Source organism: Allorhodopirellula solitaria, from assembly GCF_007859855.1.
Lineage (GTDB): Bacteria > Planctomycetota > Planctomycetia > Pirellulales > Pirellulaceae > Rhodopirellula > Rhodopirellula solitaria.
Genome location: NZ_SJPK01000006.1, coordinates 207,305 through 322,647 on the forward strand (window position 1 = coordinate 207,305; position 115,343 = coordinate 322,647).

General features: G+C 58.1%; 84 protein-coding genes and 1 pseudogene (2 of these 85 running past the window's edge). 42 read left to right on the plus strand and 43 right to left on the minus strand.

The window, feature by feature from the left end; translation table 11 throughout:
* Together CA85_RS13830 and CA85_RS24940 are read right to left on the minus strand one after the other, a co-directional pair.
* Positions 1–55: the 5' portion of a Trm112 family protein gene (locus tag CA85_RS13830; RefSeq protein WP_246112786.1), read on the minus strand. Its footprint begins 200 nt before the window's first position; only the first 55 of its 255 coding nucleotides appear in the window; the start codon lies at positions 53–55; its stop codon lies off the left edge, out of view.
* The gene (locus tag CA85_RS24940; protein ID WP_186774937.1) at positions 52–201 is read right to left on the minus strand and encodes a hypothetical protein; all 150 of its coding nucleotides are present in this window, start codon (positions 199–201) and stop codon (positions 52–54) included. The genes CA85_RS13830 and CA85_RS24940 overlap by 4 nt, the downstream gene beginning before the upstream one ends.
* Here CA85_RS24940 and CA85_RS13835 point away from each other — a divergent pair.
* The 3 genes from CA85_RS13835 (at position 200) to CA85_RS13845 (ending at position 5,391) form a co-directional block, all read left to right on the plus strand.
* A complete protein-coding gene (locus CA85_RS13835) occupies positions 200–970 on the plus strand; it encodes a hypothetical protein (protein ID WP_246112787.1) in 771 nt (256 codons plus the stop codon). The two genes, CA85_RS24940 and CA85_RS13835, sit on opposite strands and share 2 nt — an antisense overlap.
* A gap of 234 nt (positions 971–1,204) precedes the next feature.
* Positions 1,205–4,645 carry an aminotransferase class I/II-fold pyridoxal phosphate-dependent enzyme gene (locus tag CA85_RS13840; protein ID WP_146392031.1) on the plus strand — a complete coding sequence of 1,147 codons (3,441 nt, stop codon included), beginning with the start codon at positions 1,205–1,207 and terminating at the stop codon, positions 4,643–4,645.
* A gap of 173 nt (positions 4,646–4,818) precedes the next feature.
* On the plus strand, positions 4,819–5,391 hold the full coding sequence (locus CA85_RS13845) for a YcxB family protein (protein WP_146391920.1): 573 nt from the start codon (positions 4,819–4,821) through the stop codon (positions 5,389–5,391).
* A gap of 31 nt (positions 5,392–5,422) precedes the next feature.
* Here CA85_RS13845 and CA85_RS13850 read toward each other — a convergent pair whose 3' ends face one another.
* The 5 genes from CA85_RS13850 to CA85_RS13870 are packed head-to-tail and all read right to left on the minus strand — an operon-like array spanning position 5,423 to position 10,272.
* A complete protein-coding gene (locus CA85_RS13850) occupies positions 5,423–6,355 on the minus strand; it encodes an SGNH/GDSL hydrolase family protein (RefSeq protein WP_146391921.1) in 933 nt (310 codons plus the stop codon).
* Positions 6,356–6,395: 40 nt separating this feature from the next.
* Entirely contained in the window at positions 6,396–6,860 is a 465-nt protein-coding gene (gene fliJ, locus CA85_RS13855; protein ID WP_146391922.1) for a flagellar export protein FliJ, read from the minus strand.
* A gap of 33 nt (positions 6,861–6,893) precedes the next feature.
* Entirely contained in the window at positions 6,894–8,255 is a 1,362-nt protein-coding gene (locus CA85_RS13860) for a FliI/YscN family ATPase (protein ID WP_146391923.1), read from the minus strand.
* Complete coding sequence (locus CA85_RS13865; RefSeq protein ID WP_146391924.1) at positions 8,252–9,109, minus strand: FliH/SctL family protein; 858 nt, start codon at positions 9,107–9,109, stop codon at positions 8,252–8,254. Before CA85_RS13865 ends, CA85_RS13860 begins: the two co-directional genes overlap by 4 nt.
* 38 nt (positions 9,110–9,147) lie before the next feature.
* A complete protein-coding gene (locus CA85_RS13870; protein ID WP_146391925.1) occupies positions 9,148–10,272 on the minus strand; it encodes a FliG C-terminal domain-containing protein in 1,125 nt (374 codons plus the stop codon).
* An 803-nt stretch (positions 10,273–11,075) separates the two neighbouring features.
* Between CA85_RS13870 and CA85_RS13875 the strand changes: the two genes are divergently transcribed.
* Positions 11,076–12,857 (plus strand): glycoside hydrolase family 71/99 protein, encoded by a 1,782-nt coding sequence (locus CA85_RS13875; RefSeq protein ID WP_146391926.1) that lies wholly within the window; start codon positions 11,076–11,078, stop codon positions 12,855–12,857.
* A gap of 74 nt (positions 12,858–12,931) precedes the next feature.
* On the opposite strand, the gene lpdA is transcribed toward CA85_RS13875, so the two are convergent.
* The 4 genes from lpdA to CA85_RS13895 form a co-directional block, all read right to left on the minus strand.
* Complete coding sequence (gene lpdA, locus CA85_RS13880) at positions 12,932–14,368, minus strand: dihydrolipoyl dehydrogenase (protein WP_146391927.1); 1,437 nt, start codon at positions 14,366–14,368, stop codon at positions 12,932–12,934.
* Between the two features lie 75 nt (positions 14,369–14,443).
* The gene (rpsD, locus tag CA85_RS13885; RefSeq protein WP_146391928.1) at positions 14,444–15,052 is read right to left on the minus strand and encodes a 30S ribosomal protein S4; all 609 of its coding nucleotides are present in this window, start codon (positions 15,050–15,052) and stop codon (positions 14,444–14,446) included.
* A gap of 166 nt (positions 15,053–15,218) precedes the next feature.
* Complete coding sequence (gene pheA / locus CA85_RS13890) at positions 15,219–16,277, minus strand: prephenate dehydratase (protein ID WP_146391929.1); 1,059 nt, start codon at positions 16,275–16,277, stop codon at positions 15,219–15,221.
* A 414-nt stretch (positions 16,278–16,691) separates the two neighbouring features.
* A complete protein-coding gene (locus CA85_RS13895; RefSeq protein ID WP_146391930.1) occupies positions 16,692–17,138 on the minus strand; it encodes a hypothetical protein in 447 nt (148 codons plus the stop codon).
* Between the two features lie 156 nt (positions 17,139–17,294).
* On the opposite strand from CA85_RS13895, the gene hpt reads away from it, so the two are divergent.
* From hpt to CA85_RS13910, 3 genes are read left to right on the plus strand one after another with little or no spacing between them, the layout of a single operon-like run.
* On the plus strand, positions 17,295–17,834 hold the full coding sequence (gene hpt, locus CA85_RS13900; RefSeq protein WP_146391931.1) for a hypoxanthine phosphoribosyltransferase: 540 nt from the start codon (positions 17,295–17,297) through the stop codon (positions 17,832–17,834).
* Entirely contained in the window at positions 17,831–19,117 is a 1,287-nt protein-coding gene (locus CA85_RS13905; RefSeq protein WP_246112788.1) for a glycosyltransferase family protein, read from the plus strand. Before hpt ends, CA85_RS13905 begins: the two co-directional genes overlap by 4 nt.
* A 60-nt stretch (positions 19,118–19,177) precedes the next feature.
* The gene (locus CA85_RS13910; protein ID WP_146391932.1) at positions 19,178–20,305 is read left to right on the plus strand and encodes a glycosyltransferase family 4 protein; all 1,128 of its coding nucleotides are present in this window, start codon (positions 19,178–19,180) and stop codon (positions 20,303–20,305) included.
* 335 nt (positions 20,306–20,640) lie between these two features.
* On the opposite strand, the gene CA85_RS13915 is transcribed toward CA85_RS13910, so the two are convergent.
* Both CA85_RS13915 and CA85_RS13920 read right to left on the minus strand, forming a co-directional pair.
* Positions 20,641–21,483 carry a PP2C family protein-serine/threonine phosphatase gene (locus CA85_RS13915; protein ID WP_146391933.1) on the minus strand — a complete coding sequence of 281 codons (843 nt, stop codon included), beginning with the start codon at positions 21,481–21,483 and terminating at the stop codon, positions 20,641–20,643.
* An 88-nt stretch (positions 21,484–21,571) separates the two neighbouring features.
* A complete protein-coding gene (locus tag CA85_RS13920; protein WP_146391934.1) occupies positions 21,572–22,420 on the minus strand; it encodes a serine/threonine-protein kinase in 849 nt (282 codons plus the stop codon).
* A gap of 362 nt (positions 22,421–22,782) precedes the next feature.
* On the opposite strand from CA85_RS13920, the gene CA85_RS13925 reads away from it, so the two are divergent.
* The 7 genes from CA85_RS13925 (at position 22,783) to CA85_RS13955 (ending at position 33,420) form a co-directional block, all read left to right on the plus strand.
* Positions 22,783–23,709 carry a PEP-CTERM sorting domain-containing protein gene (locus tag CA85_RS13925; protein ID WP_146391935.1) on the plus strand — a complete coding sequence of 309 codons (927 nt, stop codon included), beginning with the start codon at positions 22,783–22,785 and terminating at the stop codon, positions 23,707–23,709.
* Between the two features lie 336 nt (positions 23,710–24,045).
* Positions 24,046–25,047 carry a PEP-CTERM sorting domain-containing protein gene (locus CA85_RS13930; protein WP_146391936.1) on the plus strand — a complete coding sequence of 334 codons (1,002 nt, stop codon included), beginning with the start codon at positions 24,046–24,048 and terminating at the stop codon, positions 25,045–25,047.
* A gap of 66 nt (positions 25,048–25,113) precedes the next feature.
* Positions 25,114–25,656 (plus strand): sigma-70 family RNA polymerase sigma factor, encoded by a 543-nt coding sequence (locus tag CA85_RS13935; protein WP_146391937.1) that lies wholly within the window; start codon positions 25,114–25,116, stop codon positions 25,654–25,656.
* The gene (locus tag CA85_RS13940) at positions 25,653–27,305 is read left to right on the plus strand and encodes a LamG-like jellyroll fold domain-containing protein (protein ID WP_186774938.1); all 1,653 of its coding nucleotides are present in this window, start codon (positions 25,653–25,655) and stop codon (positions 27,303–27,305) included. The genes CA85_RS13935 and CA85_RS13940 overlap by 4 nt, the downstream gene beginning before the upstream one ends.
* The gene (locus CA85_RS13945) at positions 27,295–30,171 is read left to right on the plus strand and encodes a PSD1 and planctomycete cytochrome C domain-containing protein (protein ID WP_146391939.1); all 2,877 of its coding nucleotides are present in this window, start codon (positions 27,295–27,297) and stop codon (positions 30,169–30,171) included. The genes CA85_RS13940 and CA85_RS13945 overlap by 11 nt, the downstream gene beginning before the upstream one ends.
* 114 nt (positions 30,172–30,285) lie before the next feature.
* On the plus strand, positions 30,286–31,677 hold the full coding sequence (locus tag CA85_RS13950; RefSeq protein WP_146391940.1) for a DUF1501 domain-containing protein: 1,392 nt from the start codon (positions 30,286–30,288) through the stop codon (positions 31,675–31,677).
* Between the two features lie 30 nt (positions 31,678–31,707).
* Entirely contained in the window at positions 31,708–33,420 is a 1,713-nt protein-coding gene (locus CA85_RS13955) for a sulfatase family protein (protein WP_246112789.1), read from the plus strand.
* On the opposite strand, the gene CA85_RS24945 is transcribed toward CA85_RS13955, so the two are convergent.
* The 3 genes from CA85_RS24945 to CA85_RS13965 form a co-directional block, all read right to left on the minus strand.
* Entirely contained in the window at positions 33,377–34,264 is an 888-nt protein-coding gene (locus CA85_RS24945; protein ID WP_186774939.1) for a hypothetical protein, read from the minus strand. The genes CA85_RS13955 and CA85_RS24945 overlap by 44 nt on opposite strands.
* A 118-nt stretch (positions 34,265–34,382) precedes the next feature.
* Positions 34,383–34,553 carry a hypothetical protein gene (locus tag CA85_RS24950; RefSeq protein ID WP_186774940.1) on the minus strand — a complete coding sequence of 57 codons (171 nt, stop codon included), beginning with the start codon at positions 34,551–34,553 and terminating at the stop codon, positions 34,383–34,385.
* Positions 34,553–35,623 (minus strand): DUF1559 family PulG-like putative transporter, encoded by a 1,071-nt coding sequence (locus CA85_RS13965; protein WP_407921395.1) that lies wholly within the window; start codon positions 35,621–35,623, stop codon positions 34,553–34,555. The genes CA85_RS24950 and CA85_RS13965 overlap by 1 nt, the downstream gene beginning before the upstream one ends.
* Positions 35,624–36,055: 432 nt before the next feature.
* On the opposite strand from CA85_RS13965, the gene CA85_RS13970 reads away from it, so the two are divergent.
* Together CA85_RS13970 and CA85_RS13975 are read left to right on the plus strand one after the other, a co-directional pair.
* Positions 36,056–36,805, plus strand: a complete 750-nt coding sequence (locus tag CA85_RS13970; protein WP_146391943.1) for a glycosyltransferase family 2 protein — start codon at positions 36,056–36,058, stop codon at positions 36,803–36,805.
* A gap of 127 nt (positions 36,806–36,932) precedes the next feature.
* Complete coding sequence (locus CA85_RS13975) at positions 36,933–38,147, plus strand: App1 family protein (protein WP_146391944.1); 1,215 nt, start codon at positions 36,933–36,935, stop codon at positions 38,145–38,147.
* Between the two features lie 103 nt (positions 38,148–38,250).
* Here the strand turns inward: CA85_RS13975 and CA85_RS13980 are convergent, their stop codons facing one another.
* On the minus strand, positions 38,251–39,180 hold the full coding sequence (locus CA85_RS13980; protein ID WP_146391945.1) for a YihY/virulence factor BrkB family protein: 930 nt from the start codon (positions 39,178–39,180) through the stop codon (positions 38,251–38,253).
* Positions 39,181–39,492: 312 nt separating this feature from the next.
* Between CA85_RS13980 and CA85_RS13985 the strand changes: the two genes are divergently transcribed.
* From CA85_RS13985 to CA85_RS13995, 3 genes are all read left to right on the plus strand, one after another.
* Entirely contained in the window at positions 39,493–40,005 is a 513-nt protein-coding gene (locus CA85_RS13985) for a ferritin-like domain-containing protein (RefSeq protein WP_146391946.1), read from the plus strand.
* Positions 40,006–40,136: 131 nt separating this feature from the next.
* The gene (locus CA85_RS13990; RefSeq protein ID WP_146391947.1) at positions 40,137–40,733 is read left to right on the plus strand and encodes an exopolysaccharide biosynthesis protein; all 597 of its coding nucleotides are present in this window, start codon (positions 40,137–40,139) and stop codon (positions 40,731–40,733) included.
* Positions 40,734–41,183: 450 nt separating this feature from the next.
* On the plus strand, positions 41,184–41,726 hold the full coding sequence (locus CA85_RS13995) for an inorganic diphosphatase (protein WP_146391948.1): 543 nt from the start codon (positions 41,184–41,186) through the stop codon (positions 41,724–41,726).
* A 6-nt stretch (positions 41,727–41,732) separates the two neighbouring features.
* On the opposite strand, the gene CA85_RS14000 is transcribed toward CA85_RS13995, so the two are convergent.
* The 3 genes and pseudogenes from CA85_RS14000 to CA85_RS14010 form a co-directional block, all read right to left on the minus strand.
* Positions 41,733–43,643 carry an SHD1 domain-containing protein gene (locus CA85_RS14000; protein ID WP_186774941.1) on the minus strand — a complete coding sequence of 637 codons (1,911 nt, stop codon included), beginning with the start codon at positions 43,641–43,643 and terminating at the stop codon, positions 41,733–41,735.
* A gap of 618 nt (positions 43,644–44,261) precedes the next feature.
* Positions 44,262–47,774, minus strand: a complete 3,513-nt coding sequence (locus CA85_RS14005) for an efflux RND transporter permease subunit (RefSeq protein WP_146391950.1) — start codon at positions 47,772–47,774, stop codon at positions 44,262–44,264.
* Between the two features lie 11 nt (positions 47,775–47,785).
* Positions 47,786–49,162: pseudogene (locus CA85_RS14010) on the minus strand (efflux RND transporter periplasmic adaptor subunit); the annotation flags it as partial.
* Positions 49,163–50,284: 1,122 nt separating this feature from the next.
* On the opposite strand from CA85_RS14010, the gene CA85_RS14015 reads away from it, so the two are divergent.
* Entirely contained in the window at positions 50,285–51,760 is a 1,476-nt protein-coding gene (locus CA85_RS14015) for a TolC family protein (protein WP_246112791.1), read from the plus strand.
* Positions 51,761–51,816: 56 nt separating this feature from the next.
* Here CA85_RS14015 and CA85_RS14020 read toward each other — a convergent pair whose 3' ends face one another.
* On the minus strand, positions 51,817–52,314 hold the full coding sequence (locus CA85_RS14020) for a GNAT family N-acetyltransferase (protein ID WP_146391953.1): 498 nt from the start codon (positions 52,312–52,314) through the stop codon (positions 51,817–51,819).
* Between the two features lie 139 nt (positions 52,315–52,453).
* On the opposite strand from CA85_RS14020, the gene CA85_RS14025 reads away from it, so the two are divergent.
* Positions 52,454–53,548: an alpha/beta hydrolase gene (locus CA85_RS14025; protein WP_146391954.1), complete on the plus strand. Its 1,095-nt coding sequence runs from the start codon at positions 52,454–52,456 to the stop codon at positions 53,546–53,548.
* A 40-nt stretch (positions 53,549–53,588) separates the two neighbouring features.
* Here CA85_RS14025 and CA85_RS14030 read toward each other — a convergent pair whose 3' ends face one another.
* The 3 genes from CA85_RS14030 to CA85_RS14040 all read right to left on the minus strand — a co-directional run bounded on the left by CA85_RS14030 (position 53,589) and on the right by CA85_RS14040 (position 57,772).
* Positions 53,589–54,515, minus strand: a complete 927-nt coding sequence (locus tag CA85_RS14030; protein ID WP_146391955.1) for a glycosyltransferase family 2 protein — start codon at positions 54,513–54,515, stop codon at positions 53,589–53,591.
* 165 nt (positions 54,516–54,680) lie between these two features.
* Entirely contained in the window at positions 54,681–56,867 is a 2,187-nt protein-coding gene (locus tag CA85_RS14035; protein ID WP_146391956.1) for a transglutaminase-like domain-containing protein, read from the minus strand.
* Positions 56,864–57,772 carry a DUF58 domain-containing protein gene (locus CA85_RS14040; RefSeq protein WP_246112792.1) on the minus strand — a complete coding sequence of 303 codons (909 nt, stop codon included), beginning with the start codon at positions 57,770–57,772 and terminating at the stop codon, positions 56,864–56,866. The genes CA85_RS14035 and CA85_RS14040 overlap by 4 nt, the downstream gene beginning before the upstream one ends.
* Here CA85_RS14040 and CA85_RS25720 point away from each other — a divergent pair.
* The gene (locus CA85_RS25720; RefSeq protein WP_246112793.1) at positions 57,771–58,112 is read left to right on the plus strand and encodes a hypothetical protein; all 342 of its coding nucleotides are present in this window, start codon (positions 57,771–57,773) and stop codon (positions 58,110–58,112) included. The genes CA85_RS14040 and CA85_RS25720 overlap by 2 nt on opposite strands.
* Positions 58,113–58,264: 152 nt before the next feature.
* Here CA85_RS25720 and CA85_RS14045 read toward each other — a convergent pair whose 3' ends face one another.
* Complete coding sequence (locus CA85_RS14045; protein ID WP_246112794.1) at positions 58,265–60,778, minus strand: c-type cytochrome; 2,514 nt, start codon at positions 60,776–60,778, stop codon at positions 58,265–58,267.
* Between the two features lie 536 nt (positions 60,779–61,314).
* Here CA85_RS14045 and CA85_RS14050 point away from each other — a divergent pair.
* Positions 61,315–61,719 carry a hypothetical protein gene (locus tag CA85_RS14050; protein WP_146391959.1) on the plus strand — a complete coding sequence of 135 codons (405 nt, stop codon included), beginning with the start codon at positions 61,315–61,317 and terminating at the stop codon, positions 61,717–61,719.
* 39 nt (positions 61,720–61,758) lie between these two features.
* Here the strand turns inward: CA85_RS14050 and rdgB are convergent, their stop codons facing one another.
* The 3 genes from rdgB to clpX all read right to left on the minus strand — a co-directional run bounded on the left by rdgB (position 61,759) and on the right by clpX (position 64,918).
* Positions 61,759–62,370 carry an RdgB/HAM1 family non-canonical purine NTP pyrophosphatase gene (gene rdgB, locus CA85_RS14055; protein WP_146391960.1) on the minus strand — a complete coding sequence of 204 codons (612 nt, stop codon included), beginning with the start codon at positions 62,368–62,370 and terminating at the stop codon, positions 61,759–61,761.
* A gap of 48 nt (positions 62,371–62,418) precedes the next feature.
* The gene (folK, locus tag CA85_RS14060) at positions 62,419–63,441 is read right to left on the minus strand and encodes a 2-amino-4-hydroxy-6-hydroxymethyldihydropteridine diphosphokinase (protein ID WP_146391961.1); all 1,023 of its coding nucleotides are present in this window, start codon (positions 63,439–63,441) and stop codon (positions 62,419–62,421) included.
* A gap of 196 nt (positions 63,442–63,637) precedes the next feature.
* On the minus strand, positions 63,638–64,918 hold the full coding sequence (gene clpX, locus CA85_RS14065) for an ATP-dependent Clp protease ATP-binding subunit ClpX (protein WP_146391962.1): 1,281 nt from the start codon (positions 64,916–64,918) through the stop codon (positions 63,638–63,640).
* 1,217 nt (positions 64,919–66,135) lie between these two features.
* On the opposite strand from clpX, the gene CA85_RS14075 reads away from it, so the two are divergent.
* The 7 genes from CA85_RS14075 to CA85_RS14105 all read left to right on the plus strand — a co-directional run bounded on the left by CA85_RS14075 (position 66,136) and on the right by CA85_RS14105 (position 78,210).
* Positions 66,136–67,683, plus strand: coding sequence for an MFS transporter (locus tag CA85_RS14075; protein WP_146391963.1), 1,548 nt, complete (start codon positions 66,136–66,138; stop codon positions 67,681–67,683).
* Positions 67,676–68,077: a DoxX family protein gene (locus CA85_RS14080; protein WP_246112795.1), complete on the plus strand. Its 402-nt coding sequence runs from the start codon at positions 67,676–67,678 to the stop codon at positions 68,075–68,077. The genes CA85_RS14075 and CA85_RS14080 overlap by 8 nt, the downstream gene beginning before the upstream one ends.
* Positions 68,078–68,462: 385 nt before the next feature.
* Positions 68,463–70,256, plus strand: coding sequence for an RHS repeat-associated core domain-containing protein (locus CA85_RS14085; RefSeq protein WP_146391964.1), 1,794 nt, complete (start codon positions 68,463–68,465; stop codon positions 70,254–70,256).
* A 16-nt stretch (positions 70,257–70,272) separates the two neighbouring features.
* Positions 70,273–70,557: a hypothetical protein gene (locus CA85_RS14090; RefSeq protein ID WP_146391965.1), complete on the plus strand. Its 285-nt coding sequence runs from the start codon at positions 70,273–70,275 to the stop codon at positions 70,555–70,557.
* Positions 70,558–70,701: 144 nt separating this feature from the next.
* Positions 70,702–76,389, plus strand: a complete 5,688-nt coding sequence (locus CA85_RS14095; RefSeq protein ID WP_146391966.1) for an RHS repeat-associated core domain-containing protein — start codon at positions 70,702–70,704, stop codon at positions 76,387–76,389.
* Positions 76,390–76,409: 20 nt separating this feature from the next.
* A complete protein-coding gene (locus CA85_RS14100; RefSeq protein ID WP_146391967.1) occupies positions 76,410–76,916 on the plus strand; it encodes a hypothetical protein in 507 nt (168 codons plus the stop codon).
* Between the two features lie 1,087 nt (positions 76,917–78,003).
* Positions 78,004–78,210 (plus strand): hypothetical protein, encoded by a 207-nt coding sequence (locus tag CA85_RS14105; protein ID WP_146391968.1) that lies wholly within the window; start codon positions 78,004–78,006, stop codon positions 78,208–78,210.
* A gap of 260 nt (positions 78,211–78,470) precedes the next feature.
* On the opposite strand, the gene CA85_RS24955 is transcribed toward CA85_RS14105, so the two are convergent.
* The 3 genes from CA85_RS24955 to CA85_RS14115 all read right to left on the minus strand — a co-directional run bounded on the left by CA85_RS24955 (position 78,471) and on the right by CA85_RS14115 (position 79,924).
* A complete protein-coding gene (locus tag CA85_RS24955; protein ID WP_186774943.1) occupies positions 78,471–78,647 on the minus strand; it encodes a hypothetical protein in 177 nt (58 codons plus the stop codon).
* Between the two features lie 186 nt (positions 78,648–78,833).
* Entirely contained in the window at positions 78,834–79,103 is a 270-nt protein-coding gene (locus CA85_RS14110) for a hypothetical protein (protein WP_246112796.1), read from the minus strand.
* Positions 79,100–79,924: a transposase gene (locus CA85_RS14115; protein WP_246112797.1), complete on the minus strand. Its 825-nt coding sequence runs from the start codon at positions 79,922–79,924 to the stop codon at positions 79,100–79,102. The genes CA85_RS14110 and CA85_RS14115 overlap by 4 nt, the downstream gene beginning before the upstream one ends.
* Before the next feature lie 1,306 nt (positions 79,925–81,230).
* Between CA85_RS14115 and CA85_RS14120 the strand changes: the two genes are divergently transcribed.
* Complete coding sequence (locus CA85_RS14120) at positions 81,231–81,512, plus strand: hypothetical protein (protein WP_186774944.1); 282 nt, start codon at positions 81,231–81,233, stop codon at positions 81,510–81,512.
* A gap of 421 nt (positions 81,513–81,933) precedes the next feature.
* Here the strand turns inward: CA85_RS14120 and CA85_RS14125 are convergent, their stop codons facing one another.
* Positions 81,934–82,836 (minus strand): SDR family NAD(P)-dependent oxidoreductase, encoded by a 903-nt coding sequence (locus CA85_RS14125; protein ID WP_146391970.1) that lies wholly within the window; start codon positions 82,834–82,836, stop codon positions 81,934–81,936.
* Positions 82,837–83,017: 181 nt separating this feature from the next.
* On the opposite strand from CA85_RS14125, the gene pyk reads away from it, so the two are divergent.
* Positions 83,018–84,466 (plus strand): pyruvate kinase, encoded by a 1,449-nt coding sequence (gene pyk, locus CA85_RS14130; protein ID WP_146391971.1) that lies wholly within the window; start codon positions 83,018–83,020, stop codon positions 84,464–84,466.
* Positions 84,467–84,688: 222 nt separating this feature from the next.
* Positions 84,689–86,197, plus strand: a complete 1,509-nt coding sequence (gatA, locus tag CA85_RS14135) for an Asp-tRNA(Asn)/Glu-tRNA(Gln) amidotransferase subunit GatA (RefSeq protein ID WP_146391972.1) — start codon at positions 84,689–84,691, stop codon at positions 86,195–86,197.
* Positions 86,198–86,268: 71 nt separating this feature from the next.
* On the opposite strand, the gene CA85_RS14140 is transcribed toward gatA, so the two are convergent.
* From CA85_RS14140 to CA85_RS14165, 6 genes are all read right to left on the minus strand, one after another.
* Positions 86,269–87,519 carry an amidohydrolase family protein gene (locus tag CA85_RS14140; RefSeq protein WP_146391973.1) on the minus strand — a complete coding sequence of 417 codons (1,251 nt, stop codon included), beginning with the start codon at positions 87,517–87,519 and terminating at the stop codon, positions 86,269–86,271.
* Between the two features lie 7 nt (positions 87,520–87,526).
* Positions 87,527–88,489 (minus strand): protease modulator HflC, encoded by a 963-nt coding sequence (gene hflC / locus CA85_RS14145; protein WP_146391974.1) that lies wholly within the window; start codon positions 88,487–88,489, stop codon positions 87,527–87,529.
* Entirely contained in the window at positions 88,486–89,475 is a 990-nt protein-coding gene (gene hflK / locus CA85_RS14150; protein ID WP_146391975.1) for an FtsH protease activity modulator HflK, read from the minus strand. The genes hflC and hflK overlap by 4 nt, the downstream gene beginning before the upstream one ends.
* A 201-nt stretch (positions 89,476–89,676) precedes the next feature.
* Positions 89,677–90,450: a hypothetical protein gene (locus CA85_RS14155; RefSeq protein ID WP_246112798.1), complete on the minus strand. Its 774-nt coding sequence runs from the start codon at positions 90,448–90,450 to the stop codon at positions 89,677–89,679.
* 154 nt (positions 90,451–90,604) lie between these two features.
* Positions 90,605–91,639 (minus strand): tetratricopeptide repeat protein, encoded by a 1,035-nt coding sequence (locus CA85_RS14160; protein ID WP_146391976.1) that lies wholly within the window; start codon positions 91,637–91,639, stop codon positions 90,605–90,607.
* Positions 91,640–91,746: 107 nt separating this feature from the next.
* Entirely contained in the window at positions 91,747–94,719 is a 2,973-nt protein-coding gene (locus CA85_RS14165) for an outer membrane protein assembly factor BamD (protein ID WP_146391977.1), read from the minus strand.
* A gap of 374 nt (positions 94,720–95,093) precedes the next feature.
* On the opposite strand from CA85_RS14165, the gene CA85_RS14170 reads away from it, so the two are divergent.
* Together CA85_RS14170 and CA85_RS14175 are read left to right on the plus strand one after the other, a co-directional pair.
* Complete coding sequence (locus tag CA85_RS14170; protein ID WP_246112799.1) at positions 95,094–97,544, plus strand: hypothetical protein; 2,451 nt, start codon at positions 95,094–95,096, stop codon at positions 97,542–97,544.
* 156 nt (positions 97,545–97,700) lie between these two features.
* The gene (locus CA85_RS14175) at positions 97,701–98,633 is read left to right on the plus strand and encodes a sugar phosphate isomerase family (protein WP_146391979.1); all 933 of its coding nucleotides are present in this window, start codon (positions 97,701–97,703) and stop codon (positions 98,631–98,633) included.
* A 970-nt stretch (positions 98,634–99,603) separates the two neighbouring features.
* Here the strand turns inward: CA85_RS14175 and CA85_RS14180 are convergent.
* Both CA85_RS14180 and ilvD read right to left on the minus strand, forming a co-directional pair.
* Entirely contained in the window at positions 99,604–100,026 is a 423-nt protein-coding gene (locus tag CA85_RS14180; RefSeq protein WP_146391980.1) for a GNAT family N-acetyltransferase, read from the minus strand.
* A gap of 38 nt (positions 100,027–100,064) precedes the next feature.
* Positions 100,065–101,783 carry a dihydroxy-acid dehydratase gene (ilvD, locus tag CA85_RS14185; protein ID WP_146391981.1) on the minus strand — a complete coding sequence of 573 codons (1,719 nt, stop codon included), beginning with the start codon at positions 101,781–101,783 and terminating at the stop codon, positions 100,065–100,067.
* 102 nt (positions 101,784–101,885) lie between these two features.
* Between ilvD and CA85_RS14190 the strand changes: the two genes are divergently transcribed.
* The gene (locus CA85_RS14190; protein WP_146391982.1) at positions 101,886–102,761 is read left to right on the plus strand and encodes a 3-keto-disaccharide hydrolase; all 876 of its coding nucleotides are present in this window, start codon (positions 101,886–101,888) and stop codon (positions 102,759–102,761) included.
* A gap of 3 nt (positions 102,762–102,764) precedes the next feature.
* On the opposite strand, the gene CA85_RS14195 is transcribed toward CA85_RS14190, so the two are convergent.
* On the minus strand, positions 102,765–102,983 hold the full coding sequence (locus tag CA85_RS14195; RefSeq protein WP_146391983.1) for a hypothetical protein: 219 nt from the start codon (positions 102,981–102,983) through the stop codon (positions 102,765–102,767).
* Positions 102,984–103,199: 216 nt separating this feature from the next.
* On the opposite strand from CA85_RS14195, the gene CA85_RS14200 reads away from it, so the two are divergent.
* The 4 genes from CA85_RS14200 (at position 103,200) to CA85_RS14215 (ending at position 110,969) form a co-directional block, all read left to right on the plus strand.
* On the plus strand, positions 103,200–107,654 hold the full coding sequence (locus CA85_RS14200; protein WP_146391984.1) for a patatin-like phospholipase domain-containing protein: 4,455 nt from the start codon (positions 103,200–103,202) through the stop codon (positions 107,652–107,654).
* A 45-nt stretch (positions 107,655–107,699) separates the two neighbouring features.
* Positions 107,700–108,395 carry an ABC transporter ATP-binding protein gene (locus CA85_RS14205; RefSeq protein ID WP_146391985.1) on the plus strand — a complete coding sequence of 232 codons (696 nt, stop codon included), beginning with the start codon at positions 107,700–107,702 and terminating at the stop codon, positions 108,393–108,395.
* Between the two features lie 94 nt (positions 108,396–108,489).
* The gene (locus CA85_RS14210; RefSeq protein WP_146391986.1) at positions 108,490–110,010 is read left to right on the plus strand and encodes a sulfatase-like hydrolase/transferase; all 1,521 of its coding nucleotides are present in this window, start codon (positions 108,490–108,492) and stop codon (positions 110,008–110,010) included.
* Between the two features lie 227 nt (positions 110,011–110,237).
* The gene (locus tag CA85_RS14215; RefSeq protein WP_146391987.1) at positions 110,238–110,969 is read left to right on the plus strand and encodes a hypothetical protein; all 732 of its coding nucleotides are present in this window, start codon (positions 110,238–110,240) and stop codon (positions 110,967–110,969) included.
* A 712-nt stretch (positions 110,970–111,681) separates the two neighbouring features.
* Here CA85_RS14215 and bioD read toward each other — a convergent pair.
* Positions 111,682–112,359 carry a dethiobiotin synthase gene (bioD, locus tag CA85_RS14220; protein WP_146391988.1) on the minus strand — a complete coding sequence of 226 codons (678 nt, stop codon included), beginning with the start codon at positions 112,357–112,359 and terminating at the stop codon, positions 111,682–111,684.
* A gap of 4 nt (positions 112,360–112,363) precedes the next feature.
* On the opposite strand from bioD, the gene CA85_RS14225 reads away from it, so the two are divergent.
* Positions 112,364–113,293 (plus strand): carbon-nitrogen hydrolase, encoded by a 930-nt coding sequence (locus CA85_RS14225; RefSeq protein ID WP_146391989.1) that lies wholly within the window; start codon positions 112,364–112,366, stop codon positions 113,291–113,293.
* A 69-nt stretch (positions 113,294–113,362) separates the two neighbouring features.
* Here CA85_RS14225 and CA85_RS14230 read toward each other — a convergent pair whose 3' ends face one another.
* Positions 113,363–114,793, minus strand: coding sequence for a vitamin K epoxide reductase family protein (locus CA85_RS14230; protein ID WP_186774945.1), 1,431 nt, complete (start codon positions 114,791–114,793; stop codon positions 113,363–113,365).
* Between the two features lie 174 nt (positions 114,794–114,967).
* On the opposite strand from CA85_RS14230, the gene CA85_RS14235 reads away from it, so the two are divergent.
* On the plus strand, positions 114,968–115,343 hold the beginning of the coding sequence (locus tag CA85_RS14235) for a TraB/GumN family protein (RefSeq protein WP_146391990.1). The gene runs 611 nt beyond the window's last position; 376 of the gene's 987 nt are visible here — the first part of the coding sequence; it begins with the start codon at positions 114,968–114,970; its stop codon lies beyond the right edge, outside the window.

Here is a 115,343-nt window from a genome sequence, read left to right on the forward strand (position 1 = left end):
CTCCTCCATCGGCGGGGCAGCGTAGCATTTGCAGAATATCTGGCGTCATTATCATGCGAATCTCGGTCCGAAGCGGTTAGTTTGTGATGTCTGGCGGGCGATCTGTCCGATGAACTTTCTCATTGTCTTCTCTTCTTGAACCCTCGCCAAGGCGGACTCGGCTTTGGCGACCGGTCCCCACGCCAGAACAGGGATTGTCATGCGGTGCATCGCCAGTTTTCGCAAACAAATGTTCACCCAAGTGGCCGCATCTGCGGTTGTATTCGCCTCTGCTTCCACTTTGGTAGGTGAGGATACGCCTGGATACTATACCAACCCTGAAACGGGCATCGTCTATCGCAAGGTCATTCGCACCATCGAACGCCCGATCGTCGAGACGAAGATGACCGAACAGCAAAAGACGGTCTATCAACCGAAAACGGTGACTGAAACGAGACCCAAAACTCGCCGTACCTATGTTCCTATCACCGAACTCCGCTTGCAACCGCGTGTCGAAGGTCGCTGGAACCCCTTCCGCCAAGCTAGGGTCGCCTATCAGCATGTACCGGAAACCCGCTGGCAAGCGCGTGACGAAGTCGTTTCGGAAACGAGTACGCAGGTTCATTGGGAGGCCGTGACCGAGACCGTCCAAGTCCCGCAGCGATTGACGCGGATTACCCATGAGCAGAAAGTTGACTTTGAACCCGTCGGGCGGGTCGCTCCCAGCTCATCGACTAGCCTCGCCAGCAACGTCTCGCCCGAGGTTGCCGCCAAACTGCGCCCGCTCGATAGCAATGCCCAGTACCAGCCCCTGCCTAGCTCAGTCGGTCCTGCCAACAGCAGTTTAGCCGCCCAACAGAGTCGCTCCAACCTGCAAACCGGCATGCGAGCGACCGAACTAACGCCGCAATCGCCACCATTGACTCAGCCCGTCGGTGCAACGGGCGCTAGCGGAATCGCTGGGTTCGCGCCGACGAGCATTTGGCGGTAATTGGCGGTCGTGCGGATTGTTCGGGTAGCATGTCGAATGGATTCACCGAACCGGTGTGAATTGGCCGAGGCAAGTAGTTCCCAAGGGCTACATTTATTCAGTCACCCATGAACAATGCTGGTCAGGCAAGATAGACTAGCGAATAGGGGACTGGCCCCGAGCGGCACGAACTTACGATAGCGCACCTGCGATAGGTTGATATTGGTGGACCTTCAAAATTTCTTTTCAGGCGACATGCCGCCCCGGGATCATCTCGTGTCGATTCTTCGGCACTGGGAACAGGCGCGAACGGACCAGCCCGCATTCTCCTTCACCGACGGTGACGGTAGTGAAGAATCGTTAACCTATGCGCAGCTGTGGGAAGAGTCTCGGGGACTGGCAGGATACCTGCAAGGCCGCTGTGGGATCCGTCCTGGCGACCGCGTGCTGCTGCTCTACCCACCCAGCCTCGATTTTGTCGTTGCCTTGTTTGCGGTCTTCGCCACCGGTGCGATCGCGGTGCCCGCCTTTCCACCGCGGCGAAATCGCAAGGCCTCGCGTATTCGCTCGATCGTGTTGGATGCCGATGCCCGCTGGGCGCTATCGACCCAATCGGTGATCGAACAGCTCTCGGGGCCTGAGTTGCATGAGGACCTCGTCGGCGTCCAGCTTCTCGGCACCGATGCACCTGAGCACCGTGACAGCTCGTATTGGCGATGCCCACGACTTCGCAACGACGCCCTCGGCGTGCTGCAGTACACATCAGGTTCGACAGGGTCGCCCAAAGGCGTGATGCTGACGCATGCTAACCTGGTCGCCAACAGCGAATTGATCTTGCACGCGTTTGAACCGTCAACCTCTGTGATCGGTGCCTCTTGGCTGCCGACGTACCACGACATGGGCTTGATCGGCGGCGTGGTGATGCCAATGTTCATGGGTTGCCCAAATGTCTTGATGAGCCCAATGGCATTCCTGCAGCGTCCCTCCCGATGGCTGCAGGTGATATCGAAATACAATGTCACTGTCAGCGGCGGTCCGAACTTTGCCTACCAGCTCTGCGTGGACAAGATCGAGGATTCCGACGTGGCCGACCTCGATCTCTCCGCTTGGGAAATCGCTTTCAATGGGGCCGAGCCAATTCGTGCCGCCACGCTGGACGCGTTCACTCAGCGATTTAGCAAGATCGGATTCCAAGCGACCTCGCATCTTCCCTGCTACGGGATGGCCGAAACCACCCTTATTGTTACCGGGGGCCCCAAGGACAACGGGGACGATCAAAAGCGACCGGTCCTCCAATATTTCGACGGTCCCGCGCTGGACAAGAAATCGGTGCGGCCAGTCTCCAAAAGTGACTCGGCACGCGAACTCGTTGGCTGTGGGCGAATCCTGCCTGGCGAGCGAATTGAAATTGTCGATCCCGATACCCGCAGCATCCTATCGCCGGACTCGATCGGTGAAATCTGGGTGCAGAGCCCCTCGGTGGGACGTGGTTATTGGCAACGACGCGAAGAGTCAGCCAAAACGTTCTCGGCGATGACCGACGACGACCAGGGACCATTCCTGCGGACGGGAGACCTCGGCTTTCTGCACGAAGGGCAACTCTACGTCTCGGGCCGATTGAAGGACATGATCATTGTGCGGGGCGTCAATCGCTATCCGCAGGACATCGAAGTTACCGTCGAGCGGGCCAGCGACGTGGTGCAGGCTGGGTCGGTGGCCGCCTTCGCGATGACCGACAGCGATCGGGAACAGCTCGTGATCGTGGCGGAAACTATCCGCCGCCGCGACCTGGATTGGGACGAGCACCTGCAAGCCGTGCGTCGCGCCGTCACCGAGGAACACGACCTGCCTCCCGACGCGGTCTACCTCGTCCGCAACAGCAGCGTGCCGAAAACCAGCAGCGGCAAGATCCAGCGTCATGCCTGCTTGCACGCCGTGCGTGACAACGATTTGAAAGTGGTCGCCCAGTGGATCCGCGGTGAGGGAGCTGCATCGCAATCAGCGGGTACACGCGGTGAGACGATGATGAAAGCCGCCGCGAGCAGCAGCGGTCTCAACGCGCAAGCCGACCCGATCATCATCGATGCCATCGAAATTCACGTTCGCCGCATCGCCGGCGAACGGGCCGGACACATGTCGACCGATACCAACATTGTCCTGGATCTCGGACTCGATAGCCTCGAACGGCTCGAGATCGCGCGGAACCTCGAACGCACCTTCGGCGGGCGATTCCCCGAACAGGTACTCGACGAAATCGAGACCATCGGCCAAATCGCTGCTGGGGTCGAACGCTACCTCTCCGCTGGAGCTCGATCGCGGGCCGAAGCGTTCCTCAGCGACCCCAACGCCCAACTCGGCGCGACCGATGATCAAGTCGACGGAGCCGACCTCCGCGCCGCCATCGGTGATTCGCCAGCCGCTGGCGGAGCCACTCGCTCGATCCGCCATACCACGGTCGAACCCGAAGATGACGTGACGCAGTTCACCGAATACCGACGGCTCAAGGCAACCATGCGGCAAATGCAACTGACCGGGTGCCCCAACCCCTTCTTCACGGTTCATGACGGGATCGTTGGCGATACCACCCTCATCGATGGGGAAACCTATATCAGCTTCGCCAGCTACAACTACCTGGGACTGAGCGGACATCCCGAGGTCTCCGCAGCCGCCCGTGACGCGATCACCCGCTATGGCACGAGTGTCTCGGCAAGCCGCTTGGTCAGCGGTGAGAAACCCATCCATGGGGAACTCGAACGCAAGATCGCGGATTGGATCGGGGTCGATGCCGCGATCACCATGGTCGGAGGTCACGCTACCAATGAAACCACCATCGGACATCTCGTTGGGCCGGAAGATTTGATTGTCCATGACGCTCTGTCTCACAACAGTATCGTACAAGGTGCGCTGTTGTCCGGCGCGAAACGTCGCCCCTTTCCGCATAACGACTACGAAGCACTCGATCGAATGCTGACGGCGCTGCGACCGCAATACCGCCGCACACTCGTCGTCATCGAAGGCGTGTACAGCATGGATGGCGATTTCGCTGACCTGCCCAAGTTTGTCGAGGTCAAGAAACGCCATCGCTGCATGCTGATGGTCGATGAAGCCCACAGTTTCGGCACGATGGGGAGAACAGGCCGCGGGATCGCGGAACACTTCGACGTGGATGCTCGCCAAGTTGACATTTGGATGGGCACGCTGAGTAAATCAGGATCCTCCTGCGGCGGGTTCATCGCGGGATCGCAGCCGCTCGTGGAACTGCTCCGGTACACCGCTCCAGGCTTCGTATTCAGCGTAGGCATGCCACCGGCGCAAGTCGCAGCCTCCATCGCCTCCCTCGAAGTGCTCCAGCGGGAACCGCAGCGTGTCGAGCGACTGCGACGCAATAGCCGCTTGTTCCTAACGCTCTGCCAGACCGCGGGGCTCGATACCGGCGATAGCGGCGGCACCCCCGTTGTCCCCGTCATCACAGGCAACTCGCTCGTCGCCCTGCGGCTGAGCAATCGACTGAAGAAAGACGCGATCAACGTCCAACCGATCCTCTATCCTGCCGTTGACGAATCCGCCGCCCGCTTGCGGTTCTTCATCACGAGTGAACACACCGAAGAGCAGATTCGATTCACCGTCGACCGCACTCAACACCACCTTCAAGAACTCCAAGAAGCCTCGCCGGCGACCCTAGCCGAGACCGGCTGAGCAATGAAGAGGGCTGTCGATTTATTGAGCCGAGACGCGTGATCAATAAGCGGCGATACTAGCGAAAGCTTTTCTGTGATGGACGAGGCGACACTCATTACTCCCGCGTTCCGATGGTGGCTACGGACCACTCTCGCAAGCCACGCTATTGAAAAATACATGATGCGACGCCCATGAGCCCCGCCAACCCATACGAACCGCCGACGCCCGTGTCACGCCCGGACGACGATGCTGCGATTGGTAGCGCCGACACGATCACGGCGACGTACCTGTTCACGGCCGACCACCTGCTTGAAACGCTCAGCCGCTATCGTTCACAGCATCTCGGGCGGCGCATCTGGACGTGGTTCCGATTCGCGATAGCGATCATGCTTCTGGCGGCTGCTCTGGTGGGGCTGTTCGTTCCACAGTACATCGCCTCTGCGGTCATGTTCGCCATGGCGGTATTCATGTTTTTCCCGCACAAGATCGACAACTTCTTTGCACGGCGCAACTTTCGACGATCGCCCTACTGCAACACCGAGCACACCATGCGATTCTCTGACCAGGGGCTGGAGTCGAGTTCCGATGTCCAGGAATCGACCCTCAAGTGGGGTGCCTTTTCGCAAGCCGTGATCTTCCCCGACGGTATACTCATCTTCCAGGGCCCGAAGATGGTTCACTGGATCCCCGACGACTCACTCCAACGCAGCAGTGATGCCGAGAGACTTCGTGAACTTGTGACATCCAAGCTACCGACGAACTAGAGTGACTATCGAACCTCACTGATTGCCATCCTCATCGATTCCAGGTTTCAGAAATTCGATTGAGAAACACTCGGCGGATTGCGTCGTAGCCCCGATCATTCGGGTCTTCAATATTATCGTAGAACCAATAGTGTGGATCGGTTGCGTCATAGTGGCTCCGCCAAAACTGGCGGCAGTGGGAACCGTGTCCTAAAAATATCTCATGCAACCCCACAACATGCACCGTGCCGCGTCGCGACGCCGCATCGTGAATGACATCGTTGTAGCGGGCATGGATCTGGAGACCATCGGGCCAATCAGGCAGGAAGATACTGGGTGCGTCCCCGACTCCATCGGTTGGATCGTAGATGTCGCCAATGTAGATCTCGCACCCTCCGGGGAACCGGGAGTGAAGTTCATCGAGGATGGTTTCCAGTCTTGCTGCAAAGTTCTCTATCCACGGTTCAGCTTGTTCAAGCGTCGCTCCATACATCGCACCCTCGACGGGCGGTCGCCGACCGTAAGAGTGAATCAGATCGTTCCCGCCTGTCGTTAACACAACCAAACCAAACACGTCGTCATCGTACGTCGGGATCTGCGATTGCAACGTCTGCAAATGCTCAATGGAAGTGGAGCCAGAGACTGCAAAGTTCTCAGCAGTCAAGTTTGGCAGGACCGCAGACAAGCACTTTCCTTGCATGTCGGCGTACTCGTCCGCTGGATTGTCCTGCAATCGGGCAAAATAGGTATGGCTCGATGATTTCGCCCCCAAGCCACGCGTCACGCTATCGCCCATCCCCAGCAGCAAGACCGGCCGTTCGCTCCAGACATGCTCAAAACGAGTCGCCGACACTTTCGGTCCCGCAGGGCCTTCGCCAACCGGACGTCTCAGAAAAAACTCAATGTACGCTGGTACTGCAATCACAATGCACACACCGAAGATCAATAGCCAACGTCGACTGCGGACGGGAGACAGGGGACTCATGGCGTTCGGATTCTCAGTTGGAGTTGCACGCTGAGTATCGTCAACGGCGCGAATAGATCATGCGTGCCTGGGCCAATTCATCCATGGCGGCTTGCTCGCGTTTTTGTTCTCGCTGCTGGTGCGTGGCAGCTTGTTTCTCACGTAAGCGTTCAAAGCGTTTGACCTCGGCTTCGGCCTCAACGAGGCAGCGTCGTTGCTGCTCGAGTTCGACATCGAGCTGTTTGCGATTCGACCGAAGCGAGTCTTGCTCTTGGGCGAGTTGTCCGTCGTAGCGGGCTTCGTGTTGGAGTCGGTCCAGCCTGACGGGGGGCGCGCTGTCGACACTCCCAGCCAAGTGATGGGCTGTCTCCTGGCGTAATGTGTCGCGTTGTTGCTGCAGTCGATCAATTTGATCATTGAACTGGTCGATCGCGGCGCGTATCTTGCCGAGCTCACGACTCACCTCGTCCCGTCGACGCCGGTGCAGGGTGAGTAGCGAGTCGAAGCGAAAGTGGAAGGGCGGCATGGAGACTTACATGGGAAGTGCGGGCGGCGTCCATCAGGACTGAGGTGCTTCAGAATCTACCTGGACGAGATCCATGACCGCCTGCTGCGTTTGATTGAGCGGTGTCTGCTCGTCACTGGGTTGGCGAAGCAAATCATTGATGGGGTCCCGCATCGCGATCGCTGCGTCGATTCGAGGATCGGTGCCGGGATGATAGGCACCGATCGAGATGAGATCTTCGCTGTTCTCGTACTGCACCATGTTCTGGCGAATTTTCAGGACGGCCTCGTTGACTCGTTCGTCCACCAAATGATTTTGCAATCGACTGACACTCTGAGGGATATCGATAGGCGGAAAGTGCCCTTGCTGGGCTAACTTGCGGTTCAACACGATGTGCCCATCGAGCAACCCACGAATGGCATCGGCAATCGGTTCGTTCTGATCGTCACCCTCGACGAGAACGGTATAGAACGCGGTGATCGATCCCCGGTCGGTGCGCCCCGCTCGTTCCACCAACTGCGGTAGCAGATTGAAAACGCTCGGCGGATACCCGCGTGTGGTAGGCGGTTCGCCCGCGGCCAGCCCGAGTTCGCGCTGAGCCATGGCGAATCTCGTCACGCTATCGACGAGCAGCAAGACGTTATGCCCTTCGTCGCGAAACTGTTCCGCGATGCTGGTGGCGGTCCAAGCGGCCGAGAGGCGTTGTGCGGCTGGCTTGTCACTGGTGGCGACCACCACCACGCTTTTCTCTAAACCCTCGGGGCCGAGGGTGCGTTGGATAAACTCTCCCACTTCACGGCCTCGCTCGCCGACCATCGCGATCACGATGCGATCCGCGTTGGTGCCCCGGGTCAGCATCCCGAGCAGGGTGCTCTTACCGACGCCGGAGCCTGAAAAAATGCCCAAGCGTTGACCAACACCGCAGGTCAACAGCCCATCGATTGCCCGCACGCCGGTCTGCAGGGGTTGGTCGATGGGCGGGCGATCGAGTGAATCGGGGGCGGCTTGGCGTGTTTCGACCCGGACGAGGTCATTGCTCAGCGGGCGGCCGTCAATCGGGCGGCCGAAGGCGTCGATCACCCGCCCGCAGAGAGAGTCGCCGACTCGCAGTGGCATCGCATGGGAACGCAGTTCGACTCGATCACCCGCGGCCAATCTGGTGATCGCTTCCATGGGGGCGAGAATCGGTTGAGTTCGCTCGAACCCAATCACCCGCGCCAACGAGGCGGGAGCGTCGAGCGGTTGCAATTCACAGATCGCGCCGAGCGGTGCCGTCATGCCTTGCACGGTGATCGCGTCACCGGTTACTGACGCGACGCGGCCGTGGACCCGAAACATGCTCATTTGTTGCAGCGATAAGGCTGTGGCCTTTCGATCGGGCAACCTCGGTGGCGAGAGGGCGGGAACGCGCATCATTGCAGTTGCTCGCGTAAACGTTTCAACTGAGCGTCGAGCCCAGCGTGGATCTCACCGCCGTCATGACGCACGATCACATCGCCGATGCAAAGCGTCTCGTCCGCGATGATGGCAGATTGCTCGGGGAGGTCCGCGTGGGCAATCAGCTCTGTTAACGCAGGACCAAGCTGAGCTCGCGTTTCGGGATGGACCGCGAGCGTCAATCGCTGCGCCGAGCGGGTGCTGTGCAAAGCCTCACGCGCCCAGCGCACGATCAGGTGCCCGACCGCATCTGGGGCGGACTCGGCAGGGTTTGCGACTCGATCGCGGCTCCCGTCTGCGAAACCGAGCTGGGATCGGGTCAACCTCTCTGCGGCCCCGATGGCGGTATCCGCGAGAGTGTCTGCATATTGGCGCATCCAAGCATCGTATTGCCCTTTCATCTGCACGACCGCGGTGTGCAGCGACTCAACATGCATTTTAGCTTTCTCTTCGGCACGGCGATCGACTTGGCTCTCGATGGTGGCTTCGGCGACACGTTGCCCCTCGGCGTACCCAGCCGCATGAGCGTTGGCTTTGATCTCTTCGGCTTGCTCTCTCGCCTGCTCGAGCATTTGCTCGACTTGCTGCTGGCAACGCTCGATTTGTTCGCGTCCCTGAGCAGCGAGATCGGACAGATTGAACTCGGTCGCGCGATGGGAATCGCCAGCCCCCGCTTCGCTGCCCCGTGACGTTGTCTTGATGATCCGAGCCGAGGCACTGCGTTCGGACACACCGCCTTTGGATGGCTGATCGCTGGCGTTTTCACGCGTCGAGCGACTGCTCGTGCTTGTGCTCGAAGCTTTCGCTGCAAAAGATTGAAAGATACCAGCCATGAGAGGAGTTGCTGAGAGGGGACGCGGAGGGTATGGGTTCACATCGCGGCGGCGACGTGGCGACGATTCAAGGCGGCCGTTTCAGCGGACTCGGTGGCAGAGCCGGTCGCACCGACTGGACGCGACTGTCCAGCCACGCGGGCTGCCGCAGCCACCTCGACCTTCGCTCGGTCTATCTCACGGATCTCCAGACTACCGACGGACATCAAATGCTGCCGCACCTGGTTGGCTTGCGAACGCGGCAAACAGGCAATTGCCGCATCGGCAACGGTGCTGGGTAAACCGCAGAGCGCCAGGATCGCGGTCCGCGTGTCGACGCGACCCAAAGATTCGCAGAGCTTAGCGGGCGACAAACGCATCAGCTCCTCGTGCGTTTGTTCGACCGACGGTTCGGGCACCGGGGTGACCTCCTCGCGGAGCGGTTCGGACCGTTGGGGAACCTGCTGATCCCGCTGCCCTGCGGTTGTGGAATCGCTCTCATGGTACGAGCGGGTCGGTTTCGAGGTGGCGGGCATCTCGGCAAGGATGGCTTGCAACCGCGAGGACGCTGCCGCCGACGATTGGTGTTGGTATCGAGCATCCGCGCGGAAATTGGCATCACCGCGAGGCAGCGCCACACCGCCAGCGTCGGATAAGGACGGACTTCCTGCAGCGGGAATCAACCGATCGACTCGGCTGCGGAAGCTATGGGCGAGCTCACTGAGCATCTCGTCGGGGACATCGGGCAAGCGACCGATCCGCATCAGCAGGTCTTGGCGTTGGCTCTCGCCGAGTCGCGGTAGCAGTGCTGCTGCTCGCGCGGGAGGAAGATGGGCGAGCACGACGGTTTGGGTTTGAGGGTGCTCATCGCGAAGGAGGCTTAGCAAACCATCGTCGCCAATTCCCTCGAGAAAATCGAAAGGGGATGATTTGGCGGCCGCCTGTTGAGCCGCCCCTTGTCGCAGCGAAGCGGAAAATGATTCGATCGCGCGACGATGCTCGACCGGATCCACATCGACGAGCGTTTCCATCTCCCGCCGGACCCGTTGCTGGGTCTCGAGTGGGAGTTCACTGAGCAGTTTGGCTGCCGTTCTCTCCGGGAGGTCCCGCAATACAATCGCCACTCGCCGCAGCGACGCTGCGCGTCGCGATCCGAGTTCAGCATGGGCAGCGATCGACGGCAAGGTAGGCAGCTCCGGCGTGAAGCAGGGAAACGAGTCAGAAAGAAGATTATTTCTGCATTCTTCCCTACTTCTACTCAAGTTGCCGGGTTGGCGCAAAGACTGAAATCGAACCAGTGGTCTGTCACGACTTATTCTGGCTCATCCGAGGGAAGCGTGGGCCCGAGGTTTTCAAGGCATGGCTCCCGTATCGAAGGATTTATTTGTGGGATGTGATTATCAATGTTAGACTGGCACTGCCGGGAGAAACGGAGCCGAGCTCTGCAGAGGTGCTGGCTTGGCAAGGGATATCTCGGTCGCCAGCGTTTCCCTGCAAAAACGGTACGCCAATGGTGTTGTCGGTCCCTGGCGAGCGTTTGTTCGTCAGGGACGCATTTTTGAACGATCATTGGATACGAGAGCCTTGCCTCAAAAAACCTTCCGCTGTGCTCTGCGCACGATTCCGTCGGATGAACCAGAAAATAGCCGGTGGTTTGAGTGCAAGCGAACACCACCGGATACGTCGCGAAGCGCAAAAGCCAACCCCGAATGGGGTTGAAGATCATTCGTGCGGGATCTGCGCCCCTCGTCGGGGCCGACGCTCCATCTTCAACGAATCACCGTAGGTGGCGCTGCGCTGACCGGCGGCTATTTTCTATCATCCCTTTCGGGATACTGATGGATCGAAGACAGCTCGTTACCTGATTCACTACGACGCTCGATGGACGCGGGAGGCACGCCGCGAGATCATGACGGCGTGACTCCGTGTCGGCTCGTTGTGTAGACTGGCGAATTCCCGCCCGCCCCTCCTGCCTACTTCGCCTGCCATGTCTGTCCTCGCTCATCGTGCGCCGTCTCGCTTCCAGTTCGCGGTCGTGGCGACACTGCTTCTCGCTTCGACTGTGGCGGCCCAAAGCACGCCGCCGCCGGCTTTGTATGGTAGCGACGCTTTGGGGCGCGCGATGCCGACGCCAGCAGAGGTGCGGCCCTTTCGAAGTGATCGTTACGTTGGGCTGTTCTATTTTGCTTGGTTGCAGGGGATTGCGGCTGAGGACATTTCATTGATCCTCAAGAACAATCCCGACGCGATGTCGACCAATGCGTCTCCGCCATGGGGGAGCAAAAATTCGTTTCATTTTTGGGGTGAGCCTCTTTTTGGCTACTACCGCAGTGACGATCCGTGGATCATCCGCAGGCATGCCGACCTGCTCTCCGATGCCGGTGTCGACTTCCTCGTCCTCGACACCACCAATGCGCTGATTTACGAGAACGTCGTCGCTGAGATGCTCAAGGTGTTCGAGCAGAAACGTGCCGATGGTGATCACGTCCCGCAGCTCGCCTTCATGGTCAATTCTCGTGCTGGGCGAACCGCTCAGCGGATCTATGAAACCTTCTATCGATCCGGGGACCACGGCGATTCGTGGTTCTCTTGGCAAGGCAAGCCCTTGTTGATTTGTGACCCCGCGAAAGCGTCTCCTGAGGTGGCCGAGTTCTTCACGTTGCGGTCGGCCCATTGGCCTTTTGAACTGGTCAACACCCACAATGCTTGGCACTGGGAGGCCACCTATCCGCAGGTCTATTCCTACGACCAGGATCCCGGGCATCCCGAGCAAATCAGCGTCTCGATCGGTCAAAATCTCGATCAACAGACCGGCCGCGTGGAGATGATGAGTACGGGCCAGGCACGCGGGCGGAGTTTCCATGATGGCGGAGTCGATCCCCGGCCCCATGCCTTTCAGTACGGATTGAACTTTCAAGAGCAATGGCAGCGAGCCTTGGAACTCGATCCGGAGGTCACCTTTGTTACCGGGTGGAACGAGTGGGTGGCGATGCAGCTCAATACCGGCGAAGGCGGCCCACCGGTGTTCTGCGACCTGTTTGACGTCGAGAACAGCCGCGATGTGGAAATGATGAAGGGTGGTTATGGCGACAACTACTACATGCAGTTGGCTGCCAATATTCGTCGCTTCAAAGGCATGTCGCCGGAGCCAGCGATGGGGCCACACAAAACGATCGATATCGATGGAGCGATGGACCAGTGGAGCGACGTCGAACCATCTTACCGCGACCCGACCGGCGACACGCTGCCCCGCGATTTTCCCGGCTGTGGTGATCACCACTACCGTGTGACAACGGGCCGCAACGATTTTCGTCTGGCGAAGATCTCTGAGGATGCGGCTCACTTGTATTTCTACATGCAGACCCGCGATCCGGTCACCGACTCACACGATCCCAACTGGATGGAGCTGTTTCTGGATCTCGATGGCTCGGCGACGGTGGCGACGCACCCGAATTGGGAGGGGTTCGAAGTGCGGATTCGCGGGAGCGTCGTCGAGGCATCGACAGGCGGCTGGGACTGGCAGCCGATCGGTGATGCTCAGATGCGAGTTGACGGCAATCAGATGCACATCGCGGTCGCCAAAAGCCTGTTGCGACCGATCAGGGAGGCCGCTGAATCCGGTTCATCGATTGGTTTCAAGTGGATCGACAACTCACAATCGCCCGGAGAGATCATGGATGCCTATCTCAACGGTGACGCGGCTCCCGGCGGCCGGTTTCAATACCGGCACCGGGTGCACGAAGCGCCCGTTCAAAAGAGTGGCGAGTGATCTGGCTGCCAATCGCGGTGGTGTGCGCGAGCCCAGTGGAAGGCTCTCAGCAGCTTGGCGAACCAAGGGCGTTCTCAGCTCTTGGCTTTTCGCTTGGGCTTGTAGATTTCGGTGGCGGTACCGAAGTGGATTTCGCCTGCGTTCATCAGGGTTTCGCTGAGCGTGGGGTGGGGGTGCACGGTTTCGGCGATGTCGCCGACCTCGCAACCCATTTCGATGGCTAGTGCAGCTTCGCCGATCAATTCACCGGCTCCGGTCCCTACGATGCCGCAGCCGAGCACGCGATTGGTCTCCGGATCGATCAGCCATTTTGTCAGGCCGTTGGTGATATTGAGTGCCTGAGCGCGGCCGCTGGCGGCCCATGGGTACGTCGCCACGCTGACCTTGCGGCCATCCCGTTTCGCTTCCCCTTCGGTGAGGCCAGCCCAGGCGATTTCAGGGTCAGTGAAAACAACCGCTGGGATGGCACGCTTGTCAAATTCGGCTGATTTGCCAGCGATCACTTCGGCTGCGACGCGACCTTCGTGAGTCGCTTTGTGGGCGAGCATCGGATCGCCGGCGACGTCGCCAATGGCGAAGATTTTCGGGTCGGCGGTGCGCTGCTGGGAATTGCAGACGACGAAGCCACGGTCGTTGACGACAACCTGAGTGTTTTCGAGTCCGAGGCCGCGGGTGACCGGGCGGCGGCCGACGCTAACGAGCACGCGATCGAAACGTTCGTGACCGAACTTGTTGGGCCCTTCGAAGGTCACTTCAATTTGGTCATCGACTTCGCTGACCGAGCCGACCTTCGTATTGAGGTGGACGCGTCCGTCGCAGATGGCGTCGATGCGTTTTGCCAAGGGCTTGACCAGGTCGCGATCCGCACCGGGGATCAAGCCTTCCGCTAATTCGACGACCGTCACCTTGGACCCAAGTCCAGCGTAGACTGTCCCCATTTCCAATCCGATGTATCCACCACCGATGACAAGCAGCGTATCGGGGATATCCTTCAACGCGAGTGCTCCGGTGCTGTCCATGACCCGGTCGCTGCCGATGTCAAAGCTCGGCGGCATGGCGGGGACACTGCCGGTGGCGAGGATGCAGTGATCAAAAGTGATCGATTTGCCTTCGGGGATTGATTCATGGTCGCCTTCGAGTTTGATTTCACTCGAGCTGGCGAACGATCCCCGGGCTTGGATCACGTTGACGCCGCGGCGCTTGGCGACTTGGGCCAAGCCGCCGGTCAGGTTGGAGATCACCTGATCCTTGCGACTGCGCACGGTATCGATATCGATCTTCAGGTCGCAGTCATACTTCACGCCCCACTCCGTCTCCAATTCGGAGACTTCGCTGATCACTTTGGCAACGTGCAAAAGCGCCTTGCTGGGGATGCAACCACGCAGCAGGCAGGTGCCTCCCAGGCGGGGTTCGGCTTCGACGATAGTAACGTCGAGGCCTTCATCCGATGCGAGGAAGGCGGCCGCATAGCCACCGGGGCCACCACCGAGAACAACAACGGGACTGTGCATGATGTGGAAACAGGTTGCGTGGAATAGAAATGATTATGCGACTCAGGCCCGCATGAGTCCGCGCCGAGTCGTCGCTTAGCGCGACAGGAATTCGACGACGCTGTTAGCATCGACGGGCAGGCTGATGTCGACGGCCCCAGGCAGGCTGAGGACGGTCGCACGCAACCCTTCGCTGTCGAAGGAGACCCAGTCTAGTCCGTCTGGCGGCGAGTTGGCGATCACGCCGCGGTACAGATTCTTGAGGTTTTCGCGACCACGGACTTCGATGATGTCGTTGGCTCGCAGCAGGTATCCTGGCTTGGTCACTTTAACGCCATTGACGCAGAAGTGTCCGTGGACAATGCCTTGGCGGGCTTGGGGACGTGTTTTCGTGAAGCCGACGCGGCGGACGACGTTGTCCAAGCGGCTTTCGCACATCAGGAGCAACAACTCACCGGTGTTGCCGGATTTTCGACCCACGTTTTCGAAGTAGCGGCGTAGTTGACGTTCGCCCAACCCGTAGTAGTGCTTGATCTTTTGCTTCTCCATCAACGCCAAGCCGTAGACGCTGGGACGGCGGCCCCGAACGTGCATCCCCGGAGGCGTGTTACGCCGATCGAGGGCGCGGGCGGCGCCGGATGTTTCGTAGAGCAGCGTGCCCAAACGACGGTTAATGCGGGCTTTGGGACCGGTGTAATGACCCATCTAGGTGTTCTCGATTCGGGGGTGGGGCGGCGGGATCGGCGTGGTGGAACCCGACAAATGGTCCCAGACGGTCTCGCCTGAATTCAGGAAAAACGAACTTTCAAGAAAATTCGAGCGGGGATTGTGGATCGACGGCGCAAAATTTTCAAGGGGAAAGGCAAGACTTTCAGACCTTTCGTCCCCGGGGGTAGCTACCCAAGACAGCGAGGTGCTGGGTTTGCTCGGGCAACGCCGCGATCGCGGCGGTGACTGCTGGTTCACTTTGGTGTCCAGGGAACTCGACGATGAAGAAATACTCGTTCGGGCGGCCCGGTTTAGGGAAGGATTCGATCCAGGTCAAGTTCAGGCCATGATCACGTAAGACCCCCATCACATCGGCGACCGTCCCGGGTCGGTGCTGGACTTCAAACAGTAGAGTGGTTTTGTCGTCGCCACTCGGTTCGGGTTGTTCCGAGCCCAGGACCGCGAAACGGGTGATATTGTCGCGGTTGTCTTCGATCGAGGGCTGGACGACGTCGAGCCCGTACCGCCGGGCCGCGGCGAGGCTCGCGACCGCGGCGATACCCGGCGTTTGAGCTGCTGCCTCGGCGGCGGCTGCCGTCGAGGCGGTCTCGACGAGCTGCACGCCCGGTAGGTGATCTGCCAGCCAACCTCGGCACTGAGACAACGCCTGCGGCTTGCTGTGTACCTGCGTGATCTCAGCAAGTGGGCTTAGTGAGAGCAGGTTGTGATGGATCGCCAGCAAGATCTCGCCGGTGATATTCACGTTGCCGTGAGTGAGGCGGCCGAGCGTGTCGACGATGCGGCCATCGGTGCTGTTTTCGATCGGCACGATACCATGTCCGCAATCGCCCCGGCCGACCGCGTCGAACACCGCGCCGATGGACGAGACGGGCGACAATTCGGTTCCCTCCCCGAAATACCCCAAGGCCGCCAGATGGCTGTAGCTGTCGATCGGACCGAGAAAGGCCACCCGTTCGGGCCGCGAAGCTTGGTAGCACGCCGAAACAATATGCCGCAGGATGGACCGCCGCGCCGCTGCTGGGATCCCCGCTGGAATTGTCGCCATCGATTCCGTCGCGACCCGTTCGGCCTCAGCCATTCCCTCAGTAAGATTCGGGCTGTCACCCTGCTGACGCAGTTGAGCTGCCACCCACCGTTGTCGGCGATCGATCAGATCGAGGATTTCTTGATCGAGCTGGCTGAGGTGGGTGGGGTCATGCATGGTATCGGTGAAGATTAGCGGGCCGCGTGCTGGCACCCTGGTGGGTGCGGGCGAGAGGAACAGGGAAGGCGAGGAAACAGGAAGGCTAAGTAGCAGGGAACTGTCGAGCGTCGTTCATCTCATCGTTCGATGTGAACGCTTGGCTGGCCGGAAAACCACCCCAAGAATTCGTCACCGTGGAACGAGGACGACTGAGAAGATAACCAACGTCGGTGGCTTTCGCACCCGGCGGGGTGCGGAGGCTTCCGGTCGACTGTTTCTGCACCCGGCGAGCTGCTTTCAAGCCCAGCAGACTATTGGGCTGTCGATTGATTCGATGTTGGCTCCGCAATGGTGAGCCGAGGGCAGTAAGGCCCTGGGTAGCGCCGCTCACCCGGCCACTGACGCGTCTCAGCTCAATCACTCGACAGCCGGCTATGCGGCCCGGCGGGTTTCGCCCGCAGTTTGGTGCTGAGGAGCTTGGTGTTGAGGTTCGGGCGCGACCATTGGCAGTGTCGACGGTGCGAGTGGCTCGACGGATTCGGTGGGTTCGACGGGTTCGGTGGGAACCGCCGGCTGCGTTTGCTCGCTGTTTTCCGCTTGCGCGAGCGCCTGTTTCTGGTGGAGCTCTTGCACCTGCTCGGACATCTCAGCCGCGTTCCAGCTGACCAGGCAGGCTCCATCGGTGTCGTGGATTTTCAGCTGGTCCTCTTCGGCGAACCAGATCGCAGAGAATTGTTCGCAGCGAAATTTTCGACCGCAGTAGAATCCATTGTTGATGAAGATCGAGTCGTGCAGATCGATCGATTCGTCTGGATATTGCCCCTGGCAGTAGGCATGGACACAGTTGCGGACGCGAGCGAGCTGTTGCGACGGAGTCATGCGTCTGTTCGACCTGGATCAAATGCGGCAAAATAAGCGGACGGCGATGCACCATCGGCTGTCGTGATGTATCGGCGGTCGCTGTCGCGCGGGATCGGCTAGACCGTTCCATGTGGCAAACTCAACCCAGTTCTCCTATCTTTAAGGCCGGCTCTCGTGCGCACGTTGATTACTGAAACGCAGCTTTCCGCTGGCGTTGCGCAGCTCGCCCGCGAAATTGACGCGCACTATCGCGGTCGCCCCATCACCGTCGTGGCCGTGTTGACCGGTTCGGTCGTGCTCTTTGCCGACCTGATTCGGCGGCTATCGATGCCCCAGCGTGTGGGTGTGATCCAAGCGTCGAGTTATCGCGGTGGGACGAAGCCTGGCGAGTTAATCATTGATGCGAAGATGTTGATCGATGTGAAGAATCGAGACGTGCTGTTGGTGGACGATATTTTTGATACGGGCGCGACGATCGCGAAGCTGCGAGAGGAATTGCTCGCGATGGGGGCGGACAGCGTGGCGACGGCCGTGTTGTTGCGGAAATCTCGTGAGGATCAGCACAGCATGCGGCCGGACTTCATTGCCTTCGAGATCCCTGACGAGTTTGTCGTTGGCTACGGATTGGACTACCTCGACATGTATCGCAACCTGCCCTACATCGCCATCCTCGAGCCGGCTGAGATTGCCGCGACGGCGGCTGAGTTCGGATGAGTTCCCCGCTCACAGCAGCGTCGCCGCAGCTCGCGGCGTCCCCCGGCGTCCGTGTGTTGTGGGTGACTCGGAGGTACTGGCCCCACGGGGCCGGGGAGCATCCGCAGGCGGCGGCCTCGGTGGCCCTGACCCAAGCCTTGGCGGCGATGGGCATGCACATCGAAGTGGTGACGCCGCGATATGGCGCGCACTGGTCGCAGGAGTTTCAGTGCGATCGGGTGCGTGTTCATCGCATTCTCGCTGCTCCCAAGGGGGACTGGTCGACGCAGAGGTATGTGCGGTATCTCGGGAATTGGATGGCGGAACAGTCGCATCGTTTTGACTGGATCGTTTGTGAAGGGATCCACGACGATGTTCGCAGCGTTGCCGTTGCGATCGAGCATGCTCGGCGGGATCCAAACCGCGGCTCGCGACCGCCAACCCGTGGTGTCGTGCTCTGCGACGGATGGGGAGGTGACGGGGATGATGTCACCTGCCGCCAAGCTCGCAGCGGGAAACGCTGCCTACAAGCCGTAGCGGATTTGGAGTGGGTGGTGACGCGGCACTCAGGCGTGGAGCGATCCCTGGTCGCCAGTGGGATCTCGCCGGAGCGACTCCGTCGGATCTCGCCCGGGTTTGCCCGGCCCACGCGAGTCAGTCTGGACCAGCGACTTTTGTCTCGACGATCGCTTGCGGGCATCAACCGGGATCTGATTACAGATGCAGATGACCACGTGTTGCTGTGGTGTGGGCGGATGTCGGGCAGTCCTGATTACGAGGGAGGGCTCGGTGGGGTCGTGGGCAGCGCGCGGTTATTGTGCGGAAGGTACCCGAATCTGAAGATCTGGATGCTCGGTGACGGTCCACTGCGCGATTGGGTGCACACCGAACTCAAAGCTGAGGGTGTTCGGGACGTTGTCGCCATTCCCGGGACGTTCGCTGATATGAGCGATATTTGGAATGCGGTCGAGGGGGTCGTTGTGACCGATGAGGATCAACTTCGCTACACTCTGCCGGCTGCGATTGCACATGCATTGCCCACGATCGTGGCCGATCGGGCGCCGCTGCGAGCCTGGATGAACGACAAATTCGACGCCGATCGAGTCGACTCGGTTGCCTGGTACGATGACGGAAAACCGGGGGCGTTTCGCAAGACATTTCGCAGCGTTTGGGAGAACTTGCCAGCGGCCAACGATCTCGCTTGGGAAACTGCCATGGATGCTGCACGCCGGTTTAACGCTGGCGAGGAACTTCGTCAGTGGACCTCGGTACTCTCGCCCGTCACGTGGAACACTTCAACGTAGGCTCTTCGTCTTCTATCCCTTGGGAACAAATCCTTGCCTCTCGCTGACCGCTCAACCGCCATGGCACGCTCGCTCAAAATTGCGTTGGTGATCCCCACGATGGACCGGGGAGGCGCTGAAAAACAAGTCGTGTTGTTAGCGACAGGATTGGCTCGGCGAGGACACGATGTCCGGGTTGCGTTGTTGACCCGAGACGGGCCGCGCAGCGAGCCGCTGCGTCAAGCAGGGGTCGAGGTCGAACTGATCGGCAAGCGATTCAAAGGCGATCTCACGGCCCTCGTGCGGCTGAGGAATTGGTTCGACCGGTGGCGGCCCGACGTGGTGCATACCTGGTTGTTTGCAGCGAATAGCTTCGGCCGAGTCGCCGCCTATCGGGCCGGTGTCCCCGTGGTCATCGCCAGCGAGCGGTGCGTTGACCCCTGGAAGAGCGAATGGCAGTTTTGGATCGATCGCCGCTTGCAAGGCTGGACCGATGCGATCACTACCAACAGCGACGGTGTCCGAGATTTCTATGCCGATCACGGGATCTCTCCGGATCGGTTCGTGGTAATCCCCAATGGCGTCGAGCCCGGCGCGGCCAAGACGGCTTCGCTGCCGCTCAGCCGGGACGCTGTTTTGCGACGGTTGGAGGTCGGTGAAGACCGCAAATTGATTTTGGCGGTCGGGCGATTGTGGCCGCAGAAACGGATTCGCGATCTGATTTGGGCGGGCGAGCTGGTGGGAACGCTCCGCCAGGACACCACGCTCGTGATCGTGGGGGATGGACCTCAGCGAGATGAAATGCTGCGACATCGCGATGCGGTGTCACGTCTCGATCATGTTCGCTTCGCCGGCAACCGCGATGACGTCTCGGAGTTGCTCCCGCATGCCGACGCGTTCTGGATCGCCAGCGAGTACGAGGGCCAGAGCAATGCCGTCATCGAAGCGATGCAGGCAGGGGTGCCCGTGGTTGCATCGGATATTCCTGGCAACCGTGATTTGGTGCGTGACGGCGAAACCGGCTACCTGTTCGAGCTCGGGAATGCCGCTCAGCTCGTTGAGAGAACTCAGGAGATTCTCGAAGATCCCGAGCTAGCCTCTCAGCTGGGCTCGGCGGCGAGATCACGTATCGCGAGTGAATTCACGATCGATGCCATGGTCGACGCCCACGTGGAGCTGTACCAGCGTTTGCTGGAAGCTGAGGTGTGAGTCGATGGGCGAGCCGGCAGTTGCCCTGTGGCAGTCCGGGCTGTCGTTTTATTGAGCCGAGACGCGTCAGCGGCCGGGTGGGCGGCGCTACCTGGGATGCCATCTACTTTCAACCGCGAAGCGGGTTACCATCGTGATGATGCCCCGCACGGGGGCAAAATAGACGGCATTGGCCTTACGGCCCTCGGCTCACCATGATGAGGCCGACGTCGATTAAATCGACGAACCGAGTCGCCTCCTGCCGGTTACCCAGAAGTAGCCCGTCAGGGATGATCGAGAATAGCCGTCGGTCAGCGCCGCGCCACCTGCGGTGGTTCAGCTCGTTGACTCGCCCGCTATGGGGTGAGCAATAGCACGGCGAGGTCATCGGGCTTGCCCGGTAGGCCCGTGTCGGCGCCCGTCATCCGCTGGCGCGTCAGTGAGACCAGGGCGTTGAGACGATCGAGTGGTGGGCCGAGTCGAGCCAGTTCACTGATTTCGCGTAAGAGCAAGTTGTCGAACAACCCGTCGCTGGCGAGGACCACGGTGTCGCGTGGTGACAGGGCAATGGCCGGGCCGATTTCAATATGCATCGCCTTGGATCCGACCAGATTGGAGACGATGTGCCGCTCGTTGTGATGCATTGCTTCCTCTTCGCTGAGTAGGCCCGATTCGATCGCATAACCAACGGGAGAATGAGCGGTGGATCTCCACTTCACTGCCCCGCGTCCGCCGAGAAATAATGCCATCGAGTCACCGACTTGATAGCCCCGGGCGATGCGGTTCTGGATTTCGACAATGCAAATGGTCGTGGCTGCGCCGGTGCCCATGTCGAGGATCTCCTCGTTGGCCTTTTCGATCCCGTCCAAGATTGCTGGCCGCAGGTCTGTTGCCTGTGCCTGCCCCGCAAGACTCTCGGCGAGGCACTGCACGGCGATCGCCGACGCCTTGTATCCGACCGGGGCGCCGCCGACACCATCGGCGACAGCCATCACAACGCCTCCGCCAGCGGTGGGAATGATGGCGGCGCTATCGTCGTTAGGCTCCTCTTTGCCGGGACAGGTCCGAGAGTAGGCCACTGCATTCCCCGGCCCTACCGAAACTCTTTCTGGCAACGCCATCTCACTCTCGAGATAGAATCGCGGCGCCGCGAGAATGCTCGGTGTCGCGATTGCGGTGCTGGAGGACGTCGTGGTCATGGAAAGCTGCAATGGTCTCTGGGTTTCTAGACAGAATCTCGGCACTCCTACGACAGGGCCGTCCGGTCGAGAGACGTTCTCTTTCAGTCTACGCCTGTTTCCGCTGGCGTTTCGCAAATCGGGTGGCTTTTAAACGAGATTTTTCCCAGGCAGCCTCCATTTTTTCGGCGTCGGTGAAGCGATCGCGAGGGCGGATCGCAACAGATTTTCGGAGGATCGCGATCACGTCGCTGTGAACACGCCGCCGCATCGCCGCTGCACCGGGAAACGGCCAGTCAAATGGATATTCCGGCCACTTCCCAGACATCATCCGATACGCGATCAATCCGAGCGAGAAGACGTCGCTTCTTTTGGACGGTTTTCCCATCGCTTGTTCGGGTGGCATGTATCCAAGTGTCCCAGTTCCCGAACCGCTAATCGTGTTCTGCGCGACTTTCGCGATCCCAAAATCTCCCAGTCGCAGATAGTCCTTGTCAAACAGCATCACGTTTTCCGGTTTGATGTCACAGTGGATGACGCCGTGATGATGGGCGTAGGCAACCGCACTGAGCAGTTGCGATGTGAACTCGAAGGCGGTCTCAAAACCCATTCGATTTTTCAGTCGATCGTCGAGGGTGCGGTCAGCCAGTGGCGTCACGATGACGAACCGGCCATCAATGAAACTGGCGTCACGAATGGGGAGGATATGAGGATGTTCCAAGCCCATGGTCAGCTTGGCTTCGCGTCGGAATGCGGCGATCAGTTCCTCAGAAACCCACTGATGGTTGGGAATTTTGAGCGCCACCTTGATCGACAGTAGTGTGTCGGTGGCGGCGTAAACATCAGCGAACCCGCCTTGGCCGATGCGGCGATCGAGTCGGTATTTGCCGATTCGGCCCTTGACCCGCAGCGGCGTCAAGCCCGTGGCAGCACTGGAGGTCGAAGCCGCTTTTCGCATGTTCAGAAGGGCGTGGGAGGGTGCAAGGAAAGGTTCGGCCGCGATCCAACGGCCCGCCAGGCGAGGTTGCACGCGTTGGCAGACGGGCGATCACGAGCCGGGCAGAACAGGGAACTGTGTTCCCTCCATTCTATGTGCAAATCTTATCCCGAAGCGTGTCGGAGAGGCACCTTCAGGCACCGCATCGGCTTTTATTTGGCGAAATGGCGCCCAGAACGTTTTCTCGTGCGTTCTTAAACATGTGCGACTGCTGTTTTGACTCTCTGTCGCCAATGCCTATTGTTGATTGATTAAGCGTCTTCCCTCTCCAACGCGGCTGACGTTAACAAATCGTCGGCTCCAGTTCACCAAAGTTCCCCACCATGTATACGCGTTTTCTCGGAACGTTCAGTTTCCTCTCTTGTCTCATTGTGCTCAGCCCGGGGGCAGCTGCTGGTACCTTATTGGTGGGGTTTCATCAGTTTGGTGACGCCAGTCGGGGGAGCAGTATCACGCGAAATCACGGGGACGAAGGTGTTTTCGCCGCCAGTTCGACGATCACGTACAACGGCGGCAGCACGAGCACCGGGGGCAGTACCGACAACTACTACGGTGCCGATAATGCGTCGAGTATCGGCTTTCAGACGAACCAAACTCCCTTTGACCCTGTTGCCGATGTGACCAACGGTCCATACCTGTACGAAGTGTCAGGCGGGAACGCGCGGCAGAACTCGTCGTATGCTGCTAGCGCGCCGCAGCCTTCCAACACGACTGGAAGCGGCGCTGTCACGACGGCTGATGGACGGGTTCGCAATCTGAACGGAACAGATCTCTACGTCAGAAACGACACCAGTTCTGCTTATCTTATCGATCGGCTTCTCTTCGATTCGTTTCTCGGGGATGTCTCCGATAATTCGCAGCGTGGGATCCTCGGGCAGTTCCCTGTCACCATCTTTCGCAATGATGGAACCATTCCTTCCCGGAATTTGAGCGTCACGCAGGGGTTTGCTGGTTACAACATGCAGTCTGGGGAGTCCGTCGATCAGTCGATGACCAATCCGAATCTCGTCGACAACCTGATCGATTACGGAGTGGGGACGAATTACATGGATTACGTCGTCGAGCTTGGTGGTTTCATTCTGAACCCGGGAGAAGCCTTCACTGTCGGGTTCAACGTAATCGGTAGCGGTGTGGCGCGGGGAGACAACTTCGCCATTGTGGGGCGACCCGTTCCCGAACCGATGACCGCCCTGGCATTCGCTGGGATGCTCGGAATGGGCGTCTTGGGACGTCGTCGCAGAAAACGCTAGCACATCGAGCGGGTCCGCAGCGGCCCTGGCGAGGGTGAAGGGCGAGGCTCGCGAGGGCTCGCTGGCGTGTCAATTTTGCGAGCTGGAGGGTTAGCTCTCGGGAAGAGGCCCGTCACGCCGGCACAGACGGTAAATTCCACGGCTGTCCGAGGTGAAACGGTCTTTCCAGCGGAAATCGCCGAAATAAACCAGGTTAAAAAAACCGAAAAAACCTATAATCTGCTTGGCCTGGTAATCTGGTGAAGTACAATTTGCTTACAAGCGGAACCTCCCCCCCCCCTGGAACGTTGCCCGCCTTCGAACGATGCATTGGGCACGACCTGAGAGAGTATATCCATGAAAATCCGACATCTTGCTGTTCTGAGTTTAGCTTCTTGCCTTGGTCTTGCGCCGCAGACCGCCTCGGCGGAACTGCTCGCTGGGTTCCATCAATTTGATGAAGTGACGCAGGTCGGTGTGGGGTATACGAAGGCCGGAGCCGACGAAGGGATCTTCGCCGCACTCTCATCGATCACGTACAACACCGGCAGCACCAATACCGGAGGAAGTACGGATAACTGGTACGGTCCGGACGGTTCCTACGTTTATCCAGGTGCCCCGGGGGCTTGGGCTCCCGCGTCTGGCGGAGCGCTCACCGGTCAAACGCCGATCGCTGCGAACAGCCCTGGCACTATCAACCCCCCCTATGTCTTCGAGACAACCAACCCGGCCGGACCCCGTTTGGACCCCACATATGGCGGTGGCTCGATACCGGTCCCACCCAACCAGATCGGTGGGAACGATTCCACTGCTGATGGTCGAATTCGGAGTTTTAACGGGACGGATGTCCAGATCGAGAACAATACCTCCACAATTTACCGGCTCGACACGTTTGTATTTGACGCATTTGTCGGTGACGTCTCCACGGCCGGTGCCGAGGTGAACATGGAAGACTTCGTGTTGACCTATTTTGGCGCGGACGGTTCCACGTCGTCTGCTTTTGTGAACGTGACCGAAGGCTATGCTGGTTACAACACTCAGTCGGGCGAGGATGTCAACGAAGCGTTGGGCGACCCCTTGCTCGTCAACAATGAAATTGATTACGGCTTCGGAACGAACTATCTTGATTTCGTTGTCGATCTCAATGGGTTCATTCTGAATCCCGGCGACATTGTCTCGATTGGCCTCAATTCGACGGCCATCAATGGGACGGCTCGGGGTGATAACTTCGCCTTCTTTGGAACGCCCACCGCTGTCCCAGAGCCTTCCTCGGCTCTTGCCATTGGTGCATTGGTCAGCTTGGGCGCACTCATCCGCCGCCGCAAACGCAAAGCGGAAAGCAAATTGGCCGCGCTTTAGACGCAGTCGAGGGCTTTCTTTTCGCTTTTCTTGTTAACGTTTCCGTTCCTGCCGGCATAAATAGGCATGGAAACGAATGAATATCCCGATTCGCAGGCCGAGTTTGTCGGTCTGCTGACGAGCAACCAAGCGGCGATCACGCTCGCGGTTCGTTGTTTGATGCCGGGTGATCGTGGTGCGGACGAGGTTGTCCAGCAGACCAACGCCAAGATTTGGCAGAAACGTTCCGATTTTGAAGCCGGTACGAATTTCCGAGCGTGGGCGGCAACGATCGCACGCTACGAGGTGCTGAATTACCGCAAGCAGCAAGCTCGAGACGCTCGGATCAACTTTTCGAGTGAGTTGGAGCAACAGATCGTTGCGGACGCTGCTGAGTTCGAGGACGATTTCTCCGAGCGGCACTCAGCTCTGCGAGAGTGTCTCGGTGAGCTGAAACCAGACAGCCGCGAGCTCTTGATGTCGCGATACGAAGGCGACGAGACACTCGCCGATTTAGCGAGCCGGGTCGGGCGATCGGTAGGCGGGATCAAGGTCACGCTGTGTCGTTTGCGGACGACGCTCTCGGCATGCATCCAGCGCCGCTTGCAAGCAAGCGAGGGCACGGTATGAACCGAGACGAGCGACTGCTGCTGATTGATGAACTCATCGAGGGGACCATACTTGCTCCCGATCGGCTGAGGATCGAAGCTGAATTGATTATCGACCCGCAGGTGCGGCAGGAATACTATCGTCGTCTGCAGCTCGATATGCTGCTTCGAAGCGAAGCCTCTCGGGGTGCTGCACCGGAGAATACGTCTGGCGGTACCGTGGCTGGTGCCGCGGCGAATTCTTTTCGACCAGTCCACTGGGTTTCCGCCGCGCTGTTGGCCGTTGCTGCCATGTTGCTATTGGTGTTGGCAATCGAGTTTGACGGCGACCGGTCTGAAACGGTAGCGGGCGGGGACACTCAGCGGCACTTGGCAATGGGGCAGGAAGAGCCTTCGGCGTCTGGATTTGCGGTTGTCGATGGCCAGGCTGATGCGATTTGGGAGGAAGCTGCGTTTGCCAATGGCGATTTGCTGCCGGGCGGAGAGTTGCACCTCCGGTCGGGTCGCGCTCGCATCGAGTTTTTCAGCGGTGTTGAGATGGTGTTGGAAGGAGAGTCGCGATTTTCGATCGATTCGTCCATGCAAGTCACTCTGTTTCGTGGCCGTGCTCGTACGCGAGTCCCCGAACCGGCCCAAGGCTTTCGGGTGAAGACAAGCTCGGGAGATGTGATCGATCTTGGGACGGAGTTCAGTGTCGCGGTCGATGAGCAGGGATCCGATGTGTATGTCGTCGATGGAGAAGTGGAGCTGCATCCTACCGACAGTGACGCTCTTCGAATCGATGCCGGGCAGGCCCGACGGTTAGACCGCTCGGGAGGAGTGACAGAGGTTAGTGCGTTGGACGAGTCGGTTTTGGGGCCGCACGAGTTTCAAAATTGGTTGCGGCAGCAGCGAGATCAACGCCATGTTCAGTGGCAGGCAGCCACGGAGCAACTCCGTGGTGATCAGCGCACCCTCGCCTACTATCAATTCCATCGAGAGAGCCGGCAATCACGTCGCATTGAGAACCTGGCGACGGGGGCAGCCGACCGAGCTACCGACGGGACTATCGTTGCAACCACCCCGGCGACTGACCGCTGGGGGCGCAGTGACTCGGCATTGGATTTCAGTCGAGTTGGAAGCCGGGTGCGGGTTCGCATTCCAGGCGAGCACCGAGGGTTGACGCTGATGTGTTGGGTGAAGATCAATAGCCTCGACCGCTGGTACAACTCGCTGTTTTTAACTGACGGACATGATGAGCGAGAACCGCACTGGCAGATCATGGACGATGGGCGGATTTTCTTTTCGGTCAAAGTGCCTTCGCGTCAGCGTGATGCGGACGGCAAGGCCGAACAGCCAATCTTTTACTCGCCGAGTATCTGGGACGCGTCGCTAAGTGGACGCTGGATCATGCTCGCGGTGACATACGACGTCGACCGGGCCGAGGTGACTCACTACCTCAACGGTCAACCGATTAGTAGCGAGCCCATTGCGCCGCAGGCGTTGGTTGAGTCCATTCAGATTGGAACCGCCTCGATTTGCAACTGGAGTGAGCCAAAGTACCAGACTGACCCGCGATTTGTGCTCCGTAATCTGAATGGGAGTATGGATGAAATGTCGGTTATGTCAGGTGCCTTATCGGCAAATGAAATTATTCATTGGTATCAATTGGGGAGTTCGGATGAACGTTAGATGCAATTTCCTCACTGCTGCGGCGCTCGTCGCCGCGGTGATCGGGACCGCCGTACCAGTGTCGACGGCAGCGGCCGATGACGCTGCCCAACGGCTCTTTACGCTCAAGGTTTTGCCGCTGCTTAAGGACAAATGTCTGGGTTGTCACGGCGGTGACCCTGCTGACATCAAGGGTGACTTCAGCGTGTTGAGCCGGGAATCGCTGCTCCACGGGGGCGAGTCCGAGGAACCCGCGATGGTTCCCGGGAAACCCGATGAGGGAACGCTCCTGCCAGCGATCGCTTGGGAGGATTATGAGATGCCACCGAAGGAGAATGATCGCCTAACGGAATCGCAAATTGAGTCGTTCCGTCAATGGATCGAGCAAGGGGCACCTTGGCCAGACGAATCGACTCAGCAAGCCTACCGCGATGCTGAAGCGAAGCAGCGGGTAACCGACGAAGGCGAGATCGTCGCGACCAGCGGCGGAACGTCCGATGAATGGTCTTATCGTCGGTACCAGCCTGAAGATCTCTGGGCTTTCGAGCCATTGCCGCCGATGGCTGAGCTGCTCCCCGATGACCTCGCGGGTGCCGATGCGATCGATCACTTCGTTGATCGAGAGATCGAAGCAAGTGACTTGCAAGCCTCCGGCCGTGCGACGCCGCAGGAGTTGATCCGGCGAGCCACCTATGATCTCACCGGGCTGCCGCCGACCCCGACAGAACTGGACGCTTTCATTGCCGCCGACGCCGAGAACCCCGAACAGGCCTGGCGCGATCTCATCGAGCGATTGCTGGCCAGTCCCCGGTATGGCGAACACTGGGCGCGGCACTGGCTCGACGTGACCCGCTACGCGGACACCGGCGGCATGTCGAACGATTTTGAGCGTTCCAATATGTGGCGATATCGTGACTACGTCATCCGCGCATTCAACGGCGATAAACCTTACGATCGCTTCGTCATCGAGCAACTCGCTGGCGATGAGTTGGCCGACGAATCGGTCCGGCAACGTACCGATGCAACCGACGCGGAGGTGTATCGTGTGCAGAAGGAAGGCGACTACACCGCCGAGGAAGCAGAGTTGTTGGTCGCCACCGGCTTCCTGCGTTTGGGGCCATGGGATAACGCGATGATCGAAGCCGATGAGGCGCGCCAGATCTATCTGGATGATCTCGTCAACGTCACCGGCCAGACCTTCCTGTCGCAAACACTGCGTTGTTGCAAGTGCCACGATCATAAATTTGATCCGATCCCCACCCGGGACTACTACCGGATCTACTCCGCGTTCTCAACGACCCAGATGGCCGAGCGGCGTGTGCCATTCTTGCCGGAGGAGAGTCGCGACCGATTCGATGAAGGCAGGGCGCACGTTCAGCGAATGCTCGACTATGCCGTCAGCGAAAAGGAAAAGCTCGTCACCAAACGCGAAGCGGCGGCGCGTGAGTGGTTCAATGAGCACGACCTGCCTTACAAGAACGAGTCGGAGCGAAAGCAGCTTGCCGATGAATTGAAGCCGCCACGGCACGTTGGGCTCGATCATTCCGAGCAAGGTCAGCTGAAGGTGCGTGAACAAGACGAGTGGATCTGGAACCGACGTCTCGAACGCTATCAACCGATGGTGCAAAGCGTCTACAACGCCGCCACGACGCAGTTGGCGTGGAACGGTGCTCGTCACCTTCGAATTCGCCGGAAAGCGAAGGATGAGGATCCGCCGCAGAACCATATCCTTGTCGGAGGCGCGTTGGCTGCACTGGGCGATCAGGTCGCTCCCGGTGTGCTCAGTGTGCTTTCGATTGCCTCAGGTACGGATCGTTCCGATCCTTATCTGTTGACACCTTCGGTTGAGGGCCGACGCCTGGGGCTGGCGCGTTGGATTATCAACCCCGACAATCCTTTGACCTCACGCAGTATTGTCAATCGCATTTGGCAGCACCATTTTGGTGTCGGGTTAGCCGCCAATGCGAACAACTTCGGTGCCAAGGGTGCCAAGCCGACGCATCCCGAACTATTGAACTACCTCGCACGCGAATTCGTTGATGGCGGCTGGACGATCAAACGGATGCATCGCCTGATCATGTATTCCGATGCGTATCGTCGTTCCACCCGCCCTGTGGATGCAGAGGTCGCTGCGGAGTCGGATCCCAATAACGATCTCTTGTCCCACTTTCCGCGGCGCCGGCTCACTGCCGAAGAACTCCGTGACAGTATGTTGTCGTTCACAGGCGAACTCGTCAGTGCGGACGGCGGTGTTCCTGTCAAACCGGAGATCAATATGGAGGTGGCATTGCAGCCTCGGATGATCCAGTTTTCACTGGCGCCGGCCTACCAGCCTTCGCCGCGACCTGATCAACGCAACCGACGCTCGATTTATGCCTACCACGTTCGCGGTCAAGCGGATCCGTTTACCGAGCTTTTCAATCAGCCCAATCCGAATGAATCGTGTGAGTTGCGTGAATCTGCTGCCGTGACACCGCAGGTGTTCACACTGCTCAACAGCGACATGGTAACTGATCGAGCGATCGCATTTGCTTTGCGATTGGAATCGGAGTCGGATGACCCATCACATCAAATCGATCGCGCGTTTCGCCTGGCGCTGTCGCGTCACGCTAGCTCTGACGAAATGGATCAACTCACCCAATACGTCGACGACATGGAAGCGTACCACAGTGGGATCCAACCCGAGCCTGTGGACTATCCGAGCACGATCACCCGCTCGCTCGTCGAAGAATTCAGCGGCGAGCCATTTCAGTACACCGAGATTCTTCCGGTGTTCGAGGGTTATCAACCCGATCCCAAACCTGCTGATGTGTCGCCACGAACGCGCGCTTTGGCGGATATGTGCCTACTGCTGCTCAATACGAACGAACTTATGTACGTGCAGTAGCATTTCGACATTGATTCCTTTGCATTGTCTCCACCGTGGGACATCGTTTCCTAAGCCGCTTCGCGAAGTTCACTGAGAAGTTCGCAAGCAGCAAACCCCACCCGAGGATTTATTATGCTCGACCCCACTCGCCGATCGTTTTTGTATGGCCTCGGAGCCAGTCTCGGGTCTCTCGCCCTGACCGATCTATTGGCCGGAGAACAGGCAGCGGCTCCGGGCCCGCTGACGCCGAAGCCGCCGATGCACACTCCGCGAGCTAAGAACGTCATTATGCTGTTCATGGAGGGAGGTCCTGGCCACATGGATACGTTCGACCCGAAGCCTGAGTTGACGCGACTTCACAAGCAAGAGTCGAAGCTGACCGGTGGTCAGGAAACGGGATTCAAGTTCTTTGTCGGCAGTCCGTTCCAGTTTCGCAAAGCGGGAAATAATGGCATCGAGATGTGTGACCAGTGGAAACACCTGGCGGATCCGTTTGTTGCCGATGAACTGTGTAACTACCGTGGCTGTCAAGCGGAATCGCTGAATCATCCCGAAGCCTTGTTCCATATGAACACTGGAAGCCGGCTCGGTGGCGACCCGGCGTTGGGATCGTGGGCGACCTATGGTCTGGGCACAGAAAACCAGAATCTTCCGGGTTACGTCGTGATGACGGAGTTGGCACTGCCTCAGGGCGGTCCGACGAATTGGAGCAACGGGTTTCTGCCTCCTTATTATCAAGGCACGCGGCTACGTCCGGCGGGATCGCCTGTTCTCGATCTTGCGCCCCCGAACTTCAAGTCTCGTGAACATCAGCGCCGCGCCCTCGATGAACTCGCTATGCTCAATCGATCGCATTTGGATTCACTCGGCGCCGATGATGAGAAGCTGCTAGCGAGAATGGAGAACTACGAACTCGCGTTTCGCATGCAGACTGAGGTCCCCAGTGTGGTCGATCTATCGCGTGAATCGGAGCAAACGCATCAAATGTATGGGCTCGACGATCCGGACACGCAGGGATTCGGGCGACAATGTCTGATGGCGCGCCGACTCGTCGAGAGTGGTGTCCGCTTCGTGCAAATCTTCAGCGGAGGTTGGGATAGCCATGACTACCTCGAGCGAGGTCATACGTCGCGAATCAAGAGCGTCGATAAGCCTATCGCTGCCCTGATTCGAGATCTGAAACAGCGTGGGATGCTCGAAGACACGCTCGTGATCTGGACCGGCGAGTTTGGCCGAACTCCCGACAACAATAAACGCGGTGGTGTCTACTCGCTCGGTCGCGGGCATAACAACGAAGCGATGAGCATGGTCTTTGCTGGCGGCGGGGTGAAACCTGGCGTGGTTGGGGCAACCGATGAAGTCGGTTCGAAGGCTGTCGAGTGCGTTCATCCGATTCGCGATCTGCATGTGACCCTGCTACATTTACTTGGATTGGATGACAATAAACTGACTTACTTTCACGCCGGTCGGTACAAACAGCTATCCCAGTTTGGTGGGGAGCTCATTCCGGAACTGATTGCTTAACCTTTTTCGATGACATTGAGAGAAGGCCTTATGAATTTCGACGCTCACAGGTATCTGAGAACAACGCTGGTTCTCGCCGTAGTAATGGCAACGTTGTCGGCGATGCCGACGGTCGTGGCGGCAGCGGACCGACCGAACATCTTGTTTATCATGTCGGATGATCATGCAGCGGAAGCAATCTCTGCATATGGAAGTCGTCTGGCAGAGGTCGCACCCACTCCCCATATCGATCGACTTGCGCGCGAAGGCGCCTTGTTGAACAATGCGTTCTGCACGAACTCGATCTGCTCACCTTCACGAGCGTGCGTGTTGACCGGCCAGTACGATCACACCAACGGCGCCTTTGATCTGGCGGGCCGTGTCCCTCCGGGCAAGCAGATGCTCGCAATTGAGATGAAGAAGGCAGGCTACGAGACGGCGATGATCGGCAAGTGGCACCTCAAGGATGAGCCGGCTGATTTTGACTACTACTGCGTACTTCCGGGACAAGGCAAGTATCATGATCCTGAATTCCGTATTCGCGGCGACCAACCCTGGGGCAAGAACACGATTCGCTTCGGCGGCATGCATGTCACCGATGCCATCACCGACCTCACCCTGCGTTGGCTAAACAAGGAACGGGACCAAAGCAAGCCGTTTTTCTTAATGCATCATTTCAAGGCGCCGCACGACTACTTTGACAACGCGCCGCGATACCAAAGTTACCTACGGGATGTTGAAATCCCCGAACCCGACACGCTATGGGAACGGGATCCTAAATTTGGATCCATCGCTACCCGCGGCGCCAATGACGAATTGATCCCGCACATTGGGACGTCCATTGGTGGTCGCAATCCGCGACGCTCCTACCTGGGCGATTTGCCCGAACTCTATCCAGAGGAATTCCCAGAGAATTTCGATCCCAGTGAGGGTAGTGATGAAAGCAATACGCGTCTGGCCTACAACGCCTACCTGCGGAAGTACCTCCGCTGTGTGAAGGGGATTGACGATAACTTAGGCCGTCTTTTTGACTACCTCGAGGAATCGGGCCAAATGGACAATACGCTGATTGTCTACACCGGTGATCAGGGATTCATGTTGGGCGAGCACGACTACCAAGACAAACGCTGGATGTACGAGGAATCTCAGCGGATGCCGTTTCTCGTGCGTTATCCGAAATCGATCCCCGCAGGTCAGCGACTTGACGCGATTGTCGAAAACGTCGATTACGGTCCCATGATGCTTGATTTTGCCGGAGCGAACGTCCCGGACACTGTGCAAGGCAAGTCGTTTCGCTCATTGCTGGAAACTGGTGAAGAGCCCGCCGACTGGAAGCAGGAAGCTTACTATCGCTATTGGATGCATATGGCCCACCACGACAATCCGGCGCACCTAGGCATTCGTACCAAAACTCACAAACTCATTTACTATTACGGATGCAATTACGACGGTGGCTATCAGACGCCGCCCGGCTGGGAACTCTACGATCTCGAAAACGATCCGAAGGAAACACGCAACGTTATCGATGATCCGGAGAACGAAACGCTCGTTCAGGATTTGAAACAGCGTTTGGTCGAGCTTCGCAAACGCGTGGATGACCATGGTGATCACTTCCCGAAATGTGAAGCCATCGTGCAGGAGTTTTGGGATGACGATCAACAGGATCGAGAGCGAGCTGTCGAGTTGTCACACGAGTTCCTGCAGAGGCGTCTGTCCGAGCTTAAAGCTGGGAAGCGAAACGTGCGGACGTGGCAAGGCCCCTAGCAGAGACAGCCCCCTTAGCCGAGGTGGTCGTTTGCCCGGCAAGTTCCTGCAAGGCAGATTGCAATGCTTTGCTATCGAGCCCGGACCCCACAGGTCCGGACTCGATCGTTTGGCCGCGGAGATGGATGCCTGCAATCGCTCCGGAGTCAAACAGCAGGGGAGCGCCATCCGTTGCCCGGAAGGAGACCTTGGGGTTCTCAAACGCGTACCGGATCGAGCCTGATGAGTCGACATCCACGACTTTTACCTCGTGACATTTCTGGCTGGGCGAGGCTCCTTCAAATAGCGCCGTCGCCATCCACAGACGCTGGCCGACCTGGATGGTTTCGTTTGAGAATTGCAAGGGATTTCCTTTCAACGATTTCCCTTTGTCAAAAACAATGATGTCAAGATCGAGCCACTTCAGCTCGTTCTGTTTTGCGTCCGCTGGAGTCAATGGGCGACCCAGCTGTTTGACCGCGTCGGTGGCACCGAAAGCATCGCCGACGGAGGCCGATTTGATTGCAGTGCCCCACTCATTCGGACTGATATCTCGAGTCAGTCCAGTTGTAGGTCCTAGTAGATGCGATGCGGTTACCAAGTAGGAGTTATCGCTATCCGGGAGCTGGGCTAAGAATGCGGTGCCAACAGTCGTTCCGGATGATACGTCGCCAGCATCGGTGACGAAGAACGGTCGCCAGACCGAGTATTCCGGGACGTCAGGCGATCCCTCGATCTTCGATGGTTTGTTAATGATCAACTGGGATCGATCGACACCGGGGGTCGAGTCGCAGCCCATCGTAAGGAACGGGATGATCAGCAAGGCGGTCGGAAGTGCGTAGCCAGTTTTGAATAGAGTAGTCATTGAGAGCGTGGTCTCCAGGAGGCGATGGTAAGAGAGATGGGTAGCATTGGAATGCAAATAACGCCACTTCGGTTAAAAGTGGCGTCTTAATGGTACGAATATCAAATGGCGATTAGGCCTACATACTCGATTCCTGGTCGCTCACCATTTCATCATGCTCTACGATCTCCTGTTGCACGGCATCGTCGAGTGCAGGAGGTGGCTCGGGCCCGCCGCAGCCGCATGTCACGGCACAGCCGATCGTGAGCAGCAACCAATAGATTCGTCGTTTTTGAGTCGTGGATTTCATTAGAGTTTTCCCTCGTCAATGACTTCGCCATCATTGATTAGACAGAGTTGTTTCCAGACGATCGCGTCGACTGAGAACGAGTAGAACCGAACGGAACCGTCGCAAAACGCTGCGTTCAGACCTCCCGTGTGGGGGCCACCGAAGTAGCGATTCCAATTCGTATGGCTAGGGTCTTCGGCGACATAGGTTTGTTGGTCAGCACGTGGCGGAAAATGCCACCGGAGGACACATTCATCCCATCCGGCGTTGTTCCAGCGCTCGTTGTCTCCACCATCCAAACCGTGTTGACTTGGGTGTAGCGATTTCTCGCTAAAAAGGAGCGACATGGTGGTGCCATCGGTCAGATCTGCCAGGGTCCGTTTGTCGCCTTCGCCGGGCCAGATAATTGCTCCGCCTCTTTGCGGAGCCAGCCCACCGTTGGGAGCTGTTCGTGTTCCCTCGGCTGGCGCACCGAGGGGAGCTTCGGGAATGAAGTCGACCCGTGAATCAGGGCGGCCATGGTAGAAACCTGCACTGCCGGCGTAGTCAGTACGGCCGAATCGAGAGCTGCCGTAACCCTTCGGCGATCGCCGCGAGGGGCAATAGAAACCGGACACGAGTTGTTGGGCGACCTCATTTTCATTGCCATTGCCAGATATCGTTCCCCAGAAGGGAGGATCATCTCGACCCATTTCATAGATGTTGTTGCCTTCCATGAAAGGTAAGATCTTGTACTGAGCGCTCCACCCGCGTCGGGTCGATGCTCGGCAGCAAACGTCGTTCTTGGGATGACCTTCAGTCGTTGGTGCTTCACTCGGATATTCCACCGCGTTGCGATCACCGTCGATCGGGCCTTCAGGGAGTTTTCGATAGGCACTTTCAAAGTTAAGCGTGGCCAGGCCCATCTGTTTCAACTTGTTCGAACACTGCATACGGCGTGCTGCCTCCCGGGCCGCCTGAACGGCCGGTAGCAGGAGGCCGACCAGAACTCCAATGATCGCGATCACCACGAGCAGTTCCACCAACGTAAAAGCGTTTGGATTGGTTGCCCAACGTCTCCTCTGCGGACGCGCGGCGCTGACATATTTCATCATCGATTCTCCTCTGCAACTACTAGAAGATTGAAGGTCACGTAGCGAGAGAGTTTTCCCGCTATCGTGCCGAGCGAATCAACGTGACGTCGCTCGACGTTGCTGATTGAAACGAGTGGCAAAATGATCGTCCAGAGCTCTCGAGGCGAAGTACGCCGTTCTTCTTCAAAGCTTCACGAGCACGCCAGGCTCCGTGAAGATTCGGTTACCCGAAGCCTTCTGCTAGTGTGAAGAAACTGTGCACACCGTCTTTCGGCAATGCGTTTCCACAGTGAAAGATGTGGGATGATCGGTCACGATCGAGGCAAGGCCGGGGCTAGCGATCAGCGCTGTTGCGTTCGGAGTTCTCCTCGCGGGTGAACACACCTTGAAAACCAACTGCGAGGGCTGCTGCAATCCAATTGCACACCTGACGAGTGGGTCGTGGTCGGAATGGATCAAGACGTCGATCTTCCCAAGACAACGGCATTCCCTGTTCGCACCGCACGGGTGGATGGTAATGGGACAAGTTTGCCGCTCGCGGAGGCACGCAATCGCGCGGCGGAGTTCAGCCGCAGTGAGTCAATCGTTTTCTTGGACGTCGATTGTATCCCTTCGGCATCCATGATCGATAGGTTCCAGTCTGCGCTGCGAGATGATGATCGTTTATGGATGGGAAGTGCTCGCTATCTACCAGCGAACGCAACCGATGGGCAATGGAAGATGGACGACCTGTCGCTGCTAGCGCGCCCGCATCCGCTCCAACCCGATTTGGATGAAGGAGAACGGCAACCGTCAGAGCACTACGAGATGTTCTGGTCGTTGTGTTTCGCGATCAGGAAGTCTACGTTTCAGCAGATCGGTGGGTTTGATGGCTCGTTCGATGGTTACGGCGGCGAGGATACTGATTTCGCTTTCGCAGCGAGACACGCGGGCGTATCGTTCGGTTTTCTAGGAGCGGTGGCCTATCACCAGCACCACAAGGTTTGCAAACCACCCCTGAACCACTTTGATGCGATCGTGCGAAACGCGATGCAATTTCGCGAGAAGTGGGGCGTCTGGCCGATGGAGTCTTGGTTAAACGCCTTTGCGAGGATGGGGCTACTCCAGTTTGATATCCGCGATGACACCCTTTCGATTCTGAGAAAACCGTTGAGTGAGGAAATCGATGCCGCCGCCGCGGTTGCTCCGTATGGCTTCTGAAGCGCGGGCAGCATAGCGTTGTTGTCGTTCTCCATTTGACCGAATGGTTTATTTCACGAACGCTGGTCGCTAGTATCAGCATATCGCTGGCACTGACGACTGGATCCGACCTGAGAGAGACACCGACATGAGCGACAATTCGACCGAGCCATCCTGGCGCAAAGAACTCGCGTCTTTGCTAACTCGCTCCGCGTCGTCAGTAGACGATTTTGCCGATACGCAAATTCGTCGTCTCCGCAAACGCTTCGGACGCTCAGGCCGCCCTGCGATTCAACCGTACAACGGGTACGCCACCGCAGACACCGTGCATCTTCATGGTCGCGTGCTAACCAATCCATTGTTGGACGCCAGGCTTCGCGACGATCGCTGGTGGCACGATCTGGCAGCTACTATTCAGCGGTTCGCCAGCGACGAAGTCCCTGGTGTCACTGTGCTTGCCCGCATGGGAAATGCGACAGGGCACACCGTCAGTGACGCCGAAGGCTATTTTCGCGTGACGCTCGCGCGGGACGAGATCGGTGGGGAATTGCCATTTTGGTCGGAAGCGGCCCTCTGTCTCGCCGATCATCTGCACAAACCGACGATCGAGTCTGCGACGCAGTGTAATGTGATGACGGCGCCAGAGAGGGCGCGCTTTGCGTTGATCAGTGATGTCGACGATACGATTATGCACACGGGCGCCACGAGTCTCGGGACGATGGCGAAGCTGACATTCTTCGCGAATGCCCGAACGAGAGCACCTCTGCCCGGCATCGCGAGTTGGTACGAGGCATTGCAGCATGTCGGCAGCTGTGGGGATCCAAACCTCTCGCCAGAGTGTGAACGCACGAATCCGATTTTCTATGTGAGCAGCTCACCCTGGAACCTCTACGACCTTCTCGCGGACTTCATTGAGATCAATGCGATACCGGACGGCCCAATTCTACTGCGAGATTTAGGATTCGAAGAGGACAAATTCTTCAAGAACGGCCATGATCACAAGCTAGCGAAAGCTCGTCGGCTGTTGCGGCAGTTTCCGGGATTGCCGTTTGTGTTGTCAGGCGATTCGGGTCAAGAAGACGCGCGTCTGTATGCCGCCGCTGCGGAAGAGTTTGGTTCACAAATAAAGGCCATCTTCATCCGCGATATCGACCCGCTGTCGGATAGCACGCACGATGAGGAGGTTGTGCGATACATGAGGCAGGCGGGGGCTGCGGGCGTCCCCATGTTCGCGATCGGTGACAGCGTGGAGGCTGCTCGATACTGCGTGGAGCTGGATTTGTTGCCGCCTTCTTGCCTGGAGGAAATCAAGGAGGCAACCGACCGCGACGAGCATCGTTTGAGCGGGCCATTGACGCCGTGAACTCTACTTTCGACCGTGCCGATATCACGCCACGAGCGATTCCCGTGCGCCCACCCAGGAAAGACGCGACTTGTCCGGTGCCAATTTAAAACGCGGCGAAGATCTAGTCATGCACACGGCCGGATTCGGAACGCCGAATCCGCTCCTCCACCTTCACCGCGTGGTCTTCTGGCCGGATTCCACTTCCGTACAACGATGCATACACCTGTGTGGCTTCCGCGCCGAGCAGCACGATGATCGCCGTGTAATAGACCCACGCCAGCAGCACGGCCAGGGATGCGGCGGCCGAACCAAGCTGGGCTCCCGGTTCGCTGATTTGGAAGTAGATTTGCATAGCGAATCGCCCGACCAAAAACAGTGCCGTTGTTATCGCTGCGCCTACCCCAACATCTTTCCACCCGACCTCCGCATCGGGCATGAACTTGAAGATCGCAGCAAACACGATGAACACGACGACAGCTTGAACGACGAAGTTGACCAGCGTGGCTGCGAACCCCGACATCCCGACCATCGAGCCGACTCGATCTCCGACGCCTGCTAACACCGATGAAACGGCCAGAGAAACCAGCAGCAGAAACGCCAATCCGAGGATCATGCCGAACGAAAAGATTCGCTTCCAAATGATATCTTTGATTCCTGTTTCCTCCGGATCTGGTTTGACTTCCCAAACGCTATTGAGCGACGCCTGCAATGCAGCGACCACTCCGGTGGCTCCGATAATGATACCCGCGAAACTGATCAGCGTTTTCCACCATTTGCCGCCCGCCTTGTCGTTGTTCTCCAGGATGGTAGCGATTTCGTCGCTGATCGCTTCGTTTCCAATCATTTGCGACGCCTGTTCTGTAATCGTTTCCTGTGCTTTTGCTTCCGCTTGCTCGCTCTCATAGACTGTCGACATACCCAAGGTTAAGAGCGTCAACAGCAGGAAAAGCAGCGGTGGTAGAGCGAAGGCGGTGTAGTAAGCCAACGCTGCGGCCAGCGTGGTGCAGTTGTCGCTTGAAAATTCGGAAAACGTCTGCTTGAGGAACTTCATGACGGGGATTCGTGTGGGCGGTGGGAGCGAGTTGGCGGCCATCAAATCGAGAGTGAACAGCAAATGACATGCCGGGGGGGGCGTTTGCCGATCCGGCTAGTTTCTCGTTCGTCTCACCCCACAGCGTACCCACCGTTCTCTGGGCTGGATCACGAGAAGAAGGGGGCAACGCGGCTCCAGAAACTATGTGGCAGCTTCGGTAGGATGTCGACGCCGACCAGGTGTAGCCGGTTCGCTACTGGTCCTGTGGCATTTCATTTGCACCGAAGCGAGCAGGTTTACTCGAACGATCCACTACCTAGGAGATTACAGATGGGACTCTTTACCAGTGCCCAGTCTGACTCACTCGAATGCTTGCTCGTTGACCAAATGAAGGACCTGTATGACGCAGAGCACCGCTTGATCGATGCGCTTCCAAAGATGGCCGATGCAGCATCATCGCCGCAATTGAAGAAGGCGTTTCAGAGCCATCTGCGAGAAACCAAAGGACATGTCAATCGTCTGGAGCAGGCGTTTCAGCTTCTCGATGAATCCGCCAAGCGGGAGTCCTGTGAGGCGATGAAGGGATTGATCAAGGAGGGTGAAGAGATGATCGATTCCAAGGGCGACCCGGCTATCAAGGATGCCGCTTTGATCGCGGCAGCGCAGCGGGTCGAACACTACGAAATGGCCGGCTACGGTTCGGCGAGGAACTTCGCACAGCGCTGCGGCCGATCGGACGTCGCGGACCTATTGCAGCAGACGTTGCAAGAGGAAGGCGACGCCGACAAGAAACTCACGGAAGTTGCTGAGTCGTCGATCAATACGGCGGCGGCCCGTGTTTGAATCTTGATTCCAGACCCGAACCGGGGCGTGGTGGGATCCGCGCGCCGGGTCGAACCTGGGTCAGAATTCAGAGTATCGAAGCAGGCGTAGCTGCAACGCCGGGAAACAATCGGGTACCGCGGTCAATCAAGATGTCCACTTCAACACAACATCCTACAGAAAACATTCTCAACGAGATCGACGATGCAGCGGATCAACATGATCCGGTGACACTGGGGGATGTAATGGATTTTCTCGGTCAGGACTCTTTCGCACCACTCCTGCTTCTGATTGGCGTGGTTATGTTGGTGCCTGGGCCCGCAGACATTCCGGGTGTGCCAGTAATCCTCGGCTTGCTAGTCATTATCGTAGCGGGCCAGATCGTGCTACATCGCGAGCATCTGTGGATTCCAAACTGGATCGAACGCAGGAGATTGACGGCGGAACGAGCAAAGACAATGGTGTCCTGGGTACGCATGCCTGCGCGTTGGGTTGACCGCATTACCAAACCTAGATATCAGGCGATCATCAATCATGCGGGAGCGTCAATGTTAGCCGTTGCCTGCGTCCTCGTCGCGATGACGACGCCGATTCTTGAGTTGATTCCTTTCAGCGCCAATGTTGCGGGGGCCGCAATCGTTGCGTTCGCGGTTGCTTTGTTAGCGAAGGACGGCTTGGTGGCAGGGATAGCAATCTTATTGGCATTAGCGACAGTTGGAATGGTGGCCTACCAACTTGTCGGTAGCTGAAGTGTACAATCGTGTTGTCAGGAAATCGGGTTCATCCGACGGAAGCGTGCGCGCGAGGTTTTCGAGGCATGGCTCCAGTATCGAAGGATTTATTTGTGGGATGTGATTATCAATGTTAGACTGGCACTGCCGGGAGAGACGGATCCGAGCTCTGCAGAGGTGCAGGCTTGGCAAGGGATATCTCGGTCGCCAGCGTTTCCCTGCAAAAGCGGTACGCCAATGGTGTTGTCGGTCCCTGGCGAGCGTTTGTTCGTCAGGGACGCATTTTTGAACGATCATTGGATACGAGAGCCATGCCTCAAAAAACCTTCCGCTGGGCTCTGCGCACGCTTCCCTCGGATGAACCGGAAACCGTCGCTTACTGCGGAATCGGATCTCTAACGTCAGCAGGTGAGTTGCAGGCCCGACGCACAACCAGAGTGATACCCGCAATTCAGAGCGAGAACGACGATGGATCCGAGAAATACAATTACCTCACATCCGTGGCATGGCGTTTCCCCTGGTGCGAATGCACCGGACGTCGTCAATGTCATCGTTGAGATTCCGCGAGACGGTAAAGTAAAATATGAACTCGACAAAGACAGCGGTCTGCTGAAGGTCGATCGAGTTTTGTTTTCGGCAGTGCACTACCCGGCCAACTATGGGTTCATTCCCCAAACACTCGCCGACGATTCCGACCCGCTTGACGTGCTGGTGCTGTGTCAGGAGCCTGTTGTCCCGCTCGCCCTCATGCAGACGCGACCTATCGGCCTGATGACGATGGTGGATGAAGGCAAAATCGACCACAAGATCATCGGCGTGGCTGTGGGCGACGCCGAGTTTAATGCATTTTCTGATCTGCAGTCTCTGCCCAAACACCGTTTGGAGATGGTGCGTCGGTTTTTTATGGACTACAAAACACTTGAAAAGAAAAATGTCGAGGTCCGGGACTTTTCTGATGCAACGACGGCGAAAGAAGTGATCAGGAAGGCGATTCGCCAGTACCAAAATTAGCCATTGTCATTTGGAATCGACGAGACCCTGCAAAGTGAACTGAGACGACATCAGTGCGCTGGAACGGTTTCCGCCGGCTTGATTGTCACTGGGCTTTTGCATGAACTCGGGGAAGCGGAGTGCCGCGAACATGGACGTATTGGGAGCCTTGCCTGCTTCATCGAGCGCTTCTTGCATCGTTTGGCCACGTTTTGTCATTAGGACCCCAGGGACATTGGAACGATTGGTCGACCAGAGTGCTTTGCCGTTCCACTGTATCTTCACGGACGACGTGAATTTGTTGACGATGTAGGAACCGGCGGCGATATAGCCCACTGCCTCTTGTTTCGGGCCACTGATCGAGGCAACAATCTGAATCGGCGATGAACTGTCGAGCGTATAACCTGAAGTTGTCACGGACTTCTCGATTCCCTCTCTGGCGACCTCTTGGTACTGGCCGGTGACCCCGGAGACGTCAACGGAAACGCCGACTCCGGGATGCAGTAGGAACAGTGAAGGGGCCTCTTGCGCCTGCTCGAGCATCTTGATTGCAGCGGGGTGCGGGAACTTGGCTGGTGCCAAGACGCCTCCTGCATTGGACTGGAAGGCGATGAACGACGTGCCTCCGATGGTCTCGATCTGGGAAGCACCTCGGTACTCACAAACCTGGATCTTGCTCTCCAGATCGATCAGCAAGCGGTTGTCCAAAAGTGCAAAGTCTTCGTTGGGGAAACTCAATGCCTTGGTCGCGATGGGGCCGCCGGGGAGGGTGAACTCAAATGCCCATTGGCCTGTTTGAGTATCCATGACTCGCACATCTGCGATCGACGTCAACAGGATCTGCTTGCCATTGGGACTCCAGGCGACCCGGCACCAACCCGTTGCGGTGTTGGGAGGTAAGGCGGTACTGCCAAGAATCTCGGCGGTCTCAGGATTGAGAACCATGAGTGTCTTCTCGTCAAAAACGGCTAGCAATTTTCGGTCAGCTGAGAGCTTCATCGCAAAGTTGCGTTCACTTAATCGAGCGTGCCAAATCGGTTTACGCTTCGACAGGTCCCATAGCACCAGGTGGCCTTTGTCGCTGATCGTTAACACTCGACTGCCACTGAGCACCTCGGCTGCGAGCACGTCCGCGTCTGATCGCCCGCCGTCTTTGTCTTGGGGGTAAGGCGTCCAGCTTGCCGAACGGACAACCTTCTTGCCATTAAACCGCCAGAGCTGCAATTCGCTTTTCTTTTCGTATCCACCCCGGTCGTCGCTGCAGCCCACCATCAAGACGGAGTTGCCATTGTCGAGCAATGCCAGCGGCCGCATGTGGCCTTCGACCGGGCCGCCGTGGATGGATTTTCCTGACACGAGATCGACGAGCGATAGTCTGCTTTGCGGTTTAGGAACACCGAACGAAACGGTATTTCCCACGGCGGCACGTTTGGATTGGGTGTTGATCGCCAGCGGTTGCAGGTTCTCGTGGAAGGTCGATTTTTTCGTGAGTGCTGCTCGCTTGGGTTCCCATCCCAGACCGCCATCGGACTCCGGGACCTGCCACTGAACGCCGGCCATGGACGTGAACTGATTCGCGTCGTCCCAGTTCACTGGCTGGGGTGTTGCCCACAACGCCGCGTTCACGTCGGCGTCGGCCGATGTCGGACTGCTGCTTGTCGGCTCCTCATCGACCATCTCAAAGGGATTGTCGCCTCCGCTCAAGAATGCTTGGTCTTGTTCGCTGAGCCGGGAGATTGGAATACGAATCGTTTTGCCGTCACTGTTCTTGATCATGGCGTTGCCGCCGGTGACCTCGATCAGCGTTCCGGTAATCTTGAAGCGACCAGTGGAGTCTGTCCACTGCCTCGCGGCGTCTTGCGAATGGCCGATCGAGACAGCTACGAGCGGCAGGCAAACCATTAGAAAAAGAACGGTACGAACCGATGCAAGCGTCATGACAAAAGACTCGATAAGGAAACACGTAATAGTGGCGGATAGGAACGAATGCAGTTTCAGAACCACAGGAGATGAATGGAACTTGGCGAAAAAGTATGCAGCGTTCGGTGCAAAAAATGGTTGATCCGACGGAATCGTGCGCAGAGCACAGCGGAAGTTTTTTTGAGGCATGGCTCTCGTATCCAATGATCGTTCAAAAATGCGTCCGTGACGAAGAAACGCTCGCCAGGGACCGACAACACCATTGGCGTACCGCTTTTGCAGGGAAACGCTGGCGACCGAGATATCCCTTGCCAAGCCCGCACCTCTGCAGAGCTCGGCTGCGTTTCTCCCGCCAGTGCCAGTCTAACATTGATAATCACATCCCACAAATAAATCCTTCGATACGGGAGCCATGCCTTGAAAACCTCGGGCGCACGCTTCCGGCGGATGAGCCCAAAAAATGACAAAGCGATACAACTTAGCAAGTTCTCTCCAAGTGGGCCGTCCGCTGGCTCACTGAGCCACGCCAGTAGGCTCAGTCGCGTTTTGCGGCCGGGAAACGCTCCTCACGGTTTCTTCCGCTGATGAGTGCTGAATTGGAGAGAAACGATTGGCAAGATCTCGCCTGCAGTCATTCTAGCTTGTCAATGTTGCTCGATGGTCACGTTGACTTGGCGATGCGTTCTGGTGATCAAGTGCCCCCATGTGCAGCTGAAACTCTTTGAATCCGCAATACACCACGGGGACTACGAATAGCGTGACAAGTTCCACGGCCATCCCACCAAATACAGGCAATGCCATCGCTCGGGCAACATCCGCTCCCCTGCCGGTTGCAATCAGTACCGGCACGAGTGCGACCAGTGTCGTTGCGGTTGTCATGAGGCAGGGGCGAATACGGCGCACACCAGCATCCATGGTCGCTGCACGAATGCCGGCGACCGTCTGCGGGCGCCGGCGAGTGAAAAGTTGGTCGAGATACGTCGCCATCACGACCCCATCATCCACGGCGATACCAAAGAGTGCAATGAACCCCACCCAAATCGCAGTGTTCATCTCCGCGCCCACGATTGCCAGTAAAATCATTCCGCCACCGAACGCCACCGGAATTCCTGCGAACACCGCCAAGGTGATGGGGACTTGGCGGAACTGCAGATAAATGATCAAGAGGTTGATCCCGATGACAAGTGGGACCAGCCACATCAGTCGGTTATTGGCTTCAATCTGATTGCGGAAGCTCCCCACGGCTTCGAGCGAATAGCCCGGCGGTAAAGACAAGTGATTGGGATCGTCCTGTGGCAGCGATTGCGCATTCAACAACTCCTCTTCGATAGCCGAAATCGATTCGATGTCACCTTGGATGCCGGTGGTTGCAAATGAGACATGGGCGACCAAACGTGAGTTCTCGCTATTGATCGCGCCGGGGCCCCAGGTGGTGGTCAGCTGTGCGAGCTCGCCCAGCGGCACGACCGCGCCGCTGGGGGCGACCACGGGCAATCGGTCGAGTTGATCGATACGCTCTCGCAAGTCGCGGTTGTAGCGAAGGCGGACAGGGTATCGTTCGCGTTCTTCCACCGTCGTGATCAAATTCACGCCTCCGAGAGCGGACTCGATGACCTGATTGACCCTTTCGGCAGTCATCCCGTACCGCGAGGCGGCCTCGCGATCCACACTGAACTCGAGATAGGGCTTGCCGAGTACAATGTCCGGATTGACAGAGTTTGATTGAATGAAAGCCGATTGTTTTAGCTGCTCGGAGACCTGTAGAGCTGCGTCGGCGAGTTCGTGGAGGTCGTCCCCATAGATGCGGATCGCCATGGACGCCTTGATACCGCTTTGCAGCATCACCACGCGGCCCTCGATCGGTTGAAGTGGCGATGCGGGGGTGACACCTGGCAGGGTCGCGACTTGGTTGATCTCGTCCCAAATGTCCTGCGATGTCACGCCCGCCCGCCACTCTTGCTTGGGTTTCAGCATCACGTAGGTCTCGACCATCGCAGCGGGTGCGGGATCCAGCGCAGAATCGATCCGTCCAATTTTCCCGAGCACGTCTTGGACCTCGGGGATCTCGCCGATCAGGACGTCTTGCGTCTGCAGGATTTGCATCGCCTGGCTGAAGCTGGCCGCTGGGTAGAGGGTGGGCATGTAGAACCAACTCCCTTCATCCAGTGCGATCCAGTCATCGGATTTCAATCCCGTGAAGGTGTGCTTGAAGTCCACGTAGCCGGGCAGCTCGTTGGGGCTCACTCCTAGCTTTTGCGCGGCCTTCTCGAGCGGCGCGAGCAATGCTGGGAAACCGACCCAGCCGCCGAACCCAGCCAAGACGATTGCGAGTGGCAGCGTCAGGAAGGCGGCTTTGTGCTGCAGGACGAGCCGCAGTACGGGGCGATAGCAACTGACAATCCCGCGGCTGACCCAGTTCTGCTCCGGGGGTCGGATCCGTTCGCGGGTCAGTACCCAGCCGACCACGAAGCCGGCCAGCGAAGCGATCGCGACCGACGGCGCCATCGCCCACTCGCTGGCAACCCGGTGCCCCCAGACGAAATAGGCGGTCGCACCGAAAAGGAAGCCTCCGGCAACTCCCGCTGTCCATGCCTTTCGCCGGGAGTGTGATGCGCTGCGCAAGAGCAGCCGACTGAGTGCGGGGACGATTGTCAAGGTCGCGATCAAGGCGGCCGAGATCGCGAATGTCTTCGTCATCGCAAGTGGCGCGAAAAGTTTGTAGTCGCGACCGGTCAGAAAGAAAACCGGTAGGAAACTGACAATCGTTGTCGCTACCGCGGTCACGACCGCTGGAGCCACTTCGATGGCTGCCTCGCAGATGATTTCACTGCGTTCCTTTGGAGCGGTGGAGCGTTCATGTGCATCGGCACTCTCTCGCTCGGCGAGGTGCTGATAGATGTTTTCGCTAACGATAATGGCCATATCCACCATTGTGCCAATCGCGATCGCAATTCCAGCGAGTGACATAATGTTCGCTCCGACGCCCAACACGTTCATCGCGATAAATGAGAGTAGGACGGCAACCGGGAGCGTGACAGCTACAATGAAACTGCTCCGCAGGTGCAATAGAAACAACAGAATCACGACAGCTGTGATGAGGATCTCATCCCGCAACGCAGTCGATAGGGTTGCGATCGTTTCGTTGATCAGTCCGGTGCGGTCATAGATTCCTTGGATCTTCACGCCATCGAGTGCGGGCTCGATCTGTTGGATCTTCGCTTTGACTCGTTCGATTACCTCTCGTGGATTCTCTCCGTGTCGCATCACCACGACTCCACCCACGGCTTCGGCGCCGTTGTAATCGAGTGCACCACGTCGGAAGTCTGGACCGAGTTGGACCGCAGCGATGTCCTGAATACGGACGGGCACCCCCTCACGCTGCAGGATCACGGCATCTTCAATGTCGGCGATCGCCTGTTGCACGTCACCATCGCTACCCAAGAAACCCTTGCCGCGAACGATGAACTCCATCCCGCCCGATTCAACTGTTTTGGCACCCACATCAAGATTGCTGCCGCGGACGGCCTGAATGACTTCTTCGAGTGAGATGCCATGAAACCGGAGCTTGTCGGGGTCCACCTCGATTTGGTATTGACGAACGTACCCACCGATCGACGCCACCTCACTGACGCCTTCGACGGCTTGGAGATCGTACTTGACGACAAAGTCCTGTAGGCTCCGGAGGTCGGCTAGATTCCTGCCTTCCTCGGGTGGAACGAGAACGTAGTAGTAGACTTGCCCGAGACCGGTCGCGTCGGGACCAAGACGCGGTGTGACCCCTGCAGGCAACTGCGCCGCTACCGTCCCGAGTTGCTCAGACACCCGGCTCCTCGCCCAGTAGAAATCGACATCATCGGCAAACGTGACCTGGACGAAACTTGATCCGAACAGACTCTTACCGCGAACCGACTTGGCGTGCGGCACCGCCGATAGTGAAACGCTCAGCGGATAGGTGATTTGGTCTTCAATGTCTTTCGGTGAACGCCCCGGCCACGGCGTCAACACGATCACTTGGTTCTCACCTACGTTGGGTATCGCATCGATCGGCACAGTGTTGTAGCTGTACCAGCCGAACACGGTGACTCCGATGGTCATGAGCATGACCAACCAGGGTTCCTTGACACAAAATCGAATGATGAGGTTAAGCATCAATTCTCCTCTGCCTTGCTGGGATCCATCAGAGATGGGTTTCCAGCGAGTTGCATCTGCGAGTCAATTAAGAAGTTCCCGTTGGTGGCCACCATTTCATCCGCTTCGATTCCGTTCAAGATGACGGCTCGATCATCAGTAATCGGCCCGACGGCCACACGGCGAATCTCAAACCTGCCCGGATCCGTTTCAACGTAAACAACGCTGTTTTCCCCCGTCATCAAGACCGCGTTGCGGGGGACGGTGACGACCTCCTGCTCAGGAAGAGGTGTGCTCGCGTAGCCGAGATCGGATGTCGGAATTAAGTCCATTCCACATAGCGGACACGCGCCGGGTTGATCGCGGATGACCTGCGGATGCATCGGGCTGATGTACTTGTTTGCCAGGACCGGATCATAAATTTGCTCTTGGCGGATTGCCGGGACGAAAACACGTGCGGTTGCATAGTCTCCTGGCTTCAAACTGCCGTCGGGGTTGAGTATCTCTACCCGCACCTGAACCGTGCGAGTGGTCGCATCGACCGTCGGGGAGATGAACGCGACTCGACCAACATGCACGTCGCCCACAATCGAATTCACTTCCGTCTCGACTCTTTGGCCGAAACGGATTCGAGCGGCATCGTCGGGATAGAGATCAAGCATCAACCAGACTGTCGACAAGTCAGCGATCCGGTAGAGCTTGTCACCGGTCTCGATATAATCGCCTTCCACCGCGAACTTATCGATCACGGTCCCGCGAATCGGTGAACGGATGCGGATGCGACTGTCGGCTCGTCCCCGTGATCGCAGCTCGTCAACCTGTTCCTCGGTCAACCCAAGTTCAATGAGTTTGTCTTTGGCAAGTTCGGCGAGATTAGCCGATCGACCCAATCGACTCGGGGCATCCGTTTCCGTCGCCGATAGATACTCGACCTGGGACGCGTACAGATCCGGGCTATATATCTTGGCGAGGTCATCGTTCTCGGCGACAGGAACGCCGATGTAGTCCGCGTAGAGTTTCTCGATCCGCCCACTCACATAGGCACTGATCGTTGCCAGTTTACTCTCGTCAAAATCGATCGAACCGACCGTGCGAATCGTTTGCGAGACCGGACCGAGCTGAGCAGCCTCCGTTCGGATTCCTGCCAAACGTCGGGCGGCGGGTTCCAGGGTGATCGATCTGCCATCACCACCGCCGCCGCCAGTGGCTTTGACCAACTCCATCGCACATACCGGACAACGACCTGGCTCGGTCGAAGGCGGGGTGCACATCATCGGACAGATATAGCGGCCATTGGATTTCTCGGGCTCAGATGTCGGTTTCGTCTTCGTCTCACCGCTTGTGGGGACGAGCTTCATCCCGCAGATGGGACATTCGCCAGGTTCATCCTGACGGATCTGCGGGTGCATGGGGCACGTGAATGCCGACTCGATTGCATGGTCGTGCTCGGCGGATGTAGCGTTCGTTTCGCCAGCGACTTGAATCCAACCGAGACGCTGGGCAGCGCCCACCAGAACGAGGCATCCGATCACCGATGCGACCAGGATGGCCGCTTGTGCCAGCGATCTGCCGAGCCATGACAGATTGCTCATGCGCGAGCGTAGTTCATCTCGAGCATTCATTGTTTCACCGAAATTTGGATAGATGGAAAAGTGTGGGAATCAGATCCCCATCGGCTTGCCCCGCATGAGAGCAAAGTTTGTCGGCTTGGTTTCCTGTCAAACAAGCTGACGGAGAAACGCATGTCGATGCCGCGGTTTTCTAATTTCAAAACGTAGCTTCCCGTGTGACGCGCACAGGGGAGAGCAAGCAGATAGACCTGTGCCGACGAAATCACCAGCCAGGAAAGGTCAATTCGCAAACCAGTCAATGCGCCGGGAGCGCCGCGTGGTTCGCCGTGTCAATGAGGAGAGCGCGCACGCTCCCCTACCGGGCGCGCTAGATCTGCCAGATGCAGAAGAGGCGTTGAGAAAAGTGATGCTGATAGCTCGGGGGCCGCATTTCTACGGCAGCCCACCTGCTCGACTTCGGCGCATGGGGGCGAGCAACAATCTCGGTCGAGATCGGCCGCAGTGACGATAGTCGCAACAACGAATCGCTTGGATTGGTGTGACTCATCGGTGGGGTGGAGAGACCACAGGTACAGCGCTGCTGCAATCGACTCGCGTTCTCGCCGGTCTCGGATGCATCGGAGGTTGGGTGACAACATGCTGTGTCACTTGCTTCTACCTTGCTGTAGCAGCAACCAGCGTCGCCACGCTGCGGCGCCGCGCAGCATCCGCAACCCGTACAGGCCGAAGAATGCCTGCATTTCTCCACCGAGCAGGGTTGCGCCAACGCGAACGCAGACACCGGCTGAGCCATCGTTGCGATGGCCAGTGAATATATGACGGCAATGCGGATCGAGCGGTGGATCATGGGTGGCATTCGGAGGGAAATTACCCCTTGGAGGTATCCCTGATTATGGCTGGATGCCGAAAAGAGTTCAAGACAAATCCTTTGGGAAGCATAGTTTGATGGGTAGATCCGCGATGGTCCAGTCGAAAACAACGAGCCGATATCGCCGCCGCGGCACGCGTCGATCGCTGCTAGTCGTCGCACTGATGTGTGCTGGGTGTCGGGGAGCGGCCAAGCCGGACACCGAATTCAGTCCCTTTCAGAGCAATCCGATTCCGATGACGCGACCGGACCCCGCGACCGTCCGGATGTGCGGATTCCAAGATGGCGGAGCGCTCCTTTCTTCGGATTCCCCTCTCCCTGACTCCGACACTGCGACGTCGTTGGCTGAGTTGACGGCGACGGCGCACGCCACACACCCGTCGATTCTGGCTGCACGTCAACGCGTCGCGGCCGCTCAGAATCAAATTCCGCAGGCAACCGCGCTCGATGACCCTATCGCGGGAACAACGTTCTGGCCGATTCATGATCAGGCGTTGCAAACCGCTGGCGGTCGCTACGGCCAACAATTCTCACTGTCCCAGAAGGTACCGTGGCCGACGAAGCTGGACGCACGCGGAGTTGTTGCGGCCAGGGAGGTCCAGATGGCGATGGCAGAGGTTGCTCGCGCCGAGCGTGAGATCACTCAATCCGTGCGGTTGGCCTACTACGAACTCTGGCTCGCCGATGAGCTGATTCGAATCGTGCAAGAAAACCAAGGGCTTGTCGAAGACCTCGTCAGGGTTTCCTCCGCCCGTTATCAAACGGGTGGCAACCAAGAAGACGTTCTGCGAGCAGAACTCGAAGATGATCGACTGCGTGAACAGTTCATTGCCCTGCGTCGTCAGAAGGAGCAGGCCCGCGCAGACTTGGGCGCGCTCGTGGGCCAGCCCACGACGCTGATGCCGACCGCGTTCACGGAATTGGGGGGTGCCGAGGCGACCCCTCAACTCGATGAACTGATCGCGCGAGCCGAGCACTGCAACCCTACCCTGCAAGGGCTGGCGGCCGAAATCGCACGAGATCGTGCCAAGGAATCATTGGCATGCTTGCAGCAGTACCCTGACTTTCAGCTCGGTCTCGGATACGCCATCGTCAGCGATAATGTCGATGCTATCAGTCCGGTTGCGAATGGACGTGATAACATCAACTTCAGTGTCGGCGTGACGCTGCCGGTATGGCGCGACAAGATCAATTCCGGGATGCGTCAAGCGGCCCATACAAGAAGCAGCACGCTTCATCGCCGCGAAGCTGAACGCGACCGATTGCGAGGCAAACTGCGCCGTCAAGTCGCTGCCGCTGACGCCGCGATCGAACAACTCGACCTGCTCCATGACCGGTTGATTCCCCGTAGCGAGCAAACGCTCGAAATCACCTACGCGAACTACCAAGGGGACAACTCCGACTTCGCCGATCTCATCGATACGTACCGCGAACTGCTCGCTTTACAAGTGCAGGTGGCACGAACCCAAGCTACCCTTGCGAGTACCCTCGCCCAAATTGAAGCTACCGTTGGGTGTCCGTTCTCCGACATCGCGGGACAAGATTCACCGAGCGACCGCCGGATATAGCCTGCCACGAAAGTCTGTCGCCGTTCTTGCGGGGATCGATCGCCGCGTGGCGGCTTCTACAAGATTTTGTTGAGAAAGATTGTTTCGCCAAGGTCTCGATTGGTTGTGGGATCGCGAAAGTCACAGCTGCGGTACAGTCCGGCAGCAGCTTTATTCCCTCGATATACTTCCAGGGTCATTTTGCAGCAACCGCGCTGCCGGGCCAATTCGGTCGCTGCCGCAATCAATCGTTTGCCCACGCCTTGGCCTCGGCAGTGACTCGTGACCATGACGTCATGCAGATTGAGGACGGGCATCGCGGTGAAGGTTGAAAACGTTTCGAATCCGTTGATCAAGCCCACCGCTGCGGATTGCCCATCGGCCTGATCGGCGAACGCCAAGATCGAAACCGCGTGCTCTCGCGCGGCGAGTTCATCCACGACCCTACGCTGCACCGCTGCGGGCAAACCGGGGCCATCGATCGCTGGGTCGGCGGCATACTCGGTAAGCAGTCGAAGAATTGCGACCCGGTGGCAACGGCTGTGGTAGTCGGCGATGAGTGTGCGAATGGTCATGCGATTGGGCGGGGTAAGTGATTGGAAAAGACGGCCTCCGCCAGCCTAACGGATTTCCAGCAGACCACCCACACGACGAGCTGCGGGGCTACAATGCGGCGACGTTCGATTGCCCTTCCTAGCTCAGATTGAAAGCACCATGAGAATCATCCTGTCTTCGGCCCCCCTGCGAACCCTAACTCACAAAGTCGTTGCTCCGGTACTCAGCGGACTCGTTCTCTGTCTCGCTACGGTCGACGCCGCCGGCCAGGACGGCAGCGCTGCCCCGGCCGAGTCCACGCCTGAACATCTCGTCGGCGACGGCAATTTTGAGATCGGCCCCGATTACTCCACTGATCCTGATTTGACAGACCAGGGCAATCCCAAAGGCAAGTCATTTGAATTCAAGATGCCATTGGCCGAGAGCAAAATTTTTCGTGGTGATGATTCCACGCTCGATCCCAAGAAGAAGGTGCGGGTCGCACGGAGGATTTTTGTTTATATTCCCGCAGCGTACGAGGACGGGACCGAAGCCCCTGTATTGGTGGTTCACGACGGTCCGGCCCGATTTGACCTCGTCCGCAACGCCCTCGATAATCTCACGATTTCCCAAGACACCAAACGTCAACTCCCGCCGTTCATCGCTGTCGCGGTCGAGAACGGAGGCGACGACAGCTACGGCAGCCAGCGGGGGCTCGAGTACGACACGATGTCGGACCGTTTGGCTCGGTTCATTGACGAAGAAGTCTTGCCCGCTGTTGTTGAGCATCCCGACGTGCTCGCGGCGTACCCCAACATCGCGATCACAGACGATCCGGATGGACGGGCGGTGATGGGGTGCAGCAGCGGTGGTGCCGCTGCACTGACCATGGGGTGGTTCCGTCCCGACTTATTTCGCCGATTGATCACCTACTCGGGAACGTTCGTTGACCAACAGGACAGCGATGCCGCAGAGGAAGCTGACTTCCCGCTCGGGGCATGGGAATACCATTCCGGTCAAAAACTCATTGAGAACAGCGACAAGAAACCGCTCCGCATCTTCACGCACGTTTCTGAAAACGACCTCCGCAACCAAGACCCCGCTGACACCTACCACAACTGGGTCATGGCGAACTACCGGACAGCAGAGGCGCTCGCGGCAAAGGGGTACGACTATCGCTTTGTCTTCAGCAAAGGAACACGCCACTGTGATAAGAAAGTGTTCAAGCAAACCCTCGCCGATACCCTGGTGTGGGCATGGCAAGGATACCGCTAGTGGTCGTTTGATGAATCGGAGAACGAATGAACCATCGCGCTCAGGCGGCGCGGCGGAGAGGCAGATCGGAGGATACCGGAATTCGGATGGGTTCCTCTTGCTCGTCGCTTCGCAGCACATGCTGGCTTCGCAGCGATGCTGCGATGGTGTTTGCAGCCAACGGGGCTGTGGCGCGGGCCACCGCTGAGCCGAAGCCGCCCGAGAGCGTCGTGGAGATCAACCGTCCAAGGCTCTTGCCCCAACCGCCGCTGCCGAAATGGTCCGCGATCGCTTGCAAGCGGCGATGATTGCGTGTGACCTGGGACGCGTAATCATCTCCGGTGGTGGAATCCTCGGAGAGCCGCAGCGTGCACTCGGGATCACAGACGGACTTCCAGCCCGCTTTTCGCGTCAGCAGGCCGAAGACCATCGAGGCTTCCACGGCATGATCGCTGCGGAAAGACTCCGTGAGACTGCGTAGGAGGTCGCGACGCCAAAAGCTCGCCGACAGAAAACCGCCCTCGACGCTGCGGAGTTGCTTCGAGGCGAGCGAGTTTGAGCCCGCTCCGATGAGATCGCATGCCGAACGCCCCGTGCGTTGCCATCCGGCGTGCACGATTTCTTCGCTGTCGGATCGCCGCACGACAGGCACCACCGCGCCCGTTTCATGCTGTTCAAATGCGTCAAACGCCGAACGGGTCCAGTCCTGTGTCGCCTGGTATCCATCGGAGAGGACGTGTACGAACCGGCCGTGCGCGATAGCCGCCGCCTCACCGATCTGCTTGGTGAAACTAGAGGCTGTTTCGATAAATCGAACTTCATCGCCGAGATGGAAAGGGTCATCGTAATTTCCCGCGTGGGGAACGATCACTTCGCAAGCATCAGGGCGATGCTGCAGCACGCTAGCAAGCGTGTTTTCGAAGGATTCGCCGTCTCCGCGATAGGGAACGACAATGGACAACCGTGGGATCGTGGGGAACTTTGGCACCGCTGCACCTGCATGGGTCAAATTCGAAAGGGTCACTGCGTATGGGTTTCGGAATCGCCGGGCCATTGGGTTGAGTCGATTGTCAACCATCGACTTGAATTACCAGACTTCGCGGCGTGCCGAGTTTGCATCGGCCCACTAACCGGCAAAGTTTACCCGTGCTCGCTAACCGGACACGGCGTTGGCGTGTCGCCCATAGAGTGCCACAGCATGTCTCCGATACCACCGCGCTGCTTGGGCCAATTCCGCCTTTCGCTGCTGTCCCTCCTCGGACCCGCTGTCGTCTGAAAAGGACTCCAACCGTGCGGCGAATTGGTGCAGTGTTTCGCTGCCGCGTCGCGTCCAGCCCCAACGTCGCAACCGGCGGTCCATCACCCGCCGAGCATTCGTCAGGGCAGCGGCCTGGGCATCGCCACGGTTGCCACGTCTTCGCCACCCCAGCCACAGCACCAAACCAATGAGCAGTGGTAGTTGCAGGGTTCGGAATGTGATCGCCAGAGCGTCCGTTAGCCGCAGTGAAACTAATTTGCCCCATTGCGCCCGCAGCCAACCCAACGCCGCCGATTGGCCGCCCTCGAGAGAATTGCCCTGGGTGCCCGCGGCCAGCTCGGGATGGATTACGTTGAGTGTTCGGTACAGGCGGCCGGGCGTGGATTCGAGTGCGACCCAGCGTTCTTGCCCGTCGTCGTAGTACTCCACCCAAGCGTGGGCGTCGCGGTTGCGGGCGAGGTAATCACCCTGTGACTCGCTGAGTTCATCCATCACGTAACCAGTCACGTAGCGCGCCGGCACGTCGAGGGTTCGCATCATCAACGTGGATGCCGAAGCGAATAGCTCGCAATGAGCAGCATGCTTCGTGTTCAAGAAATGAATGATGGGATCAACGCCCCGCGGCGGCCGTGGCGGTTGGAGGCGATAGAGGTAGTTGTTCTGGAAGTGAGCTGCGATTCGTCGTGCTTTCAACTCCGGGGACTGGGCGTCGCCGCAGACGGATTGGGCGACCCTGGCGATCTCATCGCGAATAGCCGGATCAACCGACAGCATCAATGCTCGCGCATCCTCACTGAGAATCTCATGTTCGGTCGACATTGCCACGCCAGCAACCCAGGGCTGGGATGTATCGAGCCCTTTGCTGATCAATCGGTGGGGCGTCACGCCTATCCGCTCGCCCCGTGCCTCGATCCACATTGTGGCCGAAGGCAGGAATGTTTGAGGCCCTTTTTCAGGGTTCCCCTGGATCTCCATGATGCCAGCAAAAATGCGATTGTCACTGCCGGACTCGGCGAGGTTCAGCGGGAATCGCATCCGCCGCGTGTTTCCCGGTTGCCGCAATGGGACGCTCGCCGGTCCCGAGGGAACGACTAAGCGGGACGGATGGACATCGAGCACTTCGCCCTGATCGTTCCGCTCAATCCAACGGTGGCGGGTGCGCCATCGGCGTTGACTATACGAATCGAAGACGTTGCCACGTAGGTATCCGGGAATATTGTCACAGTAACCCCTCAAGACGATTCCTGTCGGATTGGTCAGCATTCGGTGTTGCACACTCCCTAGGCGGCCGCCCGAAACGTAGCCACCGCCCGCCAAGGCAATCCCGGTATCAGGACTCTCGAAGCGGTCCTTGAGCTGAGCGAAAACCTCGGCTTGCACGTTGGGCAATACCGTGTCGGTCACCTGCACGAGCGTGGATGCGACAATCAAAAAAAGTGACAGGGTGAGTAGCAGGTAGGGCCATGTCTCGGACCGAAGGATCAATCGCTTGTCGTCTTTGGATGTCGTGCGGGAATGCTGCCGTGCAACGATCACTTGGGCGGCCAGCACGAAGCCAATCACCGTGACGAGCCCCACTGCGGTTTGAGCCGTGCGTGAACCACTGACTCCCCCGCCCGCGACCGCCATCAAGACGGTGACTAGGGCGATCACCATCATCGTGACGTGGCCCCGTCGAGGCCACACCGCCCACAGAATGCATAGGAGGGCAATGCCATCGTGAGCGATCATATCGACGGCCAATATCAGCAGGCTCGACGTCTCAGACAGACGATCTTCCATCCGCCAGAGAATGACCAGGACGAACGCCCCGATGATCGCGAGCACGAGTGCTGCGCCCCGCCATAGCCCACCCCAGAAGCCATGCGTTGCCTGCACAGAACCCGTCCGCGCCCGCCGCGACCGAGTCCATTTCTCGCCCAGATATCCAAAGAGGAACGCTGACACAACCATGGCCAAACAGGCGGTCTGTGTCGCGAACGTACTGCCCACGAACGCGGCCAGTGCCAAGATCACCGCCCCCAAAACGACGCGGTTGTCCAATCGCAACGAGTGCGACGACGACGTCTGCTCGCTCGTCATGTCGCGCCGTCCTGTGTTTGCGGTTTAGCCGGTGCTTCCCCTGAAATGTCGCCGCATATTTGCATGTCGTAATCGGTGACCCAGCTCGCGGTTTCCGGCACGTCAACGGTGACGTCGGCGCGCCGCCGGCAGGAAAAAATGAACATTGTTTCGTCCTTGCCCGCTTGCAACGCCTGAGTCCATCGCGATATCTGACGGGGCGATTGGGCACTCGGTTGGACACGTTCCACGGTCGCCAGAGCGATTAATAATTCACTCGGGTCGCCCCCCGCTTCACAGCGAAGTGGTACCCCCGATTCGTCGCTCGTCAACGATAACGTCACCGCAGCCCCGGTCCGGGTGAGCGTTTGGATCGAGGATGCCGCGAGCGCCAGGATTCGTTCAAATGGCTCGTGGATGACTTCATTGGGACGCCACCACGGCGACGACCGGTGCCAGCGCCGGCGTTGCGGGTGGGGGATCTCCGGAGCCGCATTGTCGATCCAAATACGTACTGACTGCGCCGCGGGAGTGCTGAATTCACGCAGGATCGGTTTCCCCAGTCGGGCCCAAGATGAGAAGTCCCACCGTCGTACGGGGATGCCCTCGCGGTACTCCAGAGAGCCGATATAGTGCACTTGTTCGCCCTGCGATATCCGCGTTGCGATCCCCTTCAGCGTGCTCTGCAGCGATCGCCACAACTCATCGTCTTCACCGTCGATCGCCGCGGGGGTGACAGCGATCTCAGCCTTCGGGTCGACATGTCGGTGAGCGCGGAAGAGGTAAAACGGGAAATAGGATTCCGCCAAAATTGTGGGCAGCGGATGAATTCCACGATGTAAAAAACGCACGTCTTTCAAGGTCTGGAACTCGCCTGCGGGTGGCAGCCAGTCACATCGCTCCTGAGCCTCAAACCAAAGATTCATGCCCGGCCAACGCCCCCGATTGATCAACCGTGCCGACATGGGCAGCGTCGTCCCCGCAGCGATCCAGCGTGGAGCGTTCACCGAAGTCTCCAGCGCCGGCATGGCGAAATGGTTGATGATCGCGCCGACGACAAACAGCGACGTGCAGGCGGCAAACATCCCCAACCAAGGATACCCCCACACGATGTTCAGTGACCCGATGCCAACGATCAGCAACGACACCGATGCGGCGGTCAGCGATCGCCGAAAGGCGAGCAGCCACCGAATTGGATTGAGCGAGCTGAGCAGTACTCGGAACCTTGATTTCATCGTCGCGAAACCCGCCAAGAGCTTCCTGTGAAAAAGATCAACAAGTGGTCCGCGGTCCATCCCGCGGTAACACACACCTGTCTGTATCTACACCCGAATGATCATGCCAAACCACGACCGCGTTAACGCGGCCGTATGCAGTCGAGTCAGGGCGACGAACGCCCGCGACAATGAATCCGAAACTCAGTTCTCCGAACCAGCGGACTCTGTGTAGATCGGACTCTCCGAATTGCCGCCCGACCGTAGATAGGCGACGAGGTCGACAATCTCATCCTTGGTGAGCGTGTCGAGCAATCCGGTCGGCATCATGCTGACTCGCGCGGTGCTGGTCTCTGCGATATTGTTGCGATCGATATCTGTCAGACTCGATGGATCGAGCATGTTGGTGAGCACGACGAGAGTCTTGCCACGCATGTTGATCACGCGGCCCGTGATCACCTCGCCATCCTCGGTCAAGAACTGAGTGGCACCGTACTGGTCGCTGATCACCTTGCTCGGTTCGATCACCGAGACAAGCATATCGTGGATATTGAACTTGCCTCCGGCACTCGTCAGATCGGGGCCGAGGATCCCGCCCTGCAATCCCATCCGGTGACACTTGAAACACTGAGCCGCTCCGAACAGAGTCCTACCCTTCTCGAAATCGGGCTGCTGTGTCGCGTCACTGACGGTGTCGACGAGTTCGTCGACGGTCCATTGTTTCACAAAGGGGCGGGCTTCGGACGGGGCCGCCTCAGCGGACGGAGCAGGCGGCTGGATCGCTGCGGCGAACTGTTGACGCTGTTCGTCGCTCAAGCGATCGACGAATGCATTCTTGATGTTCTGAACGAATCCGCCGAAGGACATCCCACCGCGTGCCGTTGCCATGTCGTGGAACCAGCCGAGATAGCGACGTCGCAGGTCATCGTCCCATCCTTCACTCGCCTCGCGGAGTGTCATGGCGTAATGAATCTGACTCTCCTGGCTGGGTGAGCTGAGCAGTTTTTCAAGGACGGCTGCGGTGGATCCCGGGGCCTGGAGGGAAACCAACATGATCGCGAGCTCACGATCGAGCGAATCAACGTCGCTGGGAAATGCGTCGCTGATCGCATCGATTAGCTCGGCACGCTGTTGATCGTTGGGTTTGCCCAACCGCATTGCGACCAGACCCGCAGCTCGCAGGTAAGCGATCTGGTTGCTGGTGCTGAGCGAATCAAAATCCAGTTCGAGCAGGCTCGCCATTGCCTCGGATTGATCCGAAGCCTCACCGCAGCGGGCCAAGGCGATCACACCGAGCAGGCGGGTGCGCGCCGAATCCGACGCCAGCACTTGGGACTTCCACAGATCCAGATCCCGATGTTCGAGTGCAATTCGAGATGCAAAACGGATGGCGGGATCTTCATGGGAGAGAAACTCCAATGCCATGGATGTGGCGGCTTCGGCATCGATGGGCAAGTCAGCATCGTCAACGTGCAGGGCTTCGATTTGGCCACGCAGCACCCGCAGGGAGCTCGCTTGCAGTTTGTCGTCGTCGAGCACAGCGGCTCCACCGGAAGCGGTTTCTGTTTCAGGCTGTTCGCCCGCGTCCTCGGCGCTATACGCATCGAGGGAACCGGTGAAGGCGATACGGTAGAGACCGCTCTGTGTCTCCCGTCCGCCGATCGTCAAGTACATCGCACCTTCATGAATCACCATGTCCGTGACCGGCAACGGTGCCGCTGTGGCAAAGGTTTCATAATCGCCTGAGTAAGACGCGCCGTCTTCACTGAGGTGGACTGCGTAGATGTTCCCGAAACTCCAATCGGCAATAAAGAGCGCGTCACGATACCGCTGAGGGAAATCCGCGTTGTAGCCGAAGCAAATGCCGGTGGGAGAACCCGGGCCAATGTCCACTGCGGCGCCGAAGGAATCCGGGTAGTAGGCAGGCCACTTGCCCGTCCCATTTCGCCAACCAAACTCGGCACCGCTCAACACATGATTGACGCGGGTCGGCCGGTACCATGGGGTGCCGACGTCCCATTCCATGTCGGCATCGTAGGTGAACAGTTCACCGTCGTGATTGAGTGCGATGTCGTAGGGGTTGCGAAATCCGGTTGCGATCAGTTCGCGGTTCTTGCCGTCGGGATCGAGCGACATGATGAACCCGCCCGGTGCCATGCGGTTGGCATTGTGGCCACGAGCGTCCGGCATGCGGCCGAGCAAGTGATCTTCGTCCCAGTTCCGTGGCACGCGACTGTGGTCAATCGTGTCAGGCAGCGTGGTGTTGTTGCCCGCGACCATCACGATTCGTTTCCCATCAGGGGTCAAAATCAATCCGTGTGGCCCGTGTTCGCTACCACCATTGAGCGGCACGATGTGCTCTTTCGTATCGTACTGATCATCACCATTGGTGTCTGTCAATCGCCAGAGCCCCGAGGGGAAACTTCGAGAGTTCACATTGGCATAGAGAGATCCGAACGCACACAACAAGCCCTGAGCACCGACGAATTCGATGTCCAGTTTTTCCACCTGCGCGGGACTCGTAGAAACGTCAATGCGGAACAAACCGCCATTTTGATCGCAGGCAATCAACCTCCCCTTGGGATCCACCGTTAGGCTGACCCACGATCCCTGGTTGCCGCTGTCGACCTGATGGATCAGTTCTACATCAAAACCCGCTGGCACCTTGAATTGCTCTGGAGGTGTCACTCCGAGCCCGTCGGCGTGGGACGTCGGCATCGGCGCCGCCAGGGAAAACAACAAGAGCGGAAAAGCCCGCAACAACCACTGAGAACAAAACGAACGTAGGTGCATGGACGGCATTGGCGACACAGGAAGGTTAGGAAAGGTAAGTTGAATCTGAAAGTCGAGACCGGTTACCCCACGAGACTAGCCAAGGGGTCGGTCCCGCTTTCGTCATGTTTCTTGAAGAGGTGGGAGTTGAGACACTCAATCTAACCACTGCAGTGGAGCATGGCCAACCCTTACGGGAAAAAAGAGCCGATCCGTCAGCACTCTGCTGTGCGGTGTCGAGGACGCCGGCGGTGTACGCTGCGCCCGGGTTTGCTAAAAAGTCAGCGATCTGGGCCGATTCCAATCGAGACCCTAGGGCGGCGACTCTCGGGCACCGCGGAAGAATAAAAAACGCCGACCTCGCCCTCCCCACCCAATAAAAAACACTTGCGGGGTACCTCGCCAGAGAACTACGATAGATGAGTTATCAGTTGACTGATCTTCTTCTTTCTTATCTCCGTATTGATGAGAGCACTGCTCCAATGATTCATTACACCTGCGATCGTTGTCAACGTTCGATCGACCTCGACGAAGGGCCTCGCTATGTCGTCCGCATCGATGTGGAAGTCGTCGCTGAATCACCCGAAGAGGTCGGCGATGCTGAGGCGGTTGATTTTTTGGCCGAGTTAAATGACTCGCTCGCTCACGATCAGCTATCCGACGATGCCAGCGAACCGCTCGAAGATTTGCACGACGCTCTCTGCCGAGGTGATGATCTGGATCCGATTGACGCGTCATGTTCCCACGACGATTCTCTGGACGAGATGCGGCACGAGAATGCGTCCCTGCCGCCTAGCTTTGATCTCTGCCCGACGTGCTATGCACAGTACACCAAGAACCCTCTGAGTCGCGAACGGGCTCTCAAGCTACACTTCAGCAACAATTAAAGCAGCGGGTTTTTTGTTCTCAGTTGCCGAACCCAGACCTCACTCGTTAGCACGCAGGATCATCGCGGTGAACGGTGGTAGGAATCGACGTAACGCTCGTGAGCGGTGACTGATTGCTCGTTTGACGCTCAGGTCGAGCTCGCCAAAGGTGCGGTGATACTCACGGATGATGAACAGCGGGTCGTAGCCAAAACCAGCTGAACCGGAGAGTGATTGGGCAATCCTGCCGCGACAAATTCCCGATGCGGTCAGCTGAACCTCGCCCTCCGGATCGGCCAGACAGAGATGGCAATTGAACTGGGCCCCCCTTTTTTCATCCGGTACAGCTTGCAGTTCTTTCAATAGTTTTTCATTGTTGGCAGCGTCGTTGCCATGTTCGCCTGCATAGCGTGCCGAGTACACGCCAGGCCGACCCTGTAGCGCATCGACCAACAGTCCACTGTCCTCAGCCAATACCCAGCGGTTGAGATGCAGTGCCTGCTCGGACGCTTTTTTCGCCGCGTTCTCGGCAAAGGTTTCAGCGTCCTCAACGACATCGATCGAGCCTTCGATATCGGCCAAAGTGGAAAGCTTCACAAGACTCGTTGGCAGCATCATCTGCAGTTCGACGAGCTTCTTTGCATTATGGGTGCCCAGGACGAGATCGAACATGATGGATTCAAACGGAAAAGGAGGTAGATCGGATTGGATTTTTGGGGGCTAGGTTTGCCACCACTGACCGTCGTCGGTGATTGGACGAGCCTCACAGCACATAGAATCGAGGGCAGAGGCCATTTCGCCGACCGCCCAATCGAGATCATCGACTTCGAGTCGGTATTCGGGCCACCGCCATCCCGAGGGCCAGATCTGATGCGGTGCTGGCCAGCGGGTCGCGGCGGTCGTTCGTTCGATTCTCGCGATCAATCGAGGCAGGCTGATTGACTCGGTTGGCTCGAAACTCTCCGGTGCGGTGGTTTGCTCACGCAGAGCTCGCGGTACGGTTGGCGACACCCATGGCTGTGTGCGGTCCCAAGTGTCCGCCCCAGGTGCAGGCGTCGTCGACAGCGCGTCGGCATCGATGATTTGAACGCTATGCTCGGCGGCCAGTCGGTCGCAGATGGTTCGCCGCAGCGATTCGTCGCCCCCGGTCAATGCCATCGACGGTGACCCTGCTTCCAGGTGCGTGGCCAGGTCGGCGAGTGTCCAGCCAAAACGCGGGTCGCGGTAATCCGCAGCGACGTCACAGGCGGGGACGACCACGAACTTGCGAGCTGTGTAGCGTGGATGCGGGACGACTAGCGATTTCGGGCTGCCGAGTGGACCGCGTCCCCCGATGAGCCCGCGCCTTCCCGCGGGAGCGTCGCCGCACAGATGGCCGTGCAATACCACGTCGAGATCGATCGAACGGGCACCCCAGCGGTTCTCACGTTTGCGGCCGAGTTCCTGTTCGGTCTGCTGGAGGACGTCGAGCACGTCCGCAGCGGAAGCCTCGGTGGCAAAGGCAGCGACCGCATTGAGAAAAGGCGACTGACCGCCGGGGCCGCCAATGGGAGGCGTTTCGAACAGCCGGCTGGTCCGCAGACCAGTCTGTGGTTCCAGGCGGGAGCGGCCCTGGGGAGCGGGCGGGCATTGCCGCGTTGGCGCGACGATTCCCGAGCGATCGACCAACTGGGCCGCGTGAGCGACCACGGCATCTCGATCGCCCAAGTTGGATCCAAAACTAATCAGGCAATGTGTTGGCATGCCCAGAGGTTAACGATCCCAGCGTCTGCATCACAGAGGTGGTGCGGCCCGATTGCAGACAACCGCCCGGTGACGTTCCGGGCGGTCGATTGGGTCGATGTTGGTGCCGTGATAGTGAGCCGAGTGCCGTGAGGCCCCGGGGGTCGCCGCCCACCGGGCCGCTTGCGCGTCCCGGCTCACGTCATCGACTTCTCGCTCAGGCGCTCTTCGTCGCCGGCATGGTGAAGAGCTTCCGCGAGCCCATGATCACGGTCTCGTCGATCGTGTAGACGTGCCCATCCTCTTGGTCGGGTAGGTCATACATGATATCGAGCATCACGTCTTCGGTGATCCCGCGGAGGCCGCGGGCGCCCACGCCTTTCTCGATCGCCTTCTCGGCGATCGCTCGCAGGGCACCGTCGGTGAAGTTCAGCTCGCAGTTCTCCATCGCGAACAACGCTTGGTACTGCTTGACGAGCGAGTTCTTCGGCTCGGTCATGACCTGGATCAGACCATCGACATCGAGTGGCTGCAGGTAGGAGACGACGGGCATCCGACCGACCAGCTCGGGGATCAAGCCGAACTTCAGGATGTCTTCGGTTTGGACCTGGGCCAGCAACTCCGAAACGCTCTGTTCGTTGCGGAGTGAGCCAGCATCACCGAACCCGAGGGTGCGATGGCCGAGACGTCGACGGATGATGTCCTCGATCCCGACAAAGGTACCACCACAGATGAACAGGATGTTGCTGGTGTCCATCTGGATGTACTGCTGCTCGGGATGCTTGCGGCCGCCTTGCGGAGGCACGTTAGCAACGGTGCCCTCGAGCATCTTCAACAGGCTTTGCTGGACCCCTTCACCGGACACATCGCGGGTGATCGAGACGTTCCCGTTGGTGCGTCCAATCTTGTCGACCTCATCAATGTAGAGGATCCCACGCTGAGCGGCTTCGACGTCGAAGTCGGCTGCGTGCAAGAGCTTGAGAAGCAGGTTCTCGACGTCTTCACCGACATAACCGGCTTCGGTCAAGGTCGTCGCATCGCCGATGGCGAAGGGGACGTTGAGCATGCGGGCGAGCGAACGGGCGAGCAATGTCTTGCCGCTACCGGTGGGCCCAGCGAGCAAAATATTGCTCTTCTCGATTTCGACATCCCCGTCACCTTCCCAGCCACTGCTGAGTCGTTTGTAGTGATTGTGGACAGCTACAGCGAGCACCCGTTTGGCGGCTGTTTGTCCGATCACGTAGTTGTCGAGGTGATCGACGATCGAGCGGGGGGCGGGGATCTCACCGAACAGTGATTTCGATGGGCCACGCCGACGTTGTTCTTGATCAAGAATGGACTGGCAGAGGTCGATGCACTCGGCACAGATATAGACGTCCCCCGGCCCTTCGACGAGGGGTCCGACATCACGGTAACTCTTGCGACAGAAACTGCAAAACGCATTCTTCTTCGTCGACGCGCTACTGCGGCGTGAGTTCGAAGATTCCTTGGTGGGCATACACGACTCCTTACTAATTGAAGCCCCGTCGCAAGATTTCAGACGGTTGGCAGGCAACGACTCTCATGAACATGGACGCGTTTTCGGATGGGAGATCCGAAAACGTGACTGGGTTCGCGTTGGCCTACGGTTCGTCTGAATGCTCGCAATGAGAACTCGACACATCGAATGGTTCAAGCCACGACTCGAATGCTTCTCAGGCGTGCTGCGGTCACTTCGGCCGTCTATTGAGGACGGCCATCGCGACTGCAGTTTGCTTGAAGGAACATCCGTGTCCTCAAAGCTCGAGCGATTCGTGGTTTTGGTAATAGTGATTGGTGTCAGTGACTGGTATGCCCGACTCAAGCTACTGCGAGATCTGCGTTCACTTGCGTCAACGCCGAGCAGGCTTGCATCTTGAGTCAATTATTGGGAGGGCGAACCACTGACTGGATTGGGTATCGGCGGGTCGCTCGCAGGCGAGGACACCGTCTCGCTCGGCCACCGGTCCCCGTTGAAGTTGGCTGGCTCGATTCTACCCTTCCAAAGATTCGGAAGGTGGATCGGGCGAGCGGACTGGTTGGGACGGGACAGAGTTCGACGGCGCCGCTTGAGAGCGGGCCGATGATTGTATATTTCGGAATTCTGCTTCGCTGATGTCACCTTTGCGAAGCATTTCTTCCAGGTTTACGAGCCCTTCCTGGGGTGTCGGACGGTCCTGGGTGGTGTAGTCGCGCAATCTTCCCAGCAACCAAACCGCGCCAATAATCACGACTAGCAAGACCGTCATAGCAAGACCAGCCTGCATGGCCGGTGCTGCGAAAATATTTGTCATAACCCTAGCTGTGATTGGGCACCGATGGGTGCGTGGTGTTTGCGAAACTCCGTTGGACGTGAACCGACCGCAAGCGGATCCGTCACCGGTCGGTCGACCGGCAACCCATTCGCCGCTGTCCCCCCTCGGGGAGACAGTTCTCCCTTCGTGGGAGACACTTCCATGATAGGCGTGTCCGCCCTGACCGGTCCACTCATTTTTACCCGCGAAAGCACGACTTTCCAGTTTCACGGGCGTTTCTCACGCCGGAAGTCCCGCTTTCTTGGCCGCGGAACACGAAATTTCCGCTCGCCGCGCGGCATCGGCCTGTGCTAAGGCACTATTCTAAATGCCTCTTTCAAAAAGCGGGCTGGCCCTCTCCGACACGCCCTCATCCACCGCTACCCTGCTCTCGAATTGCACCATGTCCCAACCTGACGCCAATCCTTCAGACACGCCCGTCGAGATGGGGACCGATGGTAATCCCCGGCCGGCACCCTCAGCCGGTAAAATCAACCGCCTCTCTCATCCCGCCTTCATCGGGTTTTTGGCGACGCAGTTCTTCGGCGCCTTCAATGACAATTTGTTCAAACAGCTGGTGCTGCTCCTGGCGATTCCCACGGCGGTCGTCGCCGGGGCTTCGGAAGCCGGTTTGCTCGATTCGGCGGCCGATTCGGCCGTTGTCGAAAACGCTGCCGGGGATCGGGCCGCTGCTGGGGGTGTCGCCACAGACGCGCCCCAGGGCGGTGGCTCGGACGTGCAGGGTATCGCCACCATCGTCTTCGGTCTCCCCTTTGTGCTCTTCGGCGGCTTGGCAGGCTACCTCGCCGACCGCTTGAGTAAACGCACCATCATCGTGTCGAGCAAAGTGGCCGAAATCGCCATCATGGGTTTGGGGGTGGTCGCGTTCCTGGCCACGCCGGTGATCGGATTCACTGGATTGTGGATCGTGCTTTTCTTGATGGGACTGCAGAGTACGTTTTTTGGCCCCGGCAAATACGGGATCCTGCCGGAGATGCTGCCGCGTGAACAACTCGGCCGCGCTAATGGTTTGGTGTTGATGACGACCTTCATCGCCATCATTATTGGCACCGCGCTCGCCGGGCCGCTGAAGGATTCAATCGTGTCACCGACACTGCCGCCGATGCAGGGAGCGGCCGGACTGTGGATCGGCTCACTCGTGTGCGTCGGGATCGCGATCATCGGTACGCTCACCAGCCTCACGATCGTTCGCCTGCCCGCTGCGGATCCGCAACTCAAGCTCAAAACGGAAAATCTGTGGATCCCTCAAACCATCCGCTCTCTGCTATGGCGCGACAAATCGTTGCTGCTGGCGTTGTTGGCCTCCTGCGTCTTCTGGCTGATCGCTGGGTTGACGATCCAGTCGGTCAATTCGCTAAGCAAGGTTCAGTTGGGACTGAGCGATACCTGGACCAGCATCCTGGTGGCGTTGATCAGCGTGGGCATCGCGGTCGGGGGCGTGGTTGCCGGTGCGTTGACCCGCAAGATTTCTGACAACTTCGTCATCCAAATCGGCATGTGGGGCACGGTGCTCTTCTGCGCCCTGTTGTCGATCACATTGCCGGGCGATGCTGATCAACCGGGCCAGGGCCACCTGTTGGGATTCGCCGGCTGCATGCCCGTGCTGATCTTGCTGGGCGCCTCGGCGGCCTTCTTCGCCATTCCCATTCAAGTCTTCTTGCAAGATCGCCCTCCGCAGACGCTCAAGGGACGGATGATTGCCGTGATGAATCAAGCCAACTTCTTTGCTATCGTGATGTCGGGTGCCGTTTACATGGTGCTCGATCACTTGATCACCGCCGCCGGTTGGCCGCGCAGCTATCTGTTCGCGGCAATGGCGATGCTCTTCCTGCCTGTTGCGATTTTCTACAAGTTGGATCCGGCCGAACGCCCGCCGGAGACCGATCCGCTGGAAGTGCCCGAACAAATGCCTGAGCCCTCGGATGCCTGATCCCTCCGATGCATCTGGAATGCTTGAATGCCGATCACGCTGGCAGGCCGCCTCGCTGGTCCTGCTCGCTCTGTGCTTCGTCGCTGCGGGAATCAACCACTTCCGAGCGCCAGGCCTGTATTTGAAAATCATGCCGGATTACCTGCCGTTTCCAACGGTCCTGGTATTCATCTCAGGCTTTTTTGAAGTGCTCGGCGGTGTCGGTTTGGCCGTCCCACGTCTCCGCCCGGTCGCTCGCTGGGGGCTGATCGCGTTGTTGATCGCCGTCTTTCCTGCGAACGTCGAGATGCTGATTCACGCCGATCAGTTCGCCTCGATCCCCTACTGGCTGCTGGTGGTTCGGCTCCCCCTGCAAGGGCTGTTGATCGCCTGGGTTTGGTGGGCAGGGTCCTAACCTTGTCTTTACCCACTTACCCGAGGCTTTTCACCGATGATGATATCAGCCACGAATCTTACGAATTGACACGAATCAAGAAGTGGATTCTATTCGTGTCGATTCAAGTAATTCGTGGCTAACGGATACTGGAGCACGTAGGGCCGGTTCCCACCGGCCACACCCACCTGGATAAACTGAACCCTCCTACGTTCCCGCACCTACCCGAGGCCTTTCACCGATGATGATTTCAGCCACGAATCTTACGAATGGACACGAATCAAGAAGTGGATTCTATTCGTGTCGATTCGAGTAATTCGTGGCTACCTGATACTGCAACACGTAGGGCCGGTTCCCACCGGCCACACGCAACGCCAGCACGTCGGATTTGTAAGTCCACACGCGGATGGATTATGACGATGCCGGTCGGCTCAGCAGCCTCACCCATGGAGCGTCGGAAATTTCCTCCGGTGAAAATTGGGACGGCACCTCCACCTTGCCCGCCTCCCTGGGCAGTTCCGACTTGCTGGCCGCTTACACCTTCGACTACGACGCGGACAATCGCTTGACGCAGTTTTCGACTTATCGTGATGGCACTTCAACCGCGTACGGCTATGACCTACGCGATCAGTTGACATCCGCTGCGAGCACTGCGATCAGTGGGTTGTCTCAACCCTTCGGCTTGGCGTCCGCCGAGTCGTACGATTTCGATGCCGGAGGCAATCGGAAATCCAGCGGCGGTGCGTCCCAGTCGGCTGCCAACACGCACAACCAGTTGCAGACCGATGGCACGTACAACTACACGTATGACGATGAGGGCAACACGCTCAGCCGGACGGTGATCTCCACCGGTGCGGTGACCCTGTACGAGTGGGACCACCGTAATCGCCTGGAGTCGATCACCGAGAAGACCTCGGCGGTCGGTAGCGTGACTCAAAAGATCGAGTACATCTACGATGCGTTGGATCAACGGGTCGGCAAACGCTTGGACAGTGACGGGGACGGCGATTTCGATCGCGACGAAGTTTTCCTATGGACGGAAGGTCAAACAGTACTGCGTGCGACCGATTCCGACGGTGAGACGGCAACAGAAACGTTCACGCTTGCCAGCCGGTACCTGTACGGCGACATGGTCGACCAGTTGCTGGCCGACGAGCAGTACAACGGCGGCACCGGGCCTGACGTTTCCGCGACCACCGCGAGTGCAACGGCGGGTGATTCTTACTGGGCACTGACCGATCACCTGGGCAGTGTGCGAGACCTGGTCGACAACAGCGGCGTGATTCGCCAGCACGTCGCCTACGACAGCTTTGGTAACCGGATCGTCGAGCAAGACTACGACGCGTCAGGAAGTACGATCTCCAGCAGCCACGCCGACGCGATCGACGAGCTATTCGGCTACACCGGCCGCGACTGGGACGCCGATGCGCAATTGCAGAACAACCGCGCCCGCTGGTACGACCCGGCTACAGGCCGTTGGCTGAGCAATGACCCCATCGGATTTGCGGCGGGGGATGCGAATCTTTATCGGTACGTGGGCAATCAGACCACGACGTTGACCGATCCGAGTGGGTTGGAACCACCGTCATTAGATGACGCGACAATTCCAGAGCGTGGGGTGATCGGAACGATAATTCTTGGTGGAACGCTCGGCTTGGCCGAATCAGGACGCGCGATCAGTTATCCATTGCGTTGGTTTGGCGTTGACTTTACTGCGCAAGATCTTGCGAGAGAGTCATTGTGGGCGCAGCTGAGAGCACCGGAGGGAACGCAGTTCCAGACGCAATGCTCGGCAAACGTTGCTGCGTTCGCCGTTCATAGTGTCGTGATAAATGGAGCGACGGTTCGAATATTCAAATATGTACGCGGTGCAACAACAGCGGGAAGCGTCGGCGGTGCTGCGGGTACCACGGCAGGTGCTTCTGCAACCGAAGGCCGAATCCTAATGCAGAATGGTCAGTCATTGATTGGCTGGGTGAGGAACGGTGAAATCGTTGGTTTGAGCGCTCCGAATACTTCTCATGCGGCGCTGGGTACGCAACTTGGAGTAGTTTGTGAAGGAGCCGCAGTAAAGGGAGCACAGGCGGTTACTGTGATCAAAGAGGGTGGAAAGATCACGGTGCTTGGCTCAGCGAACTTTGGTGGAGTTCTCAATGTTTCTGATGAAGCAATCAAAGTTATCACGACCATTATTCATTAGGTAAAAGAGTGCCGATATGAGCCGAACAGTAGAAGCTTGTGCTACTTACGAACTTGAATCGGAGATACTTGAAGCGATTGGACAACCGGATGAGTCTGAGGTGTTAACAATACCCGTGAAATCTGGTTGGGGATTGCAGGAAGCACTTCGCTACAAAGTGCATCCTGGCGAAAGGGTTCAGCAATGGCTGTATCATGGCACCGATCAAGATCTCTGCGTTTGGTTTGCTGAGGTTGCAAATACCTGGCGAGTAACACTAGTATTATCGGTGCCCTCGAATGTCGCTCGGAAAATTCATTAAGCCGGGTGAGACTAAGAACCTATCCGAAAACCCCGTTGTCAGGAAACGCTTCGCGTGGGGTCAGGCTCGGGCTTCGAGAAGATAACGGGACGAAGAAACCTGAAAAACCTGGGGACATGGAAAACCTGGGGACACGACACTTTGTTGACCGGTGCTTCATATTGGTTCAAGAACAACTCAGGCTCCTCTCCAGGCATCCAGGACACGCTTTCCGGCGGAGCCCTCACCGACCGATACGGAAACGTGCGTCAGTTCAATGCGACCGGAGACATGATTGCTCGAATTGACTCAGCGGGAAATACCACGTCCTATGCCTACAACAGCGATGGGACGCTCGCAGAAATAACGGACCCTCGTGGTCAAGTCACTGCCTATACCTATGGAGTTAATGCGTCCACGGGCAACCACACGGTCACGATTGAAACTATCAATTCGCTCTCCAATAGTGCATTGAATCAGCAAGTCTACATGGAGTACCTTCCTTACACCGGGAGCACTCCAGGAGAACTGTCGATCATCTATGACGATCCAGACGATGCCGGGCCCCGAAAATCGCGTGAAGAAGTTTTCATTTACGACGTTCAGGGCAGGCTGTCTGGATTTTCAGTGGGCGAAGATGGCGGGTCCGCTTACACAACGAACTTCGCGTATAACTCGCTCGACGGACGGGTGGCTTCGATCAGCTATCCGGACGGATCGAGCCTTACGTTCGATCTGACACGCCAGCAGAACGGGCTCATCAGCAAAGATTATGTCGGGGGCCCAATTCTCGCTACCGATCCACGCGCCTTGCGAGTTTCCGCTCCGGGAAGCGGGAATGAGAATGCGTTCCCGAACTATGCTATTTCGACATGGAGGCGTTCATCCTCCAGCGATCCCCAACGCACCATTTCACAATACGACCATCGCGGGCGTTTGTTGCGGACCTGGGACCCGAAGCAGGTGGAAGCTCTTGGACTGACCACCGTCGGCACTCTCGGTGACACCGAGATTTTGCTCCTGGAAGCCAACGTGGATCTGAGCACGGAATTCACTCGCACACCGACCGACTGGGACGACTTTGGCAATGTCACCGGAAATGATTGGGGTGAAATCACCCAGCAACTTTCGCCTGATCCCGACAAGGTCTTGATCAGCGGCGTTTTACAAAGCAACGGACCGGCGGGGCGACAATCTACCTCGACCACCTATAGCAATAACAATCCTGTCAGTTCGTTGATGCCGGAATGCACGACGGCATCATGGACCTGGGATGACACGTTCGACGTGATGACCTCGTCGACCGATGCAACCGGAAACAATTATCTCCAACAGGTGGATGCCGCTGGCCGGGTCACCCAGATGCAGTGGAAGCAAAATGCTTCCTTGGGACAAAACCCGACCCGTCCCCTGGATGTCAACGACGACTCCTACGTAACCTCAGTCGACGCCCTTCAGATTATCAACTACCTCAATACGAATGGCGAGACGCGCGCGCCTGTTGGCGGAGGTGGGACATCGTTCTATGACATCGATGGTGATGGATGGGTTACCTCGATCGACGCAGAACTCGTGCTTCGCTACTACGGGAACCCGAATCCTTACAACGAAGTTGATCCTGAGCCCGAGATCATCGGCCAAGTGGAAGTGAGTTACGTGAGCACCGCCGGGCTGCCGACCTACTTGGTGGCGCAGCGCGTGATCCAGACGGGGCGGTCCTCAGGCGATACCGTCATCGACTACGAGTACTACAACACACCAAGCGACCCCGCCCGGCACGCCCAACTGAAATCCGTCACCGAGTCAGACGGCACTGCGATCGCAGCGGTAACGGAATATTTCTACGATGATCGCGGGAATCTGGATGAGATCTCCGATCCGGCGGGACGCGTCACGAAGTTCTACCACGACGCCAGCGACCGCATGATCGCGCAGCAGTCATCCGATCCCGATGGGGCCGGCGCTCTGCTGCCCGTGCTCGCAAGATATGACTACGACGTGTTTGGAAACGTCATCGCGAGCGAACAGATCAATTCCTTCGTGGACGGATCGCAACTCCTCGTGACGTCATTGACACAGAGTTCCACCTACGATTCCAGCAACCGCCTGACCGCTCAGTACACGCAGAATCCGAACATTACCTGGTATCTCTACAAAGACGGCAGCGGGAACATCGCCCGCACTCAGAGTAAAGCGACCGCACTGGCTGGAACGACTTTAACAGCAGCCGACTTGGAAACCTACGGCCAGAGCACCGTTGCCATTCCAAATGCGCCCGTGACGTCGTCAAGTTACCAAGGCCTCAAGACTACGATCGACTACTACTCGACTGCGAACGTCGTCACGGTTTCACAGACCGACATGACTGCTGCCATTCCCTCGGCAACAACTCGCACGACCAAAACAACATTGGACAGGCTCGACCAGGTCGTCAAAACGGTCAGCCCCGACCCGGTGAGTGGACTGACAACGACCGGTTCGGATCAGCGAGAGGGTGGTGGCTTCGTCACGTCGATGGAGTACGACAACTTGGGGAACCTCGTCGGCGTCGTTGATGGACTGAGTAACGAGACCACGTTCTCTTACGACGATCTCAACCGCTTGGTCAAAACGTCCACGCCCAACCCGGCCTCTGGAAGCCCGTACGAGACGACCGTCAGCTACATCGCCAATGCCATCGGCTGGGACATTGAGACAACCGATCCGTCGGGCATCTCCATCGTTGAGCAGCTCGATGCGATGGGGCGCCAACGCACGATCGCCGGTGACACTCCGACCAGCAACATTCGCTACTGGGACGATGGCAGCGTGCGGACGGTTGCCGATGCCGAAGGCAACTACGCAAGCTACGACTACGACCAACGTGGGCGTCTGACGAAACTGACGTCGCTTGATTTTATTGGATCGGGGCGCTCCCCGATAACGAACTACAGCTACACCGTCGATTCTCTGATCGACACCATCACCGATCCGGTGGGGCGTGAGACGTCGTTCCAATATGACGTTGGCGGGAGGCTAATCAAGTCGACTCAGCCGGACCCGGACGGTGCCGGAGCATTGACCTCGGCCTTCACGCAGTACGTCCGGGATAGCATCGGAAATGTGCTTTCGATCGAAGACGCTCTGGGACAGGTCTCGTCATACGATCTCGATGCTTGGTACCGCCCCACGTCGATAACCGACCCAGCCTCGGGGACGACGGACTCGCAGTACGATGCGTTCGGGAACGTGACGTCCGTCACCGACCCGTTGGGCAATGTCACCAACTTTGCCTTCAACCATCTGAACCAGCTCGTTACGGCAGGCAAGGTCTACAGCGGGGGAACAGAAAATCGCTCGTACTCGTATGATGGCGTCGGCAATCTGCGCTCCCTGACGGATCGCAATGGACGGGTTACGCAGTACGATTACGACAATCGATACCGCACCGAGACCGAAACGTGGAAGACGGGCGCAACCACGGACCGGACGTTCGATTATGCCTATGACACCTCCGACCGCCTGGTGTCGATCGATGACAGCGACAGCCTCGCCACGGACTTTGATTTCGCTTACGACGATCGATCCCAACTAGTCGCCGAAAGCCAACTGATCGGCTTGGTGGGAACCGCAGTCAACTTCACCCGTGAGTTTGACAAGCGAGGCAACCGCATCGAGCTGGCCGCCAACTTGGGCGGAACACTCTCGGGGACCACGATCTCCGGCGGTGTCGACGACTTTGAAAATGTCTACCAGTACGATTTCCTGAACCGGCTGACCTCGTTGATCCAGCAATCGCAGTCCGGCGGGCATGCGGTCGCACCGAAGCTTGCCGAGTTGGAATACAACCGGGCGTCGCAACTGACTGACTTGCATCGTTACTCAGCAGCCGCAGCCAGCACGTCGGATTTGCAAGTCCACACGCGGATGGATTATGATGATGCGGGACGGATTAGCAGCCTCACGCATGGAGCGTCGGAAATTGCTTCCGGCGAAAACTGGAACGGCACCTCCACCTTGCCCGCCTCCCTGGGCAGTTCCGACTTGCTAGCCGCTTACACTTTTCAGTACGACGCGGACAATCGCTTGACGCAGTTTTCTACTTATCGCGATGGCACCTCGACCGCTTACGGCTATGACTCGCGCGATCAGTTGACGTCCGCTGCCAGCACGGCGATCGGCGGGTTGTCTCAACCCTTCGGCTTGGCGAGCGCCGAGTCCTACGATTTCGATGCCGGAGGCAATCGGAAATCCAGCGGCGGAGCGTCCCAGTCCGCAGCCAACACGCACAACCAGTTGCAGACCGATGGCACGTACAACTACACGTACGACGATGAGGGCAACACGCTCAGCCGAACCATGATCTCCACCGGTGCGGTGACCCTGTACGAGTGGGACCACCGCAATCGATTGGAGTCGATCACCGAGAAGACTTCGACGGTCGGTAGCGTGACCCAGAAGATCCAGTACATCTACGATGCATTGGATCAACGGGTCGGCAAACGCTTGGACAGTGACGGGGACGGCGATTTCGATCGCGACGAAGTTTTCCTATGGACGGAAGGTCAAACGGTACTGCGTGCGACCGATTCCGACGGTGAGGCGGCGACAGAAACGTTCACGCTTGCCAGTCGGTACTTGTACGGCGACATGGTCGACCAGTTGCTGGCCGACGAACAGTACCACGGCGGCGCGGGGCCTGAGCTTTCAGCGACCACCGCGAGTGCAACGGCGGGTGATACTTACTGGGCACTGACCGATCATCTGGGCAGCGTGCGAGACCTGGTCGACAACAGCGGCCAGATTCGTCAGCACATCGCCTACGACAGCTTTGGCAATCGGATCGTCGAGCAAGACTACGACGCCTCGGGCAGTGCGATCTCCAGCAGCCACGCCGATGCCATCGACGAGCTCTTCGGCTACACCGGCCGCGACTGGGACGCGGACGCGGGGCTACAGAACAACCGCGCCCGCTGGTACGACCCAGCCACGGGCCGTTGGCTGAGCAATGACCCCATTGGATTTGCGGCGGGGGATGCGAACTTGTATCGGTATGTGGGAAATGAGCCGACCACCAAGACCGATCCGAGTGGGTTGGAGCCGCCGCAAGGAACCCCGACGGGTCGCCCGCCATTCGAACTCCCAACGGAGGAGGAGATGAGAGAGGCTCGACGACGCCTGGGCCGCAATCGTGCGATGGGCGGAATCGCGATCGCAGCACACGGGAATGGTTTACCTGCCGGTGCATACGGTCCTGAAAGGTCGTCAACTCGGTCGCTGACACCAGGTGAAGTCGCAATGTTGAATAAGTTCTTTGAAGGCCACCTCAACACGGACGGCCTTTGCGTTGGCATTGGGAAACTTCATCCATTCGCAGGACGCAATTCGATTACCCCTCGGTATACACCTTGGTTTCCCATGTCGAATTATGCAGAGGATTTCTCTAAGGCTGACATTGATCTTCAGGGTCATTTTATCCATGAGATGACTCATGTGCTTCAATCTCAGAACGGGAACTTTAATGTCGCTGATTTCTTTTATCACCTAGCCAAGAACAAGTTGCAGTATGGCTTGACGTACTACTATGACCAAGACGACCTGGGCCAGCCGCTTTACATGTTCAATTTTGAGCAGCAGGCAAAGATTACAGAACACTATTACGAAGGCGCTGGTTTTCATGGCAGATTTGACGAAGCCACAATGGAGCGGTGTCGTCAAACGTTGAAGGGATTTCACACTCAATTGCCAGCGTTTATTCCGGATCGCAGATACATTGATGGACGTCATGACATTTTTGACAATTCTGGTTGGGGCTACCCGAATTTCGTTCCGAAGGATGGTCCTCGCGACTCAATCCCGTACGGTGGCTTTTGAGTCGACGCATGAGAGCTTCTGTGTATCGTCGCATTGCCATCTGTGCTGTTGGTTTCTTGGCTGTCAGTTTCTCCGTTTTGGCATTTACAAAAAGACCGACATGGGTGCGGCCTGAGGTTCGCGGAAATGTTACCTTGAGTAGCTCCACTAACCCAATCAACGAAACCGTTGTAGTTCAGTGCACGGATTCCGATGGCGTCACGTGGAATCTTGATGTAGATCGAAGAGGCAAATTTTTTCTCCCGGCGAAAAAGGAAATGCGAACGAGCTACTGGGGCGACACTTGCCTTGTGTGCAACATCAAGTGCTGGGCAGAAAACTACAAAGAAGTTGATGTTCAAGTCGCGATCTGCGATGGCGAACTTGTAGGATCGCTTCCAGTTCCGGTTCGTATTCTGGAGATTGAATTACAACCCACATCGGTGGGATTCGATTCGGAAGCACTTATACAGCGAGATGTCGGACACCGGCATGTTGGAGTAGATAAGCTGCAAACGACTACACCGGAGCGAAGCGACGGAGATTGAAGATCGGGCTGACGCCAGGGTCAGCCAGGGTCAGGCCTTGTGTTCGATGTTCGCAAGTGCTGTGAACGCAGCGACGACACGAAGTCGTCGCAACCCTCGGGCCGGAAGCCCGCCACACTGGACGACCGCGCACGCCCCGAGCCGATAGGCGAGCCCCGAGTTGCGATAGCAACGAGCAACCGAGCGCTAGCGAGGTGTTACCTGTCACCGGCCTTTTTGATGTCGCATTTTTGGCCGAAATGAGACTGTAGGGATTTGGCGGTGATTTTGGCGTGTTGGCCGAACTGGTGCGAAATTTGGAGAAGCATTTCGTGCCGCTCTTCTTGGCCGATTTGGTGTCGGAGAGTTGGATGATCCTGGACGTCCCGACGGGCTGCGCGATGGATGGATGATCCCCCCCTTGGAAGAAACCAAATGGGTCAAAGAAACCAAATGGGTCAAGCCTCTTTGATGGCATGTACCAAGTCATGCACTGGGGCGAAGGATTGAAACGGTAGCCGATAGGCTGCCGTTTTTCGTTGGCGGACTGGAGGTCCGCCATACCTGCGGCACGAAGCCGCCGGTGCGTTGGTTCTTTTGCCGACGCACACGAAGTGCGTCGCGGCTGTTTCGGCTGGATGCCTCCGCCCTGGATAGATCGCTGAACGACGGCGACAAGGATGTCGCCGCATGACTAAGCCCGGTGGCAGGATGCCGCCCGGCGGTGCCGACACGGAAGGCCAGCGAAGCGAGGCCGACGTCGGCACCGCCGGGTCGGAGCGACGGCAGCGCAGGGAAGGCGCAGTGAGGAGGCTTTGCGACGAACGAAGACCGCACCGTAGCGAACGAGCGGAGACCGGGCGTCGTGAACGGAGTCGATGGGTAGCCATGGATGGCGGAACATCGACGGAGTGAACCGAGGCATGGATGCCGATAAGGCGGGAGGCAGGATGCCGCACCCCGCTCCTAGAGCACGCGAGCGACCGCGTCCGAAGTCGACCAACGGGAGCGAAGGTAAGCTGGGAGCGGGGCCGGCCAAACGACTTGCAAGGCGGCGGCAAGTGTTGACGTTCTGCGACACTCGCGTTGAACTCCAAAGAATTCTCCCATGGATCAAAGTCCCAAATATCGCAAGAGTCAACCAGCGGTCGCAGTACGTCAAAAGCGCAGTCCGTCCGCAGTTGACGCGCCAGAATCTCGCGGTAGCGCTCGCACGTTAGACTTGCCAAACACGCCAGCGAAGCGGTTGTCGGTGCAGCGAGTCTTCGAGCAAACGGACAACCGCGTGAGCGATGAACTCGCCAAGGTCCATTGAGCTGCCGCCAGGGACCGCGCACCGAAGCTCCGCACAAGTCTCCATCCGAGAAAACGCCCGCGCACCAAAACTGCTTCCAACCACTCGCCTTTCCCACCGACTGCTCTACTTCATTTTTTTTGGCAAAGAAAGTACTCGGAGTGTTTGTCTCTGTCGCCGCTTCGTAGAAATCAGCGGCGACAGAGACAAACGCGCAGAGGACGGTGCTAAAACAGCCAAGCCCGCCAAACATCCCGCGTGCAGATCGTGGACGTCCGTCTTCACGAAGCCTTGGCGCGTGACAGTGAGTTAATCAACCGAGTAGCGGCGCGTCGATCGTGTTCGGGCAACTTGCTGAACTGCTGAAACTTCTTCCAAAGCTTCTTGGTGTCCTCGTCCATCTCCTGGGCGTTCTTCTTGGACGCCTTCAATCCAAGAAAACCAGAGGGACATAGCACTTTGTCGACCGAGTCAATATTGGCTTGATAGGATTAATGGCCAATGGCGGCCGAGGCGACGATTTATCAGCTCGCGAGTGCAACAAGTGCCCCTCGGATCAACTTGGCTTGCCTACTTCAGCGCGCACCTTTTCTATCTTCGGTTCCCTACCGCCAATTTCTGCATTCGAAGAAGGGTGAGAGTCGCTAATCGGCTGTCAGCAGTTCACGGGCGCGGCGGCGAAGGTGATAGCGACGATGCGTTCGATGACAGCGCATCGAATCGACACACTCAGGACGTCCCGCCACGCAGCAGAAGAGTCGACCAAAGTCGCTCACCAATTCACACCAAGTCGCCCGATCCAGTCGCAGCCGAACCAGTATCGACGGGATCTCCGCAGGCGTGCGGTCACGCTTCCCAGGCGCGGTCTGGCGGGCCGTCCAATCCAGCAGTTCCAAGTAATCCTCAATCGTCATCGCCAAACAATCTCGTCGCAAATGGGCTCGGCCCGTCGTAAGCAACCAGCGCGTATCAGCTCAGACGGACGGAGCCGTCTGGCTACAATTGTCGACCGATGGCTCCGCCCGTCGTGAGCCTCTCCACCGCCGCCGCTGGCGTCACCGACCGCATCGCTCGATACGCAGGCTTCACCTGCCAATCCCTCGATCCGTCTTTGTACCGACGTATGATCACTGCCCTCCAGGGTTTCGGCCATCGCCGCCCGAATTGGATTCAGGTCGACGTAGGCAGCACAGGCCAGCAACGAGGCTCCGTCCGCTAAACGCGTCGCGTGATATCGATCTTGGAAAAAGCGACCTGTTTGCTCATCTTCGCGATTGGCTCGCATCGCCACGCGCTGGCACAGCAACCGCATCCACCAACTGAAACTACTCAGCCGTTTGCGGGTTTCCTCGCGTTTGATGGGACACCCTGCGATGGACTGGATCTCAGGATCGGTTGGAGTCATGGGCGTTCCATCCGCCTGGCGGCGATGGGGGCACAACATCAACCATCGCCGCGCCACTTCCTCATCCGTCCACGTCGCCACGACGTCCGGGCGTGATCGGAGGATTAAATGGAAGTGATTTGAGAGAATCGCAAAGCCGACCAGGTCGATCCCAAAATAGGCTGCGAATTGCTGTAAATATTCTTCAATCCAGACTTTCCGGTGGTCGAAGTTCTTCCCAGAGACCGGATCATCGCCGAGAAGGAAACATCGGCGACAGACGCGGGTGTAAACGTGGGCGATCGCCACTTCCTCGGGGTCAAAGACCTCACAACGTGCCGTCCGACTCATCACTCACCTCGCATTCTCAGGAAATTTGCCGCAAGCGTCAAATTCAACCTATCCCCTCGTCTAAGCCAAGTCACACTCCCTATCAAGGTGCTGTGTCCCTCTGACTTCGCTGACTTCGCTGTGTAGCTGCCCGGTGCATACGGCCGGTAGGAACCGGCCCTACATATGTCGCTCGTGGGGCCGGTTCCCACCGGCCATCCACTTGGCTTGTCCACCGGGATTTGGTGTAGCTGCCCGGTGCATACGGCCGGTAGGAACCGGCCCTACGTATGTCGCTCGTGGGGGCCGGTTCCCACCGGCCATCCACTTGGCTTGTCCACCGAGATTTGGTGTAGCTGCCCGGTGCATACGGCCGGTAGGAACCGGCCCTACGTATGTCACTCGTGGGGCCGGTTCCCACCGGCCATCCACTTGGCTTGTCCACCGAGATTTGGTGTAGCTGCCCGGTGCATACGGCCGGTAGGAACCGGCCCTACGTATGTCACTCGTAGGGCCGGTTCCCACCGGCCATCCACTTGGCTTGTCCACCGAGATTTGGTGTAGCTGCCCGGTGCATACGGCCGGTAGGAACCGGCCCTACGTATGTCGCTCGTAGGGCCGGTTCCCACCGGCCATCCACTTGGCTTGTCCACCGAGATTTGGTGTAGCTGCCCGGTGCATACGGCCGGTAGGAACCGGCCCTACGTATGTCGCTCGTGGGGCCGGTTCCCACCGGCCATCCACTTGGCTTGTCCACCGAGATTTGGTGTAGCTGCCCGGTGCATACGGCCGGTAGGAACCGGCCCTACGTATGTCGCTCGTGGGGCCGGTTCCCACCGGCCATCCACTTGGCTTGTCCACCGAGATTTGGCGCACCTCCCCGGCGTCTATGGCCGGTTCCCACCATGTCATTCCCCACAAACCCGGATCCCCTGTCAGCTTGTCTGACAGGAATCTCCATTTTGTGATTAGATAACGATGGGGCATTCACTCCGCTGTCATGCGGGCTTGCCCCGCATGACAGCAAAGTTGATCGACTTGGTTTCCTGTCAGACAAGCTGACAGGGGAATGTGTGTCGATACCGCAGTTTTCTAATTTCAAAACGCTGCTTCGGCGTGTGACAAGCACACGGGGGAGCAAACTGGTGGGTAATCAACAGGTCCTCACCGCCCATCCGGCCAGGAGTCCGGCCCGTTTCGGATTGGCTGTAAGTGGCGCTTTCTTTATTGACTTGGCAAGTTAGAATGAGTGGGTAAGCAATCCCAGGTGGATTGCCCCTTTTCTTTCATGAACGCTCTCAGCAGCCAAGTCTTCGAAGTAGGAACGATGAAGTCAGTCATTCAGGCCGCGGCCGTGGTATTTTTGGTTACGCTCGGAAACGTGAGTTTCGCAGACGCTGGAGAACCCGGCTGGTCGCCGGTCATCGTCGCTCGCGGTGAGTATCGCCAACAGATTCGGTCGTTGCCAATACAGCAACGTCCTTATCGACCGCTGCACTTCTATGGAAATACCGTGCGGCGGATGCACTATCGCGGCACCCCAGCACCATTGCTTCGCGAGGTCGCGACGCCCGTCATCGTCCAGCGGTCACGATTCGATACCTGGTAAGACGGCTATCGACCGAGTGAGCCGAGGCGCGAGACGGGTTGTCGACTTATTCGTCGCCGACGAAATAGCATGAAATTCGGGTTCATCCGACGGAAGCGTGCGCAGAGCCCAGCGGAAGGTTTTTTGAGGCATGGCTCTCGTATTCAATGATCGTTCACAAATGCGTCCCTGACGAACAAACGCTCGCCAGGGACCGACAACACCATTGGCGTACCGCTTTTGCAGGGAAACGCTGGCGACCGAGATATCCCTTGCCAAGCCAGCACTTCTGCAGAGCTCGGCTCCGTATCTCCCGGCAGTGCCAGTCTAACATTGATAATCACATCCCACAAATAAATCCTTCGATACTGGAGCCATGCCTTGAAAACCTCGGGCGCTCGCTTCCGTCGGATGAGCCGAAATTCATAACCCGTGAGTCACCTCACTCACTGGGCGCCGACTTTCGGCTGAGAATCCAATCGGCCAAGCGTGGTGAGATCGCGTCGATGCACATCAGGCATCGCGTCTTCCAGGGGAGGATGATCTCGATCTCACGTTTTTCAATACAACGCATGACGGCCTGGGCGACCTCGTCAGGACTGAGTAGTTTGAGCTTGGCACCGCCGCCTGGTTGGGCGGCACTGGCGGGCAATGCTGACTCTTCGGTGACGCCATAGCGGTTGGGCGGTCGTGAGCTAGCGATGGGGCCGGGGCACACTAAGCCGACATGCACACCCTCGGCTTCGCATTCCAGTCGCATTTGCCTCGTCATTCCCGCCAACGCGTGTTTGACCGTCACGTATCCTCCCAGATATCGCGGTGCCACCCGGCTGGCCAAGGAGCCAATGTTGACGATCGTTCCATGGGTTTGCCGTAGACCTGGCAAGCAGGCTTGGCTACCTATCAATGCAGAGATCACATTGGCCTCGAAGAGTTCCCGCAGGGTTTCTGGGTCGAGCTCTTCGGTGCGACCGCGATCGCTGCGTCCGACGACATTGACGAGAACGTCGATCCTTCCGAATCGACCCATGTGCGAATCGACAGCCGCGTTCAAATCTACTTTCGAAGTCGCATCGGCAGTGAAAGTGTGCAGCAGCGAGGGGACCGATGAATCGCCGCTGAGCGTCTCGCCGGCGGCAGCGAGACGCTCGCGATCACGGCCTAGGATCGTGACGGCATAACCGCGAGCGAGTAGTACGCGGGCGATCGTCAGTCCCAGTCCCGAGGAACCGCCACTGACGATCGCAGCAGCACCGAGCTTGCCGAGTCTGGGGGTAGGTCGCAGGCCAGTCTCCGCGTGCTCAGCGGTCGCCTCTTGCTGTTCGGTGGGCGGTTTCGGTTGCATGGAATGATCTGTAGCTCGAAGCAATTGTCAGGAAGAGGTCCCGTAGGCGGACGCCTAGGGGAAATCAAACGCCGTCAGCGAAGCGGAGAACATTTCGCTCGAGAGATTGCCGCCAGCCTTCGTTTACACTGTGTTTTCGGTCCGTTTGCGATCCCGACTACTCTCATCGAAAAACTGTTGTATGTCACGCCCACGCTTGAATGAAGCCCGCACGAAAATCGTTGCCACGGTCGGTCCCGCCTGTGATAGCGTCGACCAGCTCGCTGCCTTGATTGAAGCCGGTGTCGACGTCTTCCGCATCAACAGCGCCCACGGCAGCATTGAACAGCACGCCGAGAAACTCACCAACATCCGCGCTGCATCGGATCGAACCGGGTTCCCCGCCGGTGTGCTCCTCGATTTGGCGGGCCCCAAGATCCGCTTGGGGCAGTTGCCTCAGGAACCGCTCGCCTGCCCCCTCGGTGCGCGTTTCGCCTTTGTCCGTGGCGCCGACTCGCAGGAGGAGGGCGAACTGACGAGCACCTACCCACGTCTGATCGACGAACTTGAACCGGGCGACCGCGTCATGCTGGCCGACGGTACGGTGGCACTGCAGGTCGAATCGGTCACACCATCGCGAGCCGAATGTGTGGTCGTGGCTGCGGGGGAAATTCGCAGCCGCCAGGGTGTCAATCTGCCGGGCGTCAAACTGTCTGTCGCGGCGATGCTGCCCAGCGATATCGAGAACGCGATCTGGGCCGCCCAGCACGAAATCGATTTCATTAGCCTCTCGTTCGTTCGCACCGCGGAGGACGTACGCAGCCTCAAGGATCTGCTCAATAGCTACGAATGCCAATCTTTGGTCATCGCTAAGATTGAAAAACCGGAAGCCCTCGATAATCTCGAGCGAATCGTGCAAGAGGCCGACGGCATCATGGTCGCCCGCGGAGACCTCGGGGTCGAGATCGATGTCGCCGAAACCCCTGTTGCTCAGAAACGAATCATCGCGACGTGCAAACGGTTGATGAAACCGGTCATCGTGGCCACGCAAATGCTCGAGTCGATGCACCACAGCGTGCGGCCGACACGCGCCGAGGCTTCCGATGTCGCCAACGCGGTACTCGATGGCGCCGACGCCTGCATGCTCAGTGGCGAGACCGCCATCGGCAGCTACCCGAGAGAGAGCGTGGCGACGATGGACCGGATCATGCATAAAACGGAGGAGAGTATGCCCCGGGGGCTGAGTGCATCCCCTGGAAATCACGACGAGCTGTATCGTCAAACCCAAGCCGTTACACGGGCGGGGATGGAGGTCGCCGAGGCACTCGGCAGCAAACTCATCACGATCGCCACGCACAGTGGCGGTACGGCATGGGTCAAGAGTAACACCCGGTCGCTGATCCCGACGATCGCCGTCAGCGATCACTTGGCATCGGTACGACGAATGAACCTGTTTTGGGGAATCGAGCCAATATTCTGTGAGGATATCGCCGATACCGCTCATCTGATCGAGCAAGTCACGCGGTGGGCCTGCGAGCAAACTGAGAATGGTCAACGGGTCATCCGCCCCGGCGATACCATGGTGGTTGTCAGCGGCAGCGATGTGGTCGAGGGTGCCGATAACGTGATCTCGGTCCACACGCTTTCCTAGTCAGCCGATCCCAAACGGGGCGAATCCGCTTCCGAACTCGGTTAGAGGAAAGCGAGGGTTATGGCAGAATCCCGCAAACAGGCAACTCAAAAACGCTGCCGCGGCGCCAGCAAGATCGCCATTTACGAGCTGGCCGGCGCGTGAGGCATTCCAATCTCACCGGGATTGCCCGATACTCTGCCAGCACAGACCTTTTGTTTTTTCGTTTTGGTTTTCTAAGACATGTTGGATTCGACGTCGACAATTCTCGAACTTTTGCGATCTGGTGACGCGACAGCGCGCGAGGTGACCGAGCAAGCGCTGCGGGCGATCGGCGCGACCCAGCCCTCGATCAACGCCTACACGCACGTTGCCTATGACGCGGCCCTGAACGCTGCCGAAGCCGTCGATCGGGATCGCAAGGCTGGCCGTCCGCTGCCGCCGCTGGCTGGATTGCCGGTCGCGATCAAGGATGTGCTGTGCACCGCCGACATGCCGACAACATGCTCGTCGAACATGTTGCGAAATTTCACTCCGCCCTACGATGCGACCATCGTCGCGAATCTGAAACGTGCCGGGGCGATCGTGATCGGCAAGACGAACATGGACGAGTTCGCCATGGGTGCCTCGACCGAAACCAGCGCGATGGGTTTGACTCGAAATCCATGGGACGAAGACCGCACCCCTGGGGGCAGCAGCGGAGGCGCTGCGGCCGCGGTGGCCTCGGGGACCGTTCCGCTCTCGATCGGGACCGACACCGGTGGATCCATTCGCCAGCCGGCTGCCTTCTGCGGCATCACGGGTTTGAAACCTACTTACGGTCGTTGCAGTCGCTTGGGATTGGTGGCCTTTGCCAGCAGCCTCGATCAGGCGGGCCCCTTGGGTTGGTCCGTGGAAGATGTCGCGATCGGACTGCAAGCGATGGCCGGATATGATCCCGCCGATAGCACGTCGGTCGATCAGGAGGTGCCCGACCTGCAATCCGCCGTAGCCACCGATAACCTGCAAGGCGTCCGAATTGGCGTCCTGCGAGATTCCATCGATCAAGAAGGTGTTGCCCCCTCGGTTCGCAAGGCCGTCTCGGATGCTGAAAAAGTGTTCACAGATCTCGGGGCAGAGATTGTCGAGGTGTCGCTCCGGCACAGCCCTTATTGGGTGCCCACCTACTACGTGATCGCTCCCTGTGAGGCGAGTAGCAATCTGTCGCGTTTCGATGGTGCTCACTACGGCCATCGCCAGAGTGCACAGGATGCCGATGGGGCTGTCGACGAATCACTGGCGAAAGCCGAACCGCTCGAGGCCATGTATCGGGCCAGTCGCGCTGCGGGCTTCGGCAGTGAGGTCAAGCGGCGGATCATGGTGGGTACTTATGCATTGAGCGCCGGGTACTACGACGCCTATTACAATCAAGCCTTGAAAGTGCGACGCTTGATTCGTGGTGATTACGACACGGCGTTTGAGTCCGTTGACCTGCTCCTCGGGCCCGTGACCCCCTCGCCGGCGTTCGGTTTGGGTGAAAACATCGACGACCCCATCGCAATGTATTTGTGCGATCTCTTCACCGTCGGCGCCAACCTCGCGGGCGTGCCGGCTCTCTCGTTGCCCGCTGGTGTCGATGACGAGGGCTTGCCCGTCGGGATCCAACTGCAGGCTCCCGTGATGCAGGAAGCCAAACTCATTGCCGCTGGGGCTGGGTTTCAGTCCAAGACCGAGTACCATCGCTTGCGCCCGAGCGGATTCATCGTATCGTAGCGAGTGTTGCTCCCTATCGAACGCAGGGTGCTTTCGCCAGTGGGTGTGGCCGGTAGGCACCAGCCCTGCGGCTAGACCTGGCGTCCTTGAACGTAGATCTGTTGGATCTGCAGTCCGGCATCGAGCACCAGGAGGTCGGCTCGTTTGCCAGCTGTCAGGCTGCCGGTCTGAGCGTCAATGCCCACTCGCTGGGCAGGCGTCAGCGACGCCATTCGGATGACGTCAGGCAACGTGGCCGAGGTCACTTTGGCGAAGTGGGAAACCATGTGGTGCATGCCCTGGACGGAGCTGGCGAGGCTGGTGCGGTCGAGCGTCCAGCCGACGTTTGCGTCGCTGAAGAAGTGACACCCTGATTCCCGATGGCCGAACACGTATTCGCCCGGTGGCATGCCATAGGCCCGATTGGCGTCGGTCACCAAACAGAGTCGCTCGGGACCCTTCATGCGGTACGCAAATTCCAGCAGTTCGGGCGCCAAGTGACAGCCGTCGGCGATCACCTCGGTGCTCATTTCTTCGTTCATCAAAACGAATTCCGTCATGCTCGCTTGCATCGGGACCTGGAACCTGGCTCTCAACGATGGGACACTGCTCATCGCGCACCAGAAATGATCGACGTGTCGCATACCGGCATCGAAGGCCGCTTGCATTTCGGTCCAACTGGAGTTGGAGTGGCCGCAAGTGATCAGGCATTCGTGAGCCGCCGCCAGACGATAGAAGGATTCCGCGCCGGGCAACTCGGCGGCGCAAGTTGCCACCCGCACAAAGTCCCGATCGAAATAGGAGCGGTATTCATCGGGCTCTGGGTCGCGCCGCGCATCGCGGTCATGGCAGCCGGTTTTTCCGTCGGCAAAGAAAGGTCCATACAGATGGATGCCCGGCACGTGCGGCAGCACTGCGCTCCTATCCTGTGGAGAAGTCGCCGTGAACTGCTCGGATGATTCTCGACTTATCGATTCACAGGCATCGATCATCCGATGAATTCGCTGCGGGCTTCCGGTCGTGGACGTGGGCAGGAGGGTGGTGGTACCTCCACGGAGATGAGCAGTCGCCGCTGTTCGTACAGCTTCCTCATCGCCGTCCATGAAATCCGCACCATCTCCCCCGTGGACATGCAGGTCCACGAACCCGGGAGACAGGTAGTTTCCACCGAGGTCGACGACCTGGCTCGCCTCGGGAATTGGTTGTGATTGGCCAATCGATTCGATCCAACCGTCGCGGCAGATCACGACTGCGTCGGCTAATAGTCGATCGGGAAGAATCGCCGTGCCCCCAACAAAAACTAAAACTTCCGGCGGGGAACTTCGATCGGCGTTGGAATTCATCGCGGCATCACTCGGATGGATTGACGTGTTTGAGGAACTTAAAGATGTCGCTGCTGGTCGTCATGATCAGCGTGCTGTCGCCGGCGAGCATTTCCTGGTACGTCTCCATGGTTTTGATGAATTCGTAGAAGGCAACGGAGTCTTCGCTTTGATTGTAGGCGTTGGCATAAATCTCGCTAGCTTTGGCATCGGCTTCCCCTTGGACTTCCTGGACCTGTTTGTACGCTTCGGATTCGATTTTGAGTAAGTCGCGTTCTTTCTTGCCGTTGATCTTGGCTGCTTCGCCTTCACCCTCACTGCGGAACCGTTCAGCAATCTGCTGGCGTTCGCTGATCATGCGGTCATAGATCCGCTGCTGCACGCTCTCGTTATAATTGATTCGCTTGAAGCGCACGTCGAGCAACTCGATCCCAAAGTCAGACAGTTTCGCAGCAGCTTCCGTATAGATCTCATTCTCAATCTTGGCTCGGCCTTTGGAGATGGGGTACAGGACGCCGACGTTTCCGGGGGCATCGACGAGCACGGCATCTCGATCGGGTTGACGATCTTTGGTGGTCCGGATGACTTCAATCAACTCATGTTTGGCGACTGCGTTTCGTGTTTCACTGCCGAGGATATCGTCGAGACGTGACTGAGCGCTCCGCTCGTCACGCAGCCTCAGGAAGAACTGCTTTGCGTCGCTGATCCGCCATCGACCGAAGGTATCGACAACAATGTAGGTTTTGTCCTTGGTTGGCATCTCGTTGGGACGACCGTCCCATTCCAACATGCGTTTATCGACCCGCGTGACCTCTTGTACGAAGGGGAGTTTGAGGTGTAGGCCTGCATCGGTGATCGGATCGCCAACCGGCTTTCCAAATTGGGTAATGATCACCTGCTCGGTTTCATCGACCGTGTAGGTTGCTGTGAACAGTAGAAAGAGCAGCAATAGCCCGACGAAAGTCAGGAGAGTAAGAGGAACGTTTTTCATGAGGGGTTCCTTGTTGATTCGGCGGACAGTTGCAGCAGCGGCAAGATTTGACTGGCGTTTTCGTCAATGATGATTTTCTTGCCGAGGTTGGGGACGATCTCACGCATTGTTTCGATATAGATGCGTTGCTTAGTGACCTCGGGTGCTTTGAGGTACTCCGTCATCACGGCATTGAAGCGGGCGACATCCCCTTCGGCCTCGTTGACCCGTTTGAGTGCATAGCCCTCGGCGGCCTGGATCTTCTGCTCCGCCTCACCACTTGCTCGCGGCACGACCTTGTTGTACTCCCCGTTGGCGACATTGATTAACTGCTCACGCTCTTGTTGGGCCTGGTTGACCTCGTTGAAGGAACGCTGAACCGGCAGAGGTGGGTTCACGTTCTTGAGCTGGACTTGGTCAATGCTCAATCCCAGTTCGTATTTATTGACGAGATCCTGGAGCTGGGTCAACGCGTCGGCTTCGATCTCTTGGCGGCCGACGGTAATGACTTCGTCAACGGTCCGGTCGCCGACGACGGTGCGCATCACCGACTCGGAGAGAGCACGTAGCGTGCTATCGGGGTCGCGGACTTTGAAGAGGTAGAGTTTGGGATCCCGAACCCGGTACTGAATGATCCACTCGACCGTTGCCGCGTTGAGATCACCCGTCACCATACCTCGTTCGAGCGTTTGTTCGGCCGAAAACTGGTTGGGGTTGGAGGCGCCTGTCGTCCCAAAGCCGAACTCTTGCTTCAGCTGCCGTTTGACCGGCACCATCGAGACGCGTTCGATGTTGAAGGGCAATTTGAATCGCAGCCCGGGTTCGGCATTGCGAACGAACTTGCCGAAACGCAGAACCACGCCTTGGGATTCTGCCTGAACCGTGTAAACGCTCGTAAAGACGACGAACACCAGCAGCAACGCTGGAATCAGCCAGAGCATTCGAACTTGGGCCCAGTCGAAATCGCGCCAGTCAAAGTCGCGCCAGTCGTCAGGATCAAACTTCATGGGAGCTTCGGTTTATCGATGGATGAGAATCGTAGTGAAACTCAGCTACCGAATTGCCGCAGATGGGCGGAAGTGCCCTTGGCATCTGCACAGCCAATACCGATTGCCGAGTTCTCGCAAGTATAGCTTGCTCACAGCGAAACGCACCTTTTCTCGCAGCGGTTCTGTCAACACAGCTGCAAATCAGCCCCGGGAGATCCCTCAGAAGAGCGAGAACTCGATGGCTCCCGTCAGCACGACGCCGTCATCGGTGCCGATTTGACCGGCCTGCCAGGCGGCGAAGTTGTCGAGATAGTTGATGCCGAGGACAAGCCGCGAGGGGACGCCGAACACATTGACGTCCGTCTTCAGATCAATGCCATACGTCGTGGCAAAATCACTGATCTCATCGGCGATCATGCCGCTGGAATAGCGTCCGTTGAGGTCATAGAGCCCCAGCGACAGATCCAGCCAAATGGGGGTGCGGCCGAATACCGTCTCCCAACCCGCGACGATCTTGGCACCCTGATAATCGGAATCAATCGATTCGTTCCCAGCATCTTGGTCCCAATTCATCATGCTGTAGCCAAAACCGGCCGACAGATGATGATTGCCAAAATCCCAGGTGTCTCGCATGATGGCATCGACGTTGATCATCTGTGTGGTGTCGGTCACACCATAGCGGACATTCGATTCGACGCTGGTGAGGTATCCGTCAAAACGATGGTGTCCGCCGAGTCCGACGATCGTTCCAATGGAATCTCCCGAGCTCGTGCCCAAGCTCGGTAGTAAGGGAGCCCAAACGCCAACGGACGAGTTCAGCTCAGTCCCGTCGACGGCCGAGGCGGGCGAAGCCCCGAGAGCCAGCCACCCGGTCAGCGTCATGACGACGACCCCGTAGAGGCTCCAAGAATTTTGATTGCAACGCATGGTAGGAGGAGGTCCACGGTGAGCATCGGTTTCGGGAGCAAAGACGATCTCTGCACCATCGATCATACTTCACTATCGGAGTGCTCACCGACCGTTCTCGCGTTGACCTTGAACTTTTCTATTCGCTATCCAGACCGAGGGTATCGTCCCGCAGCGTAGAGAAAAGGTGCGCGGGAATTCATTTTGGCTCAAGTTTCCAGTCACTGGCGTTGAAGACGGCTTAACTGCTCAGTCCCGGGTATCGCTGTTGCAGTTCGCCCCGAGCTTGAGCTGCTCGATCGGGTTTGCCGACCTTGGTCCACAGATCCACGAGTTGCTTCAGTGCTTCGACGTGCTCCGCGGCATGCGATGAATACATTAACTGGGTATGCAGGTAGGCGAGCAGAGCTCCTTCCTCATCGCCGAGTGCCTGGTAACTGGCACCCTGTGCGTTATAGATGGCCGCTGCGGTTTGTGTATCGATTGGGTTAAGTGTTGCGATCAGGTCGTTGACCGCCTTGAGCGCTTCCTCGCCTTGTCCCTGTTTCGCTGTGATGACAGCGATGCCGGCTTGCGAGAGCGTCTGCAATCGTTTCTCGCCTGCGGTGTTGGGTTTCAACCCCGCGACTTTGGACAGCGCCGCCTTCGCGGGACCGAGATTGTCTTGCAGCAATTGGATCATGCCGGTTTGATAAACGGCTTCGATCTGCAGTTCGCGAGCAGGAGCATTTCGCAAATACCCGTAGAACTGAGCTGCTTTTTCATAGTTGCCCAAGGCTTTGGCAAGATCGCCGAGCAAACGCGTGGCATCGTAGAAGTGCCAGGAATCTGGATGGGCCTGGGCGAACGCAATCACGCCGGAGGTTGCCTTGTTCAGGTCTCCTTGTCCCGAGAGCGCCATCTGTCCCTGAGTCTCGGCCAAATAGAACTCGGCATCCGCCTTGATCACGTCTCGCGATAGCTCGGCGATATTAAGTTGCTTTAGTTCATCGAAGGCTTGCTCATACTGGCCCTCCATCACGAGTTCGCGGCCACGGGTGAGTTCAGGAGGATCTCCTTGAAAAAGAATCCGTGTGATTTCATTGGCGGGAAAGGATTGATCCTTGCCAGCAACGCTGATCACGATCTCGTTCTTGCCGAGCGATTTGATCCGGCCAATGACTGCGTCTCCACCCTGCGGGTACACGCGATCGGTCTGTGCCTGGGCCACACCACTGATCAGCGTGGCCACCAGGAGACCGAAACAATAGCAGTGTCGTCGTGAAAGGAACTTCATGGCAAAACAGGTTCAGTGGAGGGACGAGTGGTCAAGCGGAACGCGAGTGGAGGGTCGCGGCCCATTTCAAAAAGGAGAATGTCTGCAACGTCGTGCGGGGCATCCTGTCAGTCACCGTTGGCTGGGGGCAATCCATCGGGATTCTCGCCCGCGGCGATTTGAATCTTCTTCAGCAACGCATTGAATTTCCTGAATTCGTCGGGGCCGCCCAAGTCGGGGTATAACCCCGCCAAGCTAGTGATTACCCGGGCTGCGTTCTGGGTGAGTTTGGGATCCTTGGCCGCTTCACCCTGCATGTATCGACAGCGTGCGAGGTGGTAGCGAGCATTGAAGAAACGATCGCGGAAGTTCGGGTTTCGCTGCGTCATGACGCTAATTTTTCCCCACCCCCAAATGACGCCTTTCTTGCCGCCACCGAGTGCTGACTCGTACGCATCGGGTTTGTACTTGGCGGGCAGCACGGCGGCCCATTGTTCGTATGTCAGCGCGGCTTCTTCTTGTGCGTCGATCATCGTCGGTTTGGTCGTGAGGATCTCGCGAAACTCTTTCAGAGCTGCCGAATACTGGCCCTGCAGCCGCAGTGCCTTGCCCAGCAGATAGGGGATTGTCTCGGAGGCATCCGGTTTCTGTTTGAGGGTTTGAAAGGTCTCGATCGCTGTCTTCAAGAGTTCCGCGGTCTGGCCTTCGGCTTTGACCTGACCCTCGGGCATGGCGGATTCGGCCATCCCTAGCATCGTTTGGCCAACCCACAACAACGTCGTATCGTCTTGGGAAATCTTCGAAATCTGCGACAGGAAGACGTTGAAGGCATCGATTAGCTTTGCTTGCCGCGCCGGAGGAGCGTTCTCGATTTGCTTCTGAATATCGACCGCGAGGGTGCGGAAGGTTTGGACGAGCTTTTGCTTGCCCGCATCATCGGAGGCCGTCTCTTGCAACTGCTCGATCGCGTGGGTGGCGCGAGCGAGTAGTTTTTCCTGGTCACCGTCGGACGACGTCAACTGGCTAGCGACTGCCTGCAGTTCCGTCCGATAGAGATCAAAGAGGAAACTTTGTGAGGGGGCTTCGAGTTTGGATTGCAGGGGAATGGGGCCGTACTTGGGATGGTCGAGTACCTTCACGGCGGCGTCAGGGCGATCTTGGCGCAATCGGATTTTGGCGAGAACGAGGGCCGCGTTCATGGCGTCGGCATCGACGAGCCCACCTTGGATTTGGTTCAACCCTGCGGTGAGTTCGGCGGCAGCCTTTTTCCAATAGTCGTCCGCTTGCTGATCCTTTTCCTCACGGAGAAGTCGGAGGGAATCGTTCCAGTAAAACAGGCCCAGGGACCGGCGGAACTGAGCCTGTTCCGGGCTCTCGGGCATAGCATCGATCATCCGCTTGGCATCGGCCAGATCGTTCTTCTTCAAAGCCATGGCGATCGAGATACCCTGTGCCGAAGCTGCTTTGGGATTGTCGGGCCATTTCTGGACCAAGAAATCGCCGAGCTGTTTGATGCGTTCGACCCAGTAATCGCTGCCGGTTCCCTCCGCGGAAATAATCTGCTGGGCAGAATTCAATGCGATCAAACCGCCACTGAGTCCGACGTCACTGCCGGGGGCAAACTGCGCAAGTGCGCTACCGACAACAAAACTGTCGCGATACCGCTTCTCCTGCAGCAACAAGAAAGCGAGGAATTGACGCGCCTCGTTGATCTCAGCGGAATCGGTGTCCGAACCGATCATCGACAAACCACGGCGTAAAATCACGACCCCGGTTTGGCGGGTGGAATCGAGAGATTCCTGCAACGACTTCACTTGTTCGGCATCGCCGTCTTGATCCTGCAGGGCTTTGATTTGGCCGGCAATCAATTGCTCGGTTTGGAACAATTCACGCGCCGACGCGAGTGCTTCGGCAAAGCTCTTGGGGTCATCGGCTGTCGGCGTGTCGGCCGTCTCTTCGGCGGCGGCAGCATCGATGCCAATATCAGCCAGCAACTTGACCGCTGCCTCATCGTGGGTCCCGGGGATCCTTTTGGCTTGCATCAACAGTTTTCGCGCGTCCGAGAGAGCCCGTTTGCGTTCGTTGGGTTTTGTGTTTTGCTCATCCGCGTTCTTGGCGAGATAGGCACGGGCCAATTCGACTCGCAGGTCTTGAGCGATTTGGCTTCGCTGCTCGTTGGGTCGAAGTGACGCTTCCACTGGTGCCCCGACCTTGATCGCTTCGGCATAATCTTGCTTCTTACCGGATAGCAACAGACTGACTAAACCCGCGGCAGCCCCGATCTTCGCGTCGCGAAATTCGGGGGTGTCACTTTGTTCGAGCATGCGTGTGTAGCTCTCGTAGGCCTGGTCGCGTTTGCCTAGCAACTGTTCGACTTTGCCCCGCGGGTAAAACGCAGCGGCGCCGAGCACGTAGTTGTCATACTTCTCGCTCAGATCCGTGTACGTCCCGAGAGCTTGCTCGAGCATCTGAGGTGCCTCCTTGACGGGGTCCTGATACGTCTCTGCGGCGAGCATCTTTGCTTCACCGGAGCTCTGCAGAGCCATCAGGAACTCGCCTCGATAGCGATCACGTAGCTCCGCTTTTTCGGGGTTTTTCTCCGGATCGATATCGGCAACCTTCATGTCCTCAAGCTTCCCTTTGAGGTCATTGATGATCGTTTCAAAGGTTTTGCTGGCGGCCTGGTATTGCTCTCTGGCCTGTTTGCGTTTGTCGTCATCGAGTTCACCGATCATGAACTGTGAACCGCGGAACAATCGTAGTTTTCCCAGTTGGGCACGGGCCTCGGAGGCGCGTGGGTTGCCTGGATGATTCTTCAGGAAAACTTGCAACTGGGCTTCGGCTTTTGCGAAGGCCTCGTCGCGCCGCTCGACCGAACGGGCATTCCCCGCGGACTCGATGTAAGTCTGCGCTTTCTCCAGCGGGACGGTCGTTGTGAATGCGGAATCAACTCCGGGGTACTGGTCGAGTCGGTCGAGATACGCGATGGCGAGATCGTAGTATTCTGCGGCCCGCAATCGCTTGACGAAATCCGCGGCCGGTTCACCTTGGGCGCGCGCCTGCGTGGCACCGATCGCACCGAGCACCAACACGGCAGACATTGCCAGACAAGCTGGCTGCCGGTGGGATCGTCTACGCCAGCGGCGTGATTGAGAGAGAACTACGAAAAGCGATCGCGGCATGGGATGTATCGAGCGAGAGACGAATCGACGGGCGTATCAGGAGCGTGGCCGCCATGTCGAGCAGCACCTCACTAGGTTAAAGTGCCAGTAGCGGACTAGCAACCTTTTGACGTTGATTGCGGCTCGGTTGTTTCAAAATCCAGGCGTCTGCACCGTTCCACCTCCCATGATACCTCTGTCCGATGCGAATCCCCAGCGAACTTCACGGCGAATCTCTTTACGGTCGAAGAACGGCTCGCCTTGCCTCCCCCCCGAGCCAATCCTGGCGACGCGTCATCCGCTTGATCATCGTCATGGCACTGATCTTGGTGGCCATGCGACAAGCGGCCCGTTCGGGGGTCTATCAAGTGTTCTTTCCCAGTACAGAAGTCAAGCGATTCGTATCCAACGACACTCGTTCCGTAGCGACGCTGACGAATGCGGAAGATGCCTCGGCGGAGATATCGCCCGCCCTGCAGTCCGCGTTGGATACCTGGGCGGCTCAGAAAACAAGTGATGAGTTAGCCAGCCTGCTGGCGAATTGGCTCGACGGCCAACCTTGGGGCGTCCAGGATGATTCCACCGGCGCGTTGGCTGAGCCGGGCAACGAGGCCGCGATCGCACAGGCGATCCAGAGGAAACTTATCGCAGAGATGAGAGACGGCACGGTCTGGCGGGCCGATGACGGCCCGGGGTTGATGGCGACACTCGCATTGCACGATCCGCGAAAAGATCGGCCTACCCCGCCTCGATCTTCCCAGTCGAAAACCGTTGCCGCGGGAGTGCTCCCATTGTTGCAACAACCCGACGTCTATCGCGGCAAGAGCGTGCGCGCCCGTGGTGAGGTGGTACAGATTGAAAAACTGCGGGCGAGCGAGAATCCCTTTGGTATCACGAGCTATTGGAACCTATGGTTGCTCCCACAAGACGCCAGCAACCGACCTTGGCTGGTGATTGTAGGGGAACTACCGAGCGAACTCGCCGCACTCATTCCCACATCAACCTCTACCCCTGAAGCCGAACAACAAGAAAGGCTTGAGGCCGAGTCGGACAAACGATCATGGCCCGTGAACGCGCCGCGCCCCCTGGTCGATGTCGATGGCGAGTTTCTCAAACGTCTGTCCTATCAATCCGCTGCGGGAGCAGAACTCACCCCCGTCGTGGCTGGTCACGTCGTCACGATCCAGGCCAATGGGAACTCCCGTGTCGCGACCGCTATTGGTGCGTCCCAACCCAGTGCCTCGGCGCCAGCAGACAGGCCTGACGAACTGCCTTTGTTCTGGATCGTGGTCGGCTCGATCGCTGCCGGGTTTTTGATCGCGATCGCAGTGATGTGGCGGACCGCGACGCTGAACCGTCAGATGCGTGCCCGTCGCAACCGACATCCCGTGAGCCTGGGGATCGTGTGGATCGTCACGGGCATCATGGTTTCGAGTTCGGCGTCGGCGCAGTCGCTCATGGATCTGTTGCCCGGCTATGACCAGGAACGATTGCAAGAATTGTCAGAGGCTGCGGTCTCCACGCTCGCAAGCCCATCCATCGACGTCGATGAAATCGCGAAGATTGTTTTTCGCGTCAACCGGCTCAGCGATGCCGCCCTGCAAACCCGTGTCGCCCGATCGTCGATGCCGCCGAGCGTGGGCGATGCCATCGTGATTGATGAAGAAATTTCTGAGCTCACGCCGCTAACCATTGACGCCGACCTGCAGGAATATCTCGAGTTCGAACAGATTCAGATGGTTCGACTTGCTGATGTCGAAGGCGTCCCGCATCTGTTGTTCGCCAAATTACTGCCTGGTGAAGCTGTCCCGGGTGACCGCATCGCCTGCATTGCGGTACGGACGCTCGCAGATGGTGGGAAGGGGAATCGCGGCTCGTCCGCCGCCCTCGCGGCGTCGCAGGGTTCGGATCCGGCGAGCCAAGATTGGATTATCGACATCGCGGGGCGCTTGCACTGGACCCCCGCCCGTCCGCAGTCACCCGCTGACGCGGTGCTGGCGTTGTCGGGCGTGGACCTCAGCCGGCTCGCTGATTTGCCGAAGCGGGATCGGGAGCCTTTCGACGATGCCGATTCACCATTGTTCTATCCGATGATCGGGGCCGCCGACTTCGCCGCCCATCCCGACAGGGAGCAAAGCCAGCGAAGTGATGCAGCGAGGTCCATGCGAGATTCCACGATCGACGTATCGCCAGTGGACCTCCTGCAGGATCCGGCCACGTACACGGGCCAGTGGATTCAGCTCGATGCTGAAACCATTCGAATCACACGTGTGGCCGTCGAATCATCGCAGCGACAGATCGAGGTCGGTGGTGATTCCTATTACGAAATCGACGCTATCGGTGATCTCGGCCAGGTGGAGTTAAAGATCGAGGTGCCCGGCGAGGAGTCGGTCACGATGGCGAACCGCTACCCCGTGACGATCGTCACCGCCCGTCTGCCGGATTTCCTCCAACCCGACGAAAGCGAGGGCACCCCGCTCGTCATCACCCGTACCGTCCCGATTCGCGTCGAGGGTTTTTTCTATCGACTATGGAGTTACGAGTCCGACTTCATGCAGTCACGTGGGGCTAAGCAGTTTGCTCCCTTGATCATTGCCGGGGTGATCGCCGATCAACGCCCCGATTCGACCGATCCGATGGGTGTTCAGGCGATCGGCAACATCGCTGCCATCGCGGTCGTCGGAGCCATTTTGGCGGCGATTGTCTTCGGCGTCGTCACGCGGCGAGGCGATCGACGATCGCGTGGTCGCACCAAGCGGCAGTGACCGGGCTATTGAAACGTTGGGATTGTCAATCGCCAGGTTCCCGCGTTGGTTTTTGACTTCATCCTCTCCTAACGCAGGATAGTGCTGCCAAGCCAACGACCAGAGCATCCGTGGTATGTTAGGCACCTCATTGCCAACGACAACAAGGATTCCTTCATGACTGCAAAACTCAGCGCAATCGCACCGGATTGGTGGGACTACACCACACTCGATCAAGACCTCATCGATGAAGCCGCCGCACTCTCGCCGGCGGAGATACTCGCTCTCTCGCGTCCGGGGTTTCAGGTTGTCTTCTACGACACGCTGGAAGACTTCTATCTAGCCGAAGCCCTGGAGTATCTCGAAGCCTGGAAAGAGTCAACCGATGACAACCCCGTGGGCGTTTGTGGACCGATCGGTCCGACTGAGCAGCTACCCTTGGTAGCGCGGATGATCAATTCTCTCGGACTCAATGTGCAGAGTGGTCATTTCTGGGGGATGGATGAGTGGATTGTCGACGGGGTGGAGGTTCCTGCCAACCATCCGCTGTCGTTCGAGAAATGCGATCGCGAGATGCTGTTGGACCGGATCGATGCCAAGTTGCGGATGCCCGACGCGAACCTGCACTTCCCCAAAGCCGATGTGGGGCCGTTTCGAAAGAGCTGGGACAGCGGCGTGAAATGCGCCGTCATGCAGGGGGGGCAGGGTGACGTCAAGCATTGGGCATTCAACGATCCGCTGCGTCGTGAAGGCCAATGGAAGGATGCCCCGCCACCGGCCTCGGAGTATCGCAAGCTCGCGACACGAGTCGTCGAATTGCACCCTTTGACGATCGCCCAGAATGCACGCACCAGTGGCGGTGGGAACATCTCTCTGGTGCCGACTTCCGCCGTCACCGTCGGTCCCGTCGAAACGTGGCAGGCCGAGAAGGTTTCGATCTGGCACGCGGGGGCTCACGACAATCCCTTTGGCCAACGGCTGACCTGCCTCATGGTCGCCAAAGGGATCGCCAATTCGGCCGTGCCAATGTCCCTACTCGCCGACCACCCCAACGTGCAGTTCAACTACTATCGAGGCGGTATCGGCACCTGCTCGGTCGAAATGCACTAGTCCCTAATCAAGCGAAGCTTGATTAAGGTCTAGTATCCAATAATCTTACAAGAATGCGTCCCTGACGAACGAATGCCCGCCAGGGACCGGCAACACCATTGGCGTACCGCTTTTGCAGGGAAACGCTGGCGACCGAGATATCCCTTGCCAAGCCAGCACCTCTGCAGAGCTCGGCTTGAATGGCGTGGACTTAAGCAGATTTACTCGAGTTTCACGGGCATCTGTTTTCGCTTCCGTCCGGCTTGTCCGGGCGGAGTGGCAACTGCAAGCTACCTGCAAAACGCCCTCGCCAGATCGATCTCCGCTCCGGGCTTGTCCCGGCGGAATCAGCGAGTCAAGTCGTGTGACCGCCGGGGCAAGCCCGAGACGGAGCACCGTTTCGACTTCGCATTTTCTCGGTAGCTGCCAGTTGGTTCCTCCGCCGAGACAAGCTCGACGGAAGGATGTTTCAGCAGGCGGCAATCGCTTATGTCCACGCCATTCGAGCTCGGCTCCGTTTCTCCCGGCAGCTCCAGTCTAACATCCACTATCACATCCCACAAATAAATCCTTCGATACTGGAGCCATGCCTTGAAAACCTCGGGCGCGCGCTTCCGTCGGATGAACCATTAGTTTCGCCAAGCTGGCATCACCGATTGCGAAGATGGCGGCGGAAATCGCCAGTCACCTCAACACATCGAGTGCTCAACTGGTGGATTTTTTCAATCGGCTCATCTCCCGCGTCCGACGTCGTTGCCAAAGGACCAAACGCAAGGCAAAACCAGGAACAATTGAGTTGCTCGCCAACCCAAACCTCCTCGAGTACTGCTTAACTTGATGCCTATGGGGTGGCGCTGCGCTGACCTACGGCTATTTTCTATCATCCCTATCGGGATACTTGTGAGTAATCGACAGAAGGCGACGAGTCCAAAGCCGCAGGACTCGTCGCCTCGTCCACTACAAAAACCGACACTTATTCATCGTGTGTTGCTTACTTGACCATTTTCTGATGTTCGAGCGAGATCACTTCGAACAGTTCGCCTACTCTTCGGTAGCCGAGTTTTTCATAGAACGGCACAGCGGTCAGGCGGGCGTCGAGCGTGAATTCCTGAAACCCTCGCTCACGCAGGTTGGCTTCGCAGTGCTCGATCAAAAATTTGCCGACACCGCTGCCCTGCCGCGCGGGGCTGACCGCCATCTGGCGTAGCTGAACCAGCTCGCTTGAGTGGGGGCGAGCGACGATGGTCGCGATGAGATCGTCGTTGTCGAAGACACCGAAATGGAGTTGTCCGTGTTCGCCGTCGAGTTCCTCCGCGGTCAACTTCAACCCCAACGGTGCCCGGAGCACCTCGTGGCGAAGTTCCAATGCGGCTTGGTACTCGGGCGAACACCATTCGATTTCGATCAATTTCATCGCGAATTCCGGTGGATCAGTCGTCCGTCAGTGCAGACCTATTCATCGGTAACACAGCCTTCCGATGCACTTTTGACGCATTGAATGTATTTGTACAAGGTCCCACGAGTGGCCTTGAGTGGAGGTGCGGTCCACGCGTCGAGGCGACTCTTCATCTCGTCGGCATCGACATTGACATCGAGTGAATTGGTTTCGGCATCAATCGTGACTGTATCACCGTCGCGAATCAACCCGATCGGCCCGCCGACCTGGGCTTCGGGTGTGATATGCCCGACGATGAACCCATGGCTACCGCCGCTGAAGCGTCCATCGGTGAGCAGGGCCACGTCGCTGGCCAGTCCCGCACCTACGATCGCACTGGTCGGTGTCAGCATTTCGGGCATGCCCGGGCCGCCCTTGGGGCCTTCGTATCGAATGACCACGACGTCGCCTTTCTGGATTTCTTTGCGTTCCAACGCGGCGAGCATGTCCTCTTCGCTGTCGTACACGCGGGCTGGACCTGAAAACTGCAGCCCTTCCTTGCCGGTGATCTTCGCAACGGCGCCTTCGGGGGCCAAACTGCCTCGCAGGATCCGGATATGGCCGCTCTTCTTGATCGGGGACGCGGTCGTGGCCACGATCGATTGCCCGGTCTTGAGCGAAGGCACTTCCGCGAGATTCTCCGCGAGGGTTTTGCCGGTGACGGTCAAGTGCCCGCCACGGATCAGGCCTTGCTCGAGCAGATATTTCATGACAGCGGGTGTGCCACCGACGCTGTGCAAATCTTCTTGAACGAATTTTCCGCTCGGTTTGAGGTCGGCGAGATAGGGTGTGCGATCACTGACGGCTTGGAAATCTTCAATCGTCAGCGGTACATCGACAGCGCGGGCCATGGCGATCAAGTGCAACACGGCGTTGGTGCTTCCGCCGAGGGCCATCAGGGTCACCATGGCGTCCTCGAAGGCCTCCCGGGTCATGATGTCGCGAGGTTTGATATCCCGCTTGAGCAAATTCAAAATCGCGGCCCCGGCGCGGTGGCACTCGTCTTTCTTCTCCGCGTCTTCCGCTGGGATACTGGCCGAATACGGCAGCGACATGCCCAGAGCTTCGATGGCCGTGGCCATTGTGTTGGCGGTATACATGCCGCCACAGGCACCGGCTCCGGGGCAGCTTCGACGGACAATCTCGGATCGTTCTTCTTCGTCGATCTGGCCCGCGATGAACTGCCCATAGCACTGGAACGCGCTGACGATATCGAGTTTCTCGTTCTTGTAGCTGCCCGGTTTGATCGTGCCGCCGTAGACCATGATCGCCGGTCGGTTCAGTCGCCCCATGGCGATCAGGCAGCCCGGCATGTTTTTGTCGCATCCCGGCAGGGTGATCAGGGCGTCATACCACTGTGCGCCCATGATCGTCTCGATCGAATCAGCGATCAGGTCGCGGCTCTGCAGGGAATAGCTCATCCCATCGGTGCCCATCGAGATCCCGTCACTGACCCCGATGGTATTGAACCGCATCCCGACCAGTCCCGCGTCGACGACGCCCTTGCGGACCTCGGCGGCCAAGTCGAGCAGGTGCATGTTGCAGCTATTTCCCTCGTACCACATGCTGCCAATACCGACTTGGGGCTTGTTCATGTCCTCCGAAGTCATGCCGGTGGCATACAGCATCGCCTGAGAGGCACCCTGGCTCTTGGGCTGCGTGATATGGCGACTGTATCTATTCAGAGCGGCGGCGTCGTTGGCGGCAGCGGTTTTTGTGTCGGCGGGGGTACTCATGGCGAGATTGGTGGCTTGGTTTTGGAAAAAACGGAGAGAAATGCGAGACGGGTGCGAAGAGAGTATGATCGTTTTGACGCGATCCACAAAGATGAGGGAAAAATGATTCGATTTTCAGCCAGGCGGGCAGCGATCTCCGCAGAGCGGCCACAGCCCGCCGCGACAAAACACCCAGAAAAGTCACGCTCGACGGCCCCACGGGGCGGGAGACCGCGGCTGCAGACGCCGCTGTTTCGGGCACTCGCCCTGGTTGCGGTGGTGTCCTTCTCGGCCGCGGCGGACGCTCAAGACTCTTCCCGGCTCACCGAGGTGACGGACAAGGAGTTTTCTCAGCGTTCACGGCCGCTCTTTGACGGCACCGTGCTGGCGGGGTGGGAAGGCAATGGGCACTGGTTCCGTACCGAAAACAAAGCCATCGTCGCCGGGCGGCTTGAGAAACCGATCCCCAAGAACCAGTTTCTCTGCACGACCGACAGCTTTGCTGACTTTGATTTGCGGATGGAGGTTCGCATGCGCGGCCAAGATCCGAACGCGGGCGTTCAGTTCCGCTCGCGACGCCCCCGCAAGAGTGACAGTGTGCCCGCTAACGAGGTCGTGGGCTATCAAGCCGACATGGGGCACGCCTGGGGGCGTTCGGTGTGGGGGGGACTGTACGACGAGTCTCGCCGCCGAAAAATGCTGGCCGAGCCAGAAACTCCCTTTGCGGTGAAGTGGACGACGGCGCAGTCCGGGACGCCCAATTCCACGCCAGCGAGCGAGGGGGAAGCTGAACCGACCAGCGTGCCGGAAACGCAGTGGGTGCGGATGCGGATCGTCTGCAAAGGGGACCAAATCGAAATTTTCCTCAACGGCAATCTCACGGTTCGCTATACCGAGACCGACTCTGAAATTCCCCGCGCCGGTGTGATCGGGGTCCAGATCCATAGCGGCCCGCCGGCCGAAGCATGGTACCGAAATATTCGTATTCTGTCGCTCTGAATCCTATTCAGCGCCCGTCCAATACGTGATCAATCCGGTCAAAAACCAAAACAGACCGGCGATCCCGACGAGCACCGTCCAAATCCAGACCAAGCCTAAGAAGTAAGCCGTCCCCGCCGTTGAGATAACCCCGATCAGGAACAGCGGCCCGCCCTGCCACATTTTGGCAATGGCACGATCCTTGGGCGATGGTCCTTCGAGCCAGGGTTTATTGCTAGACATCTGGTTGGAAACTCGGCTGACGGACTCTGGGGAGGTTTCTTACGAGTGAAATCGCCATAATCTTCGCATCTTCTCATCCATTGGGCAAATAGTTGCAGAAAATTTGCGGCTGCCGAAGCAAACCGGGATGCGGATCGACTACCCTTTCATCTATAGGGTGGGTGTCTGCCCCTCCTTCTGTGTTGTGTTCAGTTGGTGGTCAGAGAAGGTTCGGCAATGAAAGATTCAGTTGAGCAGGCAGCAAGTTCGGAGAAGCGAGCGAAGGCTCCCGAGCAGTGGCGGCAAGATGAGTGGGAGTGCGTCAAGCGGCGGAGGGAACAGGCATTCCCCAGCGCGAATGCCGATCACCCGGGGACACCGGGTGAAGAGCCGAGAAACTTGACGGGATTGGCATTGTCCGGTGGTGGGATTCGGTCGGCGCTCTTCAACGATGGATTTCTGCAGGCGTTGTCACATCGAGGCTTGCTGCGCTACGTCGACTTTCTGTGCAGCGTTTCAGGAGGTGGCTACATTGCGGGGCACCTGACGTCACAGAGTGATAGCGAGTCGGAACAGTGTTTTCACGACGACCCGAAGCGTCGCGATCTCGGTCGGGATCCTGAAACGGGGGAAACGAGACGACACCGGTTGCCAGGCATTGGCGGATACCTCAGTCGTCCACTTGAGTTCATACCCGCCTATCTCTGGTCACTTTTCTTTTCGCTCGCATTCTATTTCGGTGCAATCGGGATCGTCGCGACGCTCGCCGCGTTGCTATGGCGTTCGTTTGACAGTTTCGCGTTTCGCGGAATCTATGACAAAGCTCTCGGCTTGAACCAGTATGGCGATGAACTGACAATTGCTTTCCTGCCCGCATTCATTCTGATCGCATTCATGGTCGCCGGCGAGATTGGATTGACGTTTTGCCGGTTTTCATCCCAGGTGCTCAACGAGCGATTGCTTTCGTTTCATCGTCGATTCCGAGCGACCATGTTGCTAGGAATCGTGTTCGCGTCCTTGACATCGATCGCGATTTTTCTCGGAAATGGAAAATCGTTCGTCCGAGATGGAAGCGATACGCTCTATCTGAATCGATACGTTCAATATTTTGCCATCCTCGCTGGGACGATCCAGGTCCTGGTCTTTCTCGGTCGAGACCGATTGTTTCGGTCCGAACGCGGCGAAGCAAAGAGTTGGCAACGCTACGCTCAACAATCGGTCACGACCATGGTCGTCGTGACTCTGGTGTTTTCGATGGTTCATTGGATGGGACGCGAGAATATCAGTGGTTACACCGAACACCGCGACCCTCATCTGGTTGTTGGTGATGTTCTCGATTGGCCGCGGTTCACTGAGATTAGCAACACCTACCAGTCCGCAGATCCAGGCGACGCGACGCCTGAAGGCGAAGATTCTCCTGCGACAGGTGGCGGAAAGGGAGTTGACTCAGCCGATGAAAAAATCCAGCCTCCCGGATCGTGGCACGGCGCGGTGGTGCGTTCCCGAATCAATCTTTTCGGAATGGACCGCGTTGCCGACGGAATCGTTGACCCGAATATCGAGAGTTCGCTATCCGAACCTCCACCGCCTGACGTTATCACCTATCGCGATGCCATCAAATCGGCGGACGATGAGGATCATGCCGGCCCCTGGTTGCTACCCACTCGGATCCTTGCGGCGGCACACGGTTACTGGCGGTCGATTATGCGTCCCATCAAACAAGACAACGTAGAGGACGCGGGCAAACCGGAGTCGTCGTCCATCCAAGCAACTGTGAATAGGTTGATCGCAGACAATCACAAAATTCGTGTGTCGAGAGCGGAGTCGCTCAAAGGCTTCAACACGAACCTAGAATCGGTAGCGTTCACCTATTTCTTGCTAGCGCAGCTCGTTTCTCGAGACAATGATTCACGCGAAAACAATCGAGATTGGCAGTCTGCGATCACATCGGAAAAGAAGGACGAATTCTTACGCGTGAATGAACTGGTCGACTCAGGGCTCCTCAGGGTTAACAAGCCCCAAGCAGAGCAACTCGCGACCTATTTTCATAGCCTCCAGCTTCGGCACCCGGACGTAGAATCGGCCAATGACGGTGCTCTCAACAATGCTCGCGATGCCACCTTTGCCAATCGTATGTTGCTTGAAGGGCTCTATCCGAAGGTGGTCCAGCGATATGACATTCCCAGTACACTCGTGGTGCCACCTCATGACCAGCAAACCCGGAAGCGATGGTTGCTCGGCTGGACTCTGCTGATGCTGACAGGGTTACTTGGCGGACTCGGGCCACGACGAGTGGCAACCGTGTTCCATTTTTATCGTCGCCAACTTGCATCCAATTTCTTGGTGCCTACCGAATCCCCGGGCAAGCGGTACGGAGATCGCCGGCTGAGCGAGCTCGATCCCTGTCGCGACGGATTGCCTTATCCGTTGATTCTTGCAGGTGCGTTGAAACCTTCCCTGGTCAATGGCAGCTACCGGGTTGCGGCGCGTCCGTTCGTCTTCAGTCCCAAGTATTGTGGATCGTTTGAAGAGCGAGAGACCCCGATCGATAGCCACCAGGTGAGCTTTTCCGGCAGCCCGCACGGGCCACCATTGACACTCGCTGATGCCGTGACACTCTCCGGTGCAGCGGTAACACCTTTAATGACGCAGAACCGCTGGCTGACGATCATCCTCGACTTCTTCAACACCGGAATTGGTCAACGTGTTCGCCGTACTGACCGGACCGCGGCGACTTCCTCTCCCGCCAACAATCACCCGTGGATTCTATCGCTATCGGCCGCCGCGTTGGTCGGGGGGGTGTGTTGGGAATTCGTTGGTTTGCGATGGTCACTGCTATTAGTAATGCCGACGACAGCATTGTTTTGGTACTGCTGGTGCTTTCAGATCGGATCGCCCGGTTGGATTCGCTCTCTTTGCTTTCCGAAGGACAGCTACCACGAGCCCGAATTCAACCAAAATCAATCCTTCTATGTCGCCGACGGCGGCTATGTCGATTACCTCGGCGTCAGCGAATTGCTGCGGCGACGGTGCGAGACGATCGTCGTCAGCGATGCGGGCGCGAACGTGGGTGGTAACTCGCTCGGGACCCTGGCGACGATGTGCGAACGCGCCGCGCAGGAACAGGGTATCCGATTCCTCGATCTCGACCACGAAGCCCCGATCGACTTTGGGCGTCTCGAGATCAATCAAGAGAGCCGGCTCGTGCATCAACCGTTTCTGTGCATGCGGGTCCGGTACCCCGAACCCGAGCGCCCCGAAGCACTATTGGTTTATTGCCAGATGTCGATCACGTCGTCCGACCCGATCGAGATTCAGAATATCCGCAATCTGTTTCCTTCGTTTCCTGACGAACCGACGGTGAACCAGTTTTACAACGAGAAACAGGTCGCTGCCTACCGATCGTTGGGATACCACATCGGCTCGCGTTTCTGCAGCGAACTGTATCCATGGTTCAACAACCACCCGGAGTCGTGGATGTTCAAGAGCCCTCCCAAAAATCGATCGAGAAAGGGCAAGGCTCCGGTGGAGGACAAGGGGTCCACAGGCAAATTCACCGCTGGCGATGAGGCCGCCTCGCAGAAGCACGAACTCTTTCAAGCGACCTTGCGCGATGGAGTCGCTGAACATGATTCAATCAAGCGACTGCCTATGTGCCAGCCGCTGTCGAGTATTCTCCGCGAGCGTTTGCTTACCTCGTACCGGTTGGCGTGTTACCACGAGGTGACCTACCACAAGGATGATATCTTCGCCGAAGCCATCTGGACCGACGGCGCATTTGCATGCCCAACGTTGGCTCAGGAGATTAAGGGATTTCTCGAATTGCCCAGCACGAGTCGTGAGCTGGCCAACAAATGGCTCAAACGCTACGAATGCAATGCCGACTTGAGGAGCGTTTATCGCAAGGCGGTGATCGAAGACACCAATTCGCTCGGCGTCTTATTCGAGTCCTATTGTGGAGCCCTGTGGTCGAGGATGATCGCCGATGCCAAGGTGCCTCGTGGGAATCCGGATGCGCAAGTGGCCCGGGTCGCGGCGCACCTGACCTGCATCGCGGCGGCTTGTCAGGAGGTCCACCAGGGCCGTCCCAGCGCTGTATTCCAGGTGGGCGGGCGCAGCAAGTTGATCGATCTGTGCTGGCAAATCGCCCAAGGCATTGTCGAAACCGCTCCCAAGCAGGCGGGCTACTTCGATATCAACCAACTATTCCGTGATATGGATAGTACGATCGCAGAGCTGATCGAGATGGAACGCTCTGTGTTCCAAGGAGGCGAGCATGTTGCAACAATCTCATTCGCGCAGTGCATGAGCACCGCTTGGGGAAAGCTAGCTCACGATGCTCCCGAAGGCCCCGTCAATGTCGAAGAACTCGCCATCACCGAGCGGCTCTTTCTTCCCGATGGTGTGCTCGGGACATTCGAGCAACGGGGGATCACCGAGCGTCAATCGATCGATAGCATGTCGCTGATGACGGCGGAGATCCGCCACCAACTCGACGTTGGGATGAGAGAGATCCGGCTCAAGGAGATACGACACGCGCTCGCAAAATCATGGTTCCTCGGATTCTGCCCCGTCCAACAGCAGCGGCTGCTCAAGGAACTCGAAACGATACCCGACGAGTCCGAAAAAGAACGGGAAACTGAAATCCTTGCTAAAAAGATCGTGACTGCCATACTAGCGAGCCTCGACTAGCCGCTCTTCGACGAGCTCAATCGCGAATCCGAATTCAGAGACCTCATGAACGATAACCCTGTCTTGCTATCTGTTGAAGACGTTTCCAAAGAGTACCCCGACGGCAATGTGCGAGCGCTCGACGGGGTTAGCTTTGAGATAACAACCGGCGAGTATGCAGCGATCATGGGGCCCAGCGGCAGTGGGAAATCGACACTGCTGAGCATTCTCGGCACACTCGACCGGCCCACTTCGGGCACACTCACTTTCGAGGGGGCGGTGGTCGATGAAAAGACGGATCTCGATGAGCTGCGCTCGCGTGCGATCGGCTTTGTCTTTCAATCCTTCTACCTGCTACCGACGTTGACGGCGTTGGAGAACATTCAAGTTCCGATGTTTGGCCGCGGCATGACGGTGGCCGAGCGAGTGGCGAAGGCGCACGAGCTGATCGAGGCGGTGGGGATGGCCGATCGCTCAAAACACTTGCCCAAGCAGCTATCGGTCGGCCAGCGGCAGCGTATCGCGATCGCCCGTTCGCTCGCCAATGATCCCCGATTGTTGCTCGCCGATGAACCGACGGGTAACCTAGATACCGTCACTGCAGCAGGGATATTGGAACTGTTCGAGCAATTGCACACCGAGCGTGAGATGACCCTCATCACGGTCACTCATAGTGAGGAGGTCGCCCACGCCGCCCAGCGAGTGATCCGGATGCGAGATGGTCGTATCGAATCGGACCAATCCAATCTCGCTATGAATTAAAATCTGATTCGAAATGGTTACTGTTGTGAACTCGGTTTTTTGCAAATATTGGATAAACATGATACTCTCGGTTCCCCCCTTTCGACGGCCCTGGATGTCCGGCCTCCTCACCGCCCTGATGATCGGTGTGCTCTCCACACCAGGACGGGCGGAGGTGGCTCAGGAGGCTTCCGAGCCAGCGAAGCGACCCAACATCCTGTTCATTTTGGCGGATGACCAATCTCCGTTCGACTTGAAGGTTTACAACCCCAATTCGATTCTCGACACGCCGAATCTGGACCGGTTGGCGAGTGAAGGAGTCGTGCTCGATGGTGCCTACCAGATGGGCTCTTGGTCTGGCGCCGTGTGCACTCCATCCCGGCACATGATCATGAGCGGGCGAACCGTTTGGCATCTTCCCGGTAGCACCCCCAAGGCGAAGGACAAAGCCGCCCGACCCAATGAGGCTGAGCTGATTCCGAAGAACCTCGCCGATCAAACGTTGGCGGCGGTCTTCAACCGGGCGGGCTACGACACGATGCGAACTTGCAAACGTGGCAATAGCTACAAAGCTGCCAACCAAAAGTTCACGGTGGTTCACGAAGCGGTGAAACGCGGGCCCACCGACGAAACCGGCAGTGCCTGGCACGCCGACCGAGTGCTGGATTATCTGCAACAACGCGAGGTCGATGAGGATCGAGATCCGTTCTTGATCTATTTCGGATTCTCTCACCCGCACGATACTCGTGACGGCAAATCACATCTCAACGAAAAGTATGGGGCCGTCAATCATACCGACCGCAACTCTCTCCCCCCGGCCAACGACAAACAGCCGCAGTTGCCGGTCAACTATCTCCCCGAACACCCCTTCCCACATGGCCATCCCAATCTGCGCGATGAGGTCGCCGTTTCAGGCGTGTGGAAGCGGCGTGACGAACGCACCATCCGCAATGAGATCGGCCGCGAGTTCGCGTGTAGTGAAAACATCGATATTCAGATTGGCCGCGTATTGGAGAAACTCGAACAGCTCGGCGAACTGAATAATACCTACATCGTCTACACCGCCGACCACGGAATGGCGATCGGCCGACATGGCCTGCAGGGTAAACAGAACCTCTATCAGCATACCTGGCGAGTCCCATTCATCGCCAAAGGCCCCGGGATCCCCGCCGGGACACGCGCGATCGGCAATACCTATCTGCTCGACACACTCGCGACGCTATGTGACCTCGCTGGCGTCGAGACGCCAGCGACGAATGAGGGGATAAGCTTTCGTAAGGTTCTCCAAGGTCAGCAATCGACGATTCGTGACACGCTCTTCGGCGTGTACTGTGGCGGGACCAAACCCGGGATGCGGTGCGTCAAGAAAGGCGACTGGAAATTAGTCAAGTTCGATGTCTTGAACGGGAAAGTCCGTAAAACACAGTTGTTCAATCTGAAGGAGAACCCGCACGAGTTCCTCACTCAACACCACGATGAGAATCTTAGCGACGAGTTGGGCATCTCTCCGACAGCCGATCAGAGAAATCTTGCCGACGATCCACGTTTTGCTGAGAAGCGTGCCGAACTCGAAGCCCTGCTATTATCAGAAATGGTCCGATTGGACGATCCGTACCGGCTTTGGGACCAACCATAATCCGGCCCGAAACGCACCCCCGCGTCGCGACGATTGACCTCGTCGCGGCCCTGTCGATCTTCGCCCAAATTGCCCAACCCGACCGAGTCGGATCGGGTTCGAGTGGGCATGGGAAAGATTCCGAAGAGAATCCTTAGTGAGGCGACACGCACATCATCACGATCGAGGATCCACTGCGTCTCAGCTTCGTTTGTCTCGTGGGAGCGACTGTTCAGGGTGCGACGCCAATGTCATTGAGAAAACTTTGGAATTCACTTCGCGGCGGCAGCAGCGAAACGAAGTCCCCCGCCCAGCCCAGTGCGGTTACGCCTGATGTGTCGAGCGATGCTGCGTCATCATCGCCACGGCCGGTTAAAGTTCCGGCTGAACAACCGCGGGCTGCCAAACCAGTGCGGACTGCCCCGTCAGTAGCGGCCAGCACAACGGCGAAGGTTGCTCCGGCCACCGAGCCGGTAGCGGAGACTACGCCCGCTCGCCGCGGTGTCTTGTCGATGCTCTCGCGTGGTGAGAACGATGCGTTGATCAAGCAATTCGGGCGAGCCAATCCATCCAGTATTTTGGAGATTGGCATCGGCAACGGTTCGAGAATGCCCGCCATCCTTGCCTCGGTGACCCAATCGGGGACCGAATCGAGCAAATTCAAAGCGATCGTGATCGATGAATTCGAGATGGCAGGCGGCGAGGTCACGATGCGGGACTACCACCGGCAATTGGCGGGACTGCCGATCCGCCCGGTAATCTTTCCAGAATCGGTGACGCGGGGGCTGGTCAATGTCGCCCATCGCTTTGGAGCCGTTGACATGATCCTCATCGATTCCAGTGTCGAATCGGCTCACGCCGAGGGATTGGCGAAGTATCTCGGCAAAGTAACGCACGCCGATACCGTCGTGCTGAGCAACGCGGCAGGTAAGTGGGGCGTTCGTCCGACCCACGAAGAATCGGTACGCCGCGCAGCCTAAGCATCGCGTGATCACTGAGTGGCGAATTCTGTGAGAGCTCTTCTTTCGGCGTTCTTGAGCCCCAACGGGTAACGCTGTGAAGTGATTTTCAGGTGTGTGCGGTGGGGACGCCCGCGAACCGGTGCGAGCGAGTGATCAATGTCGTATATGTCGAGGCGGGCGAGCTGTTGATTCCCCACAAAACCCGATCCCCTGTCAGCTTGTCTGGCAGGAATCTCCGTTTTGTGATTAGAACGATGGAGCGTTGCCCCCGCTCCCATGTGGGCTTGCCCCGCATGAAAGCAAAGTTTGTCGGCTTGGTTTCCTGCCAGACAAGCTGACAGGGGAACGCGTATCGATGCCGCGGTTTTCTAATTTCAAAACGTCGCTTCCCGTGTGACAAGCACACGGGGGAGCAAACCTGTGGGCAATCCATACGAGGCAACGAGTCGTTTCGCTTTGCGTGATCGATTGGCTTTGAGGGCCTCGTCGCCTCGTCCACTACAGAAAAGGTTTCCCAAAATTCGCCACTTATTCATCACGCGATGCTTAACAGCTCGTTTTCGCGAAAAAAATGCTTCACAGCGTTGCCCGTTGGGGCGTTGACGTGAGCTATCTTCAGTTTTTTCGGTGGTGTTCGCTCCACTCAAACCACCGGCGATTCTCTAAAACGTCTTCGGCGTAGGAAAAATTGTCGGTAACCGTTAGGGCAGCGTCTCGGTATGCTTCGCCTTCAGGACCATTGCTCCACGACCGGACACCCGGTCCAGTGCTCGATCTGTTGGGCGTTGGTCGAGATTGAGTGGTCTTTGCTCTCGGCAACGCTGGCGATGCGGTTGAGCACAATCAAATCGATTCCGACGCCAGCGGCTTGGGCTGCGCGAACGGCGGCGATGCAGTCGTGAATCACTCCGAGCCGGTTGGGGGCGATCAGCACCACTTTGAGCGGCGGTAACCGTTCGCGCAGTGTTCGTGCAAAGTCTACGTTCAGTTGCGATGCCGAGAGAGGGCTGAATAGCCCGCCTGCCCCTTCGACGACGAGCACATCGAACCGGGCATCATTCTCGGCAGCAGAATTGCTCGACGGCCCGGTCCACGCGTCGACACCGCGGAGCAACTCCATCTCATCGACTTCCCGGCCCTCGGCCAGCGCGGCTTGAGGAGGAGCGAGCGACGCGGCGAATTTCTGTGGACAGACCGCCTCGAGGGTCAGCGGGCAACCGGCCGCCCGCCAGAGTTCGACGGCATCCTCGGCGACCCAGTCTCCGTCATCACCAGGAATGCATCCGCTAGCCACTGGCTTATACACACCGACGCGTAGGCCAGTCCGGCGGCGCATTTCAACATACCTGGAGGCGCAGTATGTTTTACCGACATCGGTACCGGTACCCGTTACAAAATAGACTTCCATCGCTATGAACTCATCCACTGTGAAATTGTCGCTTGTACAAATGCGCTGGCGAGGCGATCACGCAGCCACGTTAGCCTCCGCGGTTCAGCTGATCGAACAGGCCGCCGCATCGGTCGAGTCGTCGACTCGGCGGGGTGGGCATGTCATCTGTTTGCAAGAACTGTTTGCTACCTGCTACCCCTGCCAAGCCGAAGATCATGGCATGTTTGATCTCGCTGAATCAGTACCGGGAAAGACGACCGATGCGCTTGCGGAGTTAGCCCGGCGACTGGAGGTAGTGATAGTCTGCCCACTATTCGAACGACGCGCCGCCGGAGTGTATCACAACAGTGTGGTGGTGCTCGACGCGGACGGATCGATCGCGGGCATGTACCGCAAAATGCATATTCCTGATGACCCGTTGTACTACGAGAAGTTCTACTTCACACCGGGTGATACCGCCCGCCGGGATTCCGACGTTCCCCGCGACCGCCCCAACGGGTTCAATGTCATCAGCACGCGATATGCGAAACTCGGTGTTGGGATCTGTTGGGATCAGTGGTACCCCGAAGCGGCTCGTCTATTCACGCTCGCCGGCGCCGACATCCTGCTCTATCCCACCGCAATCGGTTGGATCGATGAAGAGAAGGACGAATACGGGGCTGGTCAACTCGACGCTTGGATGACGAGCATGCGTGCTCATGCGATCGCAAACGGGATATTCGTAGGCGCTCCCAACCGGGTTGGAATCGAAGGTCGGGTGGAGTTTTGGGGGAACTCTTTCATCGTATCGCCCCGGGGTGAGATTCTCGATCGCGGCGATGATCACAGCGACCAGATCGTCACTGCTGATTGTTCCCAGGTCGAGATGGACGTCGTCCGCACCCATTGGCCGTTTCTACGAGACCGCCGTGTCGACGCTTACGCCGACCTGACTCGGCGGTACATCGATTGACCAAATCGTCCATCCGTCCTTGATGAGATATCCAACCTCCCGTTTCCACTGGGAAACGGACAAATGAGTTTACAGGTACTTCTCGATCATATCGATCATCGTTTGGGGCGATGCTACAGCCCCGACCGTCGTCGTCCTGGGGAAAAGGAGTTTAGGGATCGTTCCCGAGCCGGCGCGTTTGTAGAGCGATACGTGTTTCTTGATGTAATCGCTTGGTACCGAGCTTTGCAGGACACCGTCGAGCTTATCCTTGTCGACAACCGTTGCGGCCTGCGTCAAAGCGTCTGAGTAGCTCGGCTTGGATTCGAAAAGGTAATTGTGGAATTCGTCGAATTTCGCGTGATCGACCAACCAGACGGCGATCGCGAGCTTGGCGAGATTGCACGCTTCCCGATGATCGCTCGGTGTGGAATTGACAGTCGGGTTACAGCTCCGATCCATGGGGACCGGTAGCGTCATCACCGCGAGATCGTCACCGAAATGCTCGCGAGCGGCTGCGAGTACTTCGTGCGTTTGCTGGCAATGCGAGCAGGTGTAGTCAAACATTTCGACGAAGACCATTTCGGCGTTCGGATCGCCGACCAAGGGCCACGCATTCGTATGGAGTTTCACCCCATTGAGAATCGTCGCTGTCTTGCGCTCCGCTGGCGCGTCGGGGACTTGGCCCAATAACAGGGTCGCTGGGTTGGCAATCACATAGGCCCACTGAGCCAATGACTCCGATTGCCAGCGTTGTAATTCCCGTTCGACTGACGACTGCAGGTCCGCTGAGGCGGGAGGGGCAAACAGGTCGTCTTCACCGAGTTCATCGTCTTCTACCGGGGCAACTGGGTCGATCACGGTCGTTTGCGGAGCGGTGTGCTCGATGACCTCAAATGTTTGCGGTGGCTCGGCAGCGAACTGCAGTCCGATCATTCCGGCGAGCGATCCGGTAGCGGCCAAGGCGACCCATTTCATAGCTCGGGTCGAAATCGGCCACGACCAAAGAAACGCCGCAGCGACGAGCAGTCCTCCCGCATGGGCCACCAGGCAATAAGGACAGAGGTGTTCCAAAGCAAAGACCTGGAGGCCGGTAAACCAGATCGCAGCGCCGCCAGCCATCAGTGCGGAGAAGCCGACCAGCGACCAGCGCAACTGAGGGCTGCGAGAACTCATCGCACCCCAAGCCAACATCCCGAGAATCAGTGCATGGGTTGCCATCGCTGGTAGGCTGACTGGAATCGAAAGCACCGACGACCAACGGCTGTGCAGAACGTGGCTGCAATCGAAAACACTGCCGCCGCTACAGCCTGCGACTGCCGACGAGGTGAGCGAAGACCAGGCCAAGTAAGCGCTCGTCAAGAACGCCACGGAACTGCCAATGAGCAGACACCACCAGCCCGCGCGAGGCAATTCACCAGCTGAGCCGGCACCGTCTGGTTCCGACCGAGCGGTGTGCTGCGCGTGTCTGCGGCTTGAAAATGACTCGGTCAACGGAGAATGGAGGGGGGCGGTGGACATGGAGATGCTCTTGATCGCAAAGGGAATTACGTTGCGAATGCCGATCGCTGCAATTCTCACGCCAGTCTCCCCGTGGCGGGCTCGGCCAGGTGCTGGCGCATCGGACCGATCCGGTGTGTGCTACGATGGTATCTATTGGAGTTTATCACGAAAATTTGATTGGGGAGTGTCCGCGTGCCGAGTTACTTGAAAAAAATTGTCTGGGTCGCGGGCGCGATCTTGCTTGTCTTTTGGCAGTTTCTCTCTAGTGGAGCGAGTACCGCCCAGGACAACGTGGCCCCACCGATCCCCTCGCAACAGCCAGCGTCGGCCGAAGCAGCTGCAGAGAGGGCGGGGGCGAAAGAGGCTGGTGAAACGCTCTCGACCGAGTCCGCGAGCAACCGATACGTGCGGATCAAGCGGGATAATCAGGGCAATCCGGTCGCATTGCAGACCGCGACAGTGCGGTTTGAGGGTAAGCCCGATACCGACCATGAAGGCCAAGCCGTGGACCTCGTCGGAGTCGTCCATATCGGCCAAAGCGAGTACTACGCGGCGATAAAAAAGCAGC

Bases quoted from the DNA above. Each gene is read 5' to 3' on its own strand.
- CA85_RS14080 (WP_246112795.1), top strand. From the start codon at position 67,676: ATGCCTGATCCCTCCGATGCATCTGGAATGCTTGAATGCCGATCACGC.
- hflC (WP_146391974.1), bottom strand. From the start codon at position 88,489: ATGAAAAACGTTCCTCTTACTCTCCTGACTTTCGTCGGGCTATTGCTG.
- CA85_RS13845 (WP_146391920.1), top strand. From the start codon at position 4,819: ATGAGCCCCGCCAACCCATACGAACCGCCGACGCCCGTGTCACGCCCG.
- CA85_RS14110 (WP_246112796.1), bottom strand. From the start codon at position 79,103: ATGACGATTGAGGATTACTTGGAACTGCTGGATTGGACGGCCCGCCAG.
- CA85_RS14085 (WP_146391964.1), top strand. From the start codon at position 68,463: ATGGATTATGACGATGCCGGTCGGCTCAGCAGCCTCACCCATGGAGCG.
- CA85_RS13945 (WP_146391939.1), top strand. From the start codon at position 27,295: ATGAACGTTAGATGCAATTTCCTCACTGCTGCGGCGCTCGTCGCCGCG.
- CA85_RS13980 (WP_146391945.1), bottom strand. From the start codon at position 39,180: ATGAAGTTCCTCAAGCAGACGTTTTCCGAATTTTCAAGCGACAACTGC.
- CA85_RS14115 (WP_246112797.1), bottom strand. From the start codon at position 79,924: ATGAGTCGGACGGCACGTTGTGAGGTCTTTGACCCCGAGGAAGTGGCG.
- CA85_RS13925 (WP_146391935.1), top strand. From the start codon at position 22,783: ATGTATACGCGTTTTCTCGGAACGTTCAGTTTCCTCTCTTGTCTCATT.
- CA85_RS14050 (WP_146391959.1), top strand. From the start codon at position 61,315: ATGATTCATTACACCTGCGATCGTTGTCAACGTTCGATCGACCTCGAC.
- CA85_RS14020 (WP_146391953.1), bottom strand. From the start codon at position 52,314: ATGACCATTCGCACACTCATCGCCGACTACCACAGCCGTTGCCACCGG.
- CA85_RS25720 (WP_246112793.1), top strand. From the start codon at position 57,771: ATGCCCGGCCAACGCCCCCGATTGATCAACCGTGCCGACATGGGCAGC.
- CA85_RS13920 (WP_146391934.1), bottom strand. From the start codon at position 22,420: ATGCGAAAAGCGGCTTCGACCTCCAGTGCTGCCACGGGCTTGACGCCG.
- CA85_RS13935 (WP_146391937.1), top strand. From the start codon at position 25,114: ATGGAAACGAATGAATATCCCGATTCGCAGGCCGAGTTTGTCGGTCTG.
- pyk (WP_146391971.1), top strand. From the start codon at position 83,018: ATGTCACGCCCACGCTTGAATGAAGCCCGCACGAAAATCGTTGCCACG.
- CA85_RS14000 (WP_186774941.1), bottom strand. From the start codon at position 43,643: ATGACGCTTGCATCGGTTCGTACCGTTCTTTTTCTAATGGTTTGCCTG.
- CA85_RS13930 (WP_146391936.1), top strand. From the start codon at position 24,046: ATGAAAATCCGACATCTTGCTGTTCTGAGTTTAGCTTCTTGCCTTGGT.
- CA85_RS14180 (WP_146391980.1), bottom strand. From the start codon at position 100,026: ATGAAATTGATCGAAATCGAATGGTGTTCGCCCGAGTACCAAGCCGCA.
- CA85_RS14035 (WP_146391956.1), bottom strand. From the start codon at position 56,867: ATGACGAGCGAGCAGACGTCGTCGTCGCACTCGTTGCGATTGGACAAC.
- CA85_RS14205 (WP_146391985.1), top strand. From the start codon at position 107,700: ATGAACGATAACCCTGTCTTGCTATCTGTTGAAGACGTTTCCAAAGAG.
- CA85_RS14155 (WP_246112798.1), bottom strand. From the start codon at position 90,450: ATGATCGATGGTGCAGAGATCGTCTTTGCTCCCGAAACCGATGCTCAC.
- CA85_RS14005 (WP_146391950.1), bottom strand. From the start codon at position 47,774: ATGCTTAACCTCATCATTCGATTTTGTGTCAAGGAACCCTGGTTGGTC.
- CA85_RS13895 (WP_146391930.1), bottom strand. From the start codon at position 17,138: ATGACTCCGTCGCAACAGCTCGCTCGCGTCCGCAACTGTGTCCATGCC.
- CA85_RS13875 (WP_146391926.1), top strand. From the start codon at position 11,076: ATGTCTGTCCTCGCTCATCGTGCGCCGTCTCGCTTCCAGTTCGCGGTC.
- CA85_RS13975 (WP_146391944.1), top strand. From the start codon at position 36,933: ATGAGCGACAATTCGACCGAGCCATCCTGGCGCAAAGAACTCGCGTCT.
- rdgB (WP_146391960.1), bottom strand. From the start codon at position 62,370: ATGTTCGATCTCGTCCTGGGCACCCATAATGCAAAGAAGCTCGTCGAA.
- CA85_RS13865 (WP_146391924.1), bottom strand. From the start codon at position 9,109: ATGGCTGGTATCTTTCAATCTTTTGCAGCGAAAGCTTCGAGCACAAGC.
- CA85_RS13970 (WP_146391943.1), top strand. From the start codon at position 36,056: ATGGATCAAGACGTCGATCTTCCCAAGACAACGGCATTCCCTGTTCGC.
- lpdA (WP_146391927.1), bottom strand. From the start codon at position 14,368: ATGCACAGTCCCGTTGTTGTTCTCGGTGGTGGCCCCGGTGGCTATGCG.
- fliJ (WP_146391922.1), bottom strand. From the start codon at position 6,860: ATGCCGCCCTTCCACTTTCGCTTCGACTCGCTACTCACCCTGCACCGG.
- CA85_RS13950 (WP_146391940.1), top strand. From the start codon at position 30,286: ATGCTCGACCCCACTCGCCGATCGTTTTTGTATGGCCTCGGAGCCAGT.
- CA85_RS14165 (WP_146391977.1), bottom strand. From the start codon at position 94,719: ATGTCTGCCGTGTTGGTGCTCGGTGCGATCGGTGCCACGCAGGCGCGC.
- CA85_RS13835 (WP_246112787.1), top strand. From the start codon at position 200: ATGCGGTGCATCGCCAGTTTTCGCAAACAAATGTTCACCCAAGTGGCC.
- CA85_RS13965 (WP_407921395.1), bottom strand. From the start codon at position 35,623: ATGAAATATGTCAGCGCCGCGCGTCCGCAGAGGAGACGTTGGGCAACC.
- CA85_RS14200 (WP_146391984.1), top strand. From the start codon at position 103,200: ATGAAAGATTCAGTTGAGCAGGCAGCAAGTTCGGAGAAGCGAGCGAAG.
- CA85_RS14170 (WP_246112799.1), top strand. From the start codon at position 95,094: ATGGCACTGATCTTGGTGGCCATGCGACAAGCGGCCCGTTCGGGGGTC.
- CA85_RS14210 (WP_146391986.1), top strand. From the start codon at position 108,490: ATGTCCGGCCTCCTCACCGCCCTGATGATCGGTGTGCTCTCCACACCA.
- hflK (WP_146391975.1), bottom strand. From the start codon at position 89,475: ATGAAGTTTGATCCTGACGACTGGCGCGACTTTGACTGGCGCGATTTC.
- CA85_RS14105 (WP_146391968.1), top strand. From the start codon at position 78,004: ATGGATCAAAGTCCCAAATATCGCAAGAGTCAACCAGCGGTCGCAGTA.
- CA85_RS13955 (WP_246112789.1), top strand. From the start codon at position 31,708: ATGAATTTCGACGCTCACAGGTATCTGAGAACAACGCTGGTTCTCGCC.
- CA85_RS13850 (WP_146391921.1), bottom strand. From the start codon at position 6,355: ATGAGTCCCCTGTCTCCCGTCCGCAGTCGACGTTGGCTATTGATCTTC.
- CA85_RS14175 (WP_146391979.1), top strand. From the start codon at position 97,701: ATGACTGCAAAACTCAGCGCAATCGCACCGGATTGGTGGGACTACACC.
- CA85_RS14075 (WP_146391963.1), top strand. From the start codon at position 66,136: ATGTCCCAACCTGACGCCAATCCTTCAGACACGCCCGTCGAGATGGGG.
- CA85_RS13860 (WP_146391923.1), bottom strand. From the start codon at position 8,255: ATGATGCGCGTTCCCGCCCTCTCGCCACCGAGGTTGCCCGATCGAAAG.
- CA85_RS14090 (WP_146391965.1), top strand. From the start codon at position 70,273: ATGAGCCGAACAGTAGAAGCTTGTGCTACTTACGAACTTGAATCGGAG.
- CA85_RS14190 (WP_146391982.1), top strand. From the start codon at position 101,886: ATGATTCGATTTTCAGCCAGGCGGGCAGCGATCTCCGCAGAGCGGCCA.
- CA85_RS14225 (WP_146391989.1), top strand. From the start codon at position 112,364: ATGAACTCATCCACTGTGAAATTGTCGCTTGTACAAATGCGCTGGCGA.
- CA85_RS13985 (WP_146391946.1), top strand. From the start codon at position 39,493: ATGGGACTCTTTACCAGTGCCCAGTCTGACTCACTCGAATGCTTGCTC.
- CA85_RS13905 (WP_246112788.1), top strand. From the start codon at position 17,831: ATGAGTTCCCCGCTCACAGCAGCGTCGCCGCAGCTCGCGGCGTCCCCC.
- CA85_RS13940 (WP_186774938.1), top strand. From the start codon at position 25,653: ATGAACCGAGACGAGCGACTGCTGCTGATTGATGAACTCATCGAGGGG.
- CA85_RS13910 (WP_146391932.1), top strand. From the start codon at position 19,178: ATGGCACGCTCGCTCAAAATTGCGTTGGTGATCCCCACGATGGACCGG.
- CA85_RS14045 (WP_246112794.1), bottom strand. From the start codon at position 60,778: ATGCCGACGTCCCACGCCGACGGGCTCGGAGTGACACCTCCAGAGCAA.
- CA85_RS14230 (WP_186774945.1), bottom strand. From the start codon at position 114,793: ATGTCCACCGCCCCCCTCCATTCTCCGTTGACCGAGTCATTTTCAAGC.
- CA85_RS14195 (WP_146391983.1), bottom strand. From the start codon at position 102,983: ATGTCTAGCAATAAACCCTGGCTCGAAGGACCATCGCCCAAGGATCGT.
- CA85_RS24945 (WP_186774939.1), bottom strand. From the start codon at position 34,264: ATGACTACTCTATTCAAAACTGGCTACGCACTTCCGACCGCCTTGCTG.
- CA85_RS24950 (WP_186774940.1), bottom strand. From the start codon at position 34,553: ATGAAATCCACGACTCAAAAACGACGAATCTATTGGTTGCTGCTCACG.
- ilvD (WP_146391981.1), bottom strand. From the start codon at position 101,783: ATGAGTACCCCCGCCGACACAAAAACCGCTGCCGCCAACGACGCCGCC.
- CA85_RS14160 (WP_146391976.1), bottom strand. From the start codon at position 91,639: ATGAAGTTCCTTTCACGACGACACTGCTATTGTTTCGGTCTCCTGGTG.
- CA85_RS13990 (WP_146391947.1), top strand. From the start codon at position 40,137: ATGTCCACTTCAACACAACATCCTACAGAAAACATTCTCAACGAGATC.
- rpsD (WP_146391928.1), bottom strand. From the start codon at position 15,052: ATGGGTCATTACACCGGTCCCAAAGCCCGCATTAACCGTCGTTTGGGC.
- CA85_RS14125 (WP_146391970.1), bottom strand. From the start codon at position 82,836: ATGCAACCGAAACCGCCCACCGAACAGCAAGAGGCGACCGCTGAGCAC.
- CA85_RS14025 (WP_146391954.1), top strand. From the start codon at position 52,454: ATGAGAATCATCCTGTCTTCGGCCCCCCTGCGAACCCTAACTCACAAA.
- gatA (WP_146391972.1), top strand. From the start codon at position 84,689: ATGTTGGATTCGACGTCGACAATTCTCGAACTTTTGCGATCTGGTGAC.
- CA85_RS14015 (WP_246112791.1), top strand. From the start codon at position 50,285: ATGGTCCAGTCGAAAACAACGAGCCGATATCGCCGCCGCGGCACGCGT.
- folK (WP_146391961.1), bottom strand. From the start codon at position 63,441: ATGCCAACACATTGCCTGATTAGTTTTGGATCCAACTTGGGCGATCGA.
- bioD (WP_146391988.1), bottom strand. From the start codon at position 112,359: ATGGAAGTCTATTTTGTAACGGGTACCGGTACCGATGTCGGTAAAACA.
- CA85_RS13915 (WP_146391933.1), bottom strand. From the start codon at position 21,483: ATGACCACGACGTCCTCCAGCACCGCAATCGCGACACCGAGCATTCTC.
- CA85_RS24940 (WP_186774937.1), bottom strand. From the start codon at position 201: ATGACAATCCCTGTTCTGGCGTGGGGACCGGTCGCCAAAGCCGAGTCC.
- CA85_RS14215 (WP_146391987.1), top strand. From the start codon at position 110,238: ATGTCATTGAGAAAACTTTGGAATTCACTTCGCGGCGGCAGCAGCGAA.
- CA85_RS13840 (WP_146392031.1), top strand. From the start codon at position 1,205: ATGCCGCCCCGGGATCATCTCGTGTCGATTCTTCGGCACTGGGAACAG.
- CA85_RS13995 (WP_146391948.1), top strand. From the start codon at position 41,184: ATGGATCCGAGAAATACAATTACCTCACATCCGTGGCATGGCGTTTCC.
- CA85_RS14140 (WP_146391973.1), bottom strand. From the start codon at position 87,519: ATGAATTCCAACGCCGATCGAAGTTCCCCGCCGGAAGTTTTAGTTTTT.
- CA85_RS14040 (WP_246112792.1), bottom strand. From the start codon at position 57,772: ATGAATCTTTGGTTTGAGGCTCAGGAGCGATGTGACTGGCTGCCACCC.
- pheA (WP_146391929.1), bottom strand. From the start codon at position 16,277: ATGCATGACCCCACCCACCTCAGCCAGCTCGATCAAGAAATCCTCGAT.
- CA85_RS14120 (WP_186774944.1), top strand. From the start codon at position 81,231: ATGAAGTCAGTCATTCAGGCCGCGGCCGTGGTATTTTTGGTTACGCTC.
- clpX (WP_146391962.1), bottom strand. From the start codon at position 64,918: ATGCCCACCAAGGAATCTTCGAACTCACGCCGCAGTAGCGCGTCGACG.